This is a genomic window from Lacinutrix himadriensis, from assembly GCF_001418105.1.
Taxonomy (GTDB): Bacteria; Bacteroidota; Bacteroidia; order Flavobacteriales; family Flavobacteriaceae; genus Oceanihabitans; species Oceanihabitans himadriense.
This window is the reverse complement of record NZ_LIQI01000006.1, coordinates 230,687-346,029: the sequence shown is the minus strand read 5'-3', so window position 1 is coordinate 346,029 and position 115,343 is coordinate 230,687. Positions and strand designations below refer to the sequence as shown.

Below are 115,343 nucleotides of genomic sequence, written 5' to 3'. Positions count from 1 at the left end.
CAATTAGTTTCAAAAAGTTCTGCGTAATCATTACAAGAATTAGAAAGTATGCCTAATAATTGAGAGGATTCTTTTTTAGTAAATGGTATATACTGCATCATTTTTACATTAATAAGTGTAGATGAGGCAATATCTTTGAAAAAATAATTGTTTCCTTTTGAAAATTTTAAAAAATGGAACCGCTTCTTTTCGAGTTCTTTTTCATAGGATTCTTCTTGAGCATCAATTAATGCTTCGTATGCATCTTCGGAAAAGGCATCAAAATAAACCGGAAGGAAAATTTGGATATTATCTTTCTCCAGATCAAAATAGGTTCCTGGTAATTGGTCTCTTTTTATTTGCGCTTCCGATTTCTGGTCACAAGAAAACATAAAAATAATACTAATTATAGTAATTACTTGTATTGCTTTTATGTGTGCCGTTTTAATCATTACATTTTACTGCTTTGCTGGACGCTTATTAAAATCTACTTTCGCGTTAGGTGATGTTGCTTTTATAGGATTAGCAGGTTCGGTTTCTTTCGCTCTGTCAAAATTCACATTAGTAAAATCTATTTTTAATACATCTGCATAATAATATTCTAAAATTACATATAGAGATAGATACTTGTCTCCATAAACCACATGTGATTTTGTTTGTAATGCAGGAGTAAAAAGCGCTCTATTCATGCTATTTGTAGAAATTAAAGCATTAAACGTTGTTTTTAAATCGTCTTTTTTCATGTTTTCACCAATACAATGTATAAGTGGGTTTTTGTAATTTACACCATTTGCTCTAATAAAACCAGCTTCTTTTAATGCCTTTGCAATTTCCACAGAGTGTTTAGAGGTAAACTTGGCAAAATCTACTCTTTTGTTGGTCGCTTGTTTTATAAACGTATTATATGCACGATTTGTGTTTTGTAACTGTTTATCAAAATAAGGCGTAATATCTTTTTCAAAAGAATATATAGCTTCATTTAACAATTTATTGTTTACTTCTGTACAACTAATAACCTGTTCTTCTTCTGCAAATTGATAATCAGAAAAAGTAGGACTTTCCTTTTTACAGCTAGATAGGTTAAACATTAAGATTACTAATAAAAGTTTAATACTAATGGTTTTCATGCGTTTATATTTATTGTTTTTAATGGTTTTCATGCGACATCCTTTTTAATCCTTTCACTTGATAATTAAGTAGTAATTAAGGATGTTTCATAATTTAATTAGGTTTAATTTTCGGTTTTTAATCTTTCTTGTTCTAATTTTTCAGCCAAGCGTTTTTCAATAATTGGCGCTATTAAGGTTTTTCTAATATTTGTTTTTACAAAAGGAAAGAGTTCTAATTCGTCTTTCATTGTATCGTTTTTATTCGGGTGTTTATTGGTTCCTAATAGTACGATTTCGCCACTATCAAACTGTGCTTGCTCTTTGGCTGCACTTTCTTTTATTTTTCTTTGAATTGTGCCTTCCTTTAGCTGATTTAAAAAACCACCTTTGGCTTCTATATCTTTAAACAATTCTAAAGCTTTTTCAGCTAACTGATTGGTTAAACTTTCCATATAATAAGAGCCTTCGGAAGCATTTTCTACTACATCAAAATAGCTTTCACTCTTTAAAACTAATAATTGATTTCGTGCAATACGCTCACCAAACTCATTGTCTTTATGGTAAATAGCATCATAGGCTAAATTACAAACGGTATCTGCTTCACCAAGAATAGCACTCATACATTCTGTTGTAGTTCGCAGCATGTTTGTGTTATAATCATAAATCGTTTTGTTACGTTTTGTAGGTGTAACAAAAAGATGGCAAGTGGCGTCTATGTTGTATTCTTGAACTAAAGTGCTACATAATACACGCAAAGCACGTAGTTTGGCAATTTCGAAAAAGTAATTGGTACCAACAGCAACGTTGTAAATAATTTGAAGCGATTGTTTTTTGGTACTTTCTAAATGATTTAAATATTCATTGGTTTGTGCCATAGCATAACCCAATTGCTGTACCATAGTTGCTCCAGCATTTTGGTATAAAGCAACATCTACACTAAAAGATTTGGTTGTTGTAACAATAGCATCAAAATGTTGATGGTCTTCTTTTAGGTTTGTAAACCAATTTCCTGTTTTGGCAAGATTACCTATAATGTCGGTATGAATTTGAATTTTTGACTTTGCAGCAATGTTTGAAAGTTGTTTTACAAATTCGGAATCTAAAAACTGTAATTCAAAATATAGGGTAGTAGTTTCTATATCTATATTTTGGAGTAAACTGGTAATAGAAACGTCTTTATTAGGAATAATAAACTGAATGCTTTCTGCTCCTCGTTCTAAAACATCTATCGCTTTTTTGTTACTTAAAGCGACATCATGCACAAATATAGATTGGCAAATAGACCAACCTTCTGGACTTGCAATACTATTAAAAGGTTCCTGGAATTCATCTGCATGATAAAATGGTTTTACATCGATGCCTTCGTTGGTTTTCCAGATTAAAGTGTCATTATAATCGGCACCTTTTAAGTCTGCTTGTATTTTTTGTTTCCATTGTTTTGAGGAAACTTTATCAAAATCAGTAAATAATTTTTTAGTCATCCTTCTTGTTTTTTAAACTGTCTTCGTATTCTATAATATAAATCTCTTCGTTATCGCGTTTCATGTAATATGCTTCGCGAGCAAATTTTTCTAATCCTTCCTCTGTACTTAGTTTATTTAGTTCTTTATTGTCTTTTTCAATTTCTTTAAGATAGAATTTTTTTTCATCTTCAAGATCGTTAATGTCGTTATTTAGTTCGTTATGTATGAGTAACGAGTTCGCATCAAAAAACAGCATCCAAACAGCGAATATTGCAAATATAATAAGGAATATGTTTTTAAAATACTTCAGCATTAGCTTATTCTTTCATTTATAATAGTTCTAACTATATCTACAGCAACGGTATTGTACTTATTGTTAGGTATAATAATATCTGCATACTCTTTCATTGGTTCAATAAATTGTTGATGCATTGGTTTTAATGTATTTTGATAACGCGATAATACTTCGTCTAAATCTCTACCACGTTCTGCAATATCTCGTTTTAAACGTCTTATTAAACGTTCATCACTATCTGCATGCACAAATATTTTAATATCAAACATGTCTCGTAATTCACGATTGGTAAGGATTAAAATACCTTCTACAATCATTACTTTTCTTGGCATGGTACGAATGGTATCTCCCGTTCTGTTGTGCTTTACAAAAGAATAAACCGGTTGATCTATTGGGTTTCCGTTTTTTAATTCTTTTAAATGTTCGGCTATTAAATCGAAATCGATGCTTCTAGGATGATCGAAATTAATTTTTGTTCTTTCGTTTAACGAAAGGTGAGAGGTATCTTTATAATAATGATCTTGTGAGATTACCCCAACTTCTCCTTCTGGTAATTCGTTAAGTATTTGGTCTACAACCGTTGTTTTTCCACAACCGGTTCCACCAGCAATTCCTATAATAAGCATGAATGTTTGTTTTGATTTAGATTCACAAATTTAAGATTATTTCTTCGGAATTATTTTAACTATCCCAACATTTTCTACACCAACATAAATATATCCATCTGGACCCTGACGAACACTGCGTACTCTACCAATTCCATCGAGTAATCTTTCTTGAAAAACCACCTTGTTATTTTTAAGTACACATCGGTCTAAATACTGAAACTTTAACGAGCCAACCAATAGATTCCCCTTCCATTTTGGGTAGATATCACTTGTAATAAATGCCATGCCACTTGGTGCTATGGAAGGATCCCAATAGTGAAGTGGTTGTTCCATTCCTGGTAAGCTGGTTTTGTCGGTGATTTTAGTGCCATGATAATTAATACCATAGGTTATTTCTGGCCAGCCATAATTTTTGCCAGCTTTAATAATATTTATCTCATCGCCACCACGTGGTCCGTGCTCATGTGTCCAAATTTTCCCAGTAACCGGATGCTTTGCCATGCCTTGCGGATTTCTATGTCCGTAGGAGTAAATCGCCTTTTTAGCATTTGGAATAGTTAGAAATGGATTGTCTTCTGGAATAGATCCATCATCATACAAACGATATATTTTTCCACCATCACGAGTAATGTCTTGCGGATTGATATCCCGTTTGCCACGTTCTCCAATAGAGAAGTATAGGTAGTTCTGATTATCAAATGCTATTCTAGAACCAAAATGTTGCCCTGCAGTGGTGTTTGGTAAAGCCTTATAAAGCACTTCTTGGTCTACAAGTTTGTTTCCATTTAATTTTGCGCGCATGATGGAAGTATGTGCGCCATCATTTTCATCATTAGACGAAGCATAAGAAATATAGAGCCATCCATTTTCTTTGTAATTAGGATGTAATGCTACATCCATTAAACCACCTTGACCAAGATGTTCTATTTTTGGGAGGTCTGAAATTTCAATTTTCTGGTTGTTTTTAAAAAGAATCATCTTCCCAGATTTTTCATTTATTAGAATAGAACCATCCGGTAAAAATGCAAATCCCCACGGATTTTGTAATTCTGGAACAATTATTTCGTAGCTATGCGCTGTATTTACAGTATTTTTATCTTGAGCACAAGAATTATAACTAAGTGAAATTAAGGCCAATAAAAGGAATAAAGAATGCTTCATAATTAACAAAATAAAAAGTATTCACAATTTACTTCTTTTTATTGTTTGTTTTTAAAGAAAAGGTATATATTTGCAAACCTTAAATGGTAACACATTTTCGGGGTGTAGCGTAGCCCGGTTATCGCGCCACGTTTGGGACGTGGAGGCCGCAGGTTCGAATCCTGCCACCCCGACTACTAAAGCTCAACTTCTTGTTGGGCTTTTTTTATGCATATACTTTTCTTATTTCTGGATATAAACGGTTTTAATATTTACAAATTCGTGAATACCTTCTTTAGATAACTCTCTACCATAACCGGAAGCTTTTGTTCCTCCAAAAGGTAATCTTGGATCCGATTTTACCATTTCATTAATAAAGAAAGCACCATCAGGTATTTTAGAAATAGCTTTGGTTGCTGTTTCTGTGTCTTCGGTAAATAACATAGTACCCAATCCAAATCTAGAATCTGTTGCTAATGCTATAGCTTCTTCCAAATCTTTTACTTTAAATATTGGTGCTACGGGACCAAAAGTTTCCTCTTTAAAGACATCCATGTTTTTAGAAACGTTAGTTAGTATGGTTGGGGCAAAATAAGCTTTGTCTCTTTTGTTTCCGGTAATCACTTTGGCTCCTTTACTAATAGCGTCTGCTACTTGTTTTTGTAAATCTTCGGCAAGGTCTTCTCTGGCAAGGGTTGCAATTTCTGTTTCTTCATTTAATGGATCTCCATATTTAATGGCTTTTACTTTGGCTGTAAATTGTTCTAAAAAGGCATCGTAAATATTTTCAGTAACTATAAATCGTTTGGCAGCAATACAACTTTGTCCGGCATTCTGCATTCTAGCTTTTACCATGGTATCCATATACTTATCCAAATTGGCATCATCTAATACAATACAAGCATTGTTTCCGCCTAATTCTAATACTGCTTTCTTTAAATTTTCACCAGCAATTTTTGCAATAGTTCTTCCCGCTTTTTCACTTCCTGTTAAGGAAACCGCTTGAATACTATCCTCTTTTAAAATGGCTTCTATATTTTTATGATCGGTAATTAAGGTTTGAAAACAGCCTTTTGGATATCCAGCTTCCTCAAATATCTCTTGAATAGCCAAAGCACAACCACTAACGTTAGAAGCGTGTTTTAAAAGTGCCGTGTTTCCTGCAGTTAATGTAGGTACCGCAAAACGAAAGACTTGCCAAAAAGGATAATTCCATGGCATTACCGCTAGTATCACACCTAAAGGATCATAACTTATAAAACTTTCCTGTGCATCGGTTTCAATTATTTGATCTGCTAAAAAAGCATCGGCATTAGTGGCATAAAAATCACATAGAAAAACACATTTGTTAATTTCGGCCCTGCTTTCTTTAATCGGTTTTCCCATTTCTAGGGTAATCAGCTGACTTAATTCTTCAAGACGTTCTTCTAAAATATTACCTACTTCAAATAATAGGAGCGCTCTTTTACTAACATCTTTTGTACGCCAATCATTAAACGTGTTTTTCGCTATTTTTAATTTCGAAAACACTTCCTCTGTACTATTTAAAGGATAGCTTTTTATCGTTTCTTGGTTGTAAGGGTTCACGGATTTTATGATGTCTGACATATTATTCGGTTTTAATTAAACGTATTACAAAATTACAGTTAAGATAAGTATAGTATTAACTTATTTGCGAAAAGTCTTAACGTTATCCTAATTCTTTTTGAGGCAAAACTTGATTCTATTGCGTCAATGGGTCTTTTATTTCGGTAGTATCTTTACCGTAAATAAATGTTTAATTAATAAAAATAAAAATTATGAGTAATTCAAATAGTACATTATTAGGAATATTAGCAGGAACCGCAATTGGAGCCACCTTAGGGATTTTATTTGCACCAGATAAAGGTTCTAAAACGAGACAACGTATTTCTGACGAAGCACAAGCTGCTAAGGATAAATTAGCAGAAACAGCAATGGAACTAAAAGAAAAGGCAGTAACAACTGCAACTTTAAAAAAGGAAACTTTAGATGAACAAGTAGAATCTATAGTCTCTAGCGCAAGCTATAAAGCCGAAGATGTAATCGCTACTTTAGAAGAAAAACTGAAGGATTTAAAAGCGAAAAACAAGAAATTACAAAAAACGTCATAATAGATGAGCGTCTTTGAATCTTTAAATAACACGTCCGATAAGGCAACAGATCTTGGTGAAAAGTATTTAAAAACATCACAAGAGTATATCACGCTTAAGGCATTTCAGCAATTAACGTTTTCATTTAGTTTAATTGTGAAGCTTTTTGCAGTTGGCGCTTTAGTGTTTTTAGGGCTCATTTTTTTAGCCATTTCTGGAGCTATTGCAATTGGTAATGCGCTAGATAGCATCACATTGGGTTGCCTAATTGTTGCTGTCATTTTTTTGATGCTAGCCATATTAGTTTATGTTTTAAGAAAGCATATCGATCGAAAAATAATCCAGAAAATTTCCATTAAATTTTTTAATTAAGACCTATGAAAACCTATAATTCCTTTAAAGATATTGATAATGACTTGAAAAAGTTAGACCTAGAGCGACAAATAGCTTGGGAAGAATTGAAACTAGTTAAAGAAGAATTTAAAGAAGATCTTCAGCCTTTAAATTGGGTGAATACTGCATTAAAAATTGCGGGAAAAATGGGTGGGTATATGTTATTGAAAAAAATCATTAAGTGATAAGCAGCATTTGGATAGTAAGCTGTTTAAAGATCTATGGAATTTAGATGGCTTTTTAAGTTATTCCCTATATTGTTTAAGTATATACTCCATTGTTTTGGGTGTTCCTTAGACATATAATTTCACACTTTCTTATTCTTAAATCTAATGTATGCATAGGTCCAAAATAATAATAAGTATATTCTTAATCGTTGGTATTGGGAGCTTATTCTTTCTTCAAAATAAATTCAAAACAGAAGTAATTCATGTATTGGATACTAAATTGCCAGAAAACATAACACTAGAATATGCTACAATACATGCTAATGTATTTAATGGTACAGTGAAATTGGAAAGTCTATCTGCAAAAGTACTACATGCAGATAAAAACCTTATGGCAACATTGAATGCGAATACTCTTAAGGTTGATGGATTTAGTTTATGGCAGTTTATTTTTAATAATACCATTGCAGTAGATAATATTGTTTTCACGCAACCCAAATTGGAATACCATAGCTATTCGGAAAAACAAAGGGAACAAAAAGATACTACTGAAAAGTCTTCATTTAATAAAATAATTACCATACATAATTTCTCCGTTGTAAATGGCGCTATACAAGTGAAAGATGCTAAATCTGATACACGTGTAGCCAATGTAGATAGAATCGATTTTAATGTAAGTAATCTTCATTTCAATGCGGAAACAATACAGCAAAAAATACCGTTTAATTATCAAGATTATCAGCTTACTACGAAACAGTTTTTTATGAATTTAAGTACTTATGAAGTCTTAAAGATAGACGATTTCAGCTTAGATAATAAAGGGCTTCATCTGAAAAACATTTTCTTAGAAACCAAGTTTTCAAAAGAAGTATTATCTACCAAGATTACGGTAGAACGCGACCATGTAAATCTTCATATTCCAGAAGTAGTACTTCATAAATTAGACTTCGGATTTCATAAAGACGTTTTTTTTGTAACCGCGGATTCTGGAGAAATAGAACAACCCAATTTAAGTATTTATAGAGATAAAAGAGTTGCAGATGATATGCGAATCAAAAGTATGTATAGCAAAATGTTACGCGATTTACCAATAGATTTATCCATACATAACTTAGACGTTAATAATGGTAATGTCGCTTATGCCGAAAGATTAGATGCTACTACGCGAGCTGGAGCAATCTTTTTTAAAGCCGTAAATGCTAAGTTAACTAATCTAGGAAATACCTATAAAAAAGGAGAGAAAACCAAAATAGCTATTCGTTCTAATTTTATGGATAAAGCACCAATGCACTTAGATATTCATTTTGATGTTACTAATAAACAGGATGCTTTTTTAGCCTCTGGAGCATTTGAGAATTTCGATGCAGAAATAGCAAATACTTTTTTTGAGACGAATTTAAATGCAAAAGCAGAAGGAGAAATAGAGCAAATTTACTTTACTTTTAGTGGGAATAATGCCAGCGCAAAAGGAGATTTGAAAATGAAATACGAAGCGTTTAAATTTGAAATACTAAATGATAAAAACAAGGTCAATACCTTTTTAACCGCTATTGGTAATGTGTTTATAAATGATGGTTCTAAAACAGGTAAAGATGGATACCGTCATGGCGAAATAGGGGTGAATCGTAATACAAAAAAATCCTTTTTTAATTATTTGTGGATTAATGTACAGAGTGGTTTAATAAGCACATTAACAGGAAAAGGAAGTAAATAAAACTAAATTTTAAAGTCTCAGATGAACAAACGTAAAATATATAAAAAGAAAAGATATCTAATTCCTTTTTTACTTATGGTAACCGTATTAATTCTTAGATTAATGTTGCCATTTATTGTGAAAAACCACGTAAACAAGGTGCTTGCAGATATTCCTGGCTATTACGGACAAGTAGAAGATATTGATATTTCTTTAATACGCGGTGCTTATGTAATTGATAATTTGTACTTGAATAAAGTGAATGCATCTTCTCAAGTACCTTTTTTAAACTTCCCAAAAACCGATATTTCTATAGAATGGAAATCCTTATTTAAAGGTGAAATTGTAAGTGAAATAGTAATGACTAGCCCAGAAGTTATTTATGTGTTTGAAGATCAATCGGAAAAAGAAAATACTTCTGATATCGACGATTGGTCTAAAGCATTAACAGATTTAGTTCCTATAGATATTAATAACCTCGATATTCGTGACGGTAAGTTTGCGTTTGTGGAGGTTACTGCAGACCCAACCATAGACCTGCATTTAGATAAAGTACAATTGTCTATGTCTAACTTAAGAAATGTAGTTGAAAAATCGGTAAAATTACCTTCTACCATTCATGCAACTGCTATTTCTGTTGGAGAAGGAAACTTTAAGTTAGATGGAAAAATGAATATTATTAAGAAAATCCCAGATATGGATATTTCTTTTTCCTTAGAAAATGCAAACGTTTCTGCTCTAAACGATTTTACAAATCACTACGCTGGAATTGATTTTACAAAAGGAGATTTTAATGTTTTTAGTGAGATTGCTATTGCAGACGGCTATCTAAAAGGCTATGTGAAACCCATTTTAAAAGATGCTGTATTAATAGGAAAAGAAGATGGTTTTTTAGAAACCCTTTGGGAAGGATTTGTAGGCTTTTTTAAGTTTGTTTTAAAAAATCAAAAAGAAAATACGTTGGCGACTAAAGTCCCTATTGCTGGAGATTTGAATACAGTAGATTCTAAAGTTTGGCCAACCATTACCAATATTTTTAAAAATGCATGGGTAGAAGCATTTAAAAATGTCATTGATAATGATATCGATTTTAAAGATGCTGAAAAAGAAGCCGTAAAAGAATAAGGTGTTGTTTTAAGATTCGTCTTCTTCTATAAGAACTACAAGCTGTTTCTTATATTCATTAGGTGTAATATTATATTTATTTTTAAAAATTTTAGAAAAATAACTTCTGCTAGTAAAACCAATAGAATATACTATTTGCGAAATATTTAAGTTCGTGTTATTCATTAAATCTCTAGCTTTTTCTAGTCTAACGTGTCTAATATATTCGGTTACGGTTCTTGCAAATAAAAATTTAAAACCTTCTTGTAACTTCGCTTGCGACAAGCCTGTTTTTTTAGATAATTCGTCTAAAGAATAATTGTCAGAAGGAGTTTTAACTATCTTTTTACCAAGTTTCTTTATTATTTTTAATTCTGCTTTTTGGAGATCAATTTCAAGAACATTCGCATTGTCGTATTTGTTATAAAACTCAATGTGCATAGACAAAAGGTGGTACAATTCACCTTCTGCTTTTAGTAATCGAATCATGCCTTTTGTTTTAATATCTTGTAAAGCTTTCACGCGATCTGCCATTTTAAGACTAATAGGTCCGTAGTAAGCAAACTTTTTTTCATGCTCTTTATCCACAAAAATAGCATGTAGTTTTTTGTTTAGCATGTGCGCAATATTAATCCTTTTGTTTAAAAACTGTTTGCGTACAATTTTAATGTTATTCAGTTCTAAATGTATTCCTTTAGGAAAGTAAAAATGATGCGATACATCACTGTCACAAGTGCCAATAAAGGAGTGAAACTGCTCTACAGTAGTATATTCTTTCTGGTCACTAAATTTATGTTGAAAAGAACCATTTAAAGAATACGTAAAACGGATGGGATTAAAATTAGAAGGATCTACTATTACTTGTATTTCCTCAAAAAAGATAAGATGATACTCTATAAAACTAACGCCCCAATCAAAGGTCATTAATCGAATATATCCTTTGGCAGAATCATTATCCAGATCCAAACGGTATTCTCCCCATTTCTGAGTAATCTTTCCTCCAATTTGCTCTTTAAATTGCTTAATACTGTCCACAGTATTTTCAGCATTAATTTTGATAATTTTCATTTAATGACGTAGCATATAAAGCGTTTCGTTATTCTAAATATAAAAGTAAAGATATATTAAAATAATGAAAATAGATATAGCTAGATTCTGTTAATGATTTCTTAAATCATTAAATGAGCTAAAATCCATAGGATGTGCGTTAATACCTCTTGTGCTTTAGTGTTAATTTTGGACTATAACGAACTCGGTCTTATACTGGAGATACGTTTAGATAGTATGTGACATATATCTTAAAATAAAATGTTGCTAATCAAAAAAACATTTAGAAATGAGCAATTACACAGACAAAGTAGGAAACAGATTAAATGCTTTATTAGAGAAAAACTACGATGCCGAAAAAGGGTATAAAAAAGCCGCAGAAAACGCGAAACATATTGGACTAAAAAACTTTTTTAATAAAAAGGCACAAGAGCGTTATGATTTTGGATATGAACTAAAAACAGAAATTAAATCTTTTGGGCAACCCGCAGAAAAAGATGGTAGTCTAACCGGAAAAGCACACAGAGCATGGATGGATGTCAAAGCTGCCTTATCTTCAGATAATGATGAATCCATGTTAGAAGAAGCCATTAGAGGAGAAAAAGCGGCCATAGCAGAATATGAAGAGGTTCTTGGTGAAATAGGTTTACCGTTAAATACAAAAAACATGCTTTTTAATCAGAAAAATCACATTCAGCAAGAGCTTAATACCATTAAGAGATTAGAAGATTTAAAATAAAATAAGCCTCACCAATACATTAAAAAAGGAAATGCTAATACGGTATTTCCTTTTTTGTTGTTGTTAAAAGGAATAGAGCACCAATTTTTAGCAAAGCGATCAAGAACTTTGCTTCATTATTCCTTTATTGAAAATAAAAGAGATGTTTTATAAATTACGAAATACAGCTAGTTTAAAACAAATTGAGCAGGAGCTTAATACACCATTTGCATATCCTAAATTATACAGGCCTATAAAAGTGTTAAATGGTTTTAAAGAGGTTTCCTTACCAATTATAACCATGGAAAAACCGAAGGTTATTGATTTTTCTATTTGGGGACTATTACCTACTGATTTTGAGGAAAACTGGTCGGTTTTTCAAAATATATCCAATACCTTAAATGTAGATATTCAAAATATAAATGAAGAGGATCCCTTTCTTTCGGAAGCTTTAAATAAAAGACGTTGCTTGATTATTGTTACCGGATTTTATACCACATACATTAGTAATGGGAAAATTAAATCGTTCCATGTTTTTCGAAAAAACAATCTGCCTTTTTGCTTGGCCGGAATATATAATGAATTGGCTGATGGTTTTAAAACCTGTTCTGTTCTTATAACTACAAACACGAATTCTAAAGGTAATGCCATTCCAAGCTTTTCTATAAAACAACCTTTAGTGCTTAAGAAAAAATATTTCGATTATTGGTTGGCTGAAGATAATTCGTTTTGCGATTTAAAAAGTCTTGTAAAGGATTTGGATACGTATACGTTTGAATCTGAAGTTGTAGATCAAAAAACATTAGATCCTTCTGAAGTTTCTAATAATCCATTTTAAGAAATACAGAAATAATTTTGAAAAGAGTTCATTTAAAATTGGATACCGTTAATCTAATTCCCAATAATGAATGATCTTTAACATAATGCAATGAAAGACATTGTATTACTAATTAAAAACCAAAATAATATGTTACGTTACGCAATCATTTTTATCATTTTAGCAATAATCGCCGGAATTTTTGGTTTCGGAGGAATATCGGAAGGAGCAGCAAGTATAGCAAAAATTCTATTTTATATTTTTATAGTACTCTTTGTTGTATCCTTAATTACAGGAAGAAAGAAAATTTAATAAACACTAAAACACTAAAACAAAACACGATGAAAAAATTAATTTATTCAGCAATACTAATATTTACCATGTCTGCCGTTTTTACTAGTTGCAGAGAAGATAAAAAAGATAAAGTAGAAGACGCTGTCGAAGATGTTACAGACGACATTGGAGATGGTATTGAAGATGCGACAGATGATATGGGAGATGGTCTGGAAGATATAGGAGATGAAATAGAAGATGTAGTCGATTAATACCATGCTTTAATAGTATTGTCAGTAGTTTTTAATAATCAAAGAAAGGCAGTTTAATCCAAGATTTTACTGCCTTTTTTATTTAAAATACAAGTATTATGGAATATGCAAAACATGAAATAGAATATATAAACGAATTTAAAGAAAAAGGTTATACCAGTAACTTTAGGATGGTAGACAGCCTTTTATTAGAAATAAATTCTAAGGAGAAATTCAAACCAGAACAAATCTTTATAGATCAAGAAATGCGCTTTGAAGGAATGAGTAATCCGTCAGATGCCTCTATACTATATGCTATAAAAACGGACTCTGGATTAAAAGGTACTGTTTTGGCTAGCTATGCACCAACAGGAAATTTAGACTTAGCAGAATTCTTTAAAGAAATACCCAAATCAAATAATAAGAATCATTAATTTATAAATGGTTTTTGAGGATTTAACCCAGCGCTATCCGACTCTAAATACTTTATAAAGTCGGTAGGCGTTTCTAATAAATAAAACGAATTGTTAACCATTAAGATAGACCCTTTAAGTACTTCTGGGTTTTTATGTAAAACCTTAATCCAATCCTCATTACTTAAATGTATTTCTTTTTCGGTATAATTTTGTGTAAAATCCGGATGGTTTTGATTTACCAAACTAGACAGTGGAGTATGAAGCGCTTCTGCAATCTCTATCCATTGCGTTCCCGTTAATTTTGTTTTAGATAAATCAATAGCTAAAATTTCCTTTTTTGATTGCGTAACATAGGCTAAAGTTTGTTTTCCTAAAGAACTATTAGAACTGTAATATAGTTTAATACTATTTTTATGTTTTGAAATTATTCCCATTTGTTTTTAAATTTAGTTATACTTGTTTCTTAAAGCGTATTTATATTTCTTCGCTGTATTCCTTTTTATAAATCCGAACCATTACCAGGAATAGACTTAACAATAACGGACCAAAAATTAATCCTATAAAACCGAATAAAGGCACACCAATAATAACACCAATTAAAGTAATTAATGGATGTACGTTGTCTAACTTTTTTAGAACAAAAAGTCGAATTAAGTTATCTGTAGAACCAACAACTATTAGTCCGTATAGTAGTATTCCCCAAGCTTGAAAAGCATCTCCATTAGCGTAGGTTAATATAAACGCAGGTATTATACCTAGCATGCCGCCAACAAACGGAATCATAGAACCTATGGTTACCATAACAAACCAGAAGAACGGATTCTCTATTCCGAAAATTAAAAATCCAATAAGTGCAACAATACCTTGAGCGATAGCAACTAGAGGGATTCCTAATGCATTAGAACGTACCATAACATTAACATCTTCGCCAATAATTTTTAAATTGTCTTTATGTAGAGGAATATATGCAAACAGGCTTTCTCTTAATTTTCGTCTATTTGTTAACATATAAAAAAGTAAGAAATACATAATGAAGATGGCAATAGCGACTTCAAAAGTACTACCTGCAATACTTTGTAGTTTTTCAGAAACGATGCTAGAGACTTGAGAGGCATCTATTTGGGAACTAAAATTATAGCCTAAAGCGTTTTCAATTCTTTCAAGCTGTAATTTAATAGCGTTGGTAACACGTTCTGAATTTTCAGCAGCATTACTAATTTTATTTCCTAACATAAATACGATTCCGGTAACAGGTAATAAAATACATATAAACGATAAGATTAATAAAACGATAGCAGCAAGTTCTTTATTCCAACCCTTCTGTACCAATTTTTTCATTGGTTTGCGTAGTAAGACATACATGGTTATGGCGCCTAAAACCCCTGAAAAGTAAGGCAGTATTTTTAATATAATAAGACTTGCTATGGACAGTATGATAACTAATAGAAAGAGCTGATTAATAAGTTTATGGCTAATTTGCTTCATTTTAAATTGGAATTATTGGTTTTGTTTTAAAGGTAATTACTATAGTTAATAAACAGATGGTTTTGCTACTTTCAAAGGTATGCCTAAGTCGCATAAAAGATTAATCGTTTTAGATAACATGTTAACTGTATTGCTAAATTTTAGATTAAATTAAATCGGAAAGATTATAAACGAACAAAATACTTAGGCTGTTTATAGAGACATCAATAATTGTTATGAATAGATAATAACTGTTGATAACTTAACCGTAAGGTTTCTATCAAAAATCCTACTTTTGTATATATAATAAGATACTAAAATTATGTCTGATACAATTGAAAAAGTAAAATGCCTAATAATAGGATCTGGTCCTGCTGGTTATACAGCAGCAATCTATGCAGCCAGAGCTAATATGAAACCTGTTTTATACCAAGGTACACAACCAGGAGGACAGTTAACTACAACAAATGAAGTAGAAAACTTTCCAGGTTACCCGGAAGGAATTACAGGACCAGCAATGATGATGGAGCTTCAAGCACAAGCAGAACGTTTTGAAACAGATGTTCGTGATGGTTGGGTTACAAAAGTAGATTTCTCTGGAGATGTACATAAAGTATGGATAAACGAAACGAAAGAAATTCACTGTGATACCGTAATTATATCTACAGGAGCTTCTGCAAAATATCTAGGATTAGATTCAGAACAAAAATATTTAAAGCTTGGAGGTGGAGTTTCCGCTTGTGCAGTTTGTGATGGTTTTTTCTACAGAAATCAAGAAGTAGTAATTGTTGGAGCAGGAGATAGCGCTTGTGAAGAAGCACATTACTTATCTAAGCTTTGTAAAAAAGTGACTATGTTAGTGCGACGTGATGAATTTAGAGCTTCTAAAATCATGGCAGCTCGTGTAGCAAATACAGAAAATATTGAAATTTTGTTCAATACAGAAACAGAAGAAGTTTTAGGTGACGGACAAGTAGTTACTGGTGTGCGAGTTTTAAACAATAAAACGAAGGAAACTACAGATATTCCTGCCACAGGATTTTTTGTAGCCATTGGTCACAAACCAAATACTGATATCTTTAAAGGATTCTTAGATTTAGATGAAACGGGTTACATTATTAATGCAAAACCAGGAACTTCTAAAACTAATGTAGATGGTGTTTTTGTATCTGGTGATGCTGCAGATCATGTTTACAGACAAGCAATTACTGCTGCTGGAACTGGTTGTATGGCTGCTTTAGATGCAGAACGTTATTTAGCTGCTAAAGATAGTACCTTTGAGGTTTCAACATCTAATTATAACTAGGTATAAACACTTGAATTGCAATTAAATACACTAAAAAACGAAGCGAAAGCTTCGTTTTTTTTGTAACTTAGTATTTCTCTTATAGCGATGAATAGCATTTTATTAACTCATAAATTTAAATATTATGAAAAAAGTTCTATGCGCAATTTTATTCGCTTTCTTATCTACAATAACAGCACAAGACGCTGTTAAACCCGAATTAGCTCCAATTAAAAATGTCTCTAATGAATACCATGGTGTTTCCTTAGAAGATCCTTATCAATACATGGAGGATTTGGCGAATCCGGATGTGCATGTTTGGATGAAGAGTAATGCAAACTACGCAAACTCCGTTTTAAATAGTATTTCAGGTAGAAAAGAACTTTTTGAAAAAATGAAAGAGTTGATGGAACGTCAATCTTCAAGCATATTTAATGTCCGTATAACCGACAACGATGTGTATTATTATTTAAAACGCAAACCAGGAGAAGAAATAGGAAAAATGTATAAACGCGATGGTTATACAGGTAAAGAAACACTGTTTTTCGATCCAGTAAATTATAGTACAGATTCCGAAAAACTTTATACCGTATCCGCCATATCACCAAATATTAAAGGCGATAAAATAGCCGTCAGTATATCACCTAATGGATCTGAAAATGATGAAGTCATTATTTTTAATGAAAATGGGAAACAGTTTGATGAGACCTTGTTATTAGCACAAGAAGTTTCTTGGCTTAAGTCTGGAGATTCCTTTTACTATAATCGATTAAACTCGGCAGATGTTACAGATGTTAATAGACAAAAAAACACCAAAGTATTTGCTCATGTAATTGGAACGGATCAATCTTCTGATATGGAATACTTTTCAAGTAAAACAAATCCAGAACTTCAAATGGATGAAATGGAGTTTCCTATAGTGTATTATGATAAAGTTGCCAATTTGGAGGTGGCTCTAGTTGTTTCCGTAGATAAACGACTAAAATTATATGCTAAGGATTCCAATAATTGGAAAACGATAGCAGCACAAAAGGATGAAGTTATTAATGTAGAAACAGATAAAAATAATGTGTATTATTTAACTTTTAAAGATGCGCCTAATTATAGAATTACAAAGGCTCCAATTACAAATCCTTCCTTTTCTAATTCAGAAACGGTTGTTAATGAAAGCGAAAATGAAATCATAACGGAATTTAAAGCTACAAAAGATGGATTGTATTATGTTACTATAAAAAATGGTGTGGAAGCTAAAGTGTATTATCTAGCCAACAATAAAAAAGAAGCGCAAGAACTAAAACTTCCTTTTACAGCAGGACAAGCTTTTTTAACTAATAAAAATGGTGATTTTAGTGACATTTGGGTTACTATTGCAGGCTGGACTTCCCCTTATAAACGCCTTAAATACAACCCAAAAACAAATAGCTTTATACATGAACCTTTATCTGCACCTGTAGCATATCCAGAGTTAGATAATTTAATAGCCAAAGAGGTTATGGTGAAATCGCATGACGGAGTAATGGTTCCTGTTTCTATTGTTCATAATAAAGATTTAAAAATGGATGGTAATAATCCAACCGTTATTTATGGATATGGATCTTATGGGAATTCTATTAATCCCTTTTTTAGTCCTATTACATTAGCTTTTACATTATATAATGGCGTTTTGGTAATTCCTCATGTTAGAGGAGGAGGTGAGTTAGGAGATGGCTGGCATAAAGCAGGACAGAAACTAAATAAACCCAATACGTGGAAGGACGCTATAGCAACTGCTGAATATTTAATAGATGAAAAATATACCAACTCCAATAAACTATCTATTTTTGGAGGAAGTGCAGGAGGTATTTTTGTTGGTAGATCGATTACGGAACGACCAGATTTATTTACAGCTGCGGCACCTATGGTAGGTGCAATGAATACAGTAAGAATGGAAGAAACACCTAATGGACCCGTTAATGCTCCAGAGTTTGGTACCGTAAAAGATCCTTTAGAATTTAAAGGATTATTAGAGATGGATTCGTATCATCACGTGAAAGATAATACGGCGTATCCGGCGACTTTAATTACGGCAGGAATAAATGACCCTCGTGTGATTGCTTGGCAACCTGCTAAGTTTGCTGCTCGAATACAAACAGCAAATACTTCGGATAAACCTATTTTGTTTTTAACAAATTTTGAAGGTGGTCATGGCGGACGAACAACGATTACAGATACTCTTGACGAATTTTCAAATGTATTCTCTTTCTTTTATTGGCAATCTGGTCATCCAGATTTTCAGATAAAGACACCTGTAAAGAATTAAATAAAAAACCCGAAGCATTTGCTTCGGGTTTTTTATTATAAGACATTTAAATGTAGCGTAATACGTTACGTTTAGAGTAATTCTATAATTCCTTTTTATGCAACGTAGAAGTACCTTTAAACTTGTTGATGGTTATTTTAGGATCTCCATAAAGATTCACATCGCTAGTTCCAGAAGCTTCGAGCGTTAATTCATTTACAACATGTATTGTAGCATCACTAGAATCTTCAATAATTAGATTACAGGTGTTTATGGTTAAGTTTTTAGCTGAAAAATCGGAAGAATTAATCGTGTTAAGCACTGCATGTTCTACATCACCTTCCAGTTTAGCAAAAGCACCTTGGTACATTTCTACTTTTAAACTATCGGTTTCTATTAAAGCTTCGGTTTTACTGTTTTCATTTAGTTCTATAATCACCTTATCACTTTCTATATTCAGCTTAGATTTTGAACTGATACCAAAAGTGGATCTGTTATTGTTGGTAAGGGTGAATTTTTTGTTTTTAATGTTTAGAAAAGCTTTTGCATAGTCGTTAATTTTTAATTCTAACGAATCGTTTTTAAGTGTATTAGCAGCACTAACTTCTGCATCATCATTGACTTCTATATAACGAAGGCTTTTAGTAATGTTTACAACAATATTTAATCTTTTACTAGATTGTATTTTTGCCGAAGTACTAAAACTTAGTACACTATCTTTTACCGAAAACTCAATGATTTCATGTAAGTTTTCATCGGTTTCAATTTCAACGGAAGCGGCATCACTTTGTATTAATTCTATTTCAAATTTATCACCAAAAGTAATCGTGTTAAAATCGTCTATTATAGTTTCTACAGTAGTAACATTTTTATTCCCTTTTACCTTTTCTTGAGCAAATCCTTTTACAGCAAGCATTGCAATACATAGCGTCAAGAGTCCTTTTTTAAACATTTATTTTGTAATTAATTGTTATGTATACAAATATATGCAAAAACCATCCCAAACTTGATTTTAAGTTTAGAATGGTTTTTTATGCTAAATAAATTCAGCAAAATTGGTTGGTTTTATTGTTTACGGATACTGCCAGAGACACCATCGCTTTTTTCTATAAATACAGGATTTCCATAATAAGAAATGTCTCCACCACTAGTAGCTTTGGCGTATAATTCCTTTTTTGTGTTTACTGTAATTCCTGCGCCACTTGTAGCTTTTACCTTTGACGAGTTGGTTATTAAGTTTTGTGCTTCAATATCGCTTCCGCTAGTGGCATGCGCGGTTAGGGAGTTTGCAGTTCCTCTTAATACTAAATCGCTTCCGCTTGTAGATTTACAATCTAATGTTTCTACATTAATATCTAAATCCATATCACTTCCGCTAGTGGTACTCAATTCTAAATGATTAGCAGTAATGGTATTTATAGAATAAACATCACTTCCGCTGGTAGACTTAATGCTTGAAATATCTTTAAAGCTTAGTCTGATTTTTTTAGAATCTGCGTTACCTATATTTTTATCTGCATAAATTCTTAAGGTACCGTTTTCTACTTCGGTCTTAATAAGTTCATGAAGATTTTGATCTGCTTCTACAGTTAATGTAACATTTTCGCCTTGGGTTAAATAAAGGTCTAATCCATTACTTACTTTTATAGAAGTAAAAGTACCTTCAATATTTCTATTTTCTGTAGAAACGTTTCCTGTTCCGTTAATTCCGTTGTTAAAATTAACATCAAAATTACAAGACGTAAATAACAAGCTAATTAGCAATGTTATAATGATTTTGGCTAGTGTGGTCATAATTGTTCGTTTTTTGATTGATTGATTAATAGTTCAAATATTATATTTTTTGTTAGTGATTAATAACTTAAATATCTGAATTGTTGTTTTATAATGATGAATTGTTAATCGTCGTCTGAATGTATTTGAATACCATCTTCATCGATATGTACTTTTACGTCGTTAGCATTTCCTCTAACGCCATTTTCGTCAATTTTTAGATTAGAATCTTTCGTTTTAATTTCTAGACCATCGTTATGGATGTTAATACTTCCTTCTTCATCATTAACATTTATTTTAATTTTATAGTCTTTTTCGTCTTCGTCTTCTTCCGGACAATCTAAACAAGCAGCTTCGTCATTAAGGATTTTAAAATAATGTCCAGCATCTCTATATGTAACTAAATTGTTGTTGGACGTATAATGATTTAAAAAGGACCTTGTATTCTTGTTTAATTTTAAAACCGTTCCTTCTGGGATATATAAGGTTAATTTAATCTCTTGATCGCTAAATTTATTTTCAGCATCGGTTGTTAAATACTTATCCAGTTGTATCGTATTGTTAACTAGTGCATACTTGTAAATTATGTTTTCTGCACGTTCTTTAGCGGTTTGATAACTGTTACCATCTGCATTTTTTTCCACATGTAAAGTAGCGATGGAATCTTCGGTAGATCTAATCGTTATTTTTATGTCTGAAGAATAGATAATTTTTTCATCATTATCTCCGTATGCTAAGTAAAAAGAGTTTCCGCTTCTATGCATACTTTTATTGTACGCATTATTGTCCATCATTTTAATATTTAAGGTATCCTTTGCAGTGATGTTGTACTCTTCTTTTTCATTCACCGTAGCATCAAAAGCATGTTCTGTAGCCTGCGTAACACCAATTACAACTAATCCAATGATAGCCATTAACCATAAACCTAGTAACGAGAATTTTGCAATGTTACCAATCGATCTAAGGTTGTTAATCAGAATTTTTAAGCCTAAATAAAAGATAAAGAAAAACGGAATACCAATTGCGAATAAGGATAAAAGCGAAACAAGCCAAACTGGAGTTCCTGCTGCATTTGCAGTATCTACAATATCAAATCCAGGAACATTTATAGCATCAGAAATACCAACGGTAAACATACCTATTATTAATCCGATTAATGCCGAAGCACCAATGATGATTAGAATAATTCCTATAAATTTTGCTGCTACTTTTAAGAAAAACATAAAAATGTCTCCAATAGTGTCAAAGAACGATGTAGAAGTCGATTTTAAGGAGTTACTTTTTTTTTTAAAGTCGATATTTTTTGCAGCATCACTAACCGAGTCGGAAACGTTTTTTGCAACGTCGGAAACCGTAGAAATACCATCCTTAATTTTCTTTTCAATATTACTAATGTTAACAGGCTCGCCTTTCATCATTAGTTTATCACTGGTGGTTTTTGCTTCCGGAACTAAAATCCATAATAATATGTACAGTAAAACTCCTGTTCCTGCACCAAAGATTAATAGAATCCATATTAAACGAATCCAAATAGCGTCGATACCGAAATAATGCGATAATCCAGCCGAAACACCACCAACATAAGAGTTGTCTGTATCTCTAAAAAGCTTTCTAGAAGCAGTTCTGTTACTAGAGTGTTGCTTAGGTTCGTCTTCAAATATTTCATCGTCTACAATGTAATCCTCTGGTTGTCCCATAATGGTAATTACATCGTCTACTTCTTTTACACCAATAACTTGCTTGTTGTGTTTAACACGCTCGTTAAAAAGTTCTGCAATTCTTGCTTCAATGTCCGAAATGATTTCCGAACGACCTTGAGAGTCTGTAAACGAACGTTTAATAGCCTCCAAATAGCGTTGTAATTTTGTGTATGCATCTTCATCTATATGAAAAAATATACCTGCTAAATTTATGTTGACTGTTTTATTCATTTTTCGTTGGTTTTTGTCTTGTTACTATATTCACTGCGTTTTGTAATTCGTTCCAAGTAGTGGTTAATTCTTTAAGAAAAAGTTTTCCTGTTTCTGTTAAACCATAATACTTTCTTGGAGGTCCTGAGGTGGATTCTTCCCATCTGTAATTAAGAAGTCCTGCGTTTTTTAATCTAGTAAGTAAAGGGTAAATAGTTCCTTCTACTACTAGCAATTTAGCGTCTTTTAATGTTCCAAGAATTTCTGCAACATAGGCATCATTGTCTTTTAAGACAGATAATATGCAGTATTCTAAAACACCTTTTCGCATTTGTGCTTTTGTGTTTTCTATCTTCATAGTTTTCTTTTGATTTTGTTATAACTGTTCATTTTTTGATGGATGAGATTGATGATTCGTAATTATGTAAATAACGAGTGATTAGTTCGTGTAATTTATTTTAAAAAATTGATGGTTAATGGGTAATTAAACAATTGGCCATCTCTTGCTGTTAAACTTGCTTTGATTATAAAAACAAGTTCTAATAAGAAAGCTATAATCGCTAATCCTGCAAAAGCACCACCTATATATAATAGCGGAGAAGGCTTGTCTAAGTTGATGCTAATATTTTCAAAAACATTAATGTCTATAAAGTCTATTTGTTTAAAAATATTAAAGATGAAAAACGGAACCGTTAGCAATCCTATTACAATACTATATAGTAAAATGCTAATCTGAAAATTAATTGCTTGCTTACCATGGGCATCTACAAATTCGGATTTATCCTTATTAGCAACCCAAAGTATTATCGGACCAATAAAATTTCCTAGAGGAATAATAAACCTAGAAAAGGTAGATAAATGAATAAAAGTTGCAATGTTTTTTTGATGGTTATTTTCCATGATTAAAAAGTATATAATAGTTTCTTATACAAATATATGTCTTTAAAAAGGTATTATGTTACGCATAGTACTAAAAATTAACAAAAAATTAACAAATTGGATTGTCATTTTTTTTCGATATTTTTGAGGAAACTAATATAAAAATGAAGCTAACACCAGGAAAGATAAATTCGTTTAACCTACTAAAACTACCTTCTGTTTTTTTTACAGGAATTCGCGTTAAAGCTATTGATGACAACTCTTGTGTCGTATCTGTTAAGCATAGATGGATAAATCAAAATCCTTTTAAGTCGTTGTTTTGGGCGGTACAAGGTATGGCTGCCGAGTTAACAACAGGGTCATTAATGATGATGAAGATTAAAGAAAGCGGAAAAAATATTTCGATGCTTGTTACTACCAATAATGCGATTTTTACAAAAAAAGCAACGGGCAGAATTACCTTTACCTGTAATGATGGGAGTAAAATTGATGCAGCAATGACGAAAGCAATAGAAACGGGAGAAGGACAAACCATCTGGATGCAATCTATAGGTACAAATGTAGATGGAGTAGTAGTTTCAATATTTAATTTTGAATGGTCTATTAAAGTTAAAAAGAAGTAAACAGTATACAGTCTCAGTTTTCAGATTATTATACTTACGGTCACTGAGAAAATGGTAGACAATTAAACCTTTGTGAATCTCTGTGTAAGCTCTGAGGACCTCTGTGTTACAAATTTTTTACGTGTAAAATTTTGTAACAAAACGAAACGAACAACAACTCATAGACATTATTAATACATAAACTTATAAAAATGACAGCACACGAAATAGATTACCGAATTTACGGAGAAGAAATGCAATATGTGGAGATTGAGTTAGATCCTCAAGAAGGCGTTGTTGCAGAATCTGGAAGTTTTATGATGATGGATGATGGTATTAAAATGGAAACCATTTTTGGTGATGGTTCGCAAAAAGATACTGGATTTCTTGGTAAGATTTTAGGAGCAGGGAAACGTATCCTTACAGGAGAAAGTTTATTTATGACTGCCTTTTATAATGATTTAAGTGGTAAGCGTAACGTGAGTTTTGCATCTCCGTATCCAGGAAAAATTATCCCTATCGATTTAACCGAGTTTGGCGGAAAATTTATTTGTCAGAAAGACGCCTTTTTATGTGCAGCAAAAGGTGTAAGTATAGGAGTCGAGTTTTCTAAAAAACTTGGAAGAGGATTATTTGGAGGTGAAGGTTTTATTATGCAAAAATTAGAAGGAGATGGTATGGCATTTGTACATGCTGGAGGTACCATGGCTAGAAAAGAATTAAAAGCAGGTCAAACGTTGCGAGTAGACACCGGTTGTATTGTTGGTTTTGACCAAACCGTAAATTATGACATTGAGTTTGTTGGAGGTATAAAAAATACAGTCTTTGGTGGTGAAGGTTTATTCTTTGCAAAGCTAGAAGGACCAGGAACCGTTTTTGTACAGTCTTTACCTTTTAGCAGATTAGCAGGTAGAGTATTAGCTAGTGCGCCAAGAACTGGAGGAAATAGTAAAGGTGAAGGTAGTATTCTTGGTGGAATTGGCGATTTACTAGATGGTGATAATAGGTTTTAGTAATACCATCTACTTCATTAATAAATGCATCTTAACTAATTAGTTGAGATGCATTGCTTATTTAAAGTGGAAAACAATACTTTTGAAAACAAGCGTAACCTTAGATTATTATAATGCGACAATTTTATTTTTTATTACTTCTATTATTTTCTTTGCAATTAGCACAAGCACAAATTGTAAATATTCCGGATGCGAATTTTAAAAACGCATTAACCAATACTTTATGCGTGGATACAGATAATGATGGGTTGGGAGATGCAACTGTGGATACTAATGAGGATGGTGAAATACAATTAACAGAAGCACTAAACGTAGTGACTATGTTGTTTGAATCACAAAACATAACAGGTACAACTGGTTTAGAAGCTTTTTTAAATTTAGAGAACCTATTTCTAGAAGGTGCTCCTTTAACAACTCTTGATGTAACACAAAACGTAAATTTAGTACAGTTGTCTTGTTCAATAACAGAATTAACATCTCTTGATGTAACTCAAAATCCAAATCTAGTTGGTTTAGATTGTGGAGGAGCTTTTCTCTCAGAAATAGACGTAACACAAAACCCAAATCTTAAACATTTAAGTTGTTATGGCAATACTATTTCTATTTTAGATTTAAGCCAGAATCCAGAATTAGAAACACTATATACAGACAATAATAATTTAACAAGCTTAGATTTAAGTAATAACACTAAATTAAAAAAATTATGGAGTGGTTCTAATTTATTTACAACTCTAGATTTATCAAATAACTCTTTATTAGAACAGTTATATCTTGATAATTGCCAATTAACTTCTCTTTTTTTAAAAAATGGAAGCATATTACAAAGTGAATATTTTCAAATTCAAGAAAATCCTGATTTGGCATATATTTGTATTGATGAAATGGAGCGTGATTTTACCCAATCCAAATTGGATGAATATGGTTATACAAATTGTAGTTTAAGTTCTTATTGTACTTTTTCTCCAGGTGGAGAGACTTTTTCGGTGGTAGGCCAGTGTGTTTTAGATATAAATTTAAATGGCTGTGATGGTGATGATTTGTATTACCCAAACCTTAAATTTAATATTTCAAATGGAGCTGAGAACACATCTTTTGTTTCAAATCTAAATGGTTTTTATGATTTTGAAGTGGTAGCAGGAATGCATACCATTACACCTCAGTTTGAGAATCCTAATTATTTTTCAATTTCACCAACAAGTTATACTGTAGCATTTCCAGAAACAGCAAGCCCTTTTGTTCAAGATTTTTGCATTACTCCAAATGGTACTATTAATGATCTAGAAATAACTCTTATTCCTATTAATCAAGCGAGACCAGGATTTGATGCCGATTATAAAATAATTTATAAAAATAAGGGTACAACTACGCTTTCTGGAGAAGTAAGTTTTGATTATCTTGATAATGATGGTTTAATGGAGTTACTTTCTACAACTCCAACAGCAGATAGTCACGAAAATAATATTATTACTTGGAATTACACCAATCTAAAGCCTTTTGAAAGCAAAGAAATACTAATTACTTTCCATTTAAATACACCAACAGAAACACCTCCATTAAATGGTGGAGATCCATTAGGTTTTGTTGCTAACATCTATCCTTTAGATACAGATGAAACACTTTCAGATAATAATTTTCAATTAAAACAGATAGTTGTAAACTCTTTTGATCCAAATGATAAAACTTGTTTAGAAGGGGAAACGATTAAGCCAGAACAAGTAGGAGAGTTTGTACATTATATGATTCGTTTTGAAAATACAGGGACTGCAAGTGCCATTAATATCGTTGTTAAAGATGAGATTGATATAACAAAGTATGATGTTTCTACTTTAATTCCATTAGACGCTAGCCATGATTTTATTACCACAATAAAAGAGGATAATTTCGTGGAATTCATTTTTGAAAATATTAATCTGCCTTTTGATGATGCAAATAATGATGGTTATGTTTTATTTAAAATAAAGACATTACCAACGCTAGTTTTGGGAGATACTTTTGAGAACGATGCTGAAATTTATTTTGATTATAACTTTCCTATAATTACAAATAATGAACAAACAACAGTTGCAGAAAGTCTAAGTATTGATGATTTTGATTCGCAAACTAACATACAATTATATCCAAACCCTGTACAAGATGTTTTAAATATAAATGTGATTGAAAATATTAATGTAGTTAGTATTTATAGTGTTAATGGTAAATTGTTACAAGAAGTAAAATGGCTAGGCGCTAATAGAAAAAAGAAACAGCTTCAAGTTGGTGAATTGTCTGCTGGTATTTACATCGTTAAAGTTAAAACAGATAAGCGTTTAGAGACTTTTAAAATCATTAAAAATTAAGATTTGTTAATAAGAATTCTGTGTTAAAGTTTTGTTTAAATGGAAAACCAATGCAGTTTTTTCACTATATTTAATCAAATTAATAAACCAACAGCCTATAAAACATTTCTACTTTTTATTTACAACTAAACTAAATTAAATTATGGCAAGAGCAATGTTCGAGTACACCAAAACTGTACTTAATAAAGTAAGTTTTGATGCTACGTTGTTTTGCAGAGAAGTGCAAAAAGCTATCAGTAGATTGTTACCTTATGAAATTGAGGAACTAAAAATATTTATTGAATCACTTGTAAAGCAAAATCCCGAGCTAAATCAATGTTTAATCTATTTAAAAGAATAAAAAAAAAGCGACTAATAGTCGCTTTTTTTTATTTTTAATAGCAAGTTTTTTTTATAATTCTAATCTAAAGAAATACATTTGCTAAAATTTTTTAAGCTGAAAAAAGTATTTATATACATATTATTACTAGCATTTGCTTTTAAGCCAATGTATTATGTAAGTCAAGTACTTTACTACGAGCTTAATATTGATTATATTGTAGATACCTATTGCGTTAATAAAGATAAACCAGAACTGCAATGTAATGGTAAGTGTCATTTGGCAAAACAACTACAACCGGTTTCTAATGACAACAATAGTAATGATGCTATTTCTAGTTTAGTAGAGGCTTTTACATTTGTTTATTATAACGAATATCCTTCCATAGTATTTCATACTGTTTTCTTTTTAGAGAATAGAGAAAAATCTTTTTTCCATAATAAAAACTATGCCTATTCTTTTGCGCATACTCATTTCAAACCTCCAATTGTATAATTTTATTTTTTAGAATTAGACTTTTATAGTCTTTATCCAATGAACTTTTAAATAGTATTTAAGCGAGTTTCTCTGTATCTGAAACCTTGCTGTAATTTGTAGTGGTTTACTATGAATACTATTTATGTTCTTTTGGAGCAAACCAACAATTCACAAAATTAAAATAATACAAAATGAAATTATTAAAATATACATTTGCGTTCTTAGCATGCGCAGCAATTACTTCTTGTGCTTCAGATGATGATAACAACAACTCAGAAGATTTAACAGGACAAACCGGCGAAGTAACTCTAAAGTTTGACAATGGCGTAGGAGATCAAGACTTTATCTTCGGAACAACTTATAACAAATCCAACAACGAATCTTTTCAACTAGAAAATGTAAAATACATTATTAGTAATGTACAATTTACAGATAGTAATGGAAATACTTTTATGTATCCTACTGAAGATAATGTGTTTATAGTAGATGAAGCCGATGGAAATAATGCAGGTGAAATCTATGTTACTTTAGACGATGTAGATGCTGCAGATTATGTTTCTGTAACCTTTGGTGTTGGTATAGATCAAGATCGTTTTGCGCTTGGAGCAGACGGACAAGGAGATTTTTTAGATGAAGCATCCGATGAAGGAATGATGTGGAGCTGGGCTTCCGGTTATAAATTTATTAAATTAGATGGTACGTTCTCTACAAGTACACTTACAGATGAGCCATTAAACGTACACATGGGAAGTGTAGGTACTGCATTAGATAATTACCGCGAAGTAACTTTAGCTTTTCCAAATACAGTCCTAGTAAGAGACGATGCTTCACCAGAAGTACACATTAAAGCAGATATCGCTAAAGTATTTGATGGAGCTACATCTTTGAATTTTGCAGATGGTTATGATCAAGTACATACCGATGCTAATGAAACGCCTATTATTGCAGATAACATTAACACAATGTTTTCTGTACACCACGTACACAATGATTAATTAGTAATTAAAAATCAAGGAAAGCAATATGGTTTTCCTTGGTTTTACTAAACACATAAAACATGAAAAGAGTAGCTCTTTTTTTATTCGTGTGCTTTGTTGTTTTGTCGTGTAATAAAGACTCCGAAACACAAAGTGAAGGATACGTAGCAATTCCGCTACAAGTAGAACTCCCAGAAAATTTTCCAGAAATGGCTTATAATTTGGATAATAATCCGGTTACAGAAGCTGGTTTCGAACTTGGTAAAGATTTGTTTTACGAAGGGAAACTATCTTCCAACGGCGCAATTGCATGTGCTTTTTGTCATGAACAAGCTTTTGCTTTTACACATCACGGACATAATTTAAGTCATGGTGTAAATGGAGGAATAGGTTTTAGAAACGCACAACCCATGCAAAATTTAGCATTTCAAACTTCCTTTATGTGGAATGGATCTGCCACACACCTAGATTTACAACCTATTATTCCTATTACTAGTGAAATAGAAATGGGCGAAACCTTGAGTAATATTATTGAAAAGTTAAGCGCAGATAGCGAGTATCAAAAAAAGTTTACACGAGCTTTTGAAGATGGCGAAGTCAGTACCGAAAATATGCTGAAAGCACTATCTCAATTCATGGTAATGATGGTTTCTTCCAATTCTAAATACGATAAATATGTTAGACAAGAAGACAATGTCGTTTTATCTACAATCGAATTGGATGGCTTAAATACCTTTCAACAAAAATGTACTTCTTGCCATGCAACAGATTTGTTTACCGATCAAACTTTTAGAAATAATGGCTTGCCTGTAAATCCTTTATTGAATGATACCGGACGTTATGAAATCCTTGAAGACCCTAACGATTTATACAAATTTAAAGTCCCAAGTTTAAGAAACGTTGCCGTTTCCGGACCTTATATGCATGATGGCCGATTTGCAACTTTAGAAGTGGTTTTAGATTTTTATGATGCTGGTGCTGTAGATAATAGCAATGTAGATCCATCGCTTTTAAGAGAAGATAATACCTATGGAATCACGCTTAACGATTACGAAAAAGAAAGTTTAATCGCTTTCTTGAAAACATTAACAGATAACGAATTTTTAGAAGATGAACGTTTTGCAGAATATTAAAACAGGAATAATACTACTTGCACTAGTACTTTTACATACCAATTTGGTACAAGCACATACTATAAAAAAAGTATGCACACATGACGAACCATTTAAAGTGTATTGTGATTTATGTGGATGCTCCACTAGTAGCGGAAGCTTTGGCTTTGGTACCTTAAGCAATGCTAATTTTGTTGGTGTACGATACATATACCAAAATTTTGAGTCTAGAAACGGTATTTTTGAAAACTCACCAACCAGTAAAGAAAGCTTTAATACCTACCAATTGTGGGCGCAAATACCAATTAGTAATTCTTTTTATGTTAGTGCTAATTTGCCATATCAAGATTTAACTAGAAACTTTAATGATGCGAAAGAAAACATTAACGGTTTAGGAGATGCAAGTGTTATTGGTTGGTTTAAATTACCATTTTATAAAAAACAGGATACCGATAAAGTCGATTTTAATATCGAACGAGAAGCTTCCGGGCATTCCTTGCAATTTGGTTTGGGTATAAAATTACCAACCGGTAAGTTTGAAGAAAGCTTGGCAGATAATATAAATCCGGGATTTCAAGTAGGAACCGGAAGTGTAGATGGTATTTTCTCTCTAGGTTATAATTACGGTGGAGACAAATACGGCGTAAACACCCTTTTTAGTTATTACTTAAAAGGCGAAAATAAAAACGATTACCAATTTGGGAACCAGTTTAGTTATGCAACTAATCTATATCGTGCATTTGCAACAGAAAAAATGAATATCATGCCATTTGTTGGTGTTTCTGGAGATGTATATAAAAAGATTACGCAGTATGGCGAAACTTTAGAAGACACCGACGGAAACATTTTAAATGCTTCTATTGGATCGGAATTAGCCATCGATAAATTTATTTTTGGTGCCAGTTAACGTTACCAATTAGCCAAAGTTTATTTGGTGATAATGTAGAGTCTAAACAGCGTTTATCGGTTTATGTGAATTTTGCCTTGTAGTATTTCTACTGAATTTTATATAAAAACAGATTGTGTAAGCAGTCTGTTTTTTTTTATTTAAAATGTTTCTGATAGCTTACTAATTCATTCAGAATATTACCACACTATTTCCACACATTTATTTTTAAGAACTATATCTTTGCAGCATGCAATCTAAAATCCTTTTTATTACACCTCCTTTTACGCAGTTAAATACCGCGTATCCTGCAACCGCTTATCTTAAAGGGTTTTTAGAAAAACACGAGATAACGGTTACGCATTGCGATTTAAGTATCGAGCTTTTTACTTCTGTTTTTAGAAGTGATTTTCTACGTGCTATTTTTCAGGAAGCTATCGATTTGGAGAATTATCAGTACCCAGAAATGAGCAAAAGAAAGGATATGTATATTTCTAGAGTAGATGTGGTGCTTGCATTTCTTCAGAAACAAGATATTAAAACGGCTAATAAAATCTTAGAAAAAGGTTTTTTACCATTAGGGCATCGTTTATCTAAAGTAAATACGACTATTAAGTGGGAAGCAGGAGAAATAGGAGTAATCGATAAAGCAAAGCATCATGCAACGCTTTTTATTGAAGAAATTGGCGATTTTATTCAAGCCAATGTCGATGAGTTTTTTGCATTTACAAAATACGCCGAGCAAATTGCGACTTCGGCAAGTAGTTTTGATCAACTGGATACTTTTTTGAGTTATCAACCTACCATCATAGAAGAGGAAATGCTAGATATTCTAGTCGCGCAAATCGAAGAACATACACCTGTTTTGGTTTGTTTTACCATTCCTTTTCCTGGGAATTTATTCGCAGCACTACGATGCTCTCAGTTTATCAAACAGCTTTTTCCAGATATACATGTAGCTTTTGGTGGCGGATATTGTAACACCGAATTACGTACGCTAGAAGATCCTAGAATTTTTGAATTTGTAGATTTTATTTCCTTAGATGATGGCGAAGGTCCTTTGTTGAAAATAGTCCGTTATCTAGAAGGTAAAGTCGATGCTAGTGAATTAGAGCGCACCTTCGTATTAGAAAATGAGGAAGTGGTGTACAAGAATAAAATTCCGAATACCATTTACCATCATAAAAATTTACCGGCACCAGATTATTCCGGATTGCCTTTTGAGAAATATGTTTCTTTTTTAGATGTTGTAAATCCGATGCATCGTATGTGGACAGATGCCAGATGGAATAAACTTACTATTTCGCATGGTTGTTACTGGAAACAATGTTCGTTTTGTGATGTGACTTTAGATTATATTGGGAATTATCAAAATACAACAGCCGAAGATTTAGTCGATAAAATTGAGAAAATAACAAAGGATACCGGCATTACTGGTTTTCATTTTGTAGATGAAGCTGCACCTCCTAAAATACTAAGAGCTTTGTCTAAAGCATTAATCGATAGAAATGTAAAGATTACTTGGTGGACCAACATTCGATTCGAAAAAACATTCGATTTTGAATTATGTGAAGTCATGGCAAAATCTGGTTGTATTGCAGTAACTGGAGGTTTAGAAGTAGCTTCCGATAGATTATTGGCTAAGATGAAAAAAGGGGTAGATATTGCTCAGGTTACCAGAGTAACCAATAATTTCTCTAAGAATAATATCATGGTGCATGCCTATCTTATGTATGGATTTCCAACGCAAACTGAACAAGAAACTATCGATTCTTTAGAAGTCGTGCGACAATTATTTGAAAGGAATTGTATTCAGTCTGCATTTTGGCATCAATTTACAACCACTATTCATAGTCCGATTGGTCAGAATCCGGAAGCATTCGGTATCGAAATAACAGGGCCTGTTTTTGAAGGATTCGCCCAAAACGATTTATATCATGTAGATCCGCAAGGAGCAACCCATCCTAAATATACCAAAGGTTTAAACGTGGCACTTCATAACTATTTAAATAATGCAGGCTTTGAAGAGAAGTTACAAAACTGGTTCGATTTCCCGGTGCTTCCAACGAGTCATTCTAAAGGTTTGATTGAAAGTTTTTTAGCTTAACGTTTTTCTGAAAAAGAATTGGAGTACGTTATCGATCTTCTTGTTAGTGGTAATTTACGCTTTGTAAAAAAAACGTATAAACCCTGTTTTCGGGGATGCTTATAAGGTTTGCAATTCCTACATTTGTGCATGTTTTTAAAGTTCCGATACTTTTTTACTTTTCATTTGTATGCTATACTTCTATTGGTATGGCACAAACAACAACATTTATTATTGAAAGTGAAGGGGAAAAGGTAGATCAGCTTTTTTATTATTTCAATAATGGTTTTGAAAAAAAAGCATACGAGGAAGCGCATCATGTATTAGGTGCTTTTAAATCTGAAAAAGCGATAACGAATACCAATTTATTATTGGCGTACTACCATAGTAAATACGTGGCTATGGATTCTTCCATTTATTATACCCATCAAGCACTTAAAAGTAAAAAGAATATTAAAGATTCTTTAGGTGTGCGATTAACCATATTGTCTTATCAACTTCTAGCCCTAAATAACAAAAACAAGGGCTTGTATCAGGAAAGTAAAAAGTGGCATATCAAAGGAGCAGAACTCAGTGAAAAGCATAAGGAAACAAACTTGTACTATACGCATTTACACGGATTGGCAAGTACCTATGTTACTCTTGGGAAAACAGAAGAGGCTTTAGCCCTTTTTGATAAATGTATTGAATTTTCTAACGATGAAGAACTTATTTTAGGAAGCTATATTAATTTAGGTTCTATCTATTCATCCCTTTCTAATTATGAAAAAGCCAACGCCTATTTACAGAAAGCAAAAGATATCTGTGAGAAGGATACACATAGAAAGCAAGCCTTAGTAAACGTTATAATTAATATAGGAGATAATTATTTAAGTCAAGGAGAAACAGACAAAGCGCTTACGGCATTCTACGAAGCAAAAGAAATTAGCAGAGACAATAGATCTTATAATTTAGAACTCATCATTTTAGGAAAAATAGGAACTATCTTATTCAATGAAAAAAGAGATAGCGAAGCACTTTTAATTTTTTCTAATACGCTAATTAAATCTTTGAATTTGGGGAATTTAGATATAGAGATGAATAGTTATCTCATGTTAGAAAAGCTTTCGCTTCGAAAAGGTGATCATCGCAGTGCTTATAGCTACGGAAAACATTATTACGAGATAAAAGATTCTATCGAGAATTCACAAACGGAAAAAGAGATAAACAGTTTAGAGGTTAAATTTAAAACGCTAGAAAAAGAAAAAACGATAAAACTATTACAGATAGAAAATCTAAATAAGAGTTTACATATTAAGAACAAGGATGCAGATATAGAAAAGTATAAACTGCAAGAAGCTATTATTGCAAAACAAAATGAAAATCAGGTTTTACAATTACAAAACGGTGTTGAAAAACGTAAAAATGAAATCGCATTACTTAAAGAAAAAGAAACTTTAAAAGCTTTAGAGCTAGATAGAGAAAAGACTATTAAATACATTGTTCTTGTGGCTTTTTTCATTTTATTAGTGCCAATTGCCGGACTTTTAATTATCTATTATCAAAAATTACAAGCACAAGGTTTGCTTAATCTAAAAGAGAAAGAGATTAATGAGCAACAAGTGATTTCCTTAAAAAAAGATCAAGAAATAAAGCTAATTAAAGCAGCTGTTAGAGGGCAAGATCAAGAGCGTAAAAAGATTGCTCAAGAAATGCATGATAGCGTTGGTGGTAACTTAGCGGCTATAAAATTGCAATTTAGTCAGCTTTCGAATCATCCAGATAAGTTGAAATTAATTTATAGTCAGCTAGATGATACCTATGAGCAAGTACGTAATATATCGCATAATTTATTGCCGAAAAAAATCAGAGAAAATGATTTCGTTTTTTTAATCAAAGAATATATCCATACTGTGGAAGATGCTAGTGAGATACAATGCAATATTTCTTTTTATGACGAAGAAAAGATCAATAGCCTAAACAAAATTTTACAAAACGAATTGTTTTCTATCTTTCAGGAATTAACAACCAATACGCTAAAATACGCAAAAGCGAAAACCATAGATATACAGTTAGACCTTTTAAACGAATGTCTGTTTTTTGTGTATGAAGACGATGGCATCGGATTTGATGTATCCAAGACTACATTGGGTATCGGTTTAACGAATATTAAGAATAGAATTGAAAATTATAATGGCAAATTGCATATCGATTCCAAAGCGAATAGAGGTACCAATATCCATATAGAAATCCCATTAAAAGCATAAATAAATGAAGCATAACCTTATTATAGCCGACGATCATAAAATGTTTTTAGATGGTTTATTAAGTATTCTAAAAACCGAAAGTAATTACAATATTCTATTTACGGCGAAGCATGGCGGACATGTTCAGAAATATATTTCGATAAATACAGAAGAAAAAATAGATCTTGTAATTACCGATGTCACTATGCCAGAAGTAGATGGTATTGCTTTAAATAAGTGGATTAAGAAAACAGATAGAAATATAAAAACGTTAGTGGTTAGTATGCATAATGACCCAAAAATTATTGATGATCTTATTGAAAGTAACGTGGATGGCTATCTTCAGAAAAATGCACAAAAAGAAGAGTTCTTAAAAGCGATAGCCACTATTTTAGGAGGAGAAAAATATTTCTCAAAAGAAATTAAAGATATCTATCTGAAAAATAAATTTGAAAAGAATAAAGAAAAGGAAATCAAACTTACCAAAAGGGAAGTGGAAGTCATCTCGCTAATTGCGGAAGAATTTACTACACAAGAAATTGCCGATCAGTTGTTTTTGAGCAAGCATACTATTGAAAGCTACCGAAAAAACCTGATTACCAAACTGGATGTTAGAAATCTCGCCGGACTTACCAAATACGCTATAAAAAAAGGCTACGTGTCTTCCTAGTATATATATTCTCATTAATTATATCCAAGGGTTCTATTTTATAATAGAGCCCTTTTTTATTACTTATTCTCCAAAGTAAAGTCCTACAGTATTTTAATGAAAAACATACTTTATAGGTTATCCTATTCCGTGTTATTTCATTTTAAAAATAAACAAAATACATTTTTAACTACTTGTAAATCAGTTAATAGTTATTAAACACCCTGTTTTCAGGGTATTCATTTTCACTAAAAACGGGGTTAAAACAAACGGACTTCTGCCATAAATTTGTACCAGAGAATAAGAAACACCATAAGCGAATAACATAAAAAATATCAGGTGTTTCCATTCTAAAAAAAAACAAACAAACTTTAACCATTAAAAACAAAATTATGACTTTCGGAATTACACTTATTTTATTAAGCATTATCGCAGTACCATCTTTATTACTATCCAAAAAACCTAACGCAAAAGAATTGTTGGAAAAAATAGAACCTTACCAAGGTTGGATCGGACTTATTTTTTGTTTTTATGGTGTTTGGGGTATTATTTTTTCCATTTTAAATTTAGGTTGGCTTACAACATTCCCAATTTGGTGGGTAACATTATTAGCAGGAAGTATTGTAGAAGCTGTTCTAGGATTTATGTTAGGATTTAGCCTTATTAATAAACTTGTTTTATCTAAAAATGAAGCTGCTAAAGAAAAAGCAATGGTGCTAAGAGAAAAATTAGCTCCAAAACAAGGGAAACTAGGAATCGTAGGGCTATTTGTAGGTGCCTGGATGATTGTTGCTTCCATCTTATTCTTCTAAAAAATATAAAATTAAAACTAAAACATAAACTAAAATTATTATGAAAAAATTCATCTTTTTAATGGCGGTGTTATTCACGGTATCCTCCATAGCACAAGAAAATAGAAATACTATTACCGTAGTTGGTGAAACCGAAACAAGTGTAGAGGACAGTAGCTACACGATTTTAATCTCCTTACAACAAATACTTGTTTATGAAGGGCAGGGCGAAGTAGAAGTAGCTTCTGTAAGCGACGTAAAGAACAATTATATTAATAAATTAGGAGATTTAGGTATCGATTTTAGCAGGTTTCGTAGAAGTACCTATTACGAGTTTGCTGCGTCTTATGGGCAAGGCAGAGTAACAGAATATTACTATCTAAAAACATCGAATAAAGAAGAAGTTCGAAAAATTATAAATCTAAAATTAGCAGGAACATCTATTGCGAATACAGAGATAGAAGCCAAGAAGTTAACAAACGATGCGTTGGTAGAACTTGCAAAAAAAGCAATGGATAATGCAAGAGAAAAAGCGGAAGCTTTAGCTGCAAAAATGAATAAAACTATTGGAGAAGTTGTGGCTGTTGTGGATCAAAATACAAGCGGACAATATGTGCAGAGTTATGGTACTTCTACATTGCAAAGTCATGTAGTAACGGTCTCTTTTGAATTAAAATAATAAAAAAACGAACATCTATAAATTAATAAAATAAATCAAAAATCATGAAAATTAAATTAGTAGTATTATCCGTATTCACTTTCTGTTGTGTTTTTAAAGCAGAAGCTCAAAAATTAAAAAAGTTTGGAAGTTCTGTAGAGAAAAAGATTGGACCAAAAACAATTAAAGTACCTTATACAGATGTGATATCTTATTTAGGTTACGCTTCTGCAGGAAATGAAGACGAGATAGTAGATGGTAAGAAATTCCATTATATATACATCTGGATTCCTGCTGTTGCTCCAGAACTTGGTGTAAGAATGCTTTCTCCAGTAGCTAAAACAAAAATTAAAGGAGCTATTAGTTCGGAAGCTTACACAGAAAATGCTTCTTCTAGCGATTATTTTGATACGTACATTACTTTAGAACGTTCTACCATTTTCAAAAAAGAAGATATTACTGTAGCGGCTGCTAAAAGTGCTACTTGGACTAAACTAGATAGCAATGATGATAGTAGTGAAATGCCGAAACAACCTAGTGGAAGAAGTTACAATTCGTTATTAAGATATAAGAGTGAAGTGGGGAGTCCTACAAAAGCTTTAACTGCTGGTTTATATCGTATTGGTTTTACAACGTATAAAACAGGAGAAGTTAAAGGAACCTTTTTAGCAGAAGTTGCAGCTCCAGTAAAATTACCAGGTGTAGTAATGGCTAAAACCATTGAAGACCTTAAAAAAGAACTATAGAAATAAATAGATATTTGTCTTTTTATTAAGCACCTCTTTATATAAATGAAGAGGTGTTTTTATGTATAGCTTTATCCTAAAACACAAAAACGAAACAGTTATAGATTTTGTTTCGTTTTTAATTTGTTAGATATCTGCTATTGTTTAGATAGCTCGGTAAGAATAGTTGTTAATTGATTTTCTTTAATTGGTTTAATAATGTAATCTGAAACTTCACTTATCTTTTTTGCTCTTTCAATATCTGAAGTATCCACAGAAGAAGACACCATATATATGATTATTTTCTTACCTAATTTTGGTTTGATTTTTATGTATTCTTCCATAAATTGAAAGCCATCCATAATAGGCATATTTATATCGAGTAGAATAACATCTGGAAGTTCTTCGTCATTGTTAAGATTCTCAATCATAAAATTTAAAGCCTCTTCACCATCAGAAAAAGCAATAATGTTTTTTGCTATGTTAAGGGATTTTATAGTTTTTTTTATGGTAAATTGATATATATCATCATCGTCAACAATACAAAAGCTAAAATTTTTACTCATTATCTATTCTCTGTTTATTAAAGTTAATACAAAAAGTAGAGCCAACATGAACTTCACTTTCTACTGTTATTTTTCCTCCCATTGCTTCCACTTGTACTTTGGTCATAAATAAACCAACACCTTTAGCGTCTGGATGTCTATGAAATACCTTGTTTAAACCAAATAGTTTATGACCATGCCTTTTTAAATTTATACCTAAGCCATTATCTTTAAACTTTAGTTTGAGGACACCGTTTTCAAATTCTGAATGAATAAAAATTTCTGGATTTCTATCATCTGATTTGTATTTTAATGCATTGCTCAACAAATTAAGAAAAATACTTTCTAAATAAACTTTATTATAGGTAATATTTGCTTTTTTTGAAAAATCACTAGTTATTTTGGCTTTAGTCTTTATAATTTGACCTGTAAGAATCTCTTTTGTCTTGTTTAATATATCATCAAATGAAATATTCTCTAAGTTACTAGATTCTTCGTTTTTTGTTTTTAAGGCTTCAATTAAAGTGTTTAAAGTTTCTGTTAAATGATTTATGACGATTTCAAATTTGTCGAATAAAAGCACTTTTTCATCTTCCGTTTCTGCTAAATTATAAATTTCTAATAAAGAGTTTAAATTACTTACAGGAGCACGTAAATTGTGTGAGGTTATGTGCACAAAATCTGCTAGTTGCGTATTTTGTAAAGTAAGTTTTTGTGCTAATACTTCTAAACTTTCATTGGCTTCTAAGATCTTTTTTTCTGCTTTTTTCTGATTCGTTATATCTCTAATGGCAGCAGAAACAAGTAGGCCTTCTTCGGTTTTTAACGGACTTAAACTTATTTGTATTGGTATTTCTTTGCCTTGTTTGTTTATACCGTAAAGATCTCTTCCTTCTCCCATTTTTCTTGTTTTAGGAGCTTCAAAAAAACTTTTACGGTGTGTAATGTGTTTGTTATTATCTTTTTGTGGTATTAATAATTCTACTGGTTTATTAATTAATTCTTCAGATACGTAACCAAATAATTTTTCTGCCTGTTTATTGATTAGCTGTATTTTGCCATATTCATTTACAATTACCATAGCATCTGGAGCAGATTCAAGTAATCCTTTGAATTTAATTTCTGCCATTCTTTGTTGTGTTACATCTTGGCAGGTACCAATGATTTCAATAACATTGTCTGCATCATCTGTAACAACTTCTCCAAGTAATTGTATGCTTTTAATTTTTCCACTAGTGGATATGATACGATGTAGTAGATCATAAAAATGTTTATCCGTTCTAGATTTTTCAAAAGATTTACTTACCGTTTCTTTATCGTCTGGATGCACAAAACCAAAGTAAGTCTCAAAATTTAAAGTCTCTTTTGGGTCTACTTCAAAAATATTAAATAAGTTACTAGACCATTTTACATTATTAATAACAGTGTCCCATTGCCAGTTTCCTGTCATGGTTATTTTTTCAGCAGCATTTAAAACTTGGTTTTTTCGTAAAAGGTCAGACTCTATCTTTTTTTGAACGGTGATATCTCTAATTGCAGTAGAAACAAGAAGACCTTCTTCGGTTTTTAACGGACTCAAACTTATTTGTATCGGTATTTCTTTTCCTTGTTTATTTATACCGTAAAGATCTTTTCCTTCTCCCATTTTTCGTGTTTTAGGAGCTTCAAAAAAGCTTTTGTGATTCGTGTTTTGTTCGTTATTATCTCTATGTGGTATTAATAATTCAACACTTTTATTAATTAATTCTTCTGGGGTATAGCCAAATAAATTTTCAGCTTGTTTATTAATTAACTGTATTTCGCCATATTCGTTAACTATTACCATAGCATCAGGAGCAGATTCAAGTAATCCTTTGAATTTAATTTCTGCCATTCTTTGTTCTGTTACATCTTGGCAGGTTCCCATCATTTCAATAAGATTTCCATCCTTGTCTAAAATGACTTCTCCTAGTAGTTGAATTGTTTTTATTTTACCATTTTTTAATTGAATACGATGTAATAAATCATAAAACTTCTTGTCCTTTTTAGATTTTTCAATAGATATGCTAACCAATTCTTTATCGTCTGGATGCACATAACTAAAGAAGGTGTCGTAAATTAAAATTTCTTTTGGGTCTATTCCAAAAATATTATAGAGATTGACAGACCATATAACATCATTGGTAATAACGTCGAGCTGCCAATTTCCTACCATGGTTAGTTTTTCGGCAGCATTTAAGGCTTGGTTTTTTCGTAAAAGTTCAGATTCTATTTTTTTCTGTTCGGTGATATCTCTTATTATTCTTAAATAGCCAATGCTTTCTCCGTTTTCATTTTTTATGGGAGTAAGTATGGAGTTTGCAATAAATGAAGTGCCATCTTTTTTAATAATCGTCCACTCGCGAGCATCATAACCATCATTTTGCGCCAATAATTGATAGGGATCAACATCCGAGTTTTCATTTTTATATTGTGATAAAATATCCTTTTTAAACTGTTTAAATTCTTCATCAAGAAGAAAAAATGTAGTTTTTTTAAACCCAATCATTTCAGAAGCAGAATAACCTAATAAGGTCTCGGCACCTTCGTTAAACTGATATATAATACCATCATTATTCGTTGCTATTATAGCTGTTGTTAAAGTAGATTTCATTTTAATTGGGGCCTAATTATACTTATTTGCTTTTGTTTGGCTATAAGAAATTAGTTTAATTACTAAGCGTGTTATTGTGCTAAGTTAAATTTTTTATCTAACGAATAAAAATAATAAAGGAACGTAATAGGTTGTATCCTTTATTCTTACATGATTTTTGATGCTTTTTAGAGGTTATTGTTTTTCCATTTAATATTACAACCAATGCTTGGTTTTTGCTGCGTTTTATTTTCGGTTTTATTTAAAATACAATCTAATGCATTTTGTAAATCTTTTACTGTAATAGCAATACCGTTTCCTGGTCTCGAGTCATCTAATTGTCCGCGATATGCTAAGTTTAAATCGGAATTAAAAACATAAAAATCGGGAGTGCAAGCAGCATCATAAGCTTTTGCAACTTCTTGCGTTTCATCATATAAATAAGCAAAAGGATATTGGTTATCTATAGCATGCTCTTTCATTTTTTCTGGTCCGTCTTGCGGGTAATTCCCTGCATCATTACTAGAAATAGCTATAAACGAAACCCCTTTTGTTTCATATAGTTTTGCCAGTTGTACTAAAGAAGCATTTACATGAATTACAAACGGACAATGGTTGCATATAAACATAACCACAGTTGCTTGTTTTCCTTTTAATTGCTGAAGGGATAATGTTTTGTTGGAAACCGTATCTAATAATTCGAAATTTGGAGCTTTTGTGCCTAACGGAAGCATATTTGAAGGTGTTCTTGCCATGATTTAATTTTTCACTAATGTAAAAAAAAGTAAAATACAAAAAGCAAAATATAAATTCCAAAAACAATATTTTGTACATTTAGCGCATGAGTAATACAATAACTTTTGACGATTTTACTAAAGTAGATTTGCGAGTAGGCACTATTATAGAAGTTAACGATTTTCCGGAAGCTAGAAATCCAGCATACCAACTTACCATAGATTTTGGCGCTTTAGGTATTAAAAAGTCTTCTGCACAAATAACCACTTTATATAAAAAAGAGGACTTACTAAACAAACAAATTGTTGCTGTTGTCAATTTTAAGAAAAAACAGATTGGTAAATTTATGAGCGAATGCTTAGTTGTTGGTGCTGTAAATAATAAAGATGTCATTTTATTAAATCCGGAAAATAAAGTCAAAAACGGATCTACTGTCTCATAAATATGGTGGAATTAGATGACGTGAAAATTAATTTTGATGCCAACGGACTCTGGGTCTTAAATATAGCACTTGCTGTAGTTATGTTTGGCGTTGCCCTTGGTGTAACTACAAGCGATTTTAAGCAATTGTTTAAACAGCCAAAAGTAGTCTTGCTTGGTATACTCTCACAGTTTGTTCTATTGCCTTTTGTAACATATCTTTTTATTTTACTAATAAAACCACAAGCCAGTATTGCACTTGGTATGATGATGGTTGCTGCTTGTCCTGGAGGAAATATTTCTAATTTCATGACACATCTTGCAAAAGGAAACACAGCCCTTTCTGTAAGTTTAACCGCTTTTGCTACATTTTTGGCCATGATATTAACTCCGATAAATTTTCAGTTTTATGGAAATTTATACGAGCCTACCGCGCAGCTATTACAAAATGTAGAATTAAACTTCTTCGATTTAGTGAAACTAGTATTGCTTATTTTAGGTATTCCGTTAGTATTAGGAATGTCTTTACGCAGTAAAATGCCAATATTAGCAGAAAAACTTTCCAAAATATTAAAACCGTTTTCAATAGTGGTCTTTGTAGGTATTGTGGTTATTGCTTTTTCAAATAATTTAGATATTTTTAATCAGTATATAGATAAGGTTTTATTATTGGGAATTAGCCATAATATAATAGCACTAGCGCTTGGCTTTTTTCTAGCTAAAGCTTTTGGTTTGTCTTTTAAAAATCAAAAAACATTAGCCATAGAAACAGGAATACAAAACTCTGGCTTGGGTTTGTTACTTATTTTTACGTTTTTTAACGGACTAGGAGGAATGGCTTTAATTGCAGCATTCTGGGGAATTTGGCATATTGTTTCTGGCTTATGCTTATCGTTTTATTGGTCTTCAAAATCTAAAAAAGAAAACATTTGAAATTACTTTGGTTACATTTTGTGAGAACCTATATAAGGCTAGGACTCTTTTGTTATTACAAAAGTTTGAAGGTGTATCATGTCGAAAATATACCTAAAAATAAACCGGTTCTGTTTTTAAGTAACCACCAAAATGCACTTATCGATCCGTTGTTAATTGCTACAAAATCGGGTAGGTTTTGTTATTTTTTAACACGAGCTTCCGTTTTTAATAAACCTATTGTAGATAGACTTTTACGAAGTCTACAAATGCTTCCAGTTTATAGAATAAGAGATGGTTGGAGTAATATTAGTAATAACAACTCTATATTTTCTGCGTGTACCGATATTTTAAAACAGAATAAAGCGGTTACCATTTTTCCCGAAGGTAATCATCATTTAAATAGAACCGTAAGACCTTTAAGTAAAGGATTCACTAGAATTGTTTTCGAAACTTTAGAGAAATATCCAGAATTAGATTTACAAATTATCCCTGTAGGTGTTAATTATATAAAAGCAGATCGTTTTGTAGATAGTACAGCGGTTTTCTTCGGAAAGCCAATAGCTGCAAAAAACTACCTTTTAAAAGATAGAATCCAAGCTGTTATTGCGCTTAAAGCGGATATGCACCAGGCAATTTCTAAATTAACAACACATATTCCTTCTGAAAATTATGAAGAAAATCTAACGAAACTTATAGAGAACAATGTAGATTTTTTAAATCCGGAAGCTGTAAACAACTGTATATCTTCTAATTTTGAAACCTGCCAGAAACAAACAAAATCCAAAGCTAGTTTTTTTAAAACAGGTATAAAATATATCCTTCTAGCAAATTTTGTGCTTCCTTTTATGGTTTGGAAAACCTATGTAAAACCAAAAATTAAAGAAATAGAGTTTGTAGCAACGTTTAGGTTTGCTGTTTATATTACCCTGTTTCCTATTTGGTTTTTTATTGTAGTTTTTGCCTTATCTATATTTCTTGGATGGCAAATTGCTCTAATTTATGCTTTCGTGATTTCTGTTTTGGCTTTGTTGTATGTGAAGGCTTAAGTCATTGCGAGGTACGAAGTAATCTGTTAAAGGAATTCTGTTTTGTTAAAGAAGAGTTTTGCTTTTATAAAAATAGCTTCGCATTTTAGGTCAAACTCTCCGAATTTTATTTCATAAAATCCACCTCTCTTTAGCTAAAGAGAGGAGCCAGTATTTACTTTAATTATTATTAGATAGTAGCTCTCCTCTTTAGTTAAAGCCGATAATGAATTTCAATTATTACAAATTATCTCAGGAAATTGGAAGAAAGAGGAGTTTTGTGTTTAAAAAATAGCTTCGCATTTTAGGTCAAAGGCTCCGATTCCGTAAAAACGGAACCACAACTCTTTAGCTACAGAGAAGCGCAGGTACTAGTTCTAATTTTATAGCATAAAAAAACCGTTACTAAAAGCAACGGTTTTAAAATTTTAATTGGATTAGATTTTAAATATCATCAAAATCAACATCTGTAAATCTGCTTTCTGCAGGTTCTGATGTTTCCGTAGTTGCTTCCGTTGTTGTACTTTCTACTACAGCTTCTGTGTTATATTCTTTTTTAAAGTCTTTTTGGTGACGCTCGCTAATTACTTCATCTCCTTTTTCAGAGATAATATAATCTGTCATTTCTGCTAAAATACTATTGAATTCAGAGAAATCTTCTTTGTATATATAAATCTTATGTTTCTTGTAGTGAAAGGAACCATCATCATTCGTGAACTTCTTACTTTCGGTAACTGTTAAATAGTAATCTCCTGCTTTAGTTGCTCTAACATCAAAAAAATAAGTGCGTCGTCCTGCTCTTAATACTTTAGAATAAATTTCCTCTTTCTCCATCATGCCATTGGTTTCCATAGTCTTGTTTTTATATTAAGGTTTCATTAATAGAAGTTCAAAAATCAAAAAAAAATACATAACAACCAACTAAATATTACAAATCTTTTTAAAGGGAAGATATGTGCTGGGTTTACACTAGAATAAAATATTAGAAAGGTGGCTATGATTTTTCAGATAGTTGCTTTAAATATAAGTCTTTATAATAACCATCCTTTTCTATAAGGGTATCATGTGAACCTTCTTGTATAATTCTTCCGTCATCTAATACAATTATCTTGTCTGCATTTTTAGCCGAAGAAATTCTATGACTTACAATAATGGTTGTTTTTCCTTTAGAGAGTTTGTTTAAGCTTTTTAGTATCTTTTCTTCTGTTTCGGTATCTACAGCAGAAAGGCAATCATCAAATAACAATATTTGCGGATCTTTAAGGATTGCTCTTGCAATAGAAACACGCTGTTTTTGTCCGCCAGAAAGTGTAATACCACGTTCTCCTAAAACGGTTTCATAGCCTTTAGTGAAACCAATAATGTTTTTGTGTACTTGTGCATATTTTGCTGCTTGAATAGCCTCTTCATCGGTAGCGTCTTCTTTACCAAATTTTATATTGTTATTAATGGTATCGCTAAACAGAAAGGCATCTTGAGGTACATAACCAATGCTATCGCGTAAATTAGTAAGATTTACTTGGTCTATTGGTTTGTCGTCTATTAATAGTTCTCCATTTTTAATATCGTAAAGCCTTCCTATTAAATCTAGAATGGTAGATTTTCCAGAACCAGTTTTTCCTATAATAGCTAAGGTTTCTCCTGATTTTACAGTGAAAGTTACATCTTTTAAAGCTTCAATATTGGTGTCGTCATAAACAAAGGAAACGTTTTTAAAAGCGATGTTTCCTTTTATAATAGAAGTTTCGCTAACCTTATTTTGAATTTCTGGTTCTATTTTTAAGAAGTGATTGATACGTTTTTGAGATGCTTCCGCTTGCTGTATTATAGAAGTTACCCAACCAACCGTTGCCACTGGCCACGTTAACATGTTTACGTAAATAATAAATTCGGCAATGGTTCCTAAACTTTCAATTTCGCCATTGATATATTGTTGACCGCCAATATAAATAACAATCAAGTTACTTAAACCAATAAGTAATACCATAGTAGGAAAAAATAAGGCTTGTACTTTTACTAGGCTTAGTTGTTTTTCTTTATTTGTAGTAGAAAGCGCGTCAAAATTGCTAAATGTTTGTGGTTCCATACCATAGGCTTTGATGATAGAAATTCCGCTAAAAGATTCTTGAGTAAACGTAGAAAGTTTAGATAAATACTCTTGAACTACGGTACTTCGTTTATGTATCTCTTTACTTACCTTAAAAACAATTATAGATAGAATAGGTAAGGGGATTAGCGTGTATAAAGTTAATTTGGGCGATTGGTTATACATCGATCCAATAACAATAACAAAAAGTGTGATGGTATTAATACTGTACATAATTGCTGGTCCAACATACATACGTACTTTTCCAACATCTTCACTAATTCTATTCATTAAATCTCCTGTTCTATTTTTTTTATAGAAATTTAGAGATAGTTTTTGGTATTGTTGGTAGACTTCGTTTTTTAGATCAAACTCAATATAACGAGATACATTAATGATAGTTTGACGCATAAAAAAGGTAAGTACACCTGTTATTAATGCAGCACCAATAATATAGAGAATGTTCTCTAGTAATTCTGCTTTAACTAATTGAATATCTGTAATACTACCTTTTCTAAATTCATCTACTACATTAATAGATTTTCTAATGAGTCTAGGAGTATAAAGTAAAAAAATCTTGGATATTATGGTTATAAAAATACCAAATATTAGACTATATTTATATTTTAAAAAGTACTTATTTAAGTGCTGTAATTCTTTCATTTACAGGAATAGTGTTTTTAAGTTTTTAACAATTTCATAATTTAACAGCAATTATGTTGCGTTTATCTGAAGATTGGTTTAATTTTGCACGTTGTTTTTTGTAAATCATCAAAAGAACAATCCTAACTTTAAATTAAAAATTAAATGGTTTCAGACGTTATTAACGCAAGCGATCTAAAAAAAATAGATCCAGTTTTTGGACAATTTTCTTTCGACGATCATGAGCAAATTGTTTTTTGCAACGACAAAGATACAGGTTTAAAAGCAATTATTGGAATACATAATACAGTATTAGGTCCTGCACTTGGAGGAACTAGAATGTGGCAATATAACAATGAGTGGGAAGCTCTAAATGATGTACTGCGTCTTTCTCGTGGTATGACTTTTAAAGCTGCAATTACAGGTTTAAACCTTGGAGGAGGAAAAGCGGTAATTATTGGAGATGCCAAAACGCAAAAAACACCAGAACTTATGAAAAAGTTTGGTGAATTTGTACACTCTTTAAGCGGAAAATATATTACTGCAGAAGATGTTGGTATGGAAACAGCAGACATGGACTTAGTTCGTGAAGTGACTCCTTATGTTACTGGTATTTCTGAAAGCAAAGGAGGAGCAGGGAACCCTTCACCAATAACCGCTTATGGTGTGTTTATGGGAATGAAGGCTGCTGCAAAATATAAATTTGGAAGCGACGTACTAGAAGATAGAAAAATAATTGTTCAAGGTATTGGTCATGTTGGCGAATGTCTTGTAGAGCATTTAACTAATGAAGGCGCTAAGGTTATTATTTCAGATATTAACCAAGAACGTTTAGAAGAAGTAAGTAAAAAATACGGAGCAACTATATATACTGGAAACGATATTTATAGCGAAGCTGTCGATATTTATGCACCTTGTGCTTTAGGAGCAACTATTAATGATGATACTATTAATAGAATTCAAGCTAAAATAATTGCAGGCGCTGCTAATAATCAATTGGCTGAAGAGGTGAAACATGGAACAATTCTTCAAGAAAAAGGAATCGTTTATGCACCAGACTTTTTAATTAATGCTGGAGGAATTATTAATGTATATGCAGAGTTAGAAGGTTACGATAAAAAAGAAATTATGCGTAAAACACAAAACATCTATAATACTACGCTAGAAATTTTATCTAATGCAGATACCAATGGGGTAACAACCAATCAAGCAGCACTTAATATTGCAAAAAGTAGAATAGAAGCAAGAAAGAATGAAAATTCTAAATAATTCTTATTAAAATACTATTATATCAAGGCGAAAGTAACTACTTTCGCCTTTTTTAAACTAAGTTCTTTTTTATATGCTTAATAGAAGACACATTCGTATTAAAGTTATGCAAATCCTTTACGCTTTTAAAGGAGGCGAAAGTGACAATTTCAGTAAAGACCAAAGGTTTTTACTACACAGTATTGACGGTATGTACAATCTGTATTTGCTTTTAATGTCCTTATTAATTGAGGTACATAAAAAAGCAGAAATAAACATTGAAAAAACACAAAAAAAGCTTCTAGCTACTTCAGAAGACAAAAATCCAAACAAGAAATTAATATTTAACGAAGTCTTTTTGTTATTAAAAAACGATCAAGAACTTCTTTCAGATATTGAAGCACATAGAATCACTAACTGGGAGTTAGATGATGAATATGTAGATATTCTTTTTAGAGAAATATTAGCAAGCGATTTGTATGCAGAATATATGCAAACAAAAACGTCTACTTTTAAAGAAGACAGAGACTTTGTAGTGGATGTCTTTAAGGAGATAATTGCACCTAACGAAAAACTTTACGAGTATATTGAAGATAAGAATTTAACTTGGTTAGATGATTTGCCTATAATTAATACTGCTATTTTAAAATTATTAAAAAAGGTAAAGGAAAATATCAAACCAACATACTTTGTCCCTAGTTTATATAAAGACGAAGACGATAAAAAGTTTGCGATAGATTTATTGAAGAAAACAATTCTAAATCAAAGTACACTGGCTGCCGAAATTGAAGGAAAAACAAAAAATTGGGATACAGATCGTATTGCAAGCATTGACTACATATTATTGCAAATGGGAATTTGCGAAATGTTAAACTTTTCTTCTATTCCTGTAAAAGTTACTATTAATGAATATTTAGAAATAGCAAAAGAGTATTCAACGCCTAAAAGCAGTACGTTTATCAATGGTGTTTTAGATAAGTTGGTTAAAGAATACCAAGAAGGAAAAAAGTTAAATAAAATAGGTAGAGGATTGATGTAATTGTAAAATTTATTACATTTACACCTCAAAATAATTTTGAACCATTAAAAAAATAGAATTATGAAAAAAGTATTATTAGGTTTAAGCGCATTTTGCTTAATCGCTTTTACTTCATGTAAAGAAGATGCATCAAAGAAAATTGATGACAAAAACGTTGCAGAAGCAGCAGTAAGAGATGCTAACGCTGGAGATTTTCCAGTATTAACTTTCGACAAAAACGAACACGATTTTGGTGAAATTGAAGCAAAAACTCCTGTAGAAACAGTATTTACGTATAAAAATACAGGAAAAACACCTTTAGTTATTACAAATATTAAAAGTACATGTGGTTGTACTGTACCTCAAGATTGGTCTAAAGAGCCTTTAGCTCCAGGAGATTCTGGAAAATTCACAGTAAAGTATAATGCTTCTGGTAAAAACGCAGTATCTAAAACGATTACAGTAACAGCGAATACTAAAACAGGAAAAGAGACAGTTAAGATTAAAGCTTTTGTAAAAGCAGATCCTAATGCTCCTGTAAAAGCACCTGTAGCTAATCAACAAATACAACAAGCCGTTCCTGGTGCAGTTAATGCAGCAGCAGTGCCAGTAAAGTCTAGTACGCAACCAGGTCACGAAGGTCATAACCACGATTAATTAGAATGGGAGAAATAGGACAATTTTTACCGTTTATTGCTATGTTTGCTGTAGTGTATTTCTTTATGATTGCACCACAAATGAAACGTGCCAAACAAGAAAAAAAGTTTGCTAGCGAATTAAAACGAGGAGACAAAGTAATTACTAAAAGTGGTTTGCATGGAAAAATAGCAGATCTTAACGATAAAGATAACAGTTGTGTTATTGAAACGATGGCTGGAAAGTTAAAGTTTGATCGTTCTGCAATTTCTTTGGAAATGAGTAAGAACTTAAATGTTTCACCAACAGAAATTAAGAAGTAAGTTTTAAAACTTCTAATCATATAAAAGCCTCAAAAAGAATTTTCTTTTTGAGGCTTTTTGCTTTTTCTATCTTTTTGGTTTTTTATCTAAAAGTTTACTGTTTTGTATTCCAGCTAAAAATAGCTTCGCATTTTAGGTCAAACTCTCCGGATTTATTTTTCATAAATCCACCTCTCTTTAGCTAAAGAGAGGAGCAGGTACTAATTGTGATTTTTCTAAAGAAGTAGATGTTCTTTTAGGTTTAAGCTAAGAAAGCATTTTAATTTTTATTGGAAATTGCAAGAAAGAGGAGTTCTGTGATACTAAAAATAGCTTCGCATTTTAGGTGGAACTCTCCAAATTTATTTTTCATAAATCCATCTCTCTTTATCTAAAGAGAGGAGCAAGTGCTAATTGTGATTTTTCTAAAGTAGTGGCTCTCCTCTTACGTTTAAGAGGAGAATGAATTTCAATTTCCATAGGAAATTGGAAGAAAGAGGAGTTTGTTTTTTTACCTAACACCTAACACCTAACACCTAACACCTAACACCTAACACCTAACAACTATCTAACAATTCTTATACTTATCATGTAATCCAGCACCTTTCAGAATCATAGGTGTTATTTTTTCTAGTCTAGACTGTTTTGTAGCTTCTCTTTTAGCGGTTCCTATATATTCGCAGTATTCTCGTTGTTTAGAAAGGGAAAGCGTTTTAAAAGTATCCTGTAGTGATGTATTTGTATCTAAGACTTCTTTTAGTTCTGGAGGAATAACAACATCCTTTTTTGTGGTTTTTACGACTTTAATTTCTCTTCCTAATTTCTGATTTTCTATGGCTTCTTTTACATAAGCTAATACTGCATTCTTATCAATTTCGTCTATAGATGTGAAGCGCATTTGACGTAAATTTTTTGTTTTTTCTTGTGCATTAACCAATAGCTTCGCATCATCTTTTAAAAACACACCATTAAAAAACCAAATGCAAAAATGCTTTTTAAAAGCACCAAGACCTAATATGTTTTTTCCGTTTACGCTATAGGTAGGAGCAGACCATTTAATGGCTTCGGTTAGTTCTGTTTTTGTAATTATATCACGAAGTATGGTTAACGCTTCTGCAAAATGTGGATTGCTTTCTATATATTCTTCCACGGAGTAGACTTTTTTCATATTTATTTTCCACGAAAGGGAGAGTCTTTTAATTACTAAATTACAAAATGATTTCTAATTTTTTAAGAAGTGGATAAATCAAGTTTTTACAATAGCAAAATTAGGATTCGTATTTGAGGATAATTATATAAGTACTTTCGCCAAAAAAGTGTGGAATTTTTATTTGGTTTATACGCATGTTGCCATTTCGTTCATTTTTCAGAGTTCAGTTTATTCCACTAAATTCGTTTTCCTATTTTAAGCATTAGAGTAAGTTCAGTCCGCTTTTTATTTCGTAAGCTTTCTAAATTCCGATAGAGTAAGCAATTCCGAAACTTGTAAAATTTCACATATAATTCAAATTTTCAGAAACTTGCTCCAATCCGATTTTAAAAGAAACTTCCTATTGTAATAATCGTACAAATGGCTAATGATACAACACTAATTATTGTCAATAAATTTCTTTGATTTTTTATTAAATATTTTATTCCGATGACTAAAAATATAATTTGTGCAATAAGAAATGGTATGGTCAACATTTCTCTAAAAACTCCAATTAATACAAAATCTATTTTATAAAAGTTAATCAGCAAAATCAGAATAAAGTAAGATACAATTGCAAAATTCACAATTATCAAGTTTTTATTTGTTATTAATTTGTTCATTTTTTTCGAGTTTGAGTGCGTTCCGCAATGAATGGCAACCACTTTTAAATTTAGTTCTAAATATAGCAATTTTTTTATGCGTTGTTATGCTCTGTTATAATTCAGTTCTTCTATTAATTAAAAAGGTCTGATTTAGAAACCTGTCTTGAAATATCATCTAATTCGTTCGACACTTCATTTTCATCGGCAGTTCCAAAAAAGGCTATCACTAAATTGCGTGAAGGTGAAATGTAAAGACCTTGTCCGCTAAATCCACCTTTATAAAAATCTCCGTCTTCCATTACTTTGTCCCATTGATAGGTATTGTGAAGAACAACTTCTTTATCAAGCGTGTAATTTTCAGAACCGTATGCAGTTACCAAGTGAGGACGACCTTGCTTTTGAATTTTATCAAAATATTCATTTGAAACGAAAGCATTTTCAGTTGAACGACCTTCGTTCAGAAACATATAGCCAAATCGAGCTAAATCTCGAAGTGTAGAATTAATTCCTGCGTGAGAAATGCTAGTGCCATTTGTTTGAGTAATAAATGCATCAGATTCCGCACCGATTTTTCGCCAAATTTCACGTTCAATATTTTCTGCATAAGAAAGACCTGTGATTCTCTCTACGAGGCAAGAGAGAACGAATGTGTTTACTGAAGTATATTCAAATACCTCTCCAGAGGTTTTTGCAGATGATAAGGTCTTAATGTGCTCAAAAGCATTGTCTGCGGTTTTTTCTGTTCGTTTTAGAAATCCAAGTGCTGCTTCAAATTGATAGTAACAAGTTTCAGGGTTTTCAAAAGCACCATCAACCCATTCACGACAATCAATTCCTGAAGCCATATCGAGAATGTCAATAACAGGAACGTTTTCCCATCCAGACCCTTTAAGTTCAGGTAGATAATGTTCTATCGGTTTTGTCACATCAAGTTGTTTTCTGTCTTCCAAAATTGCTATAAGAGTTGAAGCAAACACTTTAGATACTGACCAGTAAAGATGCCTATCGTTTGGAAACATTCTTGGGTAGGCTTCATATACAATACGGTCTCCTTGCAATATTATCATACCATCCACTTTCTCGCTAGTTTTGACATAGTTTTGAAGTGTCATTTGTCCTAATTCAGAAGTAACAACAAACTCCTCGATTTCTTTGCGGTAATCTTCTTTCAGGCTTTTAATATTTCCTTCTCTATTGATAATGGCGTGAGTCCAAAATTCAGGCATATTTAAAAATATATAGCGAGATATTTCACCTCCATCATCCCAATTATCCAAATTCCATTGCTTAAATACGGATTGAATTTCCTTATTTGAAAAACCATCATAAGTTTGAGCAAATAAATTTGAATATGGAACAATTAATAAAAGAAGTAATAGTCTGTAATAGTACATTTTTTTCAAGGATGTTCGGTTTTTAGAAATTGAGCATAACGGTTTTGTATATGATACGTTGCATGGTTTAGCACCTAATTTAGCAAATAAAAACCGAATAGAAAATCCGCGAGGATTTTCGTAAGCAAGCCAGAACTAGCCATTAATTATAAACGTCGTTGTAAGCAGTTTTTATTTCTTAATTCTAAGGTTCCAGATTTTTAATAATTCTCAATTCGTTTTTCCCACGAAATGTTGGTCTTTCAAATCCGCTGGATATTTTAAAGATTTTAGATAATTCCAATCAACTTTTTCTCTGATACTTATAAAATCCGTTTCGTTGATTTTTTTATAATTCAGAACAAAGAATGTTTCGATAAAATCTAACATCATTTCACAAAATCCAATAAATTCTCCTTTTGGATTGTCATTAATTTTAGAAATAAAAAATTGTACAGAATAACCTTTCATTGATTCTTTTGAAAATGTATTTGGTGGAAGAATAACTAAACCTTTTTCAATTCCATCAAATGTTTTTATATGTTCAGGTATGTTTTTGTAATCGCAAGAGTCAAAAGATAATAGAAAACTGTGAGTCCATTTGCTATTCAGAATAATTTTAAATTCCGACAGTATATTTTCCATTATAAAACTCTCAAAGTATTTCAGAGTTTTATAATGTATTGGAAGCATATTAACTTCGTCATCATCATATAATTCTATTATAAATCTATTGTTCATCGTGACTCTTAAATTGCTTGCAACGGTCTCGTGTATGATTAGTGGCGTGTTTAAAAAACTAATTTAGCAAATAAAAACCAGATAGAAAATCCGCGAGGATTTTCGTAAGAAAGCCAGAACTAGCCATTAATTATAAACGTTGTTGTGGTTAGTTTTTTTTCTAATTATTGATGTCAAAATTAATGTTATTCCGATGTAACAAATCCAATTTCTAATTCTTTGATGAACAAACATTATTGGCGTTCCGTCACTTGAATATTCTTCATATGCCTCGTAAAAGAGCCCAAAATAGATTAATGTCGGCAACAATATTGAAATTCCGATTAATGTTAAATATTTTGATTTTATTGTGTTGGGTATAATGTCTTTTAAAATAAATATTATTGGCAAAGTCAAATAAGTCACGACAATATAGTCCACATAGCCAACAAAACTGAACCATTTAAGAAATACATTTAGATAAATCAGAAATAGTATCAGAATTCCAATTTTAATTCCATTCAAGATTTTTTCTGAAATCTTAAATTTATCATTTAAAATCTCTTTTAAATTCAGAATAAGAAGTCCGATTATAGTCAAAAGAGAAGTTATAAAACTCAACTTTGTTCCTAAAAAATGAAAGGGTTTTGGATTTATTAGTAAGTCAAAAAATCCTAAAATTGATATCACATAAATCAGAACTTTGATATATTTTTTTGTCTTTTGCATTCAGTTTTAAATTAACCACAACGTGTTATATAGTAACTTTTATTACTTACATCCCGCAAATACAACTAGAATAATAAGTTTTTGTTACGAATATCCTATAAAGAATATATCTACCAAACTTAAACATTTCCCTACACAAATAAAATACGTACTACTACGTGTTTTTCTTTATATAAAAAGCAAAAAGCCATAACAGATTTGTTATGGCTTTATATATATAATGTGATCGGGTAAGATTATTAGAACGTATACCCAATTCTTGCATGTGCATTTACTGCAACGTCTGCTTCGTTAATAAGTCTAACATTATCTTTTTTAAAATAATGAATATAACCAATACCAAATCCGGCTTCGTAATTAAAATGTTTACCAATATTTCTTCTAATTCCCCAAGTTGGTATAATAGTGATATCACTAATTAAATCTACATGTTCGTCATTAGATGCTAATTCTAAATCGGTTTGATAGCTTGTTTTTAACGAAACAAAGTTTCCGCTATTGCCATCTATTCTTTTCGATTTACCTTCTCGTTTTTTTAAATTATAATACCAACGAGGCGCTAATGAAATACTAGGAGCAACCACAAAGTATGTTCCGTTATAATTGCTTCCGCCAGAAAATCCAGCTTCTATACCTATCTCACTTCGTAAAGCAATACTATTGGTTAATTTAGTTTCATTGTAACCCCAAATTCCTATCGGTCCAGTTTGAATTCCGTAAAGCGATTTTTCAACACTTGCATCTTGTGCTTTTGCTATTATAGTTATTGCACAAAACACTAACGCTAATACAATTTTCTTCATATTTATTTCCCTTGAAAAAGGGAATCTTATTTAATGATTACTTATTTTTTTCTGCTGTAAGCTCACAAATCTTACAAATCACTTCGGTTGCTTTAATCATACTTTCTACAGGAACATACTCATAACGACCATGAAAATTATGTCCTCCAGCAAAAATATTCGGACAAGGTAATCCCATGTAACTAAGTTGTGAACCATCTGTACCACCACGAATGGCTTTAATAAGTGGCTTTATGTTTAGTTGCTTCATCGCTTCTTCCGCAATATCTACAATATGCATTACAGGTTCTACTTTTTCTTTCATATTGAAATATTGATCTTTAATTTCAATAGTAACCACTTCACGCTCGTATTGTGCATTTAGCTCATCGGTAAGCTTTTGCATCATTTCTTTTCTAGCTTCAAAATGGCCTTTGTCGTGATCGCGAATAATGTATTGTAAAACCGTTTCTTCTACTTCTCCTTTTATAGAATATAGATGAAAGAAACCTTCGTAACCTTCGGTATGTTCTGGAGTTTCCATTCTTGGTAACGAGTTAATAAACTCTTGTGCTATGTACATGGAGTTTATCATTTTTCCTTTCGCATAACCAGGATGTACTATTTTTCCTTTTACTTTTACTACAGCTCCTGCAGCATTAAAGTTTTCGTATTCTAGTTCACCAATCTGGCTTCCATCCATAGTATAAGCCCAATCTGCACCAAACTTTTCTACATCAAAATGGTGTGCACCACGACCAATTTCTTCATCTGGTGTAAAACCAACTCTAATGGTACCATGTTTTATTTCTGGATTAGCAATTAAATATTCCATTGCCGAAATAATTTCAGTAATACCAGCTTTATCATCTGCACCAAGAAGCGTTGTTCCGTCGGTAGTGATTAATGTTTGTCCTTTATATAAAAGTAAATCTTCAAAATAATCTGGAGAAAGTACAATGTCTTCCGCAGCATTTAGAATAATATCTTTTCCGTCATAACTTTCAATAATCTGAGGTTTTACATCTTTTCCTGTAAAATCTGGAGTAGTATCAAAATGCGAAATAAATCCAATCGTTGGTACTTCATGATCTACATTACTTGGTAACGTTGCCATGATGTATGCTTTGTCATCAATAGTGACATCTTGCATACCAATAGTTTTTAACTCTTCGACTAGCGCATTTGCTAAATCCCACTGCTTTGCTGTACTTGGTGTGGTATCACTTTCTGGATCCGATTCTGTATCTACAGTTACGTAACCTACAAATCGTTTTATAATGTCTTGTTTTGAAATCATATTATTGAAAAATATTTTTAGAGTTTGAGTGAAATAAAAAAATGACACTTCGTGTCCAAAGGTACGATTATTCGGCTTTTATAATGAAAATTGCCTTAAAGAAATTTTTGAAAATCTCTACTAGAATGAAGAATTCTTGTAATGATTATAGCTTCTTTTTCTTTTAAATAAAAAATAATATGTGATTGTTCTGGAATGCTAAATAAACCTTTTCTTAAATCCTTTCTATTTTTACCAATTTCTGAATTTTTATAAATTTTTAATAATACAATTTTCAAATCCGTTAAATATTTGACGGCTTGATTAAATCCGAATTCGTTTTCCGTATAATCAAAAATATTGCTTAAGTCTTTGTCGGCTTCGTTTGTAAGTTTATAATTATATATCAATTAGCTAACTTTTTTCTTTCGTTTACTATCTATAATATCGTTAATGTTTCGTGTACTTATTCCGCTATGTATTCCTTTTTCAATTTCAGCACGTAAATCGGCAATTACTTTATGTCTATACACTTCATGTAAACGTAAAGCATCACGAACCAACTCACTAGCATTTTGAAAATCTCCAGACGCAATTTCTGAAGCGATATATTTTTCTTGTTTTTTTGTTAAGCTAATATTCATAAAGATTAATTTATTTAAAATTACAATTTATATCCATATTTAGCAAATATAGACATAAGGTAAATTTGATATTGTTTTATTTCGAAGTACTTTTGCACAAACATTATCTGATGTACAAATTACTGCTTAGACCACTATTTTTTCTTTTCGATCCAGAGAAGATTCACCATTTTACTTTTTCATTAATTCGTTTTACGTGTAAAATACCTGGGGTTTCAAGTGTATTTAAAAGTTTATACACTATTGAAGACGCTAAACTAGAACGAAAACTCTTCGGTTTAACCTTTAAAAATCCAGTAGGATTAGCAGCTGGTTTCGATAAAAATGCAGTGCTTTATAATGAATTGTCCAACTTTGGATTCGGATTTATAGAAATAGGAACCGTTACTCCTAAAGGTCAAGCAGGGAATCCGAAACAAAGACTATTTCGTTTAAAAGACGATCAAGGAATTATTAACCGAATGGGTTTTAATAATGAAGGTCTAGAAACGGCAATTACACAACTAAAGAAAAATAAAGGAAAAGTGATTATTGGTGGAAACATTGGTAAAAACACGCAAACAAAACCAGAAGATTATACCAAGGATTATCTAGAATGCTTTAACGGCTTGCACCCTTATGTAGATTATTTTGTGTTGAATGTGAGTTGTCCAAATGTTGGTAGTCATGCAAAATTGAATGATAAAGACTATTTATTAGAATTAATTGGAGCTGTGCAAAAAGCGAATCATACGTTTGAAACACAGAAACCAATTCTTCTTAAAATTGCTCCAGATTTAAACGAAGGGCAACTAGATGAAATTATAGATCTTATTGCAGAAACCAATTTAGATGGTGTAATTGCAAGTAATACGTCTACAGATAGAAGCGGATTAAAAGCAACCGACGCTAGACTAGCAGAAATAGGTAATGGTGGATTAAGCGGAAAACCTGTTAAGGAAAAATCGACGCAAGTCATTAAATACTTAGCCGAGAAAAGCAATAAAGCATTCCCAATAATTGGCGTAGGAGGAATTCATTCTGCAAACGATGCACTTGAAAAAATAGCAGCAGGAGCCGACTTAGTACAGATTTATACTGGTTTTATTTATGAAGGACCTTCGCTTATTAAAAAAATAAATAAGGCCTTACTCTAAAATTAGTTTTTGCGTTTTCGTGTTTCCAGAAGCATCCGATAGTCGTACTACATACATTCCTTTTTGTAAAGCATGTAGATTTAAATCTATTTTAGAAGCGTTTTCTACGGATACACTTTTTACTAAGCTACCAAGTATATTATAAATCTCTACAGTTTTAATAGATTGCGCATTGCTTATGGTGGTATTTCCGGTACTTGGATTTGGGTATATTTTTGGACTTCCCAACGGATTTACTTCATCTATACTTAATACATTGGTTAGGGTTACCGTTAACGAACCAATAGAATTTCCATTAAAAGGAGCAATAGCGTTTGAACCATCAAAAATAGAAATAGGCGTATTTACATCGGCATTACTGGAAGTATAATTCGTTCCAGCATCTGTTCCAGCATCATATACATACAATACAGGAATCTCAATTAGCGTTTTCCAGTCGCCTGAAGCATCCATTAATTCTAAATCATCAATAGCCACCAGCCAATCTGGACTAGGAGCGACCATAGTAAATAAGGAAAGTAAAGGGAAATCTTCCGTAAATTCTAAATCACTTATAGTAATAGTTCCAGCGGCAGTTCCTAAAGAAGGACCGTAAATATATTGCTCGGCATTTCCAGCGTTAATAGCATTTTGCACGTCTACATCTTCAAATATACTGTTGATTCCACTTTCTGCAATGAATTCCATGCCTTGGCTAGCCATTTCTCCAATTTCCATAAAGGACACATTTGCATTGTGGTTAGCTCCAACCAATCGAGACCAATGGTCATTTGGAGGAATAGAAGTATGATCTGTGGCATTCCAAGTGCTTGTAAAAACAATATCATAGGTCGCTATAGATTGCGCTTCTATATCATTAAAGATGCTTAATACTATTAAAGAGAGTAAAAGGGTAATTCTTTTCATGAGGATTGTTTTAAAAGTAGTCGAGATTTATTTTAAAGACTTACTTGATACATTATATATTTAAAATCTTATTTTTATAAAAAATAAATCTCAAAAACTTGAATTACGATTTACTTCTTTCTTTTGTTTTAGCGACTTCCGCCTTAGCGTGTTCTCCAGGACCAGATAATATTTTTGTGCTGATGCAAAGTATTACTAATGGAAAACAATATGGACTAGCAACGGTATTTGGTTTAATTTCAGGATGTATCGTGCATACCACATTAGTTGCTTTTGGTGTATCTGCAATCATTAAAGCGAATGATAATTTGTTTTTTGCCATAAAATTATTAGGTGCTTTATATTTACTTTATCTAGCGTATAAAGTGTTTCGTGGCGATTCTAGAATTGAATTTAGTAATACTAGTGCACCTAAAAAGAGCTTAATGCAATTGTTTAAACAAGGGTTTATCATGAACGTTTTAAACCCGAAAGTGTCTATTTTCTTTTTGGCATTTTTTCCGGGATTCTTGTTTAGTGATACCTTGAGTACCGTAACACAGTTCTATATTTTAGGATTTCTGTTTATGGGTATTTCCTTAATTATTTTTTCTATTATAGCTATTTTAGCAGGATCTATTTCCGATTATCTAAAACAGAATAAAAATGTTGGCGTAGTTTTAAAATGGCTACAAATTATTGTTTTTATAGGAATTGCAATTTTAATATTACTTTAGATTCGAAATCGTTTTCGTTAACACGAATCTTTTATATCTTTGAACTTATATGAAAGATAAGTACGTAAAAATTATTGAATGTCCTCGTGATGCTATGCAAGGTATAAAGCAGTTTATACCAACAGCTAAGAAGGTACAATATATACAATCGCTTTTACGCGTAGGTTTTGATACTATTGACTTCGGAAGTTTTGTTTCTCCAAAAGCCATTCCGCAAATGGTAGATACTGCAGAAGTTTTAGCACAATTAGATTTAAGTAAAACGACAAGTAAATTATTATCTATTGTTGCAAATTTACGTGGTGCGGAAGCTGCTTGTCAACATCCTGAAATTGATTATTTAGGCTATCCTTTTTCCATTTCCGAAAACTTTCAAATGCGTAATACACATAAAACCATTGCGCAATCGGTTTTAATTTTACAAGATATTTTAGACCTAGCACATAAACACAATAAAGAAGTTGTAGTATACATTTCTATGGGCTTTGGTAATCCGTATGGAGATCCATGGAATGTAGATATAGTAGGAGAGTGGACCGAACGTTTAAGTAAAATGGGCGTTAAAATACTTTCGTTAAGTGATACGGTAGGAACTTCTAATCCGGAAAACATAAACTATTTGTTCTCTAATTTAATTCCGAAATATCCAGAAATCGAATTCGGAGCACATTTACATACCACACCAACCACCTGGCACGAAAAAGTAGATGCAGCATACAAAGCTGGTTGTAGACGTTTTGATGGCGCCATTCAAGGTTTTGGCGGTTGTCCGATGGCAAAAGATGAACTTACGGGTAATATGCCAACCGAAAAAGTACTCTCGTATTTAACCACCAAAAAAGCACACGATTTAAATGCGATGTGTTTTGAAAGTAGCTATAACGAAGCAACAAAGATCTTTACGAAGTACCACTAATTTAACGATTTTATAGGAATTTGCTTTTGGTACTTCGTGCTAAATGCAATACTTTTATACAGATATACGAACACACACACACTTTTTAAAATTACACCTATGAATACTATTATCGAAAAACTACTGAATGACCAAGTGAAATTTGAAGCACAAGCTTCTATGCAATATTTAGCAATGGCTTCTTGGGCAGATGCGAATGGATTTAATGGGGTAGCAGATTTTTTTTATAATCAGTCAGAAGAAGAACGCGTGCACATGCTTAAGCTTGTCAAGTTCATTAATGAAAGAAGTGGAAATGTAGCTATTCCAGCTTTAGAAAAACCAAAAGAATCGTATAGCGGAATTATAGAACTTTTTGAGAAATTTCTTCAAAGTGAAATATTTGTAACCGAACAAATCAATCATGTGATTTTTGAAAGTTTACAGAATAAAGAATACAGCATACATAACTTTATGCAATGGTATGTAAGCGAACAATTAGAAGAAGAAGCATTGGCAAGAACGCTATTAGATAAACTAAACATCATCGGAAATGATAAATCTGGACATTATCTTTTTGATCGAGATGTAAATGCTATTGCTGCAGCGAACTCGAAAGAGTAGATAAAAACGTGATAATTAAATGTTAAAAGATTCCTTTATAGGAATCTTTTTTTTGTAGTTTTGTTCTTATTTAGAATAAATTAAAATAATGCAAACACAAATATCTTCCGAAATAACACCCGTTTTATTAACGCCAAGCTTTATTTGTTGCAGTGATAATAAGAAATCCAAATGCTGTAAAAAGTATAAGAAGAAGGGGAAATCTAATTGTAAACGCTGTCCGAAACTGTAAAATTCTATTTTATTTAAAATAAATCTAAATAAAGTAGGTCTAAGTCAATTTCATTTCTATTTTTGCACTCGAAAAATTATAATTTATTTATAATAAGTCTAAATAATATTAAAGAAATGAAAAGAATTTTACTTTCAATTGCAATGTTAACGGCAACAATAGGGTTTTCTCAAACCGTTGTTCAAGACACAACTGCAAACAAAAATCAGCAAGTTAACGCTGCGCAAAACATTTTAAATGGTACTACATCCAAAGGAATAACTATTGGTGGTTATGCACAAGTAGATTATAACCAACCAGAAGGTGCTAATGGTACTTTAGATGTGCACCGTTTAGTGATGCTTTTAGGATATAAATTTAGTGATAAAGTACAGTTTGTTACAGAGATTGAATACGAACACGTAAAAGAAGTATATATCGAACAAGCATTCTTAAACTATAGCTTAAACGATAAAGTAAACATTCGTGGTGGTTTAATGTTAGTACCAATGGGAATTGTAAATGAGTACCATGAACCAACGGTTTTTAATGGTGTGGAAAGACCTAATATGGACAAAAGTATTGTTCCTACTACATGGAGAGAAATTGGTGTTGGTGTAACTGGTAAATTTGATGATGCCTCTTTACGTTACCAAGCATATATCTTTAATGGTTTCACTTCTTTAAATGGTGATAAAACTTTAGGCGGAAGTAATGGTTTACGTAATGGTCGTCAAAAAGGAGCAGAGTCTACCGTGAATACGCCTAATCTTTCTGCAAAAGTAGATTATTATGGTATTCCTGGTTTACGTTTAGGTGCTTCCGGTTACTTTGGTAGAACGCAAGCAGCGGATGATATACAAGAAATTGATGGAGCAGATGTTGGTATTAACATGTTCGGATTAGATGCACGTTATATTAAAAAACGTTTTTCTGCTAGAGGACAATACATTCATGCATTAATTAGTGATGCAGATGATTATAATACCTTAAACGAAGCAAACTTAGGTAGTGAATTAAAAGGATGGTATGTAGAAAGTGCTTATAACCTTTTGCCTTTATCTAAAGAGCAAAAATTAGATGCCTTTGTTCGTTATGAGCAATATGATACGCATGCAGCAACTAAGGATGCAGCAATTACTAGAAATTTAGCTTTTAACAGACAAGAATGGACTGCTGGTTTAAGTTACCACATTGCTAATGGAGCAGTAGTAAAAGCAGATTACCAAATTTTAGATAATGCAGCAGCAGGAAATGAAGCAACAGGTCAGCTTAATGTTGGTTTCGGAGTTTGGTTCTAATAAAATAGAAGTCATTTCGAAGAATTTTCGATGTGGCAATCTTTCTAAATAGAAAGAAGCATATTTTTAAGTAATGTAAATAGCTAAAGGGAAAACATATTTTCGCTTTAGCTATTTCCTATTTAAATGTCTTGGCATGATAAATGCCAATAAAAAATAATACTTTTACAAAATGAAAATGAAATCAGTTTTTATACTATGTATCACGTTTACTTTATTGTCTTTTAACTTGCCTAAACATTTGCAGAAAAAGGTAGATAAAGAAATTAAAGATACTTTTAGTGTAGAAGTTTTTGCGTTTAATGCCATTACTCTTTCTTCGGAAGTGGTTCCAGATCTTCCAGCTACTTTTGGAAGTGATAATCTATTCGAAATAAAAACAGAAGATTCCCTTTTAGGATATGCTTATGTTGCAAAAGCGCCAAGTAAAACCGATGCATTTGATTATTTGGTTTTATTAGATCCAGAACTTATTGTTTTAAAAGCAAAAGTACTTATCTATAGAGAAGATTATGGCGGAGAAATTGGTAGCAAACGTTGGCTAAAACAATTTATAGGGAAAACACAAGAAGATACCTTACGTTATAATGATAATATTATGGCAATTTCTGGTGCTACTATTTCTGTGCGATCTATGACTAATGCTATGAATAACTTATTAGCATCTTTAAAAATCCTTCACGAAAAAAACATCTTGTAAATGCAACTTAACGGACTAATACATACGTTACCAAAAGAGCTAAAATTATTGATAGCCACTTTTGTTGTGATATTAAGTATTGGCTTTTTTACCGGTTTGTTGTTTGTTTCGGAAACATCTTCTGCTAATCCTAACGGAATAGAAGAACAGTATTTAGGTAACGAAACAGATGAAGATGCAACCGTAATGAAATTTAAAAAGAGCGAAAAAGAAATGCTCACTTTAGTACATGGACATATTTTATCTATGTCTATTATTTTCTTTTTACTTGGTCTTATTTTAAGTACAACAAAACTGAATAAAAAATGGAAGCTATTTTTAATGATAGAACCTTTTATATCGGTAGTTCTAACTTTTGGAGGTCTTTATTTACTTTGGAAAGGTATGCTTTGGACTAAATACATCATTATGTTTTCTGGTACTTTAATGACACTAACATTTTCCTTTTCTGTTCTTATTATTTTAAAACAAATATTTTCTAGTACGAAAGCGCTTTCCAAATAATCTTGTATTTTTAGACTTTACTAGGATGTAATTCAGCATCATTTGTCTAATTAAATAGATTATCCGTTACTTCCTTTCGGCAGTCCGATTTACAGAAAGAATACATGAAGCAATTTCTTTTCCTTTTTATATGTAGTATCTCTATTTCCGCTTCTTCCAAAGAATGGAAAAATCTTCAGCAATATAAAGAAGAAACCAAGCAAAGTCTTTTATCTGAAAAAGATTGGTTGCATTCCGATAGAAAACAAAACACCTTAATTTGGCAACAAGCCAATAGTTATAATCTTCAAAATAACTTTCCGGAAGAATACGAAACCATCAAACAACGTACTGATTTTTATCTATGGTATTATACCGAAATAGATAAAAAAGGACACGAAGTAGTTTGGCCAAAAATGGCATATTTTATTTCTAATAAATTAAGATTGGTGAAGGTGTTTCCGTATACTTTATTTATCACAGAAAAGATAAAAATGTATTCCTATCAAGGCAGTGAAACCGTTTTTAATAATGCCTTTTTAGATATGAAAACATTATATCTTTCCGAAGAAATTCAAAAAGGAGAAGCAGCATTACATTGGGATGAACGCATGTTGTATAAAGAACAATTCGAATGGATTGAAGGCATCTATAAAAACATGGATGCAAAAAGCTTAAAAACCATAGAACGAATGGCAAAAGGAAAAGGTTTTTATAGTCTTAAGCTCGCTAAAGAGATTCGTTTACAAGGCGATATATCTAAAGCAAGTGAGCGATATGCGTATGCAATGTATGTTTTAAGAGATTATTGCAAAAAACATTATCAGTAAATTAACGGTATCTTAAAAGGCATAAGATAATTATTATCGTATATTTTTTCGGAAGGTTTTTATTTAAATAATAAGGACCTCAAGAATCTACTATATAATTTTTTCTTTTAAAGCTTTAAAGGAAAAAAAAGCGTAGATTTGTATGCAATTATATCTTAATTGCAACATGACAGCACACAACAATAAAATTGTAGGAGAAGGATTAACCTACGACGACGTCCTTTTAGTTCCAGCGTATTCAGAAATTCTACCACGCGAAGTCAATATTCAAACAAAATTTTCACGTAATATCACCATAAACATTCCTATTGTATCTGCAGCGATGGATACCGTAACCGAAAGCGCTATGGCAATTGCTATTGCTCGTGAAGGAGGAATTGGTGTTTTACATAAAAATATGACTATTGCGCAACAAGCAAACGAAGTTAGAAAAGTAAAACGTGCCGAAAGTGGTATGATTACAGATCCGGTTACTTTAACCTTGGATGCAAAAGTTTTAGATGCGAAGCAAAATATGGCAGAGCATGGTATTGGTGGAATTCCAATAGTAGATGAAAACGGAACCTTAAAAGGAATTGTTACCAATAGAGATTTACGTTTTGAAAAAGACAATACAAGACCAATTGTAGAAGTAATGACTAGCGAAAATCTAGTAACTGCTTCTGTTGGAACTTCATTACAAGATGCCGAAGGTATTTTGAATAAACACAAAATTGAAAAACTACTTATTGTAGACGAAAACTATAAACTAGCAGGTTTAATCACTTTTAGAGATATTACTAAGGTGACACAAAAGCCAATAGCTAATAAAGATAGCTTTGGTAGACTTCGCGTTGCAGCAGCACTTGGTGTAACGGCAGATGCGGTAGAACGTACAGAGGCTTTAGTGAAATGTGGCGTAGATGCTGTAATTATTGATACAGCTCACGGACATACAAAAGGTGTAGTAACCGTTTTAAAAGAAGTAAAAAAGAAATTTCCAGACTTAGATGTTATTGTTGGTAATATTGCAACAGGAGCAGCAGCTAAATATTTAGTAGAAGCAGGAGCAGATGCGGTAAAAGTTGGTATTGGACCAGGTTCTATTTGTACTACGCGTGTCGTTGCAGGAGTAGGATTTCCACAGTTTTCTGCAGTACTAGAAGTAGCAGCAGCCATAAAAGGTTCTGGTGTACCAGTAATTGCAGATGGAGGAATACGTTACACAGGAGATATCCCAAAAGCAATTGCAGCAGGAGCAGATACCGTAATGTTAGGTTCACTACTTGCAGGAACGAAAGAATCTCCAGGAGAAACGATTATTTACGAAGGAAGAAAATTCAAATCGTATCGCGGAATGGGTTCTGTAGAAGCTATGAAACAAGGTAGTAAAGACAGATATTTTCAAGATGTAGAAGACGATATTAAAAAACTAGTACCGGAAGGTATTGTCGGACGTGTACCATATAAAGGTGAACTTTATGAAAGTATTCACCAATTTGTTGGTGGTTTACGTGCAGGAATGGGATACTGTGGATCTAAAGACATAGAGACTTTAAAAGAAATTGGACAGTTTGTGAAAATTACAGCTTCCGGAATTAATGAAAGTCATCCACATGATGTAACCATTACTAAAGAATCTCCAAATTATTCTAGATAACTACATTCCTGCGTCTTTGTGCAACGAAACGATAGTGAAGTTGTAAGACAGGAATCTCAAAATAGAATTATTTAATCCAACTCGTAAATATTTATTTTACGAAATATACAGCGCTCCTCTTAAGTTTAAGAGGAGTTTTTGTTTTCTATTAGAAATGGTTTAAAGGCTCTGGTTTTTTGAAAATGAAAAGATCTCTCTGGAATTAAAGTGAGGAGTAAAGGCTCATTGGGGTTTTGTTAAAGGGTTTTATGTTTTTTGGAAAGGGTTGGTTTACGTTAAGTATAAGAAACGTTGGGCAGGTGATAAGCACTTACTTTCGGTTCTACACTGAGCCATATTTTTTATTTTTATCTTTTTTCTAAAATACTAATTAAAAATGTGGCGGACTTTGCAAATAAGCACAAGCTTTTGATTTAACACTTATTAGCTATGTTTTAGACTAGTTGTTGGCCGTAGTTATTTTTGTAACCCTTTTAATAATCTAAACATTAATTTTTCAAATTCCTGACTTTTTCTGTTTTCCTTATTGATATATTCAGTGAAGTCAAGAGAATTATGTTTTTTTAATTCTGAGATATTAGACCAGTATTCATTTTGTTTTTCAGATGGTCTTATTTGTTCTTTAGTAACTTTAAATAAGAAGTCATCAATATGTATTGGAAATAATATTTTTTCCCAAGTAATTTCTTGTTTCTTTTGTCCTTGAGTTAACTCAAACTGACAAGCCTTACTTTTTATAGAATTTTCTGAAGCAATAAATAGGATCCTATCTTTTTCGTTAATATTAGATTCCATAATATGGTTAAGTAATTCTCCGGCAGTTGAGTTGTTCTCCCAAAGAAAAGTAAAAACTCCCTTTCTTAGTAAAAACTCATTGATAGCTTTTGCAAACTCATGATCTTCAAAACTATAAGATATAAATATTGACTGAAACTTTATTTCAGATGTTAATTCAAAGAGGTATTCTTTAATTTCACTATTATGAATTCCAAAAAGTGTTTTTAAGTTATCATCATTTATTGGAGGAGAATTGAGGATGGATCTAATATCAATCATATTAAATTCACTTCCAGGACTTGAATTTTGATTTTTGAATGTATTTAAACCAAAAGTACACGCTGAAAATTGATTTAAACTTAAAGTACAATTTTCAATTATACTATCAGAAAAATCAATTCTATCAAAACTTGATTCTTTTATAATACAGTCTTCAAAAAATAATTTATCACTGAATTCGTTTTGGATTGGTTCGATACTAAGACCATTTAAGTAACAACTTAAAAATGTTAGGTCTCTATTCCCAAAACCTCTTATTATTAAATCTAAAATTTCATTACTATCCTTAAATTTTGTACTGTATGTTTCAGAGTCATTTAGTTCCATACCAGCAATTGTGCAATAATCGAAAGTGCAATCGGTAAGAGCAGTATTAAATAATTTTACCCAAGTGAATTCACAATTAATAAAATAGCAATTTATAAATTCACAATCCCCGAAAATAGCACTTTTAAAATTTGTGCTTTTAAATGTACAATTGATAAATTTTGTTGAACTAAAATGTTTGTCGTCAACGTCTTCTTCATCTACTTTAAGACCAGATATTTCGAGCATTCCACTGGCAACGCAATAGTTTTTTTTTGAGAAGCAATATTCATCTAGCTTATCATCTGCTTCTGTTTCGAATAACCAACTTGTAAATGTTTCAATATCTGTAATCTCTTTCACGTATTTGTTTTAATTATGCCCAATGTTCAAGATCCGGTTCCTATTCCCACAAACCACATCCTTCCTAAACGAAGTTAGCCTTTTTCAAGCATAGTAGCAAGTCAAATTATTCCACAATATAAATGCTAAAAAAGGAAGGTGTAAAAAGAGGGTTCCATGGAATCTTAGGCCTTTATTAAAGCTTATGTAATTAACATTTTTTTAACACAAAATCAAACAGACTGGTCTGTTTGATTTTGTACGTTTGCATTCAACTTTAAAATTAGAAGAATTATGTACGAGATGAAACAATTGAATAAATTAGGAGCTTTAGGAAAAGGAGCACCTGCTGCAATGGAAGCTTTTCAAGCATTGGATAACGTGGCTATGGGAGAAGGCGCAATTCCTAAAAAATATAAGGAATTAATCGCTTTAGCAGTAGCACTTACAACGCAATGTCCTTACTGTCTTGAGATTCACAAGAAACATGCAGTGGAGGCTGGAGCAACAGAAGAAGAATTAGCAGAAACAACTTTTATTGCAGCAATATTAAGAGCAGGTGCTGCAGTTGTTCACGGTACACATCTTATGAAGTAACTGTTTTCCTATTTATAATGTGCAAGTCTCCCAATGGGAGACATTTGTGCTAAAAATCTATAAATAGTTGTAATGCGTTACTCAGTAAGAAATAACTTATATTTATGAGTTTTAAACTTTAACCAATACTAAAAACGGATGTCGATAACTAGAACAGATACAACGCCACGTATGAGTAGGATTGTTACACATAATAATACCATTTATCTTTGTGGACAAGTGGCGAAAGATGCTACTAAAGGCATCAAAGAGCAAACGATAACAACGCTAGAAAAGGTTGAAGAATTGCTAAATAAAGCGGGTTCCGATAAAAAACATATCCTTTCGGTAACCATTTATGTGAGAGATATGAAAGACTTCGCTGCAATGAATGAAGTTTGGGATGCATGGGTAGTGGAAGGTCATCAACCAACACGTGCATGTGTTGAAGCGCGTATGGCTCGACCAGAATTACTCGTAGAAATGTCTGTGGTTGCTGCAAAAATAACAGCATAAAAAACTTAAAATAACCTTATGCTTTTTATCAACTTAAATTTTAAAAATGATGCCATCTAACAAATATCAATTTAATCAAGTATTAGAACGTAAAGGAACCAATGCTATGTCTGTGGAAGGGTATAGAGGGTATCTTTTTGATCCAGAAGAAGATCTTAGTGGTGCATACCCAGAAGAAGATTTTATTAAAATGTGGGTGGCGGATATGGAATTTGCTATCGCTCCAGAAATCATCCATGCGATGAAAGAACGCTTAGAACATCCATTATTGGGATATTCTATGGTAGCCGATCCTTCGTATGCGTTAAGTTTTCAGCAATGGTGTATAGATCGCTATCAATGGAAGTTTAACATAGAACATTTAGTACATGCTAAAGGTGTTATTCCTGCTTTATATGATTTGATTGGTTATCTCTGTAAACCAGATGAAAAAGTATTGATTGTTACGCCTTCTTATGCATTTTTTAAACATGGAGCGGATTATAATGGTGTAGAATTGGTCTGTTCGGATTTAATAGAAGACCATGGTAAATTCCATATCGATATGGAAGATATTAAAAAGAAAGCATCCGATGAAAAATGTGTTTTGGCGATTTTCTGTAATCCGCATAATCCTACAGGGAGATTATGGTCTAAAAAAGAATTAGTTGCGTTTGGTGAAGTTTGTTTAGAAAATGGACTGACTATAATTTCTGATGAAATTCATTGTGACTTATTGCGTAAGGATAAAATCTTTACACCTTTGGCGAGTCTTTTTCCTAACTCGGATAAGATTATTACTTGTATGGCGCCAAGTAAAACATTTAACCTTGCAGGTAATTTGTTTGCTAATATTATAATTCCAAACGATGCATTGCGAATTAAATACAAAGAGAATTATTTACCTGTAGAAAATCCATTGAGTGTTGTAGCAGCGAAGTCTGCTTATTCAGAAGGTCATGCTTGGCTTCTGGAATTGACAGATTATTTAGATGCTAATTTTAAATATTTAAAAGAACAATTAGATACACATTTGCCGCATGCAAAATTTACCATTCCAGATGCAACCTATTTGGCTTGGGTGGATGTTAGTTCTTATTTTACGGATAATGAAAATCTAACCTTGTATTTCGCAAGAAATGCAGGTGTTTTATTAGAAGGTGGTAATATGTTTGTTGCTAATGCAGATGGCTATATTCGATTAAACCTCGCATGCCCTAGAGTAATACTAGAAGAAGGTTTGCGCAGAGTTATACAAGCTATTTTAGAAAAGTAGTAGATTTTAAACGCTTTTTAATCGTTTTAGAATCGAGCTTAAAATCCGATTGTAATTATTGATAACATTAATAATGGACAGATTGATTTTAGTCTGTCCTTATGGAAGTGATTTTTTTTATTTTAATAATATAGAACACAAATCCTTTGCTTCCTTAATAGGCCAATCTGCTTGATGTAAATTACTTTCGACTACTGCTCCTTCGTAGAGTAAATATATTTTTCGAGATAGTGAATTGATTTCTCCTTCTTTAATATGGTCTAAATTATTTGTTATCAGTTTCGAAATAAATTGAATAAACTTGTTTTTTTGCTCTTGTATTGCGCTTCTAATTTTTTCATTATCTCCTGAGATTTCTGAAACGGTTTTGATGGACCAACAACCATTAAAATCTTCGGTATGATAGAATAATTCAAGAAAACCAAAAATAGCTAGTATTTGGGATTTCCCTTTAGGTTTGGAAGCCGTAAATTCTTCCATATTTTTATTAAAGTCTGTGTCTTTAAAATGTAGAAACGCAATACAGATATCTTCTTTAGATCTAAAATGCGCATAGAGTGTCGATTTAGCAATACCTGCTTCGGAAATAATTTCATTTATTCCGGTAGAATTATAGCCATTCTTATAAAATAAGGATGAAGCTGTTTCAATGATTCTGTTTTTTATTTCGGAGTGTTTCACTCAACAAATATACAAAACATTTTAAAATAAGACAGGTCTGTCTTGTATCTAATATTGTCTAATGTTCAAGGTATGATTCTTGTTTCTGTGAACGATATACTGGATACACGGAATTAGTCTTTTTCAAGCTATAAACAAGCCCAATTATTCCACAATATAAATGCTAAAAAGAGAAGGTATAAAAAGAGGTATATATAGAACTCTATATTTTTTTATTAGCAGATTTAAACTTCAAAGCGCTATCCGAAATAGATCCAAATCTAGTAGTTAGCATATCCATCACATAATTTTGATAGACACGCCAAGGTCTTTTCTTTCCTTGTTTTGGGAGTATATTTTTAGCTCTTTGTATATAACCAGAACTTAGGTTTAAAAATGCTTCTTCCGATCCAGAATTTTGATTTTCTGCTATAACCACATCGTATTTTTTTCTATCCATATAATTAATAAGCTTACATAAATAGTTTGCGGTTAAATCAACTTTAAGCGTCCAAGAGTTGTTGGTATAACCAAAAGCATAAATTAAATTTGGTATCCCGCTAAATAGCATTCCTTTATAAACCATGGTTTGGCTCGTTTCCACAGGTTTATTATTAATACTCATTTGGGAACCACCAAGTAGTTGCATTTTTAATCCTGTAGCAAGAACAATAATATCTGCTTCTAGAGTTTTACCAGAATCTAACGCAATACCATTTTCTGTAAAATGAGAAATGCTAGCTGTTTCTACTGAGGCTTTTCCCGCTTTTATAGATTTAAATAAATCGCCATCCGGAATGACACAAAGGCGTTGTTCCCAAGGATTATATTTAGGATTAAAGTGTTTTTCTACAGGATATCCTTTCGGAAGTTGTTTTGCTGCTCCTTCTATTATTTTTCCTTTCATCCATTTAGGAAACAATTTAGAAACGCCAAAAAGAAACATGGATAGAAGAATGTTTTTCCATCGCGTTAGTTTGTACGCCCATTTAAACGGAAGGTATTTCTGTAAACGAAGAAACATTTCGTTGTAATTAGGTAAATTCATGACATAGGTAGGAGAACGCTGCAGCATGGTAACCTGTGCTGCTCCATGATTTGCTAATGCGGGTAGCAAGGTTACAGCAGTTGCTCCACTTCCTATGACTACTATTTTTTTGTCTTTATAATCTAAATCCTTTGGCCAAAATTGCGGTTGTACTATTTTTCCTTTAAAGCTTTCTTCGCCTTTAAAAGTAGGTTTATACGCTTCTTTATAATCATAATATCCTGTACAAATACTTAAAAAATTACATGCTATTTCTTGGTTCCCTTTTTGAGTTTCTACCTGAAGTGTCCACGTTTTTGTCTGGTCAGACCAATTGGAACTTGTCATTTTATGATTATAGATAATGTATTTTTCTAAATCATTTTCCTGAATCGTTTCCTTTAAATATTTTAAAATTCCTTCGCCACTGGATAAGGATTGCGGATTGGTCCAAGGTTTAAATTTATAGCCAAAAGTGAACATGTCAGAATCCGATCGAACTCCAGGATATTGAAATAAAGACCAAGTACCACCAATAGAATCTCGAGCTTCTAAAATTGCAATTTTTTTGGTCGGACATTTTTTCTGTAACCAATATGCCATACCAATTCCTGAAATTCCTGCACCAACAATAATAATGTCGAATTTTTTATTAGTCATAGCTACTTTTATCTTAAAGGTTTGCGAATTATTATTACTTAAATATAGTGTAGAAATAATTAGGCAACAATAAAGTACATCATATTACGGATTTCAGTGTATTTATGTAAAATCACTATTTACTTTTAGTTGTTTGTAAGTCAGTTTTTTAAGTTGTGAAAACTGATATTTATCATAGTATTTCATTAAAAAGAGTAGTACTTTAATTACTATAAATTTTAAGGTCATGAAACCAAAGAAAAACCCAAAAATAGATGTCGGAAGAAATAGCGGTATTTATTTTCTTCTCGGAATTAATTTGATGCTCTTATTAACTTGGCAAGCTTTGGAGCAAAAAACCTATGAAAGAGAAGCGGTAAAAAAAGACTATGTAGAAATTGCTCAGGAGATAGAAGAAGATATACCTATTACCAATGTAAACACGCCGCCACCACCACCTCCTCCAGTAGAGCTTGCAACACCAGAAATAATTACGGTTGTAGAAGATAAAAAAGATGTGGAAGAAACCGTTATGGAGAGTAGCGAAACAAGTCAAGAAGAGTATATTGAAAAACAGGAAATTGTAAAAATTGAAGATGTTATTGCTGTAGAAGAAGTAGAAGAGGAGATTGAGGTAGCATTTGCAGTGGTTGAAAATGTTCCTGTTTTTCCGGGCTGTACAGGAAATAATGCAGAACTAAAAAAATGCTTTAATGATAAAGTTTTAGCGCATGTAAAAAAAACATTTAAATACCCAGTACAAGCGCAAGAGTTAGGGGTGCAGGGTAAAGTCTATGTGATGTTTATTGTAGATAGTAAAGGATACATTAGCAATATTAGAACTCGAGGTCCAGATAAGTATTTAGAAACCGAGGCTAGTAGAATAATTGACGCCTTACCAAAAATGACTCCTGGTATGCAACGCAATAGACCCGTTAATGTTCCGTATTCTATTCCTATAACTTTTAAGATAGATGAATAATTTTACTTACTAAACCATAAAGTAGGACTTAAGAATGCTTTGTTTTTTCTTTGTTTTTTTAATAGGAGGAAAACCGAGTCTTGTTAATTGGATAATCGTTTTTAAAACGATTCAAATAATAGGTGACTTATTGCTGTTCTTCTTTTTTATGTTTATCGGAAAAAATCAGTTCGCCTTTTGTAATCCAAGAAATACCAAAGGCCCAAAGTGCAATACTCTCTAACCAAAACACAGGGTTCAGATATTGTAGTTCTGGAAACTTTTCTTGTAAGTAGAAAAAGTATAAAGCAATGAAAGCCACACAGGCAATCATAACATAACCACAAGTTTTAAAAATGACATTTCGTTTTCTTTTATGCGCTTCTAATTCCGCTTTAGGGGTTTTAGATTCTGTAAACAGAAATAAGGAAAAATAGATAAGTACCCCAAAAAACAATCCTGCAAAAGTAAAATGCACGGCTTTTATCCATGGTTCATACACAATACATTGTTCGGCACATTCCGAAAGGGTATCTACTCCAGTAGGGAAAAAGGCAACTCCAAGCGCGAAAACACAAGCTAGGTTTCCTGCAATACTATCTCTAATATCATAGCCTTTATAGGTAAACATAAAAAAGGCAACTGCACATAAAACACCGACTAATATGTTGCGCATTTTGGTATGGTAATAATCACTTATAGAACTTTGTACAATCTCACAATTGCCATAATAAAAAGCACCAACTATTAATAAAATAGGTAATATAATACCTAAAAGACCAATGAGCTGGCGTAAAAGATTGTACGATATTAATTGCGGATTTTCGTGTCCTTGTTCCTGTGACATACCTTTTATTGTTTTTTTAAAATTAGACATTTTATCTAGTAAAAAAAATACGTAGTTGTACTTATTTTTATTGTGCTACATCTCAGAAGGGTTATTCTACAATTCGGTAGGTTTTAATTTCTAGGAATTGCTTTCTGTTTCATATTTGCAGTATCCAACCAGCAACCAATACGAATTATGAAAAATACAATCTTGATTTTTAGCTTTTTATGTAGTCTTTCGCTTTCTGCGCAAACCATTAGCGGAATAGTTACAGATGCTAAAAATAATCCGATAGTACAAGCCAATGTATATTTAGAAGGTACGTACGACGGCGGAACAACCAATGCGAAAGGGGCATTTTCCTTTAAAACGGAAGAAACTGGAACGCAAAACTTACTGGTGTCTTTTGTCGGTTTTGAAACCTACACCATGCTTGGCGATATTTCGTATATGAAAGATTTAAAAATCCAACTTCGGGAAGATGTGAATTCTCTAGATACTGTGGTTCTTTCTGCTGGAACGTTTTCTGCAGGAGATAACTCGAAAGTAAATGCACTAAAACCTTTAGACGTAGTAACCACAGCAAGTGCTTTGGGTGATTTTGTTGGTGCCTTGCAAACCTTACCAGGAACTACAACGGTTGCCGAAGATGGTAGACTTTTTGTTCGTGGAGGTGAAGCCGAAGAAACACAGATCTTTATTGATGGTATCAAAGTCTTTACACCGTATAGTCCAACGACCAATAATACACCAACTCGCGGACGCTATTCCCCGTTTTTGTTTGATGGTATTACTTTTTCAACTGGAGGATATTCGGCAGAATACGGACAAGCATTATCTAGTGTTTTGCTTTTAAATACTACAGGAGAACCAGATCAAGAAAAAACAAATATCGGTATTATGACACTTGGAGCATCTCTTGGTAATACACAAAAATGGAAAAACAATTCCTTAAGTGTAAATGCTTCCTATATTAATTTGGCGCCTTATAATGCTGTTTTTAAAAGTAGAAACGATTGGAAGAAACCTGCCGAAGTTGCTTCTGGTGAGGCTGTTTTTCGTCAGAAAACAAATAACGGTATGCTAAAATTATATACTGCTTTCGAAGCTACTAATTTTGAATTGACGCAGGAAGATATCCATGCTTCGGAAGGTGTTCATTTTAAACTGAAAAATAGCAACTTGTACTTTAATGGTTCCTATAAAGGAATGTTAAGCGATTCTTGGACTTTAGAAACAGGAATGAGTTATACACTTGCCAACGACAAAATAAACATTGATGCTGCCGGTATTAAAGATACCGAAAACTCTTTTCATGCTAAAGTGAAACTGAAACATAGATTTAATAATCGTTTCAAATTAAACTTTGGTGCAGAATATTTAGCAACAGATTTTAACGAAAATTATCAAGATACGTTTACTCCTAAAGTGGCTTACGGATTTAACAATAATATTAGTGCAGCATTTACAGAAGCAGATATTTTCTTTTCTAGAAAACTAGCCTTAAAAGCTGGTTTGCGATTAGAACATAGCGCATTATTTGATGAAGTAACACTTTCACCAAGAGTTTCTATGGCGTATAAAACTTCCAATAAGAGTCAGGTTTCTTTAGCCTATGGCGATTTTTATCAGAACCCAAATAGTAGCATCTTAAAGTTTGAACAAGATTTACAAGCACAGCAGACTTCACATTATATTTTAAACTATCAGTATAATGGTAAAAAGCAATTATTTCGCGCAGAAGCCTATTATAAAGATTATGATCAATTAGTGAAATACGATAGCGATTTTGCCAGCTTTGATAGTAATTATAACAACAAAGGCTATGGTTTTGCAAAAGGAATCGATTTGTTTTGGCGCGATAGCAATAGTATTAAAAATGTAGATTATTGGGTGAGTTATTCGTTTTTAGATAGTGAGAGAAACTATCAGAACTATTCTAAATCTGCACAGCCAAATTTTGCGAATACACATAATCTTTCTGTGGTTGGTAAATATTGGATTGACAAATGGAAAAGTCAAGTAGGAATGAGTTATGCTTTAGCTTCTGGTAGAACGTATACCAATCCGAATACAACAGGTTTTTTAGACCAGAAAACCAAAGCGTACAATAGTTTAAGTCTTAACTGGGCATATTTAATATCACCACAAAAAATACTGTATCTATCGGTAAACAATGCACTAGGTTTTAAAAATGTAAACGGGTATCAATTTGCAAATACACCAGACAGTAATGGGAATTTTGCAAGTAGAAGTTTACGTCCTGCAACCGATCAATTCTTTTTTGTTGGATTCTTCTGGACCATCAGTGAAAAAGGAACGGATAATCAGCTAGATAATTTGTAAACCGACGGTCTATCCTAAAATTATAACAGTTCGGTAGAACGCTTTTTTAAAACAAGTAGATTCCATAGATATTTGTATAACAATAAAAACCATAATAAAAATGAAACATCTAATCCTCATCGTAACTTTATTAATCACAAGTATCGTTGCTACAGCACAAACCAAATACGAACAAGGCATGCATAAAGCATTAGACCTTTGGAAAACGAATCCTATAGAAGCTTCGCAACTTTTTGAACGCATCGCAAAAGCAGAACCAGATAATTGGTTGCCTCCTTATTATGCAGCGGAAACTTTAATTTTAGATGGCTTTAGTAAAATGCAAGATGCAGATGCTTTAAAAGCACAACTGGACCAAGCGCAAAATTTTTTAAATGATGCCACAGCAATCTCTAAAGACAATCCGGAAATTATGGTAATGCAAGCCATATTGTACACAGTATATGTAGCAAGTGATGGTGCAACTTATGGTATGACGCTTTCGGGTAAAGTAATGTCGCTATATGCACAAGCAGAAAAATTAGCACCAAATAACCCAAGAGTCGTTTTAAACAAAGCAGACTGGAATATTGGTGGCGCACGTTATTTTGGTACAGACATCAAACCATTTTGTAAAGAAGTAGAAAGAGCTTTAGAACTTTTTGCTACCTTTAAACCAGAAACAGAATTTCATCCAAATTGGGGAAGAGAACGCGCCCAAGAAATTATAACAAGCTGTAAATAATAGTTTAAGAATAGAGACCTAACCTTATGAATGCATACATAAAAAATATACTAATCACCTTTGCTATTGGTTGCATCGTATTTGTAATAGGAAATGCTTTTTATAACGGATTTGCCTTTAAAAGTACCAATGCATTTTTAATCAATTTTAGCTTTTATCAGCTATATGCATTTGTGTTAGGCTATTCTAATATGTATTATTTTAACTACTTAGAGAAAAAGACTTGGGAAACCAAAAATGGCGTAAGTATTAAACGCGTTATCATAGGAATTGTAGGTTCTATCATAATAACCATTATTGGTTTATTTATACTACGAGTACTTACAGCTCTGGTTTATGATGGGACTACTTTTGAAGCTTTTATAGCCAAAGAAAGTTGGAGAAATTATTCTTTTGGTATTTGGATTACACTATCCATTGTTATTACATTTCATGCCTTTTATTTTTTCGCCAAATTACAACAAGAAAAAGTAAAAGAACAAAAGGTAATTGCAGGAACGGCAAGCGCGAAGTTTGATGCTTTAAAAAATCAGTTAGATCCACATTTTCTATTTAATAGTTTAAATGTATTAACGAGTCTAATTGAAGAAAATCCAGATAACGCACAAAAGTTTACCACATCGCTATCTAAAGTATATCGTTATGTGTTAGAACAGAAAAATAAAGATTTAGTTACCGTTGACGAAGAATTAGCCTTTGCTAAAACCTATATGTCACTTTTAAAAATGCGATTCGAAGATAGCATTGTTTTTGAAATTCCAGAACAAGCAACAAACCCAGAATCTAAAGTAGTACCATTATCGTTACAGCTATTATTAGAAAACGCAGTAAAGCATAATATAGTTACCTCTAGTAAACCATTACATATAAAAATATATGAAGAAAATGGAAATCTAATCGTAGAGAATAATTTGCAAATCAAGCAAATAGTAAAAAAGAGTAGTGGTGTTGGTTTAAATAATATTACACAACGTTACCAATTATTAACTACCAAAAAAGTAAACATCAATCAGGATGCAAACCGTTTTGCAGTTGCAATACCAATGCTGACTAAACAAATCACAAGTATGGAACGTATAAATACAAACACTAAAGAAGACGCTTATTATAGAGCAAAAAAACGCGTAGAAGAAATCAAAGGTTTTTATGGCAACCTAACTTCCTATTGTCTGGTTATTCCATTTCTAATATTTATAAACTATTCCACTTCATGGAATTTTCAATGGTTTTGGTTTCCAATGTTTGGCTGGGGAATGGGTGTCGTTATTCATGCATTTACCGTATTTGGTTATGGTAAAACATGGGAAGAGCGTAAAATAAATGAGATTTTAGAAAGAGAAGAACAACAAAATAAATGGCGATAATTATGGATACAAAACCTTTTAATAACGAACGTATAGAACGCGCAAGAAAGCAAGTAAAAAGAATAAAAGGCTTTTATACGCACTTATTGATTTATGTTGTAGTAAATCTGATATTTGTATTTATTAATATTCAAAATTTAGATCCTGGCGAAAGTTATTTTCAGTTACGTAATTTTATAACCTTTGGTACTTGGGGAATTGCAATAATTATACATGCCCTTTCTGTTTTTTTACCAAACTTTGTTTTTGGTAGTGATTGGGAAGAACGTAAGATTAAGAAGTTTATGGAGAAGGAAGAAAAACACCAACAATGGGATTAAAAAATACAAGCATGAATAATAACCACAACCTAGAATCTAGCAACGAAAATGCATATAGTGGGCAAGAAGCTTATGATAATGCCAAAAAGCGTGTTGGTCAATTAAAAGGTTTTTATTGGCATTTACTTTCCTATATCGTAATTAATATGATGATTCTAATTATGATTTCCAGAACGGTAGATAGTGCCCATTTTTGGACATTTAATGTGTTTTCTACCGTATTTTATTGGGGAATTGGTATCTTTTTTCATTTTATGGGCGTTTTTGGTAAAAATGTATTTTTAGGTAAAAACTGGGAAGATAAAAAGGTGCAAGAATATATAGATAAAGAAGAAAAACAAAATTGGGAATAATTTTTTGGGCGTTACCCTCTTCCGCTAAAAAGCTGCAAAGGGTCGCGCTTTCCACTTAAATCTTTTTATGTTATCCTTCCAAAACAGAAAGGATAACATAAAAAGGATAACGTTTCAATCGCTAACGCAAATACAAGTATGACAACCATAATTATAGAAGACGAGAAACCATCTGCAAGACGCCTACAACGTATGCTAGATACTTTAGGAGTAAAGGCAGAAACTATGTTGCATTCTGTAGAAGAATCGATTGCTTGGTTTCAAAATAATGCGCATCCAGATCTTATTTTTTTAGATATTCAGTTAAGTGACGGATTATCCTTCGAGATTTTTGAAAGCATCGATATTCAATCTGCCGTTATCTTCACTACTGCTTATGATGAATACGCTTTGCAAGCCTTCAAATTAAATAGTATCGATTATTTATTAAAACCTATTGATGATGAAGATTTAGCCAAAGCAGTTGCCAAGTACAAAACGCGAATCCCAAAACAACAAAAGGTTACTTTAGATTTTGATGATATTAAAAAACTATTAGTGAATCCTATAGAACGAGAATACAAAAAAAGATTTTCAGTAAAAGTTGGGCAGCATTTAAAACTTATTAATATTGAGGATATTGAATGTTTCTACAGTGAAAATAAAGGCACGTATTTATATACTACAGAAGGAAGGAACTATTTGCTAGATACCACTTTGGAACAATTAGAAAACGAATTAGAGCCACAGCATTTTTTCCGAATAAACAGAAAATTCTTTGTTAACATTCATGCCATAAAAGATATGGTAAGTTATACCAATTCGCGTTTACAGATCAAATTAAATTCCTTTAACGAACAAGAAGTAATTGTTGCAAGAGAGCGCGTTAAGGATTTTAAAAACTGGTTGGAGTAATCTTAATATCGGCAAAATTCTTTTTAGTCTCTATCCGATTTTGTATATTTGTGTGTGGTAGCATTTCAATTAACATATAGAGAAGAATTAAATACTACATTTTTAAGGTTGCAAGACAAGCTAAATCTTTTAAATGCGGCTAGGCCTTTACCTAATGCTTCCTTAAATAGTATTAGAGAATCTTTACTAATAGAATGGACCTACAACTCTAATAGTATAGAAGGAAATACTTTAAACTTACGCGAAACACAAATGGTTTTACAAGAAGGTATTACTGTAAAAGGTAAATCTTTGCGTGAGCATTTTGAAGCAAAAAATCATGAACATGCTATAAAGTACGTGTATGGTTTGGTAAAACCTGCTTACAAAATGACTAGTAAAGACATATTATCTTTACACGCTTTGGTATTAAGAGTAATAGAAGATGATTTTGCTGGTAGATTACGCAATGCTTCTGTTCGTATTTCTGGTGCAAATTTTATTCCGCCTAATGCACGTAAAGTTCCAGATTTACTGGATAATCTTGTTGATTTTGTGAATAAAAATCCTTTACAGCTAAACGCTATAGAGTTAGCTACGGTTTTTCATCATCAGTTTGTACATATTCATCCTTTCTTTGATGGTAATGGTAGAACGGTTCGTCTTGCTATGAATTTACTTTTAATGAAAGTTGGTTTTCCTCCTGCTATTATTTTAACAACAGATAGAAAAAAATACTATGAAGCTTTAAACCAAGCGAATAAAGGTAAATATCATAAGCTTATGTTACTGGTGTGTCAAGCTGTGGAGCGTAGTTTAAATATTTATTTAAGTGCTGTTCCTAATAATGATCAAGACTACGAAGCAATTTCAACTATTGTTAAAGAACCAGATGTCCCTTATGGTCAAGAGTATGTTAGTTTATTGGCTAGACAAGGTAAAATTGATGCCCATAAAGAGGGAAGAGTATGGTATACAACTAAAGATGCTATTTTAAATTATATTGTAAATAGAGAACGTAAACGTTAGTCTTCTTCAATTCTATTATCATCAAAAGCACTAGGTAATAATTTAGGAATAAACTTAATTACTAAAGGCAGTAATAATGCACCACCAGGAAGTATAAAAATAGCCAAGCTAGGTATCGATTTAAAGATATCTAATAACTGACTTTGTACTTTCTTTTGTTCTTCTTCGCTAAGATCTCTAACTGTAGATTGCGAGATTAGCATTACTAATTCTTTACTTTCACCTAATTCTTTATACAAGCGTTTGCTATTTCTAGAAATAAGCTTGCTTACCATTTTACTAGAATTATCGTAAAAAGTTTTTACAATATTTTTAGACCCAAGTAATACAATCTGATCTTTGTAGGTGTTAAAAAACAGCGAAATAGAGGCTTTAGCTTCGTTAACGGTTTGCTGTTCTAATTGTAGATCTGTTCCTAACTGATTTAAAAAATCATGTTCTTTAGTATCAATAGAGGCGTCTGTCCAAGTTGCCATGCAAGCCATATCTATAATGTATTGCGTTTCAAATTCGCTTTTGATAAAGGATATTGCTTGACTATACGTAATATTATATTTCTTTTGATAGCGTAGCGATTGTTCAAATAGCTTAATTAAACTAGTGTCATACTCGCTCTTGGTTTGTTTCGCATTTAAAACACATAAAACAATAGTCTCTAGTGCAGATTCTAAGTTCTTTATATAGTTTACCGTTATTGTTTTATTTCTTAAATAATGCTTGTAGGCAAGTACATCTATATATAGTAGTGCATTTGTAATAAAATAATTGAAGCTTTTAGAGATGAGGTTGTCTTCAATTAAAACACGCTTATGAATTATTTTTTCTAACAGTCCGGTCGACTTTTTCTCTCCTAGAAGTTCTTTAAAGTAGGAGGTTTTATATTCTTCAATTTGCGTATAGAATTCTATAATGCTATCGATGAAGTTTTCAGAATTATCTAGCTTTTTATAAGCGAAATATAAGGATAAGAATAGGTTGGTTTTACAAATTTCTTCATTTGTAAAATCTTTTTTATCCAATAAATTTTCAACTATCGTAACGTTATTTCCATAGATAAATCCGCTTTCTCTTAATGCTAAATAAAAGGCGTTATTAGAAGCTTCCTCTAGAGTATTACTGTTCTCTAGCGTTTTTAGTAGTTTGTTTATCCAGCCATTTGCCGATGGATTCATGGTCTTCCTATTAGGTTGGTGTAAAGATAATTTTTTCTGCCAAACTAAAACTATTTAAACTTTTTTAAAACCGACTTTATCTTTTTTCCGTAGGTATGGTTGAGAGTCAAAAATTAATTAACTAAAAACCTCATTTATTATGAAAAACACTAAAAGTTTTCACGAACAATTTTAATGGCGTGAGTAAACAAATAAAAAATATTGTTGAAATTGGAGCTTTAGCAATAGCTAGTTTCTTTATGGTAGCAGCAGATCACATTGATGCTCCTGCAGTTGCAAGTGGTACAGCAGATATCACAGATTTCTACGCATTTCAAGGGCAAGAATAGATAATGTGCAAGAGATGGTAATATGTATTTCTTTGTACCAACTGTAGGATTGCATAGCAATGTTGAAACAATGGGAACACAATAATTTATTTAGGAAAATCTATTTATGATAAAACACAATGGAATAGATGACCATTTTGTTTTCGGTAGTTTTTATACCCAAAAGAAAGTCTTTGTCTATATAAATTCTCTCGGTATATTAATACCTAAAATTCGTTCTCTTAAAAAACAATCAAGAGAACGAATTATATTACTTCAAACAATTACGTATCATATATAATTATGAATCTGTTTTTATTTTCAAAACCTTGAAAATGATATTTAAAATCTATTACCACCAGCTTCTTATGTTGTAAGTAACTTTTGGTTGGTTTTTAGCATTGGCAACTCCAATATCTCTAGCTGCTTTAATTATGCTATTCTCTTTCTCTACTTCGTCTTCATATTTTTTCATTTTGAAATCCCATTCTCTTTGATCCAACTCTTTAATTCTTTTTCCAATGAGTTTAGATAAATTCACTCCTTCTTCATAACATTTAGAATCCGGATCTATTTGAGATAAATGAGTAGAAGCTAAATTTGCAGAATTAGTATCTAGTCCAGTATTCCAAGCATTTTTGGCATTAGTTACATGCAGCTGACACTCGTAATCCATTTTTTCTTTATATACAATAGCAACTTCATTCATTGCAGTTTCATAACATTCCTTAGTTACTTGTGGAATTTCCATAAGTTTATAAATAGCGCCATCGTAATCCTTTTGGCTTTTTGATACTTCGGCATCTTTTAGGATAAAGTCACATTGAGAATTGTAAAATTCTATAATCTCGGTTTTACCTTGATTAACAAAATCTTTAAAAATTGGATTTCTTGCTTTAATTTGTTTAATAGCTGAAATATAGGCTTTAGTATCACTTGTTCCAACACCTTTTACTTTTATAGTTTCTGAAGAGAATACCGTTCCTTTAATTCCGTCTCCAATATAAAAATAGACTTCTAGAGTGATTACCACTTTTCTTGGTGGTCCAGGAAGCACTTCTTTGAATAATAGAGAGACATTCGGAGTTATTATAAACCTAGAGTTTCGCGTTCCTCCCAAACCATTTATTGAAGTTATTTGGCTTAGCTTGTTTTCTAATAAATTTTTAGCTGAAGCGGGTAAACCATCTATTTGATCAGACACATAAGTAGAGAGCTTTACTCTGCCTATATCATCTGTTTTTCCTAAAGAATTCTGACTAAAGGAATAGGAGAATAGTAGAAAAAAAATTAATGTATTTAAATAATATTTCATAGTTAATGTTTGATTATTTAGAGCCCAAATAAAGCGTTGCTTCACCTAATCCACTAATAGTTAATTTATTTATAATCCCCATATCTTTAAGATAAGCGCTTAAGCCTTTAGCCCAAGTTCTGGCATCCATTCCTCTAACTTTTCCATTTCTCTCATAAGTCATAGGGATTCTAACTTGTTCAAAATTCATCATTGTAGCCTCGGCATCCATAGTTGTGTATGATCCATTTACACAGTTGTCATTTAACCAATTTTCGATTAAAAAGCCTAATTCATCATTTCCAAAATCTTCAGATTCTAAATCGTATTCCCAATCATCCCAAACACGAATTCCCAAATTAACTTCTCTACCTTTATCAAACCATCCATCAAAAGTAGTTTGTAAGCTTGCTAAAAACTTGTCAATTCTAGAACTCACAGCTTCTTCTAATAATAATGGTAATGGACTAGAAAAGTCTGGAGCTCCTGTACCAGAAGTTTCTGCTATTTGTTTCCCTGTATAAGCATCTAGACCTCTTAAGATAAAAGTAACTTGTTTTTCAAGTCCATTATCATTAATTGCCCAACTCATTTCAAGAATGATATCTGCTTTAGCTGTTTTTTTAAGAGCGTCAACAGGTGTTTCAGAAACTTCTGCTCCAGTGTTTTTTGAAGCTCTTAATTCTTGTTCAGCGGCTTTAGCTTCTACTTTCTTTAGTTCTGCAGATAAGTCTTTCGCGCTAAATCCTCTTTCACTTAATAAACCATTAATTTGAGTAATCACTAAGGCCAAATCACTATTACGTTGAAGTGCCATTTGGTACAATGGGATATCTTTAATCACACCTTGATTGTTAATCGTTTGTGTGTATCCGTTTTCAAAGCACCAAGTATCTGCTGGCACTACCATAAGAGTTGGTTTTTTAGCTTGAGAAAACGACACGTTTACCGCTAATAGAGTGATGATTATTACTAATGTTTGTTTTTTTAATTTCATTTTATATTAGTTTTAAAAACCACTATCCAGTGATTTTATAATGTTTTCATTTTCTAGTGTTTTTCTTAAAAGAGCAACGTTTACAGTAACTAATGTGCCAATTCTGTATTCTTTTTTACTTACTTTTATTCTGTCTGTTACACCATCTATTACGTTAACATATTTACTAAAGTTATTAAGGTCTTTTTTGCCTTTACTTTCAAAAAAAACATTAAAAAATTCTTCAAATTCCGTTTCTAAGTTTGGAGACCTTGCTAATGCTGGTTTTTGGGTACACTTGGTACCTTGTGCATTAATTCCTTGAAATATAACAGCATGAACAGCGTTTTTAGAAGCTTGTACTCTGGCAATACTTTCATCTCTTAATATTGAAAAAACTTTAAGTGTGTATACTCCTGCTTTCGCTTCTCCAATACATTCAATATCATAATTCCATTTAGCCGTTTCTGTATCTGCTTTTTTCTTGTTTCTTCTAGATTGGGCATTTGTCGTTCCAACTGTAAAAAATAAGATTGCAATAAAAAGTAATGTCTTTTTCATGATTATTGAATTTGTCTGATTAACATTCCTGAGGCTAAATTCTTTACTTTTCCTTTAAAAAGAGTTTTACCTAATTCTTTTTCTTCATTAGCTCCATAGCGGTTATCCCATATTTGCTTTTTGTCCACTTTAATAGTTGCAATTTTCTTGTATGTTACATCATTAGTTTCGTTGTTCCATATCTCTTCAAGGACCTCAAAGCTTTCGCCTCCTTCTAATCCTTCTTTCATACCTATTTTAGAATAAATTTCACCATCTTCAATTAATATTGGAGACTTGGTTTTAAACACATCATATTTTTTTTGAAGTTTGCTATATACCATATCAATGTTTCGAATGGTAGACAATTCAATAATCTGTTCTTCTGTTCTTTTTTCTTTTAATGAAAACGTAACTAGACTTCTAGCATTTTCTTTTCCAATAAATTCAAAGTTTACATCCAAAGTAGCAAAACTTACATCTTCACCATTTTTTTTAGTCTTAATTAGGTTTGCTAAATCTGCCCAAGATTTGTCTGTCCAATCTAAACGATATAACCATGCTGTAGTCCAAACCGAGTATCCTTCTTTTGTTTTATTATATGCTTTTTCAGAAGCTTTTAGAGCTAAAGTTTTAGCCATAGATGATAATCCATTTGCTACGGCATCAGCAGTTTGTTTAACCGCTAAAGCTATTGGTTCATTAGAAACAAAATTCATTTTTGTAAAAACGACAAAAGTGTTTTTTATTAAATATTTTCCAGAGTTTTTAAGTTCATTAGTTCCTCTATTAGTGGTGTTTGCTTCAGATATTTCTTGCGCACTAGCACTGTAAATTCCTCTATCTTGAATAAGCTTCATTGGGTTATAGTTCTCTTCACCAAAATGATCGAGATTAAACCATTTAGAAACCAATTCAAAAGGAAGTTTTTTTGCTTTAACAAATTTGTCAATTTCATACTGTACTTCTGAGTTATCAGTTACAGCACCAGAAGTAGCATTAGTGGCAGCATCAGATAAAGCGCTACCAATCATTTCATTCGTTTTACTTTTGCTAATACCTAGTTCTTCTCTTTCTTCATCTGTTAGTGTGTATTCAGATCTGTTAAAAGAATTTAATTCAACTCTTTGATCATTATATTTATCAGGGAATGGCCAAGCTTCATAATACTTAGCAACTAAATCTGACTTTTCGAAACTTTCGCCTATCACTAAAACGTTGTGAAGGGAACTTCTCTGGTATTTTTTTTCTTGTATTTTAGTTTTTTGAGCCGATATTCCTTGGATAGCGCATACTAATAGGGATAGAATAATAATGTTTTTTTTGTTTTTCATCTTTGTTGTTTAATTGTTTATAACGTATTTGGATAGGATTAGTTAGGGATTGTTATACTTAGATTTTGCGAAGAACCTATGCAAAGTGAGGTAGAGCAAAATAGCATGGAACAAACGAACAGTTATTTTTGATTTAAGATTAAATTGAAAGTGATTTTATAGCTTGTAAAGCGCTTCATTTTATTGTATTTAAAATATATCATTTGGTGTTTTGGCTTTATTTTGTTGCATAGCAAATTAAAGAGAGTTCATAGGAAATCCCTTACGGTTTCCCGTATTGGACCCGTTTTTAATCAAATGTTTATTTTAGTTTGTTGAAAATCAGGGAAATGTTTTTATAAAGGAACCCGTTTTTTATGTCTCCGTTATAAATATAGTAGCAGATAATTTAGGTTATAGATGGATTAGGCTCGCTTTGCACAAAAAAATATTGCTATATTTCTAGATAATCCATTATCGATAAATAGTTTTGTAAAGATGAAATTAGAGAAAAATATAATAGATGTTGAAGGTATTTGTGAGCATGAATTACTTAATAATTGTCTTTATAGAACTTGAGGTATATCTAAGGTGATATCTTGAAATCTCTAAAAATAAAACAGAAAAAAGAACACTATAATTATCTCAAACAGTATTGCAATAATTAATCTTTTTAATTTAAGCACTAATAAGTGCAGGGACTAGGGGAACAACTTGAACAGCATTTGATTAAAATGTGATAATAGAGTTATGCATACGGTCACTATACATATTGTGTGATTTCTTAAAGGTTTATTCGTTACTATCTTGAAATTTAGAAACCAATAGGTTTAATTGCATTTAGTCTTATTTAATGTAAATCTTAGTAAATATTTTAAATAAAAAAAAGCACAAAATTGTGCTTTTTTTTTATTTAAAAATGTGGTTATTCTTATTCTATAATTCCTCCACAACTTACGCGTCCGCCAGCATTTCCTGTTGGCTGACCATAGTCATCTGCTCCGGCATGAACAATAATTGCTTTTCCTAAAATGTCTTTATTTGGATCTCCACAACCTAAGCACCATTCTTCTGTAGAAAATTCTAAATATGCTCTACCATTTTCTTGTGCAGTTAAATTACCAATATCTCCTTTGTGATATCCAGCGGCATCTCCCCATTTTCCGTGAGGTTGCGCAGTTGGATTCCAATGTCCTCCAGAAGAAGTTCCATCTGCAGCAGAGCAATCTGCTTTTTCATGAATATGCATGGCGTGTGTTGTTCCTGGATCCATTCCTTCAATAATAGCAACCATTCTAATTTTACCATCTTCTTCCGTAAAAGCGATATTACCCTTAACGTTGCTATCGCTTTTGGGTTCCAACTTCATCTTCACCTTTTTAGCGGTCATGGCTTTGGTAGTTTCCGTTTCTTGTTTCACTTCTTTTTTACAACCAACTGTAAAAAGGACACTTAATGCTAGAATAAAAAAACTACTTCTTTTCATTATTAAACGGGTTTTAGATTAAATACTAAAGTTAAAATATATTTAGGTAATAACAAATTATTAAACAGACGGTTTAAATAATTTATTTATCGCGTAAATACGTACTAATAACTATTTCTACATCTTCCCAAGTCTTACTAACACCATCTGCTCCTTTATGTAAATCCAAACAAACTTTATTTAATGTTTCTAAAGCATTTAAAGCATTCCAGTTTTTAAGATCCATGGTAGCTTTCATAGTTACACGTCTTTCTTCGGTAATACTGTAATCTAAAGGTAAGTCTGCAGTAACACCATTCATAGTTATAGCAGCTACATATTTACCATTATTATAGGTGATGATACCTTTTATTAAATCAGGATCTAACATAGCTCCAAAGAAAGAGGCTTTTAATTTAGCGTCTCTAGTATCATCTTTTGTAAATAAACTACTTACAGGAATAGCGAACTCTAAATTATTCAAAGCTTCTTCTGGAGTAGCACCAGATTTGTTTTCAAAATTTAAGGTTGCAAATTCTCCTCCAACAGGTACTTTGTCTGTTGTTTTAAATGCAGTCCATTTTACAGAGGTTCCTTCTGGTTTAATAATAAAAGTGCTAGTTGCTTCCGTAGTTGTTATTGCTGTTGTTTCTGTTTCTTTTTTTTCTTCTTTACAGGAAGTAAATAATAATGCAGTTACTGCTAATATTGTTAAAAGTTTTGTGGTTTTCATGATTATTTTTTAAATGTTTCCGTAAAGTTAAGTAGATAAAAGGGTTCGTGCAAGTACAAGCTAATATCTTAATTATATCCATTTTTATTAATATGATATATGTCATATTTTTTATGGTTTAACCAATGTAATTTTGAAGTATAAATTTTAGGTATGGCAAACGCTTTAATTAGTAAATATAATGTTGCAGGACCTCGTTACACGAGTTATCCTACGGTTCCTTATTGGAATAATGACACTTTCTCATTAAAGAAGTGGAAGGCTTCATTAATACAATCTTTTCAAGAAAGTAATGATGCCGAAGGTGTGAGTTTATACATTCATTTACCATTTTGCGAAAGCTTATGTACCTTTTGTGGTTGTAATAAACGAATTACTAAAAGACACGAAGTAGAATCGCCTTATATCACAGCTGTTTTAAAAGAATGGGAGTTGTATTGTAATCTTTTAGAAACGAAACCAAATATCAAGGAATTACATTTAGGAGGAGGAACACCAACTTTTTTTACACCACAAAATTTAGAGCGATTAATTACAGGTATTGTGCGTAAAGCTACGCTTGCTAAAAATTATGAGTTTAGTTTTGAAGGGCATCCTAACAATACAACCAGAGCGCATTTACAAACGCTTTTTGATTTAGGATTTAAACGAGTAAGTTTTGGAGTGCAAGATTATAATGAAACCGTTCAGAAGGCAATACATAGAATACAACCTTTTGAAAATGTAAAACGAGTTACGGAAACAGCTAGAGAAATTGGCTATACTTCTATAAGTCATGATATTATTTTCGGATTGCCTTTTCAAACCGAAGCGCATGTAGAAGAAACCATTACTAAAACCAAATCATTAAAGCCAGACAGAATTGCTTTTTATAGTTACGCACATGTACCTTGGATTAAAGGAAACGGGCAACGTGGATATAAAGACAGCGATTTACCAACTCCAGAAAGTAAAAGAAACCAATACGAGCTTGGTAAAGAAATGTTGTTTCAAGCTGATTATGTAGAAATTGGGATGGATCATTTTGCATTGCAAACAGATGCCTTATACCAAGCTACAACCAATAAAGAACTGCATAGAAATTTTATGGGATATTCGGCTTCTAAAACGCAGGTTATGATAGGACTTGGAGTTTCTTCTATAAGTGATAGTTGGTACGGTTTTGCACAAAATGTTAAAGGATTAGAAGAATACTACCATTTGATTGAAGAAGATATTATTCCGGTGTATCGCGGACATATTTTAAACGAAGAAGATTTAGTGATTAGAAAACACATTTTAAATCTCATGTGTCAATTGGAAACTTCATGGTCAGCTACAGAAAATTATTTTTCAGAGTTGCCAGATACATTAATAAAATTAAAAGAAATGGAACAAGATGCGCTAGTCGAAATCTTTTCCAATAAAATAAGAATAACAGAAAAAGGAAAACCCTTTGTTAGAAATATTTGTATGGCTTTCGATTTGCTTTTACAACGTAACAAGCCAGAAGCACAACTATTTTCAATGACCATTTAAAACCAAAAAATCATGAAAAAAATTATTGTACCAATAGATTTTTCTGAACATTCAGAATATGCATTAGAAACCGCTGCTTTTTTAGCTAAAAAATATGATGCAGAAATTTTAGCACTACACATGCTAGAACTTTCTAATGCACTTATCTCTAATGCTGAAAATATGCAACAAGAAGAAACTGTTTTCTACTTAAAACTTGCAGAACAAAAGTTTCAAGGTTTTTTAGATAAAGAGTATTTAAAAGATGTTAAGGTAACGCCATTAGTAAAACATTTTAAAGTGTTTAGTGAAGTTAGTGAAGTAGCTAAAGAACACGATGCAGATTTAATAGTAATGGGTTCTCATGGAGCAAGCGGATTAAAAGAAGTACTTGTTGGTTCTAATACAGAAAAAGTAGTAAGACACTCTAATATTCCGGTATTAGTAATTAAACATAATCCTATTTTAACCGATTTTGAAAATGTGATCTTTGCTTCCGATTTTTCTGAAGATGCAATAAAACCATATTTAAATGCAAGTAAAATGTTTGAAGCTTTAGATGCTAAAATGCATTTGGTATATGTAAACCTTCCAGATAATCAATTTAGAAGTTCTACGGAAATAGAAAAACGTGTGGCAGGCTTTTTAAAAGCAGCTGAAGGTAATCTGGATAAAATGAAACAGGTAGCTTACGTAAATGATTATTCTATAGAAAAAGGGGTTTTAAATTATTCTAATATAATAGGAGCAGATTTAGTAGCAGTTGCAACACATGGTAGAAAAGGTTTAGCTCATTTCTTTGAAGGTAGTATTTCTGAAGATATTGCAAACCATTCTACTTTACCAGTGATGACATTTAAAATTTAACAGAAATTAATTTCTAGTATTTTTTCTAGAAAATGAAATTAAAAAATATAAAATTTTCACTTTAAAGAGGTCTTATAGTTAGTTAATTAAATTTTTTAAAGTGAGTAAATAGCCAAACCTAGTTTGGCTATTTTTATGTTTGATTTTAATTAAGACAAATTTATCCTAAATATGATAAATGTCATATTTTAAAAGAATTATTCTAGGTAATTTTGAGGTATTAAATAAACAATTAACTAAAACAGATGAAAACAACACTAAAATTATTGATGGTATTATTTGTAACACTTCTAGTAAGTTGTGGAGGCAAAGAAGAAAAGAAAAAAGAAGGATTCTCTTATCAAAAAAAGGCAACAACAGAAAAAACTACAACGCCTAAAGCAGAAAAAGTTCTAGCATCTAAAAAAATAGATTTATCTAATAAAGGTGTCGGTCCAATTAAATCTGTAACACTTGGAGCAGAGGTAGATCAAGCAATGGCTACACATGGTGCAGATGTTTACAAAAAAATGTGTACAGCTTGTCATAGAGCAGATAAAAAATTTATTGGTCCAGCACCAACAGGTATTTTAGAAAGACGTACTCCAGAATGGGTAATGAATATGATTTTAAATCCAGAGCAAATGGTAAAAGAAGATCCATTAGCAAAAGAGTTATTGATGGAGTTTAATGGTGCACCTATGGCAAACCAACATCTTACAGAAAAAGAAGCAAGAGCTGTTTTAGAATATTTTAGAACCCTTTAATAAATAGTTATGAAACCAATCCAAAACTTCTTACTTGTTTTTGCAACTTTAGCTTTAGTAAGTTCTTGTAAAGACAATAATCAAAGTACTTCTGCCACAGATACCGAAGTGAAAACGGAAGTAACATCACAAAAAACAGGACAAGCTTTTATTGAAGATGACCAAAGTTCTACTGTTTTGAGTATCGCAATGGGATCTAAAGATCATACCACTTTAGTGGCAGCTGTTCAAGCAGCTCAGTTAGAAAATGTTTTAGTAAATGCAGGACCACTAATGGTCTTTGCGCCAACAAACGAAGCTTTTGCAGCATTACCAGAAGGTACGGTTGAAAATTTATTGAAACCAGAAAATAAAGATGCTTTGGCTAATATTTTAAAGTATCATGTAACACCTGGTAATTATTCGAAAGACTTTTTAAAGAAATTTAAAAAACTAGGACAAGCTAATAATGACTATGTAAAAGTGGAAGTTGTAGATGGAGAACCAATGATTGGAGGAGCAAAAATATTAGGAAGTGTAAAAGCTGGAAACGGAATTGTACACATCATTGATAAAGTTTTATTACCTCCAACTGATTAATTAAAACACTAACTAAAAATTTAAAAACAATGAAAAATTTACTAACATCAAGCATTGCAATGTTTGTTATCCTTTTAGGATTTACAAGTTGTAATAATGGGAATAAATCAGGGTCAAAGTCTGGTGCATTAGCAAGTAATATTGCCGAAAAAGTTTATGTTGCTCCAGGAGAGTACGATTCGCATTATGCCTTTTTATCTGGAGGTTATAGTGGTAACGTAACGGTATACGGTTTACCTTCTGGTAGAATGTTTAAAGAAATCCCTGTGTTTTCACAATTTCCAACCTCAGGTTATGGGTATTCAGAAGAAACAAAACCAATGTTAAACACTTCTCATGGATTTATCCCTTGGGGAGATGCGCATCATCCAGATATTTCGCAATCTAAAGGAGAGTTAGATGGTCGTTGGCTATTTATAAATGAAAACAATACACCACGTATTGCAAGACTTAGTCTTACCACATTTGAAACCGAAGAAATTATAGAGGTACCAAATAGTGCAGGTAATCACAGTTCTTCATTTGTAACTGAAAATACAGAGTATGTAGTGGCAGGAACACGTTTTTCTGTTCCAATTCCGCAACGTGATATGCCAATTAAAGATTATAAAGGAAACTTTCAAGGTGCCTTATCTTTTATTAGTGTAGCACCAGAAACAGGAAACATGGATATTAAATTCCAAGTTTTAATGCCAGGATTTAACTACGATTTATCACATCCAGGACGTGGGAAATCTCATGGTTGGTTCTTCTTTACAACATATAATACAGAAGAGGCTAACACGCTTTTAGAGGTGAATGCTTCACAAAATGATAAAGATTTTATTGCAGCTATTAATTGGAAAAAAATTGAAGAATATGTAAATAATGGAGGTGGAACTATGATGCCTGCTAATTATGCACATAATGTATATGATGAGCATACACATACCGCAACTTCTACTATGAAGAAAGAAGTTCGTGTTGTAAATCCAATAGAAGTTCCTGGAGCTGTTTATTTTATTCCAACACCAAAATCACCTCACGGTTGTGATGTAGATCCTTCTGGAGAATATATTGTAGGTAATGGTAAGCTATCGGCTAATTTAACGGTGCATTCGTTTACAAAAATGTTAGATGCTATTGAAAACAAAAAGTTTGCTGGTGAAGCGTACGGAATTCCAATTTTAAATTTCGAAGATGTTTTAGCTGGAGTTGTAGAACAACCAGGATTAGGACCATTACATACAGAGTTTGATGGAAAAGGAAATGCATATACTACATTCTTTATTTCTTCAGAAGTTGTAAAATGGAAATTAGGTACTTGGGAAGTTGTAGATAGAAAACCTACATATTATTCTGTTGGTCACTTAACTATCCCTGGAGGAAATTCAGGAAAACCACAAGGTAAATACATGTTTGCAATGAATAAAATAACAAAAGATCGTTATTTACCAACAGGTCCAGAAATGGAGCACTCTGCACAATTGTATGATATTTCTGGAGATAAGATGGAATTACTTTTAGATTTCCCAACACATGGAGAGCCACATTATGCTGCTGCAATGGAAGCAGGTATTATTAAAGCACAATCTCAAAAAATCTATAAGTTAGCAGATAACAAGCATCCTTATGCTGCTAAATCAGATGCAGACACTAAAGTGGTTAGAGATGGTAAAAATGTACATATCTACTTAACAACTATTAGAAGTCACTTCTCACCAGATAATATTGAAGGTATAAAAGTAGGAGACAAAGTATACTTCCACGTTACTAATTTAGAACAAGATTTTGATGTACCTCATGGATTTGCGGTAATAGGTCAAAACAATTCAGAATTACTAGTTATGCCAGGACAAACAAAAACATCTGTTTGGGAACCAAAACAAGTTGGTGTATGGCCATTTTACTGTACTGATTTCTGTTCTGCATTGCACCAAGAAATGCAAGGTTATATTAGAGTCTCTGCTGCAAATTCAGACACACCAATTAAGTGGTCTCTTGGAGAAGATATTGAATAATTAATAGTAAAAGAATTAGAGAAATTTTGTTTTAGTGTTTATTTCTCTAATTAAGGCGAGAGTTGAATTTTCGCTCTCGCCTTTCTTTTTTTAAACACTTTATTCTGTTTATACAGAAACCTCACTGATTACTCTACATTAAATACAACACATCATGAAAAAGGCTAGCATTATAATGATTATAGGTTCATTACTGTTATTAGGGCTTTTTAAATTTCCGTTATGGAATATTATGCTTGGAGCACCTCAATATCCAGATCCTTTAGGAATGAATATTTATATTGATGGTATTAAAGGCGTGTCCGAATTTGATTTACAAAATATTGACGGATTAAATCACTATATTGGTATGAAAACCATACCAAAAGCAGACGAAATGTGGGAATTCTCCATGTTTCCAAAAGTTATATTTGGCATGGCTATGCTAGGTGTTATTATTGGTCTGTTAGGCTATTTTGAGAAAGTTAGCTATAAATATTTTCTAGGCTGGTTTCTATTTATGTCCGTACTAGGAATTCTAGGGATGTACGACTTTAACAATTGGTTAGTAGATTATGGAGGGAATTTAGATCCACATGCAATCATAAAAGTAACCAATGCTGATGGAACACCAATGTCATATAAACCACCACTTATTGGTTTTAAAAAACTATTAAACTTTGATGTTACTTCTTTGCCTCATACTGGCGGATATCTAATGTTTATAGGGATGTCTTTAACACTTGTTGCTTTTTGGTTAGGACGAAAAACAAGTTTAAATAAAAAAACATAGTAATTTTATATTTTCAAAACACTAAAAAAATGAAAACACTAAAACACTATTCTATTTTCATATTATTTTTAAGTTTTATAAGCTGTAATGTATCTCCTAAACCCATAGAATATGGTAGCGATGGTTGTCATTTTTGTAAAATGACCATCGTAGATAAAGTGCATGCAGCAGAGTTTGTTACCAAAAAAGGTAAAGCTTACAAATTTGATGCAACAGAATGTATGGTTAATTATTTGGACGAGTTTGATACTTCTGAAATAGAATTATACCTAACAAATTATTTTTCAAAACCAGAAACTTTTACAGATGCTACAAAAGCAACGTATTTAATAAGTAAAAAGATTCCTAGTCCAATGGGAGCATTTTTAACCGCTTTTAAAAATCGTTCGGAAGCAGAAAAAATACAAACAGAAAAGGGTGGAGAATTATATTCTTGGACAGAGCTACTAGATCATTTAAAAAACTAGTCTCATGAAAAACCGAATCCTTTTTTTTATAGCCATTTTTATGGCTTGGTCAAGTATTGCTCAAACCATAACTGTTTGCAAAACGTGTACTGTTTCTACAATTCAAAGTGCTATAACGCAAGCCAAAGATTTTGATACCATAATAATTAAAAAAGGAACCTACAAAGAACATGCGATTATAGTGGATAAACCACTGACTATAATTGGTGAAAAATATCCAGTCATTGATGGGGAATTAAAAGGAGAGATAATTACCATAATTTCAGATGATGTAACCGTTGACGGATTATTCATTATAAATGTAGGTACCAGTTATACCGAAGACTATGCTGCTATTCGCGTAAAAAACAGCAAAAATTTTGTGATTCAGAACTTAGTTTTAGAAAAGCTTTTCTTCGGAATTTATATCGAAAAGTCAAGAGATGGTAAAGTCTATCATAATAAGATTATTGGGGATGCCGTGGAAGAATACAATTCCGGAAATGGAATTCAACTTTGGTATAGTAAAAATGTAGAAATTGAACACAATTTTGTGCAACATGTTCGTGACGGAATTTATTTAGAATTCTCTGATGATTGTCTTATTAAGAATAATGTTAGTACTTTAAATGTACGTTACGGATTACATTTTATGTTCTCTAATGACGATATCTACCAAGACAATACTTTTGAAAACAATGGTGCAGGAGTAGCGGTTATGTTTTCCAAACGTATAAAAATGTACAATAACCTTTTTAAAGAAAATTGGGGAACCGCATCGTATGGTATGTTACTTAAAGAAATTAATGATGCCGAAATTATTGGTAATACCTTTGAAGATAACACCATTGGCATCAACATAGAAGGTTCTAATCGAATTATCTATAAACACAATAATTTTTCAAATAATGGTTGGGCAATTAAAGTAAAAGGAGCCTGTTACACCAATACGTTTACCGAAAATAATTTTTTATACAACTCTTTTGATATTGCGTACAATAGTAATGTAAATGATAATATTTTTGATAAGAATTTTTGGTCTAATTACACCGGTTATGATCTCGATAAAAATGGCATAGGAGATATTCCTTTTAGACCAGTAAAACTGTTTTCATATATTGTAAATCGCACACCAGAAACCATTATTTTATTGCGAAGTATGTTTATAGATATTATTGATTTTTCTGAAAAAGTATCCCCAGTATTTACACCAGATGATTTATTAGACAATAATCCACTAATTAAAAAATTAACATGGTAACCATTCAAAATTTACATAAAAAATTCGGCAAAAACCAGGTCTTAAGTGGTGTGGATTTAAACATCAGTGAAGGTGGTATTTTTGCTATTCTAGGACCAAATGGTTCTGGTAAAACCACATTAATTAAATCGGTTTTAGGTATGGTTATTCCCAATAAAGGCGATATCACAGTACTTGGCGAAAACATTAAGAAAAACTCAGAGTATAGACATAAAATTGATTATTTACCGCAAATAGCCAACTTTCCAAGTAATTTGAAAGTGAGGGAATTAATTAAAATGATTAAAGATTTACGTAAACCTACAGACGAAGATCAACGCCTAATAGAATTGTTTCGATTAGAACCTTTTTTAGACAAAAAACTAGGAAACCTTTCTGGAGGAACCAAGCAAAAAGTGAACCTCGTTTTAACCTTTATGTTTAATAGTCCGTTAATTATTTTAGACGAGCCAACAACAGGTTTAGATCCAATTTCGCTAATCCGTTTAAAAGATTTAATCAAAGCCGAAAAAGCCAAAGGAAAAACAATACTTATTACTTCGCACATCATGAGTTTTGTGGAAGAAATATCCGATGAAATAGTATTTATTCTGGAAGGGAAAATTTACTTTAAAGGACCAATATCCGAATTAAAAACCAAGACCAATCAACCCGATTTCGAACATGCAATTGCGTCTATATTAACAGATAATCATGCTTAAAATATTAAAATATAGTTTTTTCGATTTAATGCGTAGTCGTTGGAGTTACGTCTACTTTGCATTCTATTTATTGCTTGGTGTTGTTCTACTATTTTTAAACAACGACTTATCTAAAGCAGTAATTACTTTAATGAATGTTATCATTGTTCTTGTGCCTTTAATAGGAACCATTTTTGGTGTCATGTATTATTATAATTCCCAGGAATTTACAGAGCTCCTTTTAGCACAACCCATAAAAAGATCATCCATATTTTTAGGACAATATCTAGGTGTCGCTTTATCGCTTTCTATGAGCTTAATTCTAGGTTTAGGTATTCCGTTTGTCTTTTATGGTTTGTTTGAAAGTAGTGCCATTTGGGACTTTTCATTGTTACTAATTACAGGAACCTTTTTAACTTTAATATTTACGGCATTAGCTTTTAATATTGCCCTTTCCAACGAAAATAAAATTAAAGGTTTTGGTTATGCTATCTTACTTTGGCTGTTTCTTGCTGTTATTTATGACGGACTATTTTTAATGACATTAATTATGTTCGAAGATTATCCACTAGACAAATTATCCTTAATTGGAACCATGTTAAATCCAATAGATTTATCCAGAACACTTATATTATTAAAGCTAGATATTTCGGCATTGTTAGGATACACAGGAGCTGTTTTTAAACAATTCTTTGGTACAAGTTTCGGACTTGTTGTATCTTTCTTTATGTTAACCGTTTGGGTAATATTACCTGTTTTAAGAATCGTTTTTAAAGCGAAGAAAAAAGACTTTTAAGTCGTCATTATCAATTAAATAATATAAATTATGAAGGTGAAAATTGTAATAATACTTCTTTTAGCATTTGTCTTTGGTTGTAATACCGAAAATAAAAAGGGACAAACTAAAACGAAGGAAACCAAAGAAATTTCATTATTAGATACTTTGCAACTAAGATTGAATCATGGTAACAAATGGCTTGCTAACCCAGAAACCCAAGGAGGCGTTGTAAAAATGAATGCAATGATTGAAGCGTTTAAAACCGAAACAAACAAAGATTACAATGCTTTGGGTAAAAAGCTAGCTAAACAAACCAGTTATATTATTAAAAACTGCAGTATGGTTGGTGAACCTCATGATCAATTGCATGTAGTTTTAGTTCCTATGCTAGATGAAATTTCTAACTTAAAAGAGGCTAAAAATAATACAGAAGGAGAAGCTTCATTAGCAAAACTAGAAGGATTAATTAAAGACTATTTTCTTTATTTTAAATTGTAATTAATTCCTTTTAAGGATGTAATACCAGTATTGGTTTACTTATTTTAGAAAGGTTAATCTTCGTGTTTGCTTTAGAAAATAAGTGTTCAAAAAAACCTTCGTTTTTAACAAATAATGCAAGGAAATCGATGGTGTTTGTTTGCATATAACTAGATAAAGCAAAATCCATTGGTACTTCATTTACTACCTGATAGCTACAATCAAAAAGCGCTAAATTAGATAGGTCTTCTTGTTCTATTTCGGTGTTTTCGGTATTCGGATTCACTCTTAAAACATCCAGGTGTAATTGGTAGGTTTCTATAAATCCTAAGAGATCTGTAAATTGTTTTCCACCAATAGTATCCTGGGGATCTAATGGTAATAATAATTTTTTAATTGGAGTATAAGTATATCCTTCAGGAATGATTAGCGTTTTGCACTGTACTTTTCTAACTACGTTAATCGTATTGCTACCAAAAAGAACTTCTTTAACCCCCGAAGCACCATTGGTTCCCATAACAACAAAATCTATTTTTTGGTTTCTGATAGCCTGATTTATAGCATCAATAAAAACATCGAAATCTATAATCGTTTCAAAACTATAATTCGGATTATTAAATTCGCTTTTTAAATTTTCAACAAGTGCTTGCAGCTTTTCTTTAGGCTCTTTAGTGATAGATTCATAAATACTTTCTTTTGGAGAGTTCATTAAATCATCCGATGTAAAACTTCCTATTTTATGTATATGCATAACATGAAAGGTGCATTTTTCATTTTTAAAAAAGTGCATAGCATAATGTATTGCATTTTCTGAATTAATAGAAAAATCCGATAGTAATAGTATGTTTTTCATGATGTTTAGTATTTATTTTCTAAAGATATTATAAAAATAATTTAAGTAATATGACTTAAATCAGCTTTGTGATTTATTGGTAACTAACTGATTTGCAACCTGAATTATCTAACTTTTATTATGTAATTTGAAGTGTAAAAAATAAAGAGGACAAAAAAGTCCTTATTGTGATATTTATCATGTTTTAAGATTCATCTTTGCTTTAATTTCGCCTAATAAATTAAAACTAACTAATATGAAAACAATACTAAAATTAATGATGCTTATTTTAACACTAACCATGGTTAGTTGCTTTAATAACAAAGAAACAGAATATGCAAATACAGAAGATATTCCTGTGAATAGAGAAATGCTAGCAGAATTAACTTCGCCACCACACGTACCAACTCCAGTGGGAAGACGTAAAGCAAAAAAACTTATCGTTAAAATGGAAATCCTAGAAAAAGTAGGAGAAATGACAGATGGAGTAGAATATATGTATTGGACGTTTGGCGGAACAGTACCTGGTAGCTTTATAAGAACTAGAGTTGGCGATGAGGTAGAGTTTCATTTACAAAATCACCCAGATAATAAACTGCCTCATAATATAGATATGCATGCAGTTACAGGTCCTGGAGGAGGAGCAGAATCTTCTTTTGTAGCTCCCGGACATGAAAAAGTGTTTTCTTTTAAAACTTTAAATCCAGGATTGTATGTGTACCATTGTGCAACTGCTCCAGTAGGAATGCATATTGCTAACGGAATGTATGGACTAATTTTAGTGGAACCAGAAGGCGGTTTACCTCCAGTAGATAAAGAATACTACATCATGCAAGGAGATTTCTATACTAAAGGTGCAAATGGAGAACGTGGTTTACAACCTTTTGATATGCAAAAAGCAGTAGATGAAAAAGCAGATTATGTAGTATTTAATGGTAAAGTTGGTGCACTTACAGGAGATAATGCAATTACTGCAAAAGTAGGAGAAACGGTAAGATTGTTTGTCGGTAATGGCGGACCAGGTCTAGTATCTTCTTTTCATGTTATTGGTGAGATTTTCGACAGAGTACATGTTGAAGGTGGCGATTTAATTAATGAAAATGTACAAACTACTTTGATTCCTGCTGGTGGTGCAGCAATGGTAGAATTTCGTGTCGATGTACCTGGAACTTTTATTATAGTAGATCACTCCATATTTAGAGCCTTTAATAAAGGTGCTTTAGGAATGCTTAAAGTAGAAGGTGAAGAAAACAAGAAAATATATTCTGGGGAAATTAGAGATGATATTTATTTACCAGAAGGTCCTGGAATTCAAAGTATGCCTACGACAGACGAAGTGGTTGCATCAGAAATTCCAGCAAAATCTTTTGAAGAGCAAATGGAATTTGGTAAAAATGCATATATGCAAACCTGTTTTGCTTGTCATCAAGCAGAAGGACAAGGTATTCCAAATGCGTTTCCTCCTTTAGCAAATTCCGATTATTTAAATGCAGATGTAAGTCGTGCTATCGGAATTGTTTTACACGGAAAAACAGGAGAAATCACCGTTAATGGTAAAAAATATAATAGTGTAATGACCAGACAAATGTTATCTACAGATGAAATAGCAAATGTTTTGACTTATGTTTATAACAGTTGGGGAAATAACAAAACCGTTGTGACCAAAGAAATGGTAGATAAAGTTAAAAAAAGTAAATAATTTTTAAAATGATAAAAAGCCAGGCCTTTAGAATTTTGTTTGTTTTGTTAGTGTTTCAAACGATGCTTTATGCACAGTCTGAAGGCATGGTTTCTATTAAAGGTAGTCGGTATTTACCGCTATACGGAAGAGATTCTACAGTAGTTGCGGTTAAAGATTTTGAAATGGATGTATATCCAGTAACCAATTCCGAATATGTAGATTTTATAAAAAAATATCCGAAATGGCAAAAATCGAATGTCATTAGTTTATTTGCAGATAAAGGATATTTAGTGAATTGGAAATCCGATACGGAACTAAAAGATTCTGAAAAACCTAACAGTCCAGTTACTTATGTGTCTTGGTTTGCAGCGAAAGACTATTGCGAATGTCAAGGTAAACGCTTACCAACGATAGATGAATGGGAATATGCTGCAATGGCAGATAAAACCACAAAAGATGCAAGGGTTAAACCCGAATATAATGCCGAAATTCTTGCTTGGTATGAAGCACCAAGAACCAATGAAAATACGATTGGACTCCATCCTGAAAATTTTTGGGGAGTTCATGATTTACATGGTTTGGTTTGGGAATGGACGCTGGATTTTAATTCGGTTTTAATTTCTGGAGAATCGAGAAAAGATGTAGATAAAGACAATAATTTGTTCTGCGGAAGTGCTGCCGTTAATGCTACAGATTTAATGAATTATGCTGCTTTTATGCGCTATGCTATTCGCGGAAGTTTAAAAGCCAAATACTCTATGAAGAATTTAGGGTTTAGATGTGTTAAAGATATACCAAATGAATTTTAAAATTATTGAAGGTAAATTTGAATAGTATTTTCTTTAGATGAGATAGAAAATATAAGCATAGCATTAGTTAAGGTCCTATTTTATATGGATATGTAAAGGAAATAGAAACGAATTTAACTCATCATTTTGAAGTTTATCAGGTATTAAAATCGAATAAAAAATGAAACACTTAAAAATAATTTTTTCAGTCTTAGTAATGACAATTGCTTTTACGGCTTGCAATTCTAAAACTTCTAAAAATACTTCGGAAGCATTAGCAGTTTATCAATGTCCTATGCAATGCGAAGGCGCAAAAACCTATAGCGAAGCTGGTAGTTGTCCTGTTTGTAATATGGATTTGAAACCCGTAGAAAAAGCTTCAAAAGTATTGGAAACGAATGAAATTTCGGAAGCATCCATTTTCAATTTAACTTCTAAATGGAATACCGAAGAAGGTGAGGTGATTCAGCTTAAAGATCTAAAAGGAAAAACTTTAGTGATGGTCATGATTTATACTTCTTGTAAAGCTGCTTGTCCTCGTTTAGTAGCAGATATGCGAAATATAGAAGCGGAAATCCCAAAGGAAAATCTAAAGGATTTAAATTTTGTACTAATAAGTATCGATCCAGAAACTGATACACCAGAACGTTTAAAAGCTTTTGCTATTGAAAATCTTATGGATGATGAGCAATGGACTTTTTTACAAGGAACCGAAAGCGGTGTTCGTGAATTTGCGAATGTACTTGCTATGAAATACAAGCAGATTTCACCAATAGATTTTTCACATTCTAATATAATAAGTGTCTTTAATACTAAAGGCGAATTAATACACCAACAAGAAGGTTTAGGTGTAAATAATAAAGATACCGTAGATACCATTCTAGAACTTACACAGTAAAATATCCTACAAGGTTTAAAAAAAACTTACAGGTAAAAAACAGAACTAAAAATGAAAAGTATATTAACAATCCTATGTTTAGGAGTTGTAATGACTTCTTACGCACAAGAATTTGAAATTTCAACAGAATTAAGACCACGTTTTGAATATAGACATGGTTACAAAACCTTAATCGCAGATGATGCAGATGCTGCAACATTTATATCGCAGCGTACGCGATTAAATTTTGGTTATAAAAGCGAAAAATTACAGATGTATTTGGCAGTACAAAATGTTAGAGTTTGGGGAGATGTTGCAACATTATCTACTTCAGATGCCAATGGAACAGCAATACACGAAGCGTGGGCAAAATTATATTTAGATCCTAAATTGTCTTTGAAATTTGGACGACAAGAAATTGTTTATGATGACCATAGAATCTTTGGAAACGTTGGTTGGGCACAACAAGCCAGAAGTCATGATGCATTTGTTGCTACCTATACACCAAATGAAAATAATCAATTAGATATTGGAATCGCTTTTAATGAAAATGCGGAAACGTTGTTTGATACAGACTATACAGTAGATAATTACAAAGCTTTTCAATACGCTTGGTATCATACGAAATTGGACGCTGTTGATTTGAGTTTTTTAATACTGAATAACGGCTTAGCTTATGATGCAGATGACGAACAAAAAGTAGCTTATAACCAAACTTTGGGTACGCATATGAACTACAAGAAAAATAAGTTACAAGCTGATGCTTCTATGTATTATCAAACCGGAAAAATAGCAAACACAAGTTTGAATGCTTTTAACATTGCAGGAAATGTGTTTTATACAATTAACGAAAAATTTAAAACAGGATTAGGTGTCGAATACCTTTCTGGAGCAGATAGTAATAGTACCGAAAATAAAATAAAATCTTTTAATCCTTGGTTTGGTACCAACCATAAATTTAATGGTTTTATGGATTATTTTTATGTCGGAAACCATATAAATTCGGTAGGATTATTAGATGTTAATGCAACTATAGCATATCAAAAAGATAAGTTTTCAGCAAAATTAATTCCTCATGTTTTTTCTTCAGCAGCAACGGTTGTGGATGCTTCCGGAAAAGAAATGGATAATGTTTTAGGTACAGAACTCGATTTGGTTTTAGGTTATAAATGGACTAAAGATGTTAGTTTTCAAGCAGGATATTCACAGATGTTTGCTACAGAGACAATGGAAGTTTTAAAAGGTGGAAATACGGATAATACAAACAATTGGGCTTGGTTAATGATAACGGTTAAGCCGAGTTTATTTAAAACAACATTTAAAAAAGAGTAAGATACAGTTTCGTATTTATTTCTAAACTGCATTTTCTAGAGCTGTTAGGTTTTTATAATCTAACAGCTTTATGTTTTTAATTACTTCCAAAATACATCTTCCAGATTGTCTTCAAAAGATTCTGGTTGATGTATTTTTTCTATCTGAAGCATTTGTGCTTCCGTAGCAATTTTTTGTATTTCGGGAAATAAAACGCGTTCTTCAAATCGGATGTGTTGTTCTAAAGCTTCTTCTATTTTACTTAACGTTATGGCATGGTCTTCGGTTTCAGCAAACAAACCTTTTATATGCTTGTGATCTGCTAAAGCCTTTTTTATAAGTTCGTGCTTTTCTTCTAGAATAGTGAAAATATGTGCTTCTTCCATTTCAAAATGCGGAATCAAGTGTGTTTCAAAAAACCAATTAGCGTACGTTCTTATGCGTTCTGGGGCAATATTCTTGCTGAATCCAGATCTAATTTTCCAGGATAATAGTAATCCATGATGATGCTCTCTACTTAATGGTTGTAGTGCTTTATGACGTTTTTGTGGTTTGTGTTGCATCTTGTTTTGTTTTAATAATATGTAATAAAATAAAAAGAATTCCTAGTGGTAATAAAATACTAAATAGAAATAATAAAAGATAGTAATTGGTAAGAATTCCTTCTCCAAAGTAAAATTTACAACCTTGAATAAGTAATAGCATTTCGGTTAATAGGAAGCCTAAAAGAAAACTGTAAATCCCTATATATAACGATTTTGTAAATCGGACTAAGCGAGTGTTTAATATAAACGAAAATAAGAAACCACTAATAATACCAAGCATCATTAAATGAATAAATCCAATTATAAAGTTGCGATGTTCGAATACCACTAGTGAAAACTCAGGAATAAGAGTAAGTGCTTGTAAAAGTGTTTTTAGGCAAAAACATACGACACTAAAAAAATAGAGATAGAGTACTATTTTAGGCTTTGCGCTTACATGGTTCAACAGATTAGGCTTGATAATTTTTAAAAAGGTATAAAGGCTAGCAAGTTGTAAAAAGATACCAACTGCATTAATAAAAAGTAGTGTTTTATGTGGTGCAAACCATTGCACTGGTAAAGCAAAAGTTAAAATAGTAGAAGCAATTAATAGGCTGAAGAATACTCTAAAAAGTTTAGAGTCTTCAATCTGAAGTAAATGAAAAAACACAGCAATAACAGCAATTAAAAACCAACCGTTAAACTGAAAATGTAAAAAGAACTGAATGGCTATTTGGTAAAAAGCAGATGCTTGTCCGAGTATCGAAACCGCTGGTCCCAAACACCAAACACCAAGTGTAGAAAGCACCATAAATAGGAGCGAAGCCTTTAGTAGTTTGTTGGTTACTACCGATTCGGTTTTGTGGTTTTTCCAAATGAGATAAGCAAAATAGTAACTACAAAATATATGTAAGGTAGAAAAGGAAATGGAAACTGTAGCATACCCTTGAAAGGGAAAGCTGATCATCATGCCAATAACAGCAAATTCGGTCAGCCAAAATAAACGACTATAAATAGGTTTTTTATCTGGAATAAAATAATGTACAATAAGTGTAAACAACATGAGATAAACCCAACCTAACATGGCAACATGCGAATGTGCGTGTGTTAAAAAGCGATAATTTAAACCAATAGATTCGATAACCGAAAATCGTAGCGCTAACCCCATTAGAGCTGCAATGAAGAAGTTAATTAAACAAACAAGAATTAGTTTTTTTTGCATTATAATAAAAAATAATCTTTACGTAAAGGGGTATGTATTAATAAAAATCCCGGAACATGTTTAGGGAAATGTTCCAGGATTTTCTAAGTACTAAAGTTACAAATTATAAATTGCTATTAATCAAATTGTTGCTCTAGTTTTATTGCTTCCGGAAATAAAATATTATTTTCCAAATGTATGTGTAAATGCAAATCTTTTTCAAACTCATCCAGCATTGCAAAAGTTACTTTATAGGTGTTACAAGCATCTGCTGGTGGCGTATAATTATCGGTAAGTTCTGCTATTTCTCTAAAGCGTTCTCCTTCGGTATCGTGCTCATGCATCATCATGGCAATTGGATTTTCAACGGTTCCAAATTGTGGTGATTGTATTGCTACGTGATCTAGTTTTGCCTTCACCATTCTTTTTACAAAAGGGAAGAGGATGAGTTCTTCTTTTTTCATGTGTGCTGTTAATTCGTCAGCAGAAGCCGTAAATAATTCGTTTATTTTAAACAGTTCTGGGTGACGCTCGCCGTGTACACGACAAAGTTTATCTAAAAACTGACGTAAAACAGGGATTTTCTCTTCCACATATCTATGGTGTTTCTTTTCAATATATTCTGCTAGTAAATCTAAAGGCCAAGATTTGTAATCTATAGATTGATCCGTTTTCGAGTTTAAAACAGCCTCTAATTCTTCGGCTAACCTATTGCTATCTATTCCTTTTTTCTCGCAAGCTTCTTCAATCGTTCTGTTACCATTACAGCAGAAATCTATTTTGTATTTTGAAAAAACAGCAGCAGTTCTAAAGTCGTCTGCTACAAATTCACCTATTTGTTTCTGCGTATTTTTTTGTAATGTTTCCATAATGTGTTTGTTTTAATATTGGTAAAAATGTTAGCCTTTGATCTGCTTGATTTTTTATTTATTAAGAGCGTTAAGGCTTTTTTTATTTCGGATAATTTTATCCTATTTATATTCAAATTTTTTTTAGATCTTTAAAAAGGAAGCTCCAGATTTTATGCCTAATGCTAGTTCTTCTAAATTAGTAGTTTCTAACATGTGCTTTAATTCATCACGTATCACTTTGAATTTATCATGCATAGGACAGGGATGATTCTCATCGCATTTCTCTAAACCTAATCCGCAACCACTATAAATTTTGTCACCATCAATAGCTTCTACTATTTGAGTAAGTTTTATGGATGCAATAGTATCTTTATCAATAATAAAACCGCCATAAGCACCTTTTACAGATTTAATAAGATCATGTCTAACTAATGCTTGTAAAATTTTTGCCGTAAAAGCTTTAGGAGAGTTTATTTCTTCCGAAATTTCTTTAGGAGAAACTAGTTTCCCTTCAAACGAATTTTTCGCAATAAAAATAGATGCTCTTATTCCATACTCACAAGCTTTTGAAAACATATAATTCTTTTTTTTCTTTTACAAAGATAAACAATATTCTAATTAAGACATATTTATCCTAATTAATTATTTGTTAAAAAAATCGCTTGGCATTTTTACCAAGCGATTTCCTATTTTGTTACCTATATGTTAAAACTGTTCTATCAAGTAGTTTATTAAATCTGTAGTAGTAACAATTCCAATTAACTTGTCATTATCTACTACAGGTAATGCATGAAATTCTTTTTCTGCTAATATTTCTGCAACTTCTTTAATGGTTGTATTTGAAGTAATACTTGTTAAATTTTTTGCCATTACTTGTTCTATAGTAAACATATTATATACTACGGTATCCACATCATTTTCGTCTTCATCAATAGCATCGGCAAAACTAATTCGTAATAAATCGGTATAACTTAACATACCAATTATTTTCTCTCCGCTTACCACTGGAATATGACGAATATTATTTTTTTTGAATAATTTTTCAGCTACATCTAAATCATCGGTATGATTAAGTGTAATTACATCTCTTGTCATAATAGTCGAAACTGGTATTCTTTTTCTCATAATATCTTGGTTTTAAATTCTATACTAAAGATAGTTTAAAACGCAAAAAATAAATATGATAAAAGTCAGTTAAACCAATTGTTTTAAACGAAAATTAAATAATTTCCAAAGCAAAAGCTTCACAAGATTTTAGCGTGTCTTTTACATCTTCAAATGTAGTTCTTGGGTTTATTAAACACATGCGTAAAACCACTTGATTTTGTAAAACGGTAGTTACTAATAAAGCTTCTCTAGAGTCTACCACTCTTTTAGAAATTTCTTGATTGATAGCGTCTAACTGTTTTTCAGAATAATTTTTTCCTATGGGATTGTATCTAAAATTAATTACGGCAAGTGTAGCTGGAGATACTACTTCCCAATTTGCACTTTTTCGTAAATCGGCTTCTACCTCTTCGGCTAAATCAATAGAATAGGAAACCGCTTTTTTAAATGCGGAAAGTCCGAAGGTTTTCATCGACATATAAAACTTTAAAGCTCTAAAACGCCTTGTAAGTTGAATACCATGATCGTAAAAATTTATTTCCGATTGATTTCCTTCAATATCTCTTAAATACTCTGGTTTTTCGGTAAAAGTTTCACTTAGCCATTTGTGATTTCTAACTAATAAACAACCCATTTCATAAGGTTGGTATAACCATTTATGCGGATCTATTGCCACAGAATCCGCCTTTTCAATTCCTTTTAAAAGTTTGCTTCCTTTTTTGGATAAAATAGCAGCTCCACCATAGGCACCATCAATATGAAACCAAAGTTTTTCGGTCTTACATATTTTAGCAATTTCGTTTAAAGGATCTACAGTTCCTGTATTTGTTGTTCCAGCGGAAGCGATAATACAAAACGGTTGTAAGCCTTCTAATCGATCTTTGGCAATGGCATTTTTAAGTTTATTAATGGCCATTTTAAATTCGATATCGGTAGGGATAATTCGTATTTGTTCTTTTTTAAATCCTAAAACACGAATTGCTTTTATATTAGAAGAGTGTGCTTGATCGGAAAGATAAATAATAGCTTTCGAAAAATCGTCGCCACAACGTTGTCTTCTTGCGGTAACTAAAGCGGTTAGATTTGCCATAGAGCCACCACTGGTGAAAATTCCACCACCTTTTGTAGTCGGAAATTTAAATAGTTTTAATAACCAGTTCATAGTTACAATTTCTAATTCTGCAGCAGCAGGAGAAGCAGCCCAACCTCCAGAAAATATATTGAAACCTGTAGCTAACGTATCTGCCATAACACTAACAAAATTGCTTGGTCCTGGAACAAAAGAATAAGATTTTGGATGGGTAACAATACTACTATTTGGTAATACTTTTGCAGTAACAAAGTCTAATACTTCTTTATAATTGGTAGGTTCTTCAGGAGCTTCCGTTTTAAAAAGCAAATCCATTTCTTCTCTAGAAGCTAGTGAAACTGGTTTTTTAGAATTTTCGGTATCAAAATGTTCAACAATAGTATCAATTACTTGATAACCATATTGTTTCATTTCTTCTTTACTTAATTGCAGTTTATGCGAATTGTCCATGAAGGGCATTTTTGTATTGTTATATGAATAGGAAGTACGCTTTATAAAAAGCCACTAATTTAGTGACAATCTATTGCACTAGATGCAATATCAACTATTGGAGCAGGAGAGAGGTACGGAATACCTAAACCTAAACCACGAAGAATAAATAATAATCCTATAATTACTACAAAAATAGGAATCCCTTTTTGAATACGTTGCTTCATTTTGGTATTTAAAAATTTACCTAAATAAATAGCAGAAGTCATTAATGGGATGGTACCTAAACCAAACAACGCCATATATAAACTTCCTTGCCATGCGCTTTGCATTGCTAATGAAGCAAAAACAGCCATATATACTAGTCCGCAAGGTAAAAATCCATTTAAAAAACCAATAGTTAAAAAGGTATCTGCAGTTTTCTTTTTTAAAGCTTTACCTAAAGAAGATTTTACTTTGGAAATGATTTTATAAATAGGTTTTGAGAAGTTGTATTTGTTAAATATTCTTGAGGGAATCACCACAACAACTATCATCAGAATCCCTAAAAAAATAGATAGTTGTTGCTGGATTCCAAAGATATAAAGACTTTTACCAACCAAGCCGAAGAATAAACCAATTAGCGAATATGCTAACAATCGACCAAAATGATACGTGAATATTTGTATTACTTTTTTTGTAGAATTAGTTCTGTCTACTGGTAGCATAAATGCAATAGGACCACACATACCAACGCAATGGAAACTTCCTAGTAATCCGAAAATGAGTGCAGACCAAAGCATACTTTGCTGTTTTAGTAAATAATCTCTTTTTTGTAGAGATAGTTTTTTCCGTTATATTGCCAATCTACTTTAATGTTCCAACGACCATCTAACAAACGTTTGTCAGGTATGAGCAAATTGTGGTTTGATAGTGAAATCGGAATTTCAAAATCAAATTGTTTATTAGATGGTCTATATAGGAACACTTTTCCTGTAATATTTTCTTTTTGAAGGTTTTCTGGGAATATAATAATAACACCTTCTGCTGTTTTTTTCCAGCTTAGGTTTTCTGCTAAATCTTGCGCATTTGTTTCTTTATTAATATCATCTTGAAACTGTAATTCTTGTTTATAGTAATCTTCGGTTACTAAATCATGGTCATATTTACTATCTGTCATCATGGTGATAATAAAATACATGATGAAGCTTATAAATGCTACAAAAGCGATTACGATTCCTGTTCCCCAATTTATTTTCATTGCAAATTTATTTTTTTATTCCCTCGAAGGAGGGAATCTCTTTTTAATTATAACTGCGTGGCCCTAAAAAGTTCACAGTAGTGGTTTCAATCATCTCATCGCCACTATATACCTCAATCATAAGTTTGTTTTTGTCTCCTTTCAATTTATTTTTATCTATTTCAATAAATAAGGTTCCTTCTGCCAAACCTTGTGCAGGAACTTCAAAATTAGCAGCAGTGGAAACCATTTTTATTTCCCCTTCTTGTTTTCTAAGTTTGAATTTTATGTTTTCAATATCCTTCGTTGTTTTATTTACAAGTTTAAAGGTGAAAACGTTACTTATTATATTTTCTCCTTTATGCTCAAATAATTGCCCTGGAAGTCTTAAAACAGTAGCTTCAACGTCATTTCTTAAAAGCAACATTCCGCATAACATACCAGTAAGAATAGTAAGAACAGCAATATATCCTTTCATTCTTGCAGTAATTTTGAATTTTTCTTTCTTTTCTATTTCATCTTCTGAAGCAAATCGTATTAATCCTTTTGGAAGGTTGATACTTTCCATAATATGATCACATTCATCAATACAAGCAGTACAGTTTACACATTCTAATTGTGTACCATTTCTGATATCGATTCCTGTAGGACAAACATTTACACATTGTAAACAATCGATACAGTCTCCATGACCAAGTGCTTCTCTGTCTTCGTTTTTTCTAAATTTTTTTCGTCCGTTTTCTCCTTCACCACGTTTATGATCATAAGCAACTACAATAGATTTATTATCTAATAATACACTTTGTAATCTACCATACGGACAAGCTATAATACATACTTGTTCTCTAAACCAAGCGAAAACAAAATAGAAGACAGCAGTAAAAATAATAAGCGGAAAAAGTGTACCTAAATGGTCTAACGGATTGCCAGTTATATATTTTATTAGTTTATCACTTCCTATTAAATAGGCTAAAAAAACATTAGCAATTACAAAGGAGATTAATAAAAAGATAAACCATTTTAAAGCTCGTTTTCTAATCTTTTCGGCATTCCATTCTTGTTTGTCTAGTTTGCGTTGTTTGTTTCTATCGCCATCAATCCAATATTCAATACGTCTAAAAACCATTTCCATAAAAATAGTTTGCGGACAAATCCAACCACAAAAAACACGTCCAAAACTTACCGTAAACAAAGCGATAAATACAATACCAATTAGCATAGACATTACAAATAAGTAAAAGTCTTGTGGCCAAAATGGTAAACCAAAAATGTTGAAACGACGTTCTAGAATATTAAACAATAAAAACTGGTTGCCATTTATTTTAATAAAAGGAGCAGCAATAAGAAAAATAAGTAAACCGTAGCTAACTATTTTTCGCTTGTTATAATATTTACCACTAGGTTTTTTGGGGTATACCCAAGCACGACCACCTTCTTCATTAATGGTACCAATGGTGTCTCTAAAAGATTCGTTTTGTGGTGTTTCCAAAATCTATTTTATTTAGACCTATCCGGTTTTAAAAAACGGATAGGTCTTGTTCAAAATGTTCTATTCTTTTGTAGTGCCTTCCCAAACATCGCCTTCTGCAGGTTTTGGTTCGGCAGGTGTGGTTCCTTGAAATTGCAGTACATAACTTGCTACTTGCGCAATTTCAGCTGGTTTTAAACTCTGTTTCCATGAAATCATTCCTTTTCCATCACGTCCACCTTCCGAAATTGTTTTAAACACATTTTTAATTCCTCCACCTAAAATCCAATGTTTATCTGTTAGGTTAGGTCCAATTCCACCACCACCATCAGCTTTATGACAAGCAACACAGTTTTCGGTAAATGTTTTTTTACCATTATTTAAATCGGAAGCATCCGTTAACAATTCTACAGTATTAAAATCAACTAAATCCTTCGCTGTTTTTTTGTATTCTTCAATATCAATTTTTGCTTGTGCGTATTCTGCTTCTAGTTCCATATACTGGTTTTCACCATTAAATATTTCGAATCTGGCAAAATATACAATTGCGAATACTATAGAAATATAAAAACTGTAAATCCACCAAGGCGGAAGATCATTATCTAGCTCTTTAATACCATCGTAATTATGATCTAGAATAATTTCGTGCTCTTCTTGAATTGGTTTAGCACCTAGTAATTTGGTGTAGGTTTTGTTTACCCAAGTAACCAGTTTGGATGTTTTTACTTGTGATGCATCATATCTAGCTTTTCCTTCTTCGTCTAAACTTTGATATAGAATATTAGCCATAGAACCTACAATAGCTTCTGTAGCAATTAATATTAGTAAAACGAGTAGTAAGAATACCATAATAATTGGTTTCTCTATAAATGCTGGCTTTGTACCAGAATCGACAAAGTACTCTACAATGCCTAAAATGATAAAAAATAGGACTGGTATCTTAAGCCAAGACGGAAATAAATTTCTCATAATTCGGATTGGTTTTGGTTATCTAATTCTAATGGTATATTACTTACACTTTCTATATATTCTTTTTTTGCTGTAAATACCCATAAAAATAGGACTACAAAAAAACCGAAGAATATAAGTAAGGATATAATTGGATATATTTCTATTCCAGAAATACTGTCCATATAATTTTTTACAAACTTTAACATAATTCTAGTTTTGAGTGGTTTCTAAATCTTTCACTTTTATATCGGTACCTAAGCGTTGTAAGTAAGCAATTAGTGCTACTATCTCACGATTACGCATTTCTATAAATTCTGCACCTCCAGCTGCTTTATCTGCTTCGTATGTTTCTGCGAAATCAGGATCTGCATATAGATTTTTTTCAATTTGAATACCTTGATCTAACATGGCTTGTTGTGCATTTGCAATTTCATCATCACTATATGGTACACCTAAAGTTACCATAGCTTCCATTTTTTTCTCAGTAAGTGATTTGTCAAGTTCATCTCTAATAATCCATTTATAAGATGGCATGATAGAACCTGATGACGTACTTTGTGGATCATACATGTGGTTTAAGTGCCAGTTGTCTGAATATTTCCCTCCAATACGATGTAAATCTGGTCCAGTACGTTTAGATCCCCAAAGGAATGGATGATCATAAACATATTCCCCTGCTTTCGAGTATTCTCCGTAACGTTCTACTTCACTTCTAAAAGGACGAATCATTTGTGAGTGACATCCAACACAACCTTCACGAATGTAAATATCACGACCTTCTAATTCTAAAGGTGTGTATGGTTTTACGCTTGCAATAGTTGGTATATTGGATTTTACCATGATAGTTGGTACAATTTGTACAATACCACCAATTAAAATAGCAATGGTTGCTCCAATAGTTAATTTAATAGGCTTACGCTCTAACCAAGTGTGCCATCCTTCGCCAGCAGTACGTTTTTT

122 protein-coding genes, 1 tRNA gene and 1 pseudogene (2 of these 124 running past the window's edge) are annotated in these 115,343 nt (G+C 31.9%); 70 read left to right on the top strand and 54 right to left on the bottom strand.

Features of this window, described 5'->3' with window-relative positions:
- The 6 genes from AMD28_RS02060 to AMD28_RS02035 all read right to left on the bottom strand — a co-directional run.
- A protein-coding gene (locus AMD28_RS02060; RefSeq protein WP_055442495.1) for a hypothetical protein crosses the window boundary here: on the bottom strand, positions 1 to 431 show its 5' portion. Its footprint begins 202 nt before the window's first position; only the first 431 of its 633 coding nucleotides appear in the window; the start codon lies at positions 429 to 431; the stop codon falls past the left edge of the window.
- Between the two features lie 6 nt (positions 432 to 437).
- A complete protein-coding gene (locus AMD28_RS02055) occupies positions 438 to 1,139 on the bottom strand; it encodes a hypothetical protein (RefSeq protein WP_055442494.1) in 702 nt (233 codons plus the stop codon).
- Positions 1,140 to 1,210: 71 nt separating this feature from the next.
- Positions 1,211 to 2,569 carry a methylmalonyl-CoA mutase subunit beta gene (locus tag AMD28_RS02050; protein ID WP_055442493.1) on the bottom strand — a complete coding sequence of 453 codons (1,359 nt, stop codon included), beginning with the start codon at positions 2,567 to 2,569 and terminating at the stop codon, positions 1,211 to 1,213.
- The gene (locus tag AMD28_RS02045; RefSeq protein WP_055442492.1) at positions 2,562 to 2,864 is read right to left on the bottom strand and encodes an FtsB family cell division protein; all 303 of its coding nucleotides are present in this window, start codon (positions 2,862 to 2,864) and stop codon (positions 2,562 to 2,564) included. Before AMD28_RS02045 ends, AMD28_RS02050 begins: the two co-directional genes overlap by 8 nt.
- Positions 2,864 to 3,472 carry a uridine kinase gene (gene udk, locus AMD28_RS02040; RefSeq protein ID WP_055442491.1) on the bottom strand — a complete coding sequence of 203 codons (609 nt, stop codon included), beginning with the start codon at positions 3,470 to 3,472 and terminating at the stop codon, positions 2,864 to 2,866. The genes AMD28_RS02045 and udk overlap by 1 nt, the downstream gene beginning before the upstream one ends.
- A gap of 36 nt (positions 3,473 to 3,508) precedes the next feature.
- Positions 3,509 to 4,615, bottom strand: a complete 1,107-nt coding sequence (locus tag AMD28_RS02035) for a PQQ-dependent sugar dehydrogenase (protein WP_055442490.1) — start codon at positions 4,613 to 4,615, stop codon at positions 3,509 to 3,511.
- A 98-nt stretch (positions 4,616 to 4,713) separates the two neighbouring features.
- Between AMD28_RS02035 and AMD28_RS02030 the strand changes: the two genes are divergently transcribed.
- Positions 4,714 to 4,788: transfer RNA gene (locus AMD28_RS02030), tRNA-Pro, on the top strand.
- Between the two features lie 49 nt (positions 4,789 to 4,837).
- Here AMD28_RS02030 and AMD28_RS02025 read toward each other — a convergent pair.
- Complete coding sequence (locus AMD28_RS02025) at positions 4,838 to 6,202, bottom strand: NAD-dependent succinate-semialdehyde dehydrogenase (protein ID WP_055442489.1); 1,365 nt, start codon at positions 6,200 to 6,202, stop codon at positions 4,838 to 4,840.
- Positions 6,203 to 6,393: 191 nt separating this feature from the next.
- Here AMD28_RS02025 and AMD28_RS02020 point away from each other — a divergent pair, with 191 nt between their 5' ends.
- The 5 genes from AMD28_RS02020 (at position 6,394) to AMD28_RS02000 (ending at position 10,083) form a co-directional block, all read left to right on the top strand.
- Positions 6,394 to 6,726 carry a YtxH domain-containing protein gene (locus AMD28_RS02020; RefSeq protein WP_055442488.1) on the top strand — a complete coding sequence of 111 codons (333 nt, stop codon included), beginning with the start codon at positions 6,394 to 6,396 and terminating at the stop codon, positions 6,724 to 6,726.
- A gap of 3 nt (positions 6,727 to 6,729) precedes the next feature.
- Complete coding sequence (locus AMD28_RS02015) at positions 6,730 to 7,077, top strand: hypothetical protein (RefSeq protein WP_055442487.1); 348 nt, start codon at positions 6,730 to 6,732, stop codon at positions 7,075 to 7,077.
- Between the two features lie 5 nt (positions 7,078 to 7,082).
- Entirely contained in the window at positions 7,083 to 7,283 is a 201-nt protein-coding gene (locus tag AMD28_RS02010) for a DUF6327 family protein (protein ID WP_055442486.1), read from the top strand.
- Between the two features lie 151 nt (positions 7,284 to 7,434).
- A complete protein-coding gene (locus tag AMD28_RS02005; protein WP_152975515.1) occupies positions 7,435 to 8,979 on the top strand; it encodes an AsmA family protein in 1,545 nt (514 codons plus the stop codon).
- A gap of 21 nt (positions 8,980 to 9,000) precedes the next feature.
- Positions 9,001 to 10,083 (top strand): DUF748 domain-containing protein, encoded by a 1,083-nt coding sequence (locus tag AMD28_RS02000; RefSeq protein WP_055442484.1) that lies wholly within the window; start codon positions 9,001 to 9,003, stop codon positions 10,081 to 10,083.
- Positions 10,084 to 10,092: 9 nt separating this feature from the next.
- Here AMD28_RS02000 and AMD28_RS01995 read toward each other — a convergent pair whose 3' ends face one another.
- Positions 10,093 to 11,130: a helix-turn-helix domain-containing protein gene (locus AMD28_RS01995; protein WP_055442483.1), complete on the bottom strand. Its 1,038-nt coding sequence runs from the start codon at positions 11,128 to 11,130 to the stop codon at positions 10,093 to 10,095.
- Positions 11,131 to 11,398: 268 nt separating this feature from the next.
- On the opposite strand from AMD28_RS01995, the gene AMD28_RS01990 reads away from it, so the two are divergent.
- The 5 genes from AMD28_RS01990 to AMD28_RS01970 all read left to right on the top strand — a co-directional run bounded on the left by AMD28_RS01990 (position 11,399) and on the right by AMD28_RS01970 (position 13,602).
- A complete protein-coding gene (locus tag AMD28_RS01990) occupies positions 11,399 to 11,848 on the top strand; it encodes a ferritin-like domain-containing protein (protein ID WP_055442482.1) in 450 nt (149 codons plus the stop codon).
- A 142-nt stretch (positions 11,849 to 11,990) separates the two neighbouring features.
- Positions 11,991 to 12,665 (top strand): SOS response-associated peptidase family protein, encoded by a 675-nt coding sequence (locus AMD28_RS01985; protein ID WP_055442481.1) that lies wholly within the window; start codon positions 11,991 to 11,993, stop codon positions 12,663 to 12,665.
- Between the two features lie 129 nt (positions 12,666 to 12,794).
- Complete coding sequence (locus tag AMD28_RS01980; RefSeq protein ID WP_083478217.1) at positions 12,795 to 12,956, top strand: DUF1328 domain-containing protein; 162 nt, start codon at positions 12,795 to 12,797, stop codon at positions 12,954 to 12,956.
- A 29-nt stretch (positions 12,957 to 12,985) separates the two neighbouring features.
- Positions 12,986 to 13,189, top strand: coding sequence for a hypothetical protein (locus AMD28_RS01975; RefSeq protein ID WP_055442479.1), 204 nt, complete (start codon positions 12,986 to 12,988; stop codon positions 13,187 to 13,189).
- Positions 13,190 to 13,287: 98 nt separating this feature from the next.
- Positions 13,288 to 13,602, top strand: coding sequence for a hypothetical protein (locus AMD28_RS01970; RefSeq protein WP_055442478.1), 315 nt, complete (start codon positions 13,288 to 13,290; stop codon positions 13,600 to 13,602).
- Here AMD28_RS01970 and AMD28_RS01965 read toward each other — a convergent pair.
- Together AMD28_RS01965 and AMD28_RS01960 are read right to left on the bottom strand one after the other, a co-directional pair.
- Positions 13,599 to 14,018 (bottom strand): arsenate reductase family protein, encoded by a 420-nt coding sequence (locus tag AMD28_RS01965; protein ID WP_055442477.1) that lies wholly within the window; start codon positions 14,016 to 14,018, stop codon positions 13,599 to 13,601. The two genes, AMD28_RS01970 and AMD28_RS01965, sit on opposite strands and share 4 nt — an antisense overlap.
- A 40-nt stretch (positions 14,019 to 14,058) precedes the next feature.
- Positions 14,059 to 15,069: an AI-2E family transporter gene (locus AMD28_RS01960; protein ID WP_055442476.1), complete on the bottom strand. Its 1,011-nt coding sequence runs from the start codon at positions 15,067 to 15,069 to the stop codon at positions 14,059 to 14,061.
- A gap of 301 nt (positions 15,070 to 15,370) precedes the next feature.
- Between AMD28_RS01960 and trxB the strand changes: the two genes are divergently transcribed.
- Both trxB and AMD28_RS01950 read left to right on the top strand, forming a co-directional pair.
- A complete protein-coding gene (gene trxB, locus AMD28_RS01955) occupies positions 15,371 to 16,354 on the top strand; it encodes a thioredoxin-disulfide reductase (protein ID WP_055442475.1) in 984 nt (327 codons plus the stop codon).
- A gap of 124 nt (positions 16,355 to 16,478) precedes the next feature.
- Positions 16,479 to 18,632 carry a prolyl oligopeptidase family serine peptidase gene (locus tag AMD28_RS01950; RefSeq protein ID WP_055442474.1) on the top strand — a complete coding sequence of 718 codons (2,154 nt, stop codon included), beginning with the start codon at positions 16,479 to 16,481 and terminating at the stop codon, positions 18,630 to 18,632.
- An 82-nt stretch (positions 18,633 to 18,714) separates the two neighbouring features.
- On the opposite strand, the gene AMD28_RS01945 is transcribed toward AMD28_RS01950, so the two are convergent.
- From AMD28_RS01945 to AMD28_RS01925, 5 genes are all read right to left on the bottom strand, one after another.
- Positions 18,715 to 19,563, bottom strand: coding sequence for a GIN domain-containing protein (locus AMD28_RS01945; RefSeq protein ID WP_055442473.1), 849 nt, complete (start codon positions 19,561 to 19,563; stop codon positions 18,715 to 18,717).
- Between the two features lie 113 nt (positions 19,564 to 19,676).
- On the bottom strand, positions 19,677 to 20,405 hold the full coding sequence (locus AMD28_RS01940; RefSeq protein ID WP_055442472.1) for a head GIN domain-containing protein: 729 nt from the start codon (positions 20,403 to 20,405) through the stop codon (positions 19,677 to 19,679).
- Positions 20,406 to 20,509: 104 nt separating this feature from the next.
- Positions 20,510 to 22,315: a PspC domain-containing protein gene (locus AMD28_RS01935; RefSeq protein WP_055442471.1), complete on the bottom strand. Its 1,806-nt coding sequence runs from the start codon at positions 22,313 to 22,315 to the stop codon at positions 20,510 to 20,512.
- Positions 22,308 to 22,652 (bottom strand): PadR family transcriptional regulator, encoded by a 345-nt coding sequence (locus AMD28_RS01930; protein ID WP_055442470.1) that lies wholly within the window; start codon positions 22,650 to 22,652, stop codon positions 22,308 to 22,310. The genes AMD28_RS01935 and AMD28_RS01930 overlap by 8 nt, the downstream gene beginning before the upstream one ends.
- 95 nt (positions 22,653 to 22,747) lie before the next feature.
- Positions 22,748 to 23,194, bottom strand: a complete 447-nt coding sequence (locus AMD28_RS01925) for a DUF4870 domain-containing protein (protein ID WP_055442469.1) — start codon at positions 23,192 to 23,194, stop codon at positions 22,748 to 22,750.
- Between the two features lie 143 nt (positions 23,195 to 23,337).
- On the opposite strand from AMD28_RS01925, the gene AMD28_RS01920 reads away from it, so the two are divergent.
- The 14 genes from AMD28_RS01920 to AMD28_RS01855 all read left to right on the top strand — a co-directional run bounded on the left by AMD28_RS01920 (position 23,338) and on the right by AMD28_RS01855 (position 38,050).
- On the top strand, positions 23,338 to 23,796 hold the full coding sequence (locus tag AMD28_RS01920; RefSeq protein WP_055442468.1) for a DUF4442 domain-containing protein: 459 nt from the start codon (positions 23,338 to 23,340) through the stop codon (positions 23,794 to 23,796).
- A gap of 191 nt (positions 23,797 to 23,987) precedes the next feature.
- A complete protein-coding gene (locus tag AMD28_RS01915; RefSeq protein WP_055442467.1) occupies positions 23,988 to 24,788 on the top strand; it encodes a TIGR00266 family protein in 801 nt (266 codons plus the stop codon).
- 113 nt (positions 24,789 to 24,901) lie between these two features.
- The gene (locus tag AMD28_RS01910; RefSeq protein WP_055442466.1) at positions 24,902 to 27,124 is read left to right on the top strand and encodes a DUF7619 domain-containing protein; all 2,223 of its coding nucleotides are present in this window, start codon (positions 24,902 to 24,904) and stop codon (positions 27,122 to 27,124) included.
- Between the two features lie 142 nt (positions 27,125 to 27,266).
- Positions 27,267 to 27,464, top strand: a complete 198-nt coding sequence (locus AMD28_RS18825) for a hypothetical protein (RefSeq protein WP_055442465.1) — start codon at positions 27,267 to 27,269, stop codon at positions 27,462 to 27,464.
- A gap of 78 nt (positions 27,465 to 27,542) precedes the next feature.
- Positions 27,543 to 27,938: a hypothetical protein gene (locus tag AMD28_RS01900; protein ID WP_055442464.1), complete on the top strand. Its 396-nt coding sequence runs from the start codon at positions 27,543 to 27,545 to the stop codon at positions 27,936 to 27,938.
- Between the two features lie 173 nt (positions 27,939 to 28,111).
- A complete protein-coding gene (locus AMD28_RS01895; protein ID WP_055442463.1) occupies positions 28,112 to 28,915 on the top strand; it encodes an MbnP family protein in 804 nt (267 codons plus the stop codon).
- A 62-nt stretch (positions 28,916 to 28,977) separates the two neighbouring features.
- Positions 28,978 to 30,030, top strand: a complete 1,053-nt coding sequence (locus tag AMD28_RS01890; protein ID WP_055442462.1) for a cytochrome-c peroxidase — start codon at positions 28,978 to 28,980, stop codon at positions 30,028 to 30,030.
- Positions 30,008 to 30,916: a transporter family protein gene (locus tag AMD28_RS01885; protein ID WP_055442461.1), complete on the top strand. Its 909-nt coding sequence runs from the start codon at positions 30,008 to 30,010 to the stop codon at positions 30,914 to 30,916. Before AMD28_RS01890 ends, AMD28_RS01885 begins: the two co-directional genes overlap by 23 nt.
- Positions 30,917 to 31,145: 229 nt before the next feature.
- Positions 31,146 to 33,002, top strand: coding sequence for a B12-binding domain-containing radical SAM protein (locus AMD28_RS01880; RefSeq protein WP_055442460.1), 1,857 nt, complete (start codon positions 31,146 to 31,148; stop codon positions 33,000 to 33,002).
- Between the two features lie 188 nt (positions 33,003 to 33,190).
- Positions 33,191 to 35,227, top strand: a complete 2,037-nt coding sequence (locus AMD28_RS01875; protein ID WP_161804610.1) for a tetratricopeptide repeat-containing sensor histidine kinase — start codon at positions 33,191 to 33,193, stop codon at positions 35,225 to 35,227.
- A 4-nt stretch (positions 35,228 to 35,231) separates the two neighbouring features.
- Complete coding sequence (locus tag AMD28_RS01870; protein WP_055442458.1) at positions 35,232 to 35,876, top strand: response regulator transcription factor; 645 nt, start codon at positions 35,232 to 35,234, stop codon at positions 35,874 to 35,876.
- Between the two features lie 371 nt (positions 35,877 to 36,247).
- The gene (locus AMD28_RS01865; RefSeq protein ID WP_055442457.1) at positions 36,248 to 36,667 is read left to right on the top strand and encodes a hypothetical protein; all 420 of its coding nucleotides are present in this window, start codon (positions 36,248 to 36,250) and stop codon (positions 36,665 to 36,667) included.
- Between the two features lie 40 nt (positions 36,668 to 36,707).
- Entirely contained in the window at positions 36,708 to 37,325 is a 618-nt protein-coding gene (locus AMD28_RS01860) for an SIMPL domain-containing protein (protein ID WP_083478215.1), read from the top strand.
- A gap of 44 nt (positions 37,326 to 37,369) precedes the next feature.
- Positions 37,370 to 38,050, top strand: a complete 681-nt coding sequence (locus AMD28_RS01855) for a Lipl32 family lipoprotein (RefSeq protein WP_055442455.1) — start codon at positions 37,370 to 37,372, stop codon at positions 38,048 to 38,050.
- Positions 38,051 to 38,187: 137 nt separating this feature from the next.
- On the opposite strand, the gene AMD28_RS01850 is transcribed toward AMD28_RS01855, so the two are convergent.
- The 3 genes from AMD28_RS01850 to AMD28_RS01840 all read right to left on the bottom strand — a co-directional run bounded on the left by AMD28_RS01850 (position 38,188) and on the right by AMD28_RS01840 (position 41,940).
- Positions 38,188 to 38,595: a response regulator gene (locus tag AMD28_RS01850; RefSeq protein WP_055442454.1), complete on the bottom strand. Its 408-nt coding sequence runs from the start codon at positions 38,593 to 38,595 to the stop codon at positions 38,188 to 38,190.
- Positions 38,588 to 41,206, bottom strand: coding sequence for a PAS domain-containing sensor histidine kinase (locus AMD28_RS01845; protein WP_055442453.1), 2,619 nt, complete (start codon positions 41,204 to 41,206; stop codon positions 38,588 to 38,590). The genes AMD28_RS01850 and AMD28_RS01845 overlap by 8 nt, the downstream gene beginning before the upstream one ends.
- A 167-nt stretch (positions 41,207 to 41,373) precedes the next feature.
- Positions 41,374 to 41,940 carry a thioredoxin family protein gene (locus tag AMD28_RS01840; protein WP_055442452.1) on the bottom strand — a complete coding sequence of 189 codons (567 nt, stop codon included), beginning with the start codon at positions 41,938 to 41,940 and terminating at the stop codon, positions 41,374 to 41,376.
- Positions 41,941 to 42,026: 86 nt separating this feature from the next.
- Here AMD28_RS01840 and AMD28_RS01835 point away from each other — a divergent pair, with 86 nt between their 5' ends.
- Genes AMD28_RS01835 through AMD28_RS01825 form a run of 3 tightly spaced genes read left to right on the top strand, consistent with a single transcriptional unit; the run spans position 42,027 to position 44,301 of the window.
- The gene (locus tag AMD28_RS01835) at positions 42,027 to 42,362 is read left to right on the top strand and encodes a tRNA-binding protein (protein WP_055442451.1); all 336 of its coding nucleotides are present in this window, start codon (positions 42,027 to 42,029) and stop codon (positions 42,360 to 42,362) included.
- A 2-nt stretch (positions 42,363 to 42,364) separates the two neighbouring features.
- Entirely contained in the window at positions 42,365 to 43,273 is a 909-nt protein-coding gene (locus AMD28_RS01830; RefSeq protein ID WP_055442450.1) for a bile acid:sodium symporter family protein, read from the top strand.
- Positions 43,270 to 44,301: a lysophospholipid acyltransferase family protein gene (locus AMD28_RS01825; protein WP_241492416.1), complete on the top strand. Its 1,032-nt coding sequence runs from the start codon at positions 43,270 to 43,272 to the stop codon at positions 44,299 to 44,301. Before AMD28_RS01830 ends, AMD28_RS01825 begins: the two co-directional genes overlap by 4 nt.
- Positions 44,302 to 44,724: 423 nt before the next feature.
- Here AMD28_RS01825 and AMD28_RS01820 read toward each other — a convergent pair whose 3' ends face one another.
- Together AMD28_RS01820 and AMD28_RS01815 are read right to left on the bottom strand one after the other, a co-directional pair.
- Entirely contained in the window at positions 44,725 to 45,132 is a 408-nt protein-coding gene (locus tag AMD28_RS01820; protein ID WP_055442449.1) for a PUR family DNA/RNA-binding protein, read from the bottom strand.
- A gap of 142 nt (positions 45,133 to 45,274) precedes the next feature.
- Positions 45,275 to 47,029 carry an ABC transporter ATP-binding protein gene (locus AMD28_RS01815; RefSeq protein WP_055442448.1) on the bottom strand — a complete coding sequence of 585 codons (1,755 nt, stop codon included), beginning with the start codon at positions 47,027 to 47,029 and terminating at the stop codon, positions 45,275 to 45,277.
- A 144-nt stretch (positions 47,030 to 47,173) separates the two neighbouring features.
- On the opposite strand from AMD28_RS01815, the gene AMD28_RS01810 reads away from it, so the two are divergent.
- The 4 genes from AMD28_RS01810 (at position 47,174) to yajC (ending at position 50,233) form a co-directional block, all read left to right on the top strand.
- Positions 47,174 to 48,277: a Glu/Leu/Phe/Val family dehydrogenase gene (locus AMD28_RS01810; RefSeq protein WP_055442447.1), complete on the top strand. Its 1,104-nt coding sequence runs from the start codon at positions 47,174 to 47,176 to the stop codon at positions 48,275 to 48,277.
- 106 nt (positions 48,278 to 48,383) lie between these two features.
- Entirely contained in the window at positions 48,384 to 49,295 is a 912-nt protein-coding gene (gene nusB / locus AMD28_RS01805) for a transcription antitermination factor NusB (RefSeq protein WP_055442515.1), read from the top strand.
- 60 nt (positions 49,296 to 49,355) lie between these two features.
- Positions 49,356 to 49,931: a DUF1573 domain-containing protein gene (locus AMD28_RS01800; RefSeq protein WP_055442446.1), complete on the top strand. Its 576-nt coding sequence runs from the start codon at positions 49,356 to 49,358 to the stop codon at positions 49,929 to 49,931.
- Positions 49,932 to 49,936: 5 nt separating this feature from the next.
- Positions 49,937 to 50,233 (top strand): preprotein translocase subunit YajC, encoded by a 297-nt coding sequence (gene yajC / locus AMD28_RS01795; RefSeq protein ID WP_055442445.1) that lies wholly within the window; start codon positions 49,937 to 49,939, stop codon positions 50,231 to 50,233.
- 547 nt (positions 50,234 to 50,780) lie between these two features.
- On the opposite strand, the gene AMD28_RS01790 is transcribed toward yajC, so the two are convergent.
- From AMD28_RS01790 to AMD28_RS01755, 9 genes are all read right to left on the bottom strand, one after another.
- The gene (locus tag AMD28_RS01790) at positions 50,781 to 51,380 is read right to left on the bottom strand and encodes a YdeI/OmpD-associated family protein (RefSeq protein WP_055442444.1); all 600 of its coding nucleotides are present in this window, start codon (positions 51,378 to 51,380) and stop codon (positions 50,781 to 50,783) included.
- Positions 51,381 to 51,748: 368 nt separating this feature from the next.
- Entirely contained in the window at positions 51,749 to 52,024 is a 276-nt protein-coding gene (locus AMD28_RS18480) for a hypothetical protein (RefSeq protein ID WP_152975514.1), read from the bottom strand.
- A gap of 113 nt (positions 52,025 to 52,137) precedes the next feature.
- On the bottom strand, positions 52,138 to 53,400 hold the full coding sequence (locus AMD28_RS01785) for a serine hydrolase domain-containing protein (RefSeq protein WP_055442443.1): 1,263 nt from the start codon (positions 53,398 to 53,400) through the stop codon (positions 52,138 to 52,140).
- A 210-nt stretch (positions 53,401 to 53,610) separates the two neighbouring features.
- Positions 53,611 to 54,120, bottom strand: a complete 510-nt coding sequence (locus AMD28_RS01780) for a hypothetical protein (RefSeq protein WP_055442442.1) — start codon at positions 54,118 to 54,120, stop codon at positions 53,611 to 53,613.
- Between the two features lie 126 nt (positions 54,121 to 54,246).
- Positions 54,247 to 54,828, bottom strand: a complete 582-nt coding sequence (locus AMD28_RS01775) for a hypothetical protein (RefSeq protein WP_055442441.1) — start codon at positions 54,826 to 54,828, stop codon at positions 54,247 to 54,249.
- A gap of 239 nt (positions 54,829 to 55,067) precedes the next feature.
- The gene (locus tag AMD28_RS01770) at positions 55,068 to 55,631 is read right to left on the bottom strand and encodes a hypothetical protein (RefSeq protein ID WP_055442440.1); all 564 of its coding nucleotides are present in this window, start codon (positions 55,629 to 55,631) and stop codon (positions 55,068 to 55,070) included.
- A 37-nt stretch (positions 55,632 to 55,668) separates the two neighbouring features.
- Positions 55,669 to 56,910 (bottom strand): peptidase T, encoded by a 1,242-nt coding sequence (gene pepT, locus AMD28_RS01765; RefSeq protein WP_055442439.1) that lies wholly within the window; start codon positions 56,908 to 56,910, stop codon positions 55,669 to 55,671.
- A gap of 95 nt (positions 56,911 to 57,005) precedes the next feature.
- On the bottom strand, positions 57,006 to 57,299 hold the full coding sequence (locus AMD28_RS01760; RefSeq protein WP_055442438.1) for a type II toxin-antitoxin system RelE/ParE family toxin: 294 nt from the start codon (positions 57,297 to 57,299) through the stop codon (positions 57,006 to 57,008).
- A complete protein-coding gene (locus AMD28_RS01755; RefSeq protein WP_055442437.1) occupies positions 57,300 to 57,533 on the bottom strand; it encodes a type II toxin-antitoxin system ParD family antitoxin in 234 nt (77 codons plus the stop codon). It abuts the gene before it with no gap.
- Between the two features lie 110 nt (positions 57,534 to 57,643).
- Here AMD28_RS01755 and AMD28_RS01750 point away from each other — a divergent pair, with 110 nt between their 5' ends.
- Entirely contained in the window at positions 57,644 to 58,669 is a 1,026-nt protein-coding gene (locus AMD28_RS01750; protein WP_055442436.1) for a quinone-dependent dihydroorotate dehydrogenase, read from the top strand.
- On the opposite strand, the gene AMD28_RS01745 is transcribed toward AMD28_RS01750, so the two are convergent.
- Positions 58,661 to 59,575, bottom strand: coding sequence for a spondin domain-containing protein (locus AMD28_RS01745; RefSeq protein WP_055442435.1), 915 nt, complete (start codon positions 59,573 to 59,575; stop codon positions 58,661 to 58,663). The two genes, AMD28_RS01750 and AMD28_RS01745, sit on opposite strands and share 9 nt — an antisense overlap.
- Positions 59,576 to 59,673: 98 nt before the next feature.
- Between AMD28_RS01745 and AMD28_RS01740 the strand changes: the two genes are divergently transcribed.
- From AMD28_RS01740 to guaB, 8 genes are all read left to right on the top strand, one after another.
- Entirely contained in the window at positions 59,674 to 60,291 is a 618-nt protein-coding gene (locus AMD28_RS01740; protein WP_055442434.1) for a LysE family translocator, read from the top strand.
- Between the two features lie 49 nt (positions 60,292 to 60,340).
- Positions 60,341 to 61,207 carry a hydroxymethylglutaryl-CoA lyase gene (locus tag AMD28_RS01735; protein WP_055442433.1) on the top strand — a complete coding sequence of 289 codons (867 nt, stop codon included), beginning with the start codon at positions 60,341 to 60,343 and terminating at the stop codon, positions 61,205 to 61,207.
- 99 nt (positions 61,208 to 61,306) lie between these two features.
- Positions 61,307 to 61,810: a ferritin gene (locus tag AMD28_RS01730; protein WP_055442432.1), complete on the top strand. Its 504-nt coding sequence runs from the start codon at positions 61,307 to 61,309 to the stop codon at positions 61,808 to 61,810.
- Positions 61,811 to 62,158: 348 nt separating this feature from the next.
- Entirely contained in the window at positions 62,159 to 63,322 is a 1,164-nt protein-coding gene (locus AMD28_RS01725; RefSeq protein ID WP_055442431.1) for a porin, read from the top strand.
- A gap of 172 nt (positions 63,323 to 63,494) precedes the next feature.
- On the top strand, positions 63,495 to 64,022 hold the full coding sequence (locus AMD28_RS01720) for an FMN-binding protein (RefSeq protein ID WP_055442430.1): 528 nt from the start codon (positions 63,495 to 63,497) through the stop codon (positions 64,020 to 64,022).
- Positions 64,023 to 64,526 (top strand): hypothetical protein, encoded by a 504-nt coding sequence (locus tag AMD28_RS01715; RefSeq protein WP_055442429.1) that lies wholly within the window; start codon positions 64,023 to 64,025, stop codon positions 64,524 to 64,526.
- A 104-nt stretch (positions 64,527 to 64,630) separates the two neighbouring features.
- Complete coding sequence (locus AMD28_RS01710; RefSeq protein WP_055442428.1) at positions 64,631 to 65,335, top strand: hypothetical protein; 705 nt, start codon at positions 64,631 to 64,633, stop codon at positions 65,333 to 65,335.
- A gap of 166 nt (positions 65,336 to 65,501) precedes the next feature.
- A complete protein-coding gene (gene guaB, locus AMD28_RS01705; RefSeq protein ID WP_055442427.1) occupies positions 65,502 to 66,974 on the top strand; it encodes an IMP dehydrogenase in 1,473 nt (490 codons plus the stop codon).
- Positions 66,975 to 67,430: 456 nt separating this feature from the next.
- Here the strand turns inward: guaB and AMD28_RS01700 are convergent, their stop codons facing one another.
- Positions 67,431 to 68,699 carry a TIR domain-containing protein gene (locus AMD28_RS01700; protein ID WP_055442426.1) on the bottom strand — a complete coding sequence of 423 codons (1,269 nt, stop codon included), beginning with the start codon at positions 68,697 to 68,699 and terminating at the stop codon, positions 67,431 to 67,433.
- 273 nt (positions 68,700 to 68,972) lie between these two features.
- Here AMD28_RS01700 and AMD28_RS01695 point away from each other — a divergent pair, with 273 nt between their 5' ends.
- From AMD28_RS01695 to AMD28_RS01685, 3 genes are all read left to right on the top strand, one after another.
- The gene (locus AMD28_RS01695) at positions 68,973 to 69,275 is read left to right on the top strand and encodes a carboxymuconolactone decarboxylase family protein (protein ID WP_055442425.1); all 303 of its coding nucleotides are present in this window, start codon (positions 68,973 to 68,975) and stop codon (positions 69,273 to 69,275) included.
- Positions 69,276 to 69,413: 138 nt separating this feature from the next.
- On the top strand, positions 69,414 to 69,770 hold the full coding sequence (locus tag AMD28_RS01690; protein ID WP_055442424.1) for a RidA family protein: 357 nt from the start codon (positions 69,414 to 69,416) through the stop codon (positions 69,768 to 69,770).
- A 46-nt stretch (positions 69,771 to 69,816) separates the two neighbouring features.
- Entirely contained in the window at positions 69,817 to 71,025 is a 1,209-nt protein-coding gene (locus tag AMD28_RS01685; protein WP_206542227.1) for a MalY/PatB family protein, read from the top strand.
- Positions 71,026 to 71,142: 117 nt separating this feature from the next.
- Here the strand turns inward: AMD28_RS01685 and AMD28_RS01680 are convergent, their stop codons facing one another.
- Both AMD28_RS01680 and AMD28_RS01675 read right to left on the bottom strand, forming a co-directional pair.
- Entirely contained in the window at positions 71,143 to 71,706 is a 564-nt protein-coding gene (locus tag AMD28_RS01680; protein ID WP_055442423.1) for a TetR/AcrR family transcriptional regulator, read from the bottom strand.
- A gap of 202 nt (positions 71,707 to 71,908) precedes the next feature.
- The gene (locus AMD28_RS01675) at positions 71,909 to 73,372 is read right to left on the bottom strand and encodes a flavin-containing monooxygenase (protein WP_055442422.1); all 1,464 of its coding nucleotides are present in this window, start codon (positions 73,370 to 73,372) and stop codon (positions 71,909 to 71,911) included.
- Between the two features lie 226 nt (positions 73,373 to 73,598).
- Between AMD28_RS01675 and AMD28_RS01670 the strand changes: the two genes are divergently transcribed.
- Positions 73,599 to 74,333, top strand: coding sequence for an energy transducer TonB (locus AMD28_RS01670; protein WP_055442421.1), 735 nt, complete (start codon positions 73,599 to 73,601; stop codon positions 74,331 to 74,333).
- 127 nt (positions 74,334 to 74,460) lie between these two features.
- Here AMD28_RS01670 and AMD28_RS01665 read toward each other — a convergent pair whose 3' ends face one another.
- Complete coding sequence (locus AMD28_RS01665) at positions 74,461 to 75,159, bottom strand: hypothetical protein (RefSeq protein WP_152975512.1); 699 nt, start codon at positions 75,157 to 75,159, stop codon at positions 74,461 to 74,463.
- A gap of 177 nt (positions 75,160 to 75,336) precedes the next feature.
- On the opposite strand from AMD28_RS01665, the gene AMD28_RS01660 reads away from it, so the two are divergent.
- From AMD28_RS01660 to AMD28_RS01630, 7 genes are all read left to right on the top strand, one after another.
- Positions 75,337 to 77,487 carry a TonB-dependent receptor gene (locus AMD28_RS01660; RefSeq protein WP_055442419.1) on the top strand — a complete coding sequence of 717 codons (2,151 nt, stop codon included), beginning with the start codon at positions 75,337 to 75,339 and terminating at the stop codon, positions 77,485 to 77,487.
- A gap of 100 nt (positions 77,488 to 77,587) precedes the next feature.
- Positions 77,588 to 78,211: a tetratricopeptide repeat protein gene (locus AMD28_RS01655; protein WP_055442418.1), complete on the top strand. Its 624-nt coding sequence runs from the start codon at positions 77,588 to 77,590 to the stop codon at positions 78,209 to 78,211.
- 26 nt (positions 78,212 to 78,237) lie between these two features.
- Positions 78,238 to 79,575, top strand: coding sequence for a 2TM domain-containing protein (locus AMD28_RS01650; protein ID WP_055442417.1), 1,338 nt, complete (start codon positions 78,238 to 78,240; stop codon positions 79,573 to 79,575).
- A gap of 2 nt (positions 79,576 to 79,577) precedes the next feature.
- Positions 79,578 to 79,895, top strand: a complete 318-nt coding sequence (locus AMD28_RS01645; RefSeq protein ID WP_055442416.1) for a 2TM domain-containing protein — start codon at positions 79,578 to 79,580, stop codon at positions 79,893 to 79,895.
- An 11-nt stretch (positions 79,896 to 79,906) separates the two neighbouring features.
- Positions 79,907 to 80,248 (top strand): 2TM domain-containing protein, encoded by a 342-nt coding sequence (locus AMD28_RS01640; protein WP_055442513.1) that lies wholly within the window; start codon positions 79,907 to 79,909, stop codon positions 80,246 to 80,248.
- A 138-nt stretch (positions 80,249 to 80,386) separates the two neighbouring features.
- A complete protein-coding gene (locus tag AMD28_RS01635) occupies positions 80,387 to 81,142 on the top strand; it encodes a LytR/AlgR family response regulator transcription factor (RefSeq protein WP_055442415.1) in 756 nt (251 codons plus the stop codon).
- Positions 81,143 to 81,196: 54 nt separating this feature from the next.
- Positions 81,197 to 82,150 carry a Fic family protein gene (locus tag AMD28_RS01630; protein ID WP_055442512.1) on the top strand — a complete coding sequence of 318 codons (954 nt, stop codon included), beginning with the start codon at positions 81,197 to 81,199 and terminating at the stop codon, positions 82,148 to 82,150.
- Here the strand turns inward: AMD28_RS01630 and AMD28_RS01625 are convergent.
- Positions 82,147 to 83,322: an LETM1-related biofilm-associated protein gene (locus AMD28_RS01625; RefSeq protein ID WP_055442414.1), complete on the bottom strand. Its 1,176-nt coding sequence runs from the start codon at positions 83,320 to 83,322 to the stop codon at positions 82,147 to 82,149. The genes AMD28_RS01630 and AMD28_RS01625 overlap by 4 nt on opposite strands.
- A gap of 239 nt (positions 83,323 to 83,561) precedes the next feature.
- Between AMD28_RS01625 and AMD28_RS19145 the strand changes: the two are divergent.
- A pseudogene (locus tag AMD28_RS19145) lies at positions 83,562 to 83,645 on the top strand (DUF4331 family protein); the annotation flags it as partial.
- A gap of 337 nt (positions 83,646 to 83,982) precedes the next feature.
- Here the strand turns inward: AMD28_RS19145 and AMD28_RS01620 are convergent.
- From AMD28_RS01620 to AMD28_RS01595, 6 genes are all read right to left on the bottom strand, one after another.
- Positions 83,983 to 84,945, bottom strand: coding sequence for a hypothetical protein (locus AMD28_RS01620; RefSeq protein WP_055442413.1), 963 nt, complete (start codon positions 84,943 to 84,945; stop codon positions 83,983 to 83,985).
- Positions 84,946 to 84,958: 13 nt separating this feature from the next.
- Entirely contained in the window at positions 84,959 to 85,921 is a 963-nt protein-coding gene (locus tag AMD28_RS01615) for a DUF6175 family protein (protein ID WP_055442412.1), read from the bottom strand.
- Between the two features lie 12 nt (positions 85,922 to 85,933).
- Entirely contained in the window at positions 85,934 to 86,461 is a 528-nt protein-coding gene (locus tag AMD28_RS01610; protein ID WP_055442411.1) for a hypothetical protein, read from the bottom strand.
- Between the two features lie 2 nt (positions 86,462 to 86,463).
- Complete coding sequence (locus AMD28_RS01605; RefSeq protein WP_055442410.1) at positions 86,464 to 87,774, bottom strand: hypothetical protein; 1,311 nt, start codon at positions 87,772 to 87,774, stop codon at positions 86,464 to 86,466.
- A 910-nt stretch (positions 87,775 to 88,684) separates the two neighbouring features.
- A complete protein-coding gene (locus tag AMD28_RS01600; protein ID WP_055442409.1) occupies positions 88,685 to 89,239 on the bottom strand; it encodes a superoxide dismutase family protein in 555 nt (184 codons plus the stop codon).
- Between the two features lie 82 nt (positions 89,240 to 89,321).
- Positions 89,322 to 89,951: a YceI family protein gene (locus AMD28_RS01595; protein WP_055442408.1), complete on the bottom strand. Its 630-nt coding sequence runs from the start codon at positions 89,949 to 89,951 to the stop codon at positions 89,322 to 89,324.
- A gap of 153 nt (positions 89,952 to 90,104) precedes the next feature.
- On the opposite strand from AMD28_RS01595, the gene hemN reads away from it, so the two are divergent.
- The 11 genes from hemN to AMD28_RS01540 all read left to right on the top strand — a co-directional run bounded on the left by hemN (position 90,105) and on the right by AMD28_RS01540 (position 100,075).
- Positions 90,105 to 91,469 carry an oxygen-independent coproporphyrinogen III oxidase gene (gene hemN / locus AMD28_RS01590; RefSeq protein WP_055442407.1) on the top strand — a complete coding sequence of 455 codons (1,365 nt, stop codon included), beginning with the start codon at positions 90,105 to 90,107 and terminating at the stop codon, positions 91,467 to 91,469.
- Between the two features lie 12 nt (positions 91,470 to 91,481).
- On the top strand, positions 91,482 to 92,315 hold the full coding sequence (locus AMD28_RS01585; RefSeq protein WP_055442406.1) for a universal stress protein: 834 nt from the start codon (positions 91,482 to 91,484) through the stop codon (positions 92,313 to 92,315).
- A gap of 245 nt (positions 92,316 to 92,560) precedes the next feature.
- Positions 92,561 to 93,061 (top strand): c-type cytochrome, encoded by a 501-nt coding sequence (locus AMD28_RS01580; protein WP_055442405.1) that lies wholly within the window; start codon positions 92,561 to 92,563, stop codon positions 93,059 to 93,061.
- A 9-nt stretch (positions 93,062 to 93,070) separates the two neighbouring features.
- On the top strand, positions 93,071 to 93,640 hold the full coding sequence (locus AMD28_RS01575) for a fasciclin domain-containing protein (protein WP_055442404.1): 570 nt from the start codon (positions 93,071 to 93,073) through the stop codon (positions 93,638 to 93,640).
- A 29-nt stretch (positions 93,641 to 93,669) separates the two neighbouring features.
- Positions 93,670 to 95,640, top strand: coding sequence for a Sec-dependent nitrous-oxide reductase (gene nosZ / locus AMD28_RS01570; protein WP_055442403.1), 1,971 nt, complete (start codon positions 93,670 to 93,672; stop codon positions 95,638 to 95,640).
- A 154-nt stretch (positions 95,641 to 95,794) separates the two neighbouring features.
- Entirely contained in the window at positions 95,795 to 96,412 is a 618-nt protein-coding gene (locus AMD28_RS01565) for a hypothetical protein (RefSeq protein ID WP_055442402.1), read from the top strand.
- A gap of 29 nt (positions 96,413 to 96,441) precedes the next feature.
- Complete coding sequence (locus AMD28_RS01560) at positions 96,442 to 96,879, top strand: nitrous oxide reductase accessory protein NosL (protein ID WP_055442401.1); 438 nt, start codon at positions 96,442 to 96,444, stop codon at positions 96,877 to 96,879.
- Between the two features lie 4 nt (positions 96,880 to 96,883).
- Positions 96,884 to 98,119: a nitrous oxide reductase family maturation protein NosD gene (locus AMD28_RS01555; RefSeq protein WP_055442400.1), complete on the top strand. Its 1,236-nt coding sequence runs from the start codon at positions 96,884 to 96,886 to the stop codon at positions 98,117 to 98,119.
- A complete protein-coding gene (locus AMD28_RS01550) occupies positions 98,113 to 98,820 on the top strand; it encodes an ABC transporter ATP-binding protein (protein WP_055442399.1) in 708 nt (235 codons plus the stop codon). The genes AMD28_RS01555 and AMD28_RS01550 overlap by 7 nt, the downstream gene beginning before the upstream one ends.
- The gene (locus tag AMD28_RS01545) at positions 98,813 to 99,595 is read left to right on the top strand and encodes an ABC transporter permease (RefSeq protein ID WP_055442398.1); all 783 of its coding nucleotides are present in this window, start codon (positions 98,813 to 98,815) and stop codon (positions 99,593 to 99,595) included. The genes AMD28_RS01550 and AMD28_RS01545 overlap by 8 nt, the downstream gene beginning before the upstream one ends.
- A 30-nt stretch (positions 99,596 to 99,625) precedes the next feature.
- Positions 99,626 to 100,075, top strand: coding sequence for a hypothetical protein (locus tag AMD28_RS01540; RefSeq protein ID WP_055442397.1), 450 nt, complete (start codon positions 99,626 to 99,628; stop codon positions 100,073 to 100,075).
- 10 nt (positions 100,076 to 100,085) lie between these two features.
- Here AMD28_RS01540 and AMD28_RS01535 read toward each other — a convergent pair whose 3' ends face one another.
- Positions 100,086 to 100,907: a universal stress protein gene (locus AMD28_RS01535; protein ID WP_055442396.1), complete on the bottom strand. Its 822-nt coding sequence runs from the start codon at positions 100,905 to 100,907 to the stop codon at positions 100,086 to 100,088.
- A gap of 235 nt (positions 100,908 to 101,142) precedes the next feature.
- Between AMD28_RS01535 and nirK the strand changes: the two genes are divergently transcribed.
- The 4 genes from nirK to AMD28_RS01515 all read left to right on the top strand — a co-directional run bounded on the left by nirK (position 101,143) and on the right by AMD28_RS01515 (position 105,564).
- Entirely contained in the window at positions 101,143 to 102,585 is a 1,443-nt protein-coding gene (nirK, locus tag AMD28_RS01530) for a copper-containing nitrite reductase (RefSeq protein WP_055442395.1), read from the top strand.
- Positions 102,586 to 102,593: 8 nt separating this feature from the next.
- Positions 102,594 to 103,376 (top strand): formylglycine-generating enzyme family protein, encoded by a 783-nt coding sequence (locus AMD28_RS01525; RefSeq protein WP_055442394.1) that lies wholly within the window; start codon positions 102,594 to 102,596, stop codon positions 103,374 to 103,376.
- A gap of 160 nt (positions 103,377 to 103,536) precedes the next feature.
- Complete coding sequence (locus AMD28_RS01520; protein WP_055442393.1) at positions 103,537 to 104,253, top strand: SCO family protein; 717 nt, start codon at positions 103,537 to 103,539, stop codon at positions 104,251 to 104,253.
- A 51-nt stretch (positions 104,254 to 104,304) separates the two neighbouring features.
- The gene (locus AMD28_RS01515) at positions 104,305 to 105,564 is read left to right on the top strand and encodes an alginate export family protein (RefSeq protein ID WP_055442392.1); all 1,260 of its coding nucleotides are present in this window, start codon (positions 104,305 to 104,307) and stop codon (positions 105,562 to 105,564) included.
- A gap of 80 nt (positions 105,565 to 105,644) precedes the next feature.
- On the opposite strand, the gene AMD28_RS01510 is transcribed toward AMD28_RS01515, so the two are convergent.
- The 12 genes from AMD28_RS01510 to ccoN form a co-directional block, all read right to left on the bottom strand.
- Positions 105,645 to 106,106, bottom strand: coding sequence for a hemerythrin domain-containing protein (locus tag AMD28_RS01510; protein ID WP_055442391.1), 462 nt, complete (start codon positions 106,104 to 106,106; stop codon positions 105,645 to 105,647).
- Complete coding sequence (locus AMD28_RS01505; RefSeq protein ID WP_055442390.1) at positions 106,078 to 107,289, bottom strand: hypothetical protein; 1,212 nt, start codon at positions 107,287 to 107,289, stop codon at positions 106,078 to 106,080. Before AMD28_RS01505 ends, AMD28_RS01510 begins: the two co-directional genes overlap by 29 nt.
- A gap of 116 nt (positions 107,290 to 107,405) precedes the next feature.
- Positions 107,406 to 108,137 carry an iron-sulfur cluster repair di-iron protein gene (ric, locus tag AMD28_RS01500; RefSeq protein ID WP_055442389.1) on the bottom strand — a complete coding sequence of 244 codons (732 nt, stop codon included), beginning with the start codon at positions 108,135 to 108,137 and terminating at the stop codon, positions 107,406 to 107,408.
- 123 nt (positions 108,138 to 108,260) lie between these two features.
- The gene (locus AMD28_RS01495; protein ID WP_055442388.1) at positions 108,261 to 108,695 is read right to left on the bottom strand and encodes an RrF2 family transcriptional regulator; all 435 of its coding nucleotides are present in this window, start codon (positions 108,693 to 108,695) and stop codon (positions 108,261 to 108,263) included.
- A gap of 129 nt (positions 108,696 to 108,824) precedes the next feature.
- A complete protein-coding gene (locus AMD28_RS01490) occupies positions 108,825 to 109,244 on the bottom strand; it encodes a CBS domain-containing protein (protein WP_055442387.1) in 420 nt (139 codons plus the stop codon).
- A 94-nt stretch (positions 109,245 to 109,338) separates the two neighbouring features.
- Positions 109,339 to 110,766 (bottom strand): pyridoxal phosphate-dependent decarboxylase family protein, encoded by a 1,428-nt coding sequence (locus AMD28_RS01485; RefSeq protein ID WP_055442386.1) that lies wholly within the window; start codon positions 110,764 to 110,766, stop codon positions 109,339 to 109,341.
- Between the two features lie 59 nt (positions 110,767 to 110,825).
- Entirely contained in the window at positions 110,826 to 111,527 is a 702-nt protein-coding gene (locus tag AMD28_RS01480) for a sulfite exporter TauE/SafE family protein (protein WP_055442385.1), read from the bottom strand.
- An 11-nt stretch (positions 111,528 to 111,538) separates the two neighbouring features.
- Positions 111,539 to 111,985 carry a FixH family protein gene (locus AMD28_RS01475; RefSeq protein WP_055442384.1) on the bottom strand — a complete coding sequence of 149 codons (447 nt, stop codon included), beginning with the start codon at positions 111,983 to 111,985 and terminating at the stop codon, positions 111,539 to 111,541.
- A 43-nt stretch (positions 111,986 to 112,028) separates the two neighbouring features.
- Positions 112,029 to 113,453, bottom strand: a complete 1,425-nt coding sequence (gene ccoG, locus AMD28_RS01470) for a cytochrome c oxidase accessory protein CcoG (protein WP_055442383.1) — start codon at positions 113,451 to 113,453, stop codon at positions 112,029 to 112,031.
- Positions 113,454 to 113,513: 60 nt separating this feature from the next.
- On the bottom strand, positions 113,514 to 114,401 hold the full coding sequence (locus AMD28_RS01465; protein WP_055442382.1) for a cbb3-type cytochrome c oxidase N-terminal domain-containing protein: 888 nt from the start codon (positions 114,399 to 114,401) through the stop codon (positions 113,514 to 113,516).
- Positions 114,398 to 114,589: a cytochrome c oxidase subunit IV gene (locus AMD28_RS01460; RefSeq protein WP_055442381.1), complete on the bottom strand. Its 192-nt coding sequence runs from the start codon at positions 114,587 to 114,589 to the stop codon at positions 114,398 to 114,400. Before AMD28_RS01460 ends, AMD28_RS01465 begins: the two co-directional genes overlap by 4 nt.
- A 4-nt stretch (positions 114,590 to 114,593) precedes the next feature.
- Positions 114,594 to 115,343: the end of a cytochrome-c oxidase, cbb3-type subunit I gene (ccoN, locus tag AMD28_RS01455; RefSeq protein ID WP_055442380.1), read on the bottom strand. 1,434 nt of this gene lie beyond the right edge of the window; the window shows 750 of its 2,184 coding nt (coding positions 1,435–2,184); its start codon lies beyond the right edge, outside the window; the stop codon is at positions 114,594 to 114,596.

Coding starts and splice junctions, on each gene's coding strand:
- hemN (WP_055442407.1), top strand. CDS start 90,105: ATGGCAAACGCTTTAATTAGTAAATATAATGTTGCAGGACCTCGTTAC.
- AMD28_RS01610 (WP_055442411.1), bottom strand. CDS start 86,461: ATGAAAAAGACATTACTTTTTATTGCAATCTTATTTTTTACAGTTGGA.
- AMD28_RS01605 (WP_055442410.1), bottom strand. CDS start 87,774: ATGAAAAACAAAAAAAACATTATTATTCTATCCCTATTAGTATGCGCT.
- AMD28_RS01870 (WP_055442458.1), top strand. CDS start 35,232: ATGAAGCATAACCTTATTATAGCCGACGATCATAAAATGTTTTTAGAT.
- AMD28_RS02025 (WP_055442489.1), bottom strand. CDS start 6,202: ATGTCAGACATCATAAAATCCGTGAACCCTTACAACCAAGAAACGATA.
- AMD28_RS01660 (WP_055442419.1), top strand. CDS start 75,337: ATGAAAAATACAATCTTGATTTTTAGCTTTTTATGTAGTCTTTCGCTT.
- AMD28_RS01800 (WP_055442446.1), top strand. CDS start 49,356: ATGAAAAAAGTATTATTAGGTTTAAGCGCATTTTGCTTAATCGCTTTT.
- AMD28_RS01520 (WP_055442393.1), top strand. CDS start 103,537: ATGAAACACTTAAAAATAATTTTTTCAGTCTTAGTAATGACAATTGCT.
- AMD28_RS01785 (WP_055442443.1), bottom strand. CDS start 53,400: ATGTACTATTACAGACTATTACTTCTTTTATTAATTGTTCCATATTCA.
- AMD28_RS01615 (WP_055442412.1), bottom strand. CDS start 85,921: ATGAAATTAAAAAAACAAACATTAGTAATAATCATCACTCTATTAGCG.
- AMD28_RS01525 (WP_055442394.1), top strand. CDS start 102,594: ATGATAAAAAGCCAGGCCTTTAGAATTTTGTTTGTTTTGTTAGTGTTT.
- AMD28_RS01860 (WP_083478215.1), top strand. CDS start 36,708: ATGAAAAAATTCATCTTTTTAATGGCGGTGTTATTCACGGTATCCTCC.
- AMD28_RS01815 (WP_055442448.1), bottom strand. CDS start 47,029: ATGAAAGAATTACAGCACTTAAATAAGTACTTTTTAAAATATAAATAT.
- AMD28_RS01990 (WP_055442482.1), top strand. CDS start 11,399: ATGAGCAATTACACAGACAAAGTAGGAAACAGATTAAATGCTTTATTA.
- AMD28_RS01670 (WP_055442421.1), top strand. CDS start 73,599: ATGAAACCAAAGAAAAACCCAAAAATAGATGTCGGAAGAAATAGCGGT.
- pepT (WP_055442439.1), bottom strand. CDS start 56,910: ATGATTTCAAAACAAGACATTATAAAACGATTTGTAGGTTACGTAACT.
- AMD28_RS01635 (WP_055442415.1), top strand. CDS start 80,387: ATGACAACCATAATTATAGAAGACGAGAAACCATCTGCAAGACGCCTA.
- AMD28_RS02055 (WP_055442494.1), bottom strand. CDS start 1,139: ATGAAAACCATTAAAAACAATAAATATAAACGCATGAAAACCATTAGT.
- AMD28_RS01565 (WP_055442402.1), top strand. CDS start 95,795: ATGAAAAAGGCTAGCATTATAATGATTATAGGTTCATTACTGTTATTA.
- AMD28_RS02045 (WP_055442492.1), bottom strand. CDS start 2,864: ATGCTGAAGTATTTTAAAAACATATTCCTTATTATATTTGCAATATTC.
- AMD28_RS01515 (WP_055442392.1), top strand. CDS start 104,305: ATGAAAAGTATATTAACAATCCTATGTTTAGGAGTTGTAATGACTTCT.
- AMD28_RS01880 (WP_055442460.1), top strand. CDS start 31,146: ATGCAATCTAAAATCCTTTTTATTACACCTCCTTTTACGCAGTTAAAT.
- AMD28_RS01930 (WP_055442470.1), bottom strand. CDS start 22,652: ATGAAGATAGAAAACACAAAAGCACAAATGCGAAAAGGTGTTTTAGAA.
- AMD28_RS01915 (WP_055442467.1), top strand. CDS start 23,988: ATGACAGCACACGAAATAGATTACCGAATTTACGGAGAAGAAATGCAA.
- AMD28_RS01620 (WP_055442413.1), bottom strand. CDS start 84,945: ATGAAATATTATTTAAATACATTAATTTTTTTTCTACTATTCTCCTAT.
- AMD28_RS01640 (WP_055442513.1), top strand. CDS start 79,907: ATGAATAATAACCACAACCTAGAATCTAGCAACGAAAATGCATATAGT.
- AMD28_RS01710 (WP_055442428.1), top strand. CDS start 64,631: ATGAAGCAATTTCTTTTCCTTTTTATATGTAGTATCTCTATTTCCGCT.
- AMD28_RS01855 (WP_055442455.1), top strand. CDS start 37,370: ATGAAAATTAAATTAGTAGTATTATCCGTATTCACTTTCTGTTGTGTT.
- AMD28_RS01505 (WP_055442390.1), bottom strand. CDS start 107,289: ATGCAAAAAAAACTAATTCTTGTTTGTTTAATTAACTTCTTCATTGCA.
- AMD28_RS01655 (WP_055442418.1), top strand. CDS start 77,588: ATGAAACATCTAATCCTCATCGTAACTTTATTAATCACAAGTATCGTT.
- AMD28_RS01755 (WP_055442437.1), bottom strand. CDS start 57,533: ATGAATATTAGCTTAACAAAAAAACAAGAAAAATATATCGCTTCAGAA.
- AMD28_RS01745 (WP_055442435.1), bottom strand. CDS start 59,575: ATGAAAAGAATTACCCTTTTACTCTCTTTAATAGTATTAAGCATCTTT.
- AMD28_RS02050 (WP_055442493.1), bottom strand. CDS start 2,569: ATGACTAAAAAATTATTTACTGATTTTGATAAAGTTTCCTCAAAACAA.
- AMD28_RS01650 (WP_055442417.1), top strand. CDS start 78,238: ATGAATGCATACATAAAAAATATACTAATCACCTTTGCTATTGGTTGC.
- AMD28_RS01975 (WP_055442479.1), top strand. CDS start 12,986: ATGAAAAAATTAATTTATTCAGCAATACTAATATTTACCATGTCTGCC.
- AMD28_RS01725 (WP_055442431.1), top strand. CDS start 62,159: ATGAAAAGAATTTTACTTTCAATTGCAATGTTAACGGCAACAATAGGG.
- AMD28_RS01560 (WP_055442401.1), top strand. CDS start 96,442: ATGAAAACACTAAAACACTATTCTATTTTCATATTATTTTTAAGTTTT.
- nirK (WP_055442395.1), top strand. CDS start 101,143: ATGAAAACAATACTAAAATTAATGATGCTTATTTTAACACTAACCATG.
- AMD28_RS01875 (WP_161804610.1), top strand. CDS start 33,191: ATGGCACAAACAACAACATTTATTATTGAAAGTGAAGGGGAAAAGGTA.
- AMD28_RS01845 (WP_055442453.1), bottom strand. CDS start 41,206: ATGAAATCTACTTTAACAACAGCTATAATAGCAACGAATAATGATGGT.
- AMD28_RS01625 (WP_055442414.1), bottom strand. CDS start 83,322: ATGAATCCATCGGCAAATGGCTGGATAAACAAACTACTAAAAACGCTA.
- AMD28_RS01820 (WP_055442449.1), bottom strand. CDS start 45,132: ATGGAAACCAATGGCATGATGGAGAAAGAGGAAATTTATTCTAAAGTA.
- AMD28_RS01950 (WP_055442474.1), top strand. CDS start 16,479: ATGAAAAAAGTTCTATGCGCAATTTTATTCGCTTTCTTATCTACAATA.
- AMD28_RS01835 (WP_055442451.1), top strand. CDS start 42,027: ATGAGTAATACAATAACTTTTGACGATTTTACTAAAGTAGATTTGCGA.
- AMD28_RS01750 (WP_055442436.1), top strand. CDS start 57,644: ATGTACAAATTACTGCTTAGACCACTATTTTTTCTTTTCGATCCAGAG.
- AMD28_RS01495 (WP_055442388.1), bottom strand. CDS start 108,695: ATGTTTTCAAAAGCTTGTGAGTATGGAATAAGAGCATCTATTTTTATT.
- AMD28_RS01460 (WP_055442381.1), bottom strand. CDS start 114,589: ATGTTAAAGTTTGTAAAAAATTATATGGACAGTATTTCTGGAATAGAA.
- AMD28_RS01985 (WP_055442481.1), top strand. CDS start 11,991: ATGTTTTATAAATTACGAAATACAGCTAGTTTAAAACAAATTGAGCAG.
- AMD28_RS01595 (WP_055442408.1), bottom strand. CDS start 89,951: ATGAAAACCACAAAACTTTTAACAATATTAGCAGTAACTGCATTATTA.
- AMD28_RS01735 (WP_055442433.1), top strand. CDS start 60,341: ATGAAAGATAAGTACGTAAAAATTATTGAATGTCCTCGTGATGCTATG.
- AMD28_RS01810 (WP_055442447.1), top strand. CDS start 47,174: ATGGTTTCAGACGTTATTAACGCAAGCGATCTAAAAAAAATAGATCCA.
- AMD28_RS01850 (WP_055442454.1), bottom strand. CDS start 38,595: ATGAGTAAAAATTTTAGCTTTTGTATTGTTGACGATGATGATATATAT.
- yajC (WP_055442445.1), top strand. CDS start 49,937: ATGGGAGAAATAGGACAATTTTTACCGTTTATTGCTATGTTTGCTGTA.
- AMD28_RS01465 (WP_055442382.1), bottom strand. CDS start 114,401: ATGAGAAATTTATTTCCGTCTTGGCTTAAGATACCAGTCCTATTTTTT.
- AMD28_RS02035 (WP_055442490.1), bottom strand. CDS start 4,615: ATGAAGCATTCTTTATTCCTTTTATTGGCCTTAATTTCACTTAGTTAT.
- AMD28_RS01585 (WP_055442406.1), top strand. CDS start 91,482: ATGAAAAAAATTATTGTACCAATAGATTTTTCTGAACATTCAGAATAT.
- AMD28_RS01935 (WP_055442471.1), bottom strand. CDS start 22,315: ATGAATAAAACAGTCAACATAAATTTAGCAGGTATATTTTTTCATATA.
- AMD28_RS01545 (WP_055442398.1), top strand. CDS start 98,813: ATGCTTAAAATATTAAAATATAGTTTTTTCGATTTAATGCGTAGTCGT.
- AMD28_RS01555 (WP_055442400.1), top strand. CDS start 96,884: ATGAAAAACCGAATCCTTTTTTTTATAGCCATTTTTATGGCTTGGTCA.
- AMD28_RS01920 (WP_055442468.1), top strand. CDS start 23,338: ATGAAGCTAACACCAGGAAAGATAAATTCGTTTAACCTACTAAAACTA.
- nosZ (WP_055442403.1), top strand. CDS start 93,670: ATGAAAAATTTACTAACATCAAGCATTGCAATGTTTGTTATCCTTTTA.
- AMD28_RS01485 (WP_055442386.1), bottom strand. CDS start 110,766: ATGGACAATTCGCATAAACTGCAATTAAGTAAAGAAGAAATGAAACAA.
- AMD28_RS02005 (WP_152975515.1), top strand. CDS start 7,435: ATGCATAGGTCCAAAATAATAATAAGTATATTCTTAATCGTTGGTATT.
- AMD28_RS01690 (WP_055442424.1), top strand. CDS start 69,414: ATGTCGATAACTAGAACAGATACAACGCCACGTATGAGTAGGATTGTT.
- guaB (WP_055442427.1), top strand. CDS start 65,502: ATGACAGCACACAACAATAAAATTGTAGGAGAAGGATTAACCTACGAC.
- AMD28_RS01490 (WP_055442387.1), bottom strand. CDS start 109,244: ATGAGAAAAAGAATACCAGTTTCGACTATTATGACAAGAGATGTAATT.
- AMD28_RS01895 (WP_055442463.1), top strand. CDS start 28,112: ATGAAATTATTAAAATATACATTTGCGTTCTTAGCATGCGCAGCAATT.
- AMD28_RS01970 (WP_055442478.1), top strand. CDS start 13,288: ATGGAATATGCAAAACATGAAATAGAATATATAAACGAATTTAAAGAA.
- AMD28_RS18480 (WP_152975514.1), bottom strand. CDS start 52,024: ATGAACAAATTAATAACAAATAAAAACTTGATAATTGTGAATTTTGCA.
- AMD28_RS01540 (WP_055442397.1), top strand. CDS start 99,626: ATGAAGGTGAAAATTGTAATAATACTTCTTTTAGCATTTGTCTTTGGT.
- AMD28_RS01535 (WP_055442396.1), bottom strand. CDS start 100,907: ATGAAAAACATACTATTACTATCGGATTTTTCTATTAATTCAGAAAAT.
- trxB (WP_055442475.1), top strand. CDS start 15,371: ATGTCTGATACAATTGAAAAAGTAAAATGCCTAATAATAGGATCTGGT.
- udk (WP_055442491.1), bottom strand. CDS start 3,472: ATGCTTATTATAGGAATTGCTGGTGGAACCGGTTGTGGAAAAACAACG.
- AMD28_RS02020 (WP_055442488.1), top strand. CDS start 6,394: ATGAGTAATTCAAATAGTACATTATTAGGAATATTAGCAGGAACCGCA.
- AMD28_RS01840 (WP_055442452.1), bottom strand. CDS start 41,940: ATGGCAAGAACACCTTCAAATATGCTTCCGTTAGGCACAAAAGCTCCA.
- AMD28_RS01770 (WP_055442440.1), bottom strand. CDS start 55,631: ATGAAGAAAATTGTATTAGCGTTAGTGTTTTGTGCAATAACTATAATA.
- AMD28_RS01780 (WP_055442442.1), bottom strand. CDS start 54,120: ATGAACAATAGATTTATAATAGAATTATATGATGATGACGAAGTTAAT.
- AMD28_RS01715 (WP_055442429.1), top strand. CDS start 64,023: ATGCAACTTAACGGACTAATACATACGTTACCAAAAGAGCTAAAATTA.
- AMD28_RS01645 (WP_055442416.1), top strand. CDS start 79,578: ATGGATACAAAACCTTTTAATAACGAACGTATAGAACGCGCAAGAAAG.
- AMD28_RS01575 (WP_055442404.1), top strand. CDS start 93,071: ATGAAACCAATCCAAAACTTCTTACTTGTTTTTGCAACTTTAGCTTTA.
- AMD28_RS02010 (WP_055442486.1), top strand. CDS start 7,083: ATGAAAACCTATAATTCCTTTAAAGATATTGATAATGACTTGAAAAAG.
- AMD28_RS01580 (WP_055442405.1), top strand. CDS start 92,561: ATGAAAACAACACTAAAATTATTGATGGTATTATTTGTAACACTTCTA.
- AMD28_RS01945 (WP_055442473.1), bottom strand. CDS start 19,563: ATGTTTAAAAAAGGACTCTTGACGCTATGTATTGCAATGCTTGCTGTA.
- AMD28_RS01790 (WP_055442444.1), bottom strand. CDS start 51,380: ATGAAAAAAGTCTACTCCGTGGAAGAATATATAGAAAGCAATCCACAT.
- AMD28_RS01475 (WP_055442384.1), bottom strand. CDS start 111,985: ATGAAAATAAATTGGGGAACAGGAATCGTAATCGCTTTTGTAGCATTT.
- AMD28_RS01830 (WP_055442450.1), top strand. CDS start 42,365: ATGGTGGAATTAGATGACGTGAAAATTAATTTTGATGCCAACGGACTC.
- AMD28_RS01960 (WP_055442476.1), bottom strand. CDS start 15,069: ATGAAGCAAATTAGCCATAAACTTATTAATCAGCTCTTTCTATTAGTT.
- AMD28_RS02015 (WP_055442487.1), top strand. CDS start 6,730: ATGAGCGTCTTTGAATCTTTAAATAACACGTCCGATAAGGCAACAGAT.
- AMD28_RS01685 (WP_206542227.1), top strand. CDS start 69,817: ATGATGCCATCTAACAAATATCAATTTAATCAAGTATTAGAACGTAAA.
- AMD28_RS01600 (WP_055442409.1), bottom strand. CDS start 89,239: ATGAAAAGAAGTAGTTTTTTTATTCTAGCATTAAGTGTCCTTTTTACA.
- AMD28_RS01665 (WP_152975512.1), bottom strand. CDS start 75,159: ATGTCACAGGAACAAGGACACGAAAATCCGCAATTAATATCGTACAAT.
- AMD28_RS01865 (WP_055442457.1), top strand. CDS start 36,248: ATGACTTTCGGAATTACACTTATTTTATTAAGCATTATCGCAGTACCA.
- AMD28_RS01995 (WP_055442483.1), bottom strand. CDS start 11,130: ATGAAAATTATCAAAATTAATGCTGAAAATACTGTGGACAGTATTAAG.
- nusB (WP_055442515.1), top strand. CDS start 48,384: ATGCAAATCCTTTACGCTTTTAAAGGAGGCGAAAGTGACAATTTCAGT.
- AMD28_RS01720 (WP_055442430.1), top strand. CDS start 63,495: ATGAAAATGAAATCAGTTTTTATACTATGTATCACGTTTACTTTATTG.
- AMD28_RS01925 (WP_055442469.1), bottom strand. CDS start 23,194: ATGGAAAATAACCATCAAAAAAACATTGCAACTTTTATTCATTTATCT.
- AMD28_RS01510 (WP_055442391.1), bottom strand. CDS start 106,106: ATGCAACACAAACCACAAAAACGTCATAAAGCACTACAACCATTAAGT.
- ric (WP_055442389.1), bottom strand. CDS start 108,137: ATGGAAACATTACAAAAAAATACGCAGAAACAAATAGGTGAATTTGTA.
- AMD28_RS01890 (WP_055442462.1), top strand. CDS start 28,978: ATGAAAAGAGTAGCTCTTTTTTTATTCGTGTGCTTTGTTGTTTTGTCG.
- AMD28_RS01550 (WP_055442399.1), top strand. CDS start 98,113: ATGGTAACCATTCAAAATTTACATAAAAAATTCGGCAAAAACCAGGTC.
- AMD28_RS01730 (WP_055442432.1), top strand. CDS start 61,307: ATGAATACTATTATCGAAAAACTACTGAATGACCAAGTGAAATTTGAA.
- AMD28_RS01885 (WP_055442461.1), top strand. CDS start 30,008: ATGAACGTTTTGCAGAATATTAAAACAGGAATAATACTACTTGCACTA.
- AMD28_RS01910 (WP_055442466.1), top strand. CDS start 24,902: ATGCGACAATTTTATTTTTTATTACTTCTATTATTTTCTTTGCAATTA.
- AMD28_RS01940 (WP_055442472.1), bottom strand. CDS start 20,405: ATGACCACACTAGCCAAAATCATTATAACATTGCTAATTAGCTTGTTA.
- AMD28_RS01480 (WP_055442385.1), bottom strand. CDS start 111,527: ATGCTTTGGTCTGCACTCATTTTCGGATTACTAGGAAGTTTCCATTGC.
- AMD28_RS01965 (WP_055442477.1), bottom strand. CDS start 14,018: ATGGGAATAATTTCAAAACATAAAAATAGTATTAAACTATATTACAGT.
- AMD28_RS01775 (WP_055442441.1), bottom strand. CDS start 54,828: ATGCAAAAGACAAAAAAATATATCAAAGTTCTGATTTATGTGATATCA.
- AMD28_RS01675 (WP_055442422.1), bottom strand. CDS start 73,372: ATGACTAATAAAAAATTCGACATTATTATTGTTGGTGCAGGAATTTCA.
- AMD28_RS18825 (WP_055442465.1), top strand. CDS start 27,267: ATGGCAAGAGCAATGTTCGAGTACACCAAAACTGTACTTAATAAAGTA.
- AMD28_RS01695 (WP_055442425.1), top strand. CDS start 68,973: ATGTACGAGATGAAACAATTGAATAAATTAGGAGCTTTAGGAAAAGGA.
- AMD28_RS02000 (WP_055442484.1), top strand. CDS start 9,001: ATGAACAAACGTAAAATATATAAAAAGAAAAGATATCTAATTCCTTTT.
- AMD28_RS01980 (WP_083478217.1), top strand. CDS start 12,795: ATGTTACGTTACGCAATCATTTTTATCATTTTAGCAATAATCGCCGGA.